General features: G+C 67.6%; 111 protein-coding genes, 1 other RNA gene and 3 pseudogenes (1 of these 115 running past the window's edge). 34 read left to right on the top strand and 81 right to left on the bottom strand.

From position 1 onward, the window contains the following. The 6 genes from ACQPYM_RS10455 to ACQPYM_RS10430 form a co-directional block, all read right to left on the bottom strand. Nucleotides 1-776: the 5' portion of an ABC transporter substrate-binding protein gene (locus ACQPYM_RS10455; protein ID WP_433018480.1), read on the bottom strand. Its footprint begins 586 nt before the window's first position; only the first 776 of its 1,362 coding nucleotides appear in the window; its start codon is at nucleotides 774-776; the stop codon falls past the left edge of the window. 10 nt (nucleotides 777-786) lie between these two features. Continuing rightward, a complete protein-coding gene (locus ACQPYM_RS10450; protein WP_433018477.1) occupies nucleotides 787-1,668 on the bottom strand; it encodes a carbohydrate ABC transporter permease in 882 nt (293 codons plus the stop codon). Beyond that, the gene (locus ACQPYM_RS10445) at nucleotides 1,665-2,579 is read right to left on the bottom strand and encodes a carbohydrate ABC transporter permease (RefSeq protein WP_433018474.1); all 915 of its coding nucleotides are present in this window, start codon (nucleotides 2,577-2,579) and stop codon (nucleotides 1,665-1,667) included. The genes ACQPYM_RS10450 and ACQPYM_RS10445 overlap by 4 nt, the downstream gene beginning before the upstream one ends. A 28-nt stretch (nucleotides 2,580-2,607) precedes the next feature. Then, a complete protein-coding gene (locus ACQPYM_RS10440) occupies nucleotides 2,608-4,731 on the bottom strand; it encodes an alpha-galactosidase (protein WP_433018471.1) in 2,124 nt (707 codons plus the stop codon). Between the two features lie 311 nt (nucleotides 4,732-5,042). Further along, a complete protein-coding gene (locus tag ACQPYM_RS10435; protein ID WP_433018468.1) occupies nucleotides 5,043-5,810 on the bottom strand; it encodes a nucleotidyltransferase domain-containing protein in 768 nt (255 codons plus the stop codon). Beyond that, nucleotides 5,800-6,579, bottom strand: a complete 780-nt coding sequence (locus ACQPYM_RS10430) for a nucleotidyltransferase domain-containing protein (RefSeq protein ID WP_433018465.1) — start codon at nucleotides 6,577-6,579, stop codon at nucleotides 5,800-5,802. The genes ACQPYM_RS10435 and ACQPYM_RS10430 overlap by 11 nt, the downstream gene beginning before the upstream one ends. A gap of 318 nt (nucleotides 6,580-6,897) precedes the next feature. Between ACQPYM_RS10430 and ACQPYM_RS10425 the strand changes: the two genes are divergently transcribed. Both ACQPYM_RS10425 and ACQPYM_RS10420 read left to right on the top strand, forming a co-directional pair. Continuing rightward, nucleotides 6,898-7,470: a helix-turn-helix domain-containing protein gene (locus ACQPYM_RS10425; protein ID WP_433018462.1), complete on the top strand. Its 573-nt coding sequence runs from the start codon at nucleotides 6,898-6,900 to the stop codon at nucleotides 7,468-7,470. Further along, on the top strand, nucleotides 7,467-8,174 hold the full coding sequence (locus ACQPYM_RS10420; RefSeq protein ID WP_433018459.1) for an SRPBCC family protein: 708 nt from the start codon (nucleotides 7,467-7,469) through the stop codon (nucleotides 8,172-8,174). The genes ACQPYM_RS10425 and ACQPYM_RS10420 overlap by 4 nt, the downstream gene beginning before the upstream one ends. Nucleotides 8,175-8,242: 68 nt before the next feature. On the opposite strand, the gene ACQPYM_RS10415 is transcribed toward ACQPYM_RS10420, so the two are convergent. The 15 genes from ACQPYM_RS10415 to ACQPYM_RS10345 form a co-directional block, all read right to left on the bottom strand. After that, nucleotides 8,243-9,049, bottom strand: a complete 807-nt coding sequence (locus ACQPYM_RS10415; protein WP_433018457.1) for an LLM class flavin-dependent oxidoreductase — start codon at nucleotides 9,047-9,049, stop codon at nucleotides 8,243-8,245. A 115-nt stretch (nucleotides 9,050-9,164) separates the two neighbouring features. Further along, entirely contained in the window at nucleotides 9,165-11,471 is a 2,307-nt protein-coding gene (locus ACQPYM_RS10410; protein WP_433018454.1) for a M4 family metallopeptidase, read from the bottom strand. A 327-nt stretch (nucleotides 11,472-11,798) separates the two neighbouring features. Then, the gene (locus tag ACQPYM_RS10405) at nucleotides 11,799-13,028 is read right to left on the bottom strand and encodes a phospholipase D-like domain-containing protein (protein WP_433018451.1); all 1,230 of its coding nucleotides are present in this window, start codon (nucleotides 13,026-13,028) and stop codon (nucleotides 11,799-11,801) included. Between the two features lie 227 nt (nucleotides 13,029-13,255). Further along, entirely contained in the window at nucleotides 13,256-13,882 is a 627-nt protein-coding gene (locus ACQPYM_RS10400) for a response regulator (protein WP_433018448.1), read from the bottom strand. A gap of 7 nt (nucleotides 13,883-13,889) precedes the next feature. After that, nucleotides 13,890-15,038: a sensor histidine kinase gene (locus ACQPYM_RS10395; protein ID WP_433018445.1), complete on the bottom strand. Its 1,149-nt coding sequence runs from the start codon at nucleotides 15,036-15,038 to the stop codon at nucleotides 13,890-13,892. A gap of 61 nt (nucleotides 15,039-15,099) precedes the next feature. Then, on the bottom strand, nucleotides 15,100-16,209 hold the full coding sequence (locus tag ACQPYM_RS10390; RefSeq protein ID WP_433018442.1) for an ABC transporter substrate-binding protein: 1,110 nt from the start codon (nucleotides 16,207-16,209) through the stop codon (nucleotides 15,100-15,102). 989 nt (nucleotides 16,210-17,198) lie between these two features. Next, a complete protein-coding gene (locus ACQPYM_RS10385) occupies nucleotides 17,199-17,537 on the bottom strand; it encodes a hypothetical protein (protein WP_433018439.1) in 339 nt (112 codons plus the stop codon). 718 nt (nucleotides 17,538-18,255) lie between these two features. Then, nucleotides 18,256-18,632: a transfer-messenger RNA gene (ssrA, locus tag ACQPYM_RS10380) on the bottom strand. 98 nt (nucleotides 18,633-18,730) lie between these two features. Next, complete coding sequence (locus ACQPYM_RS10375; RefSeq protein WP_433018436.1) at nucleotides 18,731-19,285, bottom strand: DUF1707 and DUF4870 domain-containing protein; 555 nt, start codon at nucleotides 19,283-19,285, stop codon at nucleotides 18,731-18,733. A gap of 111 nt (nucleotides 19,286-19,396) precedes the next feature. Next, the gene (gene smpB / locus ACQPYM_RS10370) at nucleotides 19,397-19,867 is read right to left on the bottom strand and encodes an SsrA-binding protein SmpB (RefSeq protein WP_433018433.1); all 471 of its coding nucleotides are present in this window, start codon (nucleotides 19,865-19,867) and stop codon (nucleotides 19,397-19,399) included. Nucleotides 19,868-19,888: 21 nt separating this feature from the next. Next, nucleotides 19,889-21,331: a peptidoglycan DD-metalloendopeptidase family protein gene (locus tag ACQPYM_RS10365; protein WP_433018430.1), complete on the bottom strand. Its 1,443-nt coding sequence runs from the start codon at nucleotides 21,329-21,331 to the stop codon at nucleotides 19,889-19,891. A 57-nt stretch (nucleotides 21,332-21,388) separates the two neighbouring features. Beyond that, on the bottom strand, nucleotides 21,389-22,300 hold the full coding sequence (ftsX, locus tag ACQPYM_RS10360) for a permease-like cell division protein FtsX (protein ID WP_433018427.1): 912 nt from the start codon (nucleotides 22,298-22,300) through the stop codon (nucleotides 21,389-21,391). A gap of 27 nt (nucleotides 22,301-22,327) precedes the next feature. Further along, on the bottom strand, nucleotides 22,328-23,017 hold the full coding sequence (ftsE, locus tag ACQPYM_RS10355) for a cell division ATP-binding protein FtsE (protein ID WP_360283195.1): 690 nt from the start codon (nucleotides 23,015-23,017) through the stop codon (nucleotides 22,328-22,330). A 182-nt stretch (nucleotides 23,018-23,199) separates the two neighbouring features. Continuing rightward, nucleotides 23,200-23,361 carry a hypothetical protein gene (locus ACQPYM_RS10350; protein ID WP_433018424.1) on the bottom strand — a complete coding sequence of 54 codons (162 nt, stop codon included), beginning with the start codon at nucleotides 23,359-23,361 and terminating at the stop codon, nucleotides 23,200-23,202. After that, nucleotides 23,354-23,734: a hypothetical protein gene (locus tag ACQPYM_RS10345; protein ID WP_433018421.1), complete on the bottom strand. Its 381-nt coding sequence runs from the start codon at nucleotides 23,732-23,734 to the stop codon at nucleotides 23,354-23,356. Before ACQPYM_RS10345 ends, ACQPYM_RS10350 begins: the two co-directional genes overlap by 8 nt. Nucleotides 23,735-23,858: 124 nt before the next feature. Between ACQPYM_RS10345 and ACQPYM_RS10340 the strand changes: the two genes are divergently transcribed. Then, nucleotides 23,859-24,905 (top strand): carbohydrate kinase family protein, encoded by a 1,047-nt coding sequence (locus ACQPYM_RS10340; RefSeq protein WP_433018418.1) that lies wholly within the window; start codon nucleotides 23,859-23,861, stop codon nucleotides 24,903-24,905. A gap of 13 nt (nucleotides 24,906-24,918) precedes the next feature. Here ACQPYM_RS10340 and ACQPYM_RS10335 read toward each other — a convergent pair whose 3' ends face one another. After that, nucleotides 24,919-25,347: a PIN domain-containing protein gene (locus tag ACQPYM_RS10335; RefSeq protein WP_433023241.1), complete on the bottom strand. Its 429-nt coding sequence runs from the start codon at nucleotides 25,345-25,347 to the stop codon at nucleotides 24,919-24,921. 5 nt (nucleotides 25,348-25,352) lie between these two features. Next, the gene (locus ACQPYM_RS10330) at nucleotides 25,353-25,562 is read right to left on the bottom strand and encodes a type II toxin-antitoxin system VapB family antitoxin (protein WP_433018415.1); all 210 of its coding nucleotides are present in this window, start codon (nucleotides 25,560-25,562) and stop codon (nucleotides 25,353-25,355) included. A gap of 143 nt (nucleotides 25,563-25,705) precedes the next feature. Here ACQPYM_RS10330 and ACQPYM_RS10325 point away from each other — a divergent pair, with 143 nt between their 5' ends. Together ACQPYM_RS10325 and ACQPYM_RS10320 are read left to right on the top strand one after the other, a co-directional pair. Then, nucleotides 25,706-26,059 carry an ArsR/SmtB family transcription factor gene (locus ACQPYM_RS10325; RefSeq protein ID WP_433018412.1) on the top strand — a complete coding sequence of 118 codons (354 nt, stop codon included), beginning with the start codon at nucleotides 25,706-25,708 and terminating at the stop codon, nucleotides 26,057-26,059. Beyond that, complete coding sequence (locus ACQPYM_RS10320; protein ID WP_433018409.1) at nucleotides 26,052-26,489, top strand: SRPBCC family protein; 438 nt, start codon at nucleotides 26,052-26,054, stop codon at nucleotides 26,487-26,489. The genes ACQPYM_RS10325 and ACQPYM_RS10320 overlap by 8 nt, the downstream gene beginning before the upstream one ends. Here ACQPYM_RS10320 and ACQPYM_RS10315 read toward each other — a convergent pair. Beyond that, entirely contained in the window at nucleotides 26,431-27,537 is a 1,107-nt protein-coding gene (locus tag ACQPYM_RS10315) for an MFS transporter (RefSeq protein ID WP_433023240.1), read from the bottom strand. The genes ACQPYM_RS10320 and ACQPYM_RS10315 overlap by 59 nt on opposite strands. 323 nt (nucleotides 27,538-27,860) lie before the next feature. Here ACQPYM_RS10315 and ACQPYM_RS10310 point away from each other — a divergent pair, with 323 nt between their 5' ends. Beyond that, on the top strand, nucleotides 27,861-29,210 hold the full coding sequence (locus tag ACQPYM_RS10310) for an FAD-binding oxidoreductase (RefSeq protein WP_433018406.1): 1,350 nt from the start codon (nucleotides 27,861-27,863) through the stop codon (nucleotides 29,208-29,210). A 46-nt stretch (nucleotides 29,211-29,256) separates the two neighbouring features. Here the strand turns inward: ACQPYM_RS10310 and ACQPYM_RS10305 are convergent, their stop codons facing one another. The 5 genes from ACQPYM_RS10305 to ACQPYM_RS10285 form a co-directional block, all read right to left on the bottom strand. Then, nucleotides 29,257-29,682, bottom strand: a complete 426-nt coding sequence (locus ACQPYM_RS10305; RefSeq protein ID WP_433018403.1) for a cytidine deaminase family protein — start codon at nucleotides 29,680-29,682, stop codon at nucleotides 29,257-29,259. A gap of 45 nt (nucleotides 29,683-29,727) precedes the next feature. After that, nucleotides 29,728-30,720 (bottom strand): TIGR03842 family LLM class F420-dependent oxidoreductase, encoded by a 993-nt coding sequence (locus tag ACQPYM_RS10300; RefSeq protein WP_433018400.1) that lies wholly within the window; start codon nucleotides 30,718-30,720, stop codon nucleotides 29,728-29,730. 12 nt (nucleotides 30,721-30,732) lie between these two features. Next, nucleotides 30,733-32,139, bottom strand: a complete 1,407-nt coding sequence (gene hydA, locus ACQPYM_RS10295) for a dihydropyrimidinase (protein ID WP_433018397.1) — start codon at nucleotides 32,137-32,139, stop codon at nucleotides 30,733-30,735. 18 nt (nucleotides 32,140-32,157) lie between these two features. Next, nucleotides 32,158-33,000, bottom strand: a complete 843-nt coding sequence (locus tag ACQPYM_RS10290; protein ID WP_433018394.1) for a nitrilase-related carbon-nitrogen hydrolase — start codon at nucleotides 32,998-33,000, stop codon at nucleotides 32,158-32,160. Between the two features lie 132 nt (nucleotides 33,001-33,132). Then, nucleotides 33,133-33,318 (bottom strand): hypothetical protein, encoded by a 186-nt coding sequence (locus ACQPYM_RS10285; protein WP_433018391.1) that lies wholly within the window; start codon nucleotides 33,316-33,318, stop codon nucleotides 33,133-33,135. A 31-nt stretch (nucleotides 33,319-33,349) separates the two neighbouring features. Here ACQPYM_RS10285 and ACQPYM_RS10280 point away from each other — a divergent pair, with 31 nt between their 5' ends. Continuing rightward, nucleotides 33,350-33,769 (top strand): SRPBCC family protein, encoded by a 420-nt coding sequence (locus ACQPYM_RS10280; RefSeq protein WP_433018388.1) that lies wholly within the window; start codon nucleotides 33,350-33,352, stop codon nucleotides 33,767-33,769. After that, nucleotides 33,766-34,305: a TetR/AcrR family transcriptional regulator gene (locus tag ACQPYM_RS10275; protein WP_433018385.1), complete on the top strand. Its 540-nt coding sequence runs from the start codon at nucleotides 33,766-33,768 to the stop codon at nucleotides 34,303-34,305. The genes ACQPYM_RS10280 and ACQPYM_RS10275 overlap by 4 nt, the downstream gene beginning before the upstream one ends. Here ACQPYM_RS10275 and ACQPYM_RS10270 read toward each other — a convergent pair. Next, nucleotides 34,302-35,462 (bottom strand): serpin family protein, encoded by a 1,161-nt coding sequence (locus ACQPYM_RS10270; protein WP_433018382.1) that lies wholly within the window; start codon nucleotides 35,460-35,462, stop codon nucleotides 34,302-34,304. The genes ACQPYM_RS10275 and ACQPYM_RS10270 overlap by 4 nt on opposite strands. A gap of 198 nt (nucleotides 35,463-35,660) precedes the next feature. On the opposite strand from ACQPYM_RS10270, the gene ACQPYM_RS10265 reads away from it, so the two are divergent. Together ACQPYM_RS10265 and ACQPYM_RS10260 are read left to right on the top strand one after the other, a co-directional pair. After that, a complete protein-coding gene (locus ACQPYM_RS10265; protein WP_433018379.1) occupies nucleotides 35,661-36,752 on the top strand; it encodes a permease in 1,092 nt (363 codons plus the stop codon). Next, a complete protein-coding gene (locus ACQPYM_RS10260) occupies nucleotides 36,749-37,474 on the top strand; it encodes a TIGR03943 family putative permease subunit (RefSeq protein ID WP_433018376.1) in 726 nt (241 codons plus the stop codon). Before ACQPYM_RS10265 ends, ACQPYM_RS10260 begins: the two co-directional genes overlap by 4 nt. Here ACQPYM_RS10260 and ACQPYM_RS10255 read toward each other — a convergent pair. Next, complete coding sequence (locus ACQPYM_RS10255) at nucleotides 37,428-37,805, bottom strand: EamA family transporter (RefSeq protein ID WP_433018373.1); 378 nt, start codon at nucleotides 37,803-37,805, stop codon at nucleotides 37,428-37,430. The genes ACQPYM_RS10260 and ACQPYM_RS10255 overlap by 47 nt on opposite strands. Between ACQPYM_RS10255 and ACQPYM_RS10250 the strand changes: the two genes are divergently transcribed. Next, the gene (locus ACQPYM_RS10250) at nucleotides 37,768-38,577 is read left to right on the top strand and encodes a LysR substrate-binding domain-containing protein (protein WP_433018370.1); all 810 of its coding nucleotides are present in this window, start codon (nucleotides 37,768-37,770) and stop codon (nucleotides 38,575-38,577) included. The two genes, ACQPYM_RS10255 and ACQPYM_RS10250, sit on opposite strands and share 38 nt — an antisense overlap. Here the strand turns inward: ACQPYM_RS10250 and ACQPYM_RS10245 are convergent. Further along, complete coding sequence (locus tag ACQPYM_RS10245; RefSeq protein ID WP_433018367.1) at nucleotides 38,574-39,932, bottom strand: 2-isopropylmalate synthase; 1,359 nt, start codon at nucleotides 39,930-39,932, stop codon at nucleotides 38,574-38,576. The two genes, ACQPYM_RS10250 and ACQPYM_RS10245, sit on opposite strands and share 4 nt — an antisense overlap. A 177-nt stretch (nucleotides 39,933-40,109) precedes the next feature. Between ACQPYM_RS10245 and ACQPYM_RS10240 the strand changes: the two genes are divergently transcribed. Together ACQPYM_RS10240 and ACQPYM_RS10235 are read left to right on the top strand one after the other, a co-directional pair. Continuing rightward, nucleotides 40,110-40,787, top strand: coding sequence for a FadR/GntR family transcriptional regulator (locus tag ACQPYM_RS10240; RefSeq protein WP_433018364.1), 678 nt, complete (start codon nucleotides 40,110-40,112; stop codon nucleotides 40,785-40,787). A gap of 151 nt (nucleotides 40,788-40,938) precedes the next feature. Then, nucleotides 40,939-43,269: a cellulase family glycosylhydrolase gene (locus tag ACQPYM_RS10235; protein WP_433018361.1), complete on the top strand. Its 2,331-nt coding sequence runs from the start codon at nucleotides 40,939-40,941 to the stop codon at nucleotides 43,267-43,269. Between the two features lie 180 nt (nucleotides 43,270-43,449). Here ACQPYM_RS10235 and ACQPYM_RS10230 read toward each other — a convergent pair whose 3' ends face one another. Continuing rightward, complete coding sequence (locus tag ACQPYM_RS10230) at nucleotides 43,450-44,304, bottom strand: helix-turn-helix transcriptional regulator (protein ID WP_433018358.1); 855 nt, start codon at nucleotides 44,302-44,304, stop codon at nucleotides 43,450-43,452. A 113-nt stretch (nucleotides 44,305-44,417) separates the two neighbouring features. Here ACQPYM_RS10230 and ACQPYM_RS10225 point away from each other — a divergent pair, with 113 nt between their 5' ends. Next, nucleotides 44,418-45,845, top strand: coding sequence for an MFS transporter (locus ACQPYM_RS10225; RefSeq protein ID WP_433018355.1), 1,428 nt, complete (start codon nucleotides 44,418-44,420; stop codon nucleotides 45,843-45,845). Nucleotides 45,846-45,868: 23 nt separating this feature from the next. On the opposite strand, the gene ACQPYM_RS10220 is transcribed toward ACQPYM_RS10225, so the two are convergent. The 3 genes from ACQPYM_RS10220 to ACQPYM_RS10210 are packed head-to-tail and all read right to left on the bottom strand — an operon-like array spanning nucleotide 45,869 to nucleotide 48,529. Next, nucleotides 45,869-46,654, bottom strand: a complete 786-nt coding sequence (locus tag ACQPYM_RS10220) for a pentapeptide repeat-containing protein (RefSeq protein ID WP_433018352.1) — start codon at nucleotides 46,652-46,654, stop codon at nucleotides 45,869-45,871. A gap of 24 nt (nucleotides 46,655-46,678) precedes the next feature. Further along, nucleotides 46,679-47,800, bottom strand: coding sequence for a peptide chain release factor 2 (prfB, locus tag ACQPYM_RS10215; RefSeq protein ID WP_433018349.1), 1,122 nt, complete (start codon nucleotides 47,798-47,800; stop codon nucleotides 46,679-46,681). Nucleotides 47,801-47,851: 51 nt separating this feature from the next. Beyond that, nucleotides 47,852-48,529, bottom strand: a complete 678-nt coding sequence (locus ACQPYM_RS10210) for a TetR/AcrR family transcriptional regulator (protein ID WP_433018346.1) — start codon at nucleotides 48,527-48,529, stop codon at nucleotides 47,852-47,854. A 69-nt stretch (nucleotides 48,530-48,598) separates the two neighbouring features. Between ACQPYM_RS10210 and ACQPYM_RS10205 the strand changes: the two genes are divergently transcribed. Together ACQPYM_RS10205 and ACQPYM_RS10200 are read left to right on the top strand one after the other, a co-directional pair. Continuing rightward, entirely contained in the window at nucleotides 48,599-48,820 is a 222-nt protein-coding gene (locus tag ACQPYM_RS10205; RefSeq protein WP_433018343.1) for a hypothetical protein, read from the top strand. A 197-nt stretch (nucleotides 48,821-49,017) separates the two neighbouring features. Next, nucleotides 49,018-49,497, top strand: a complete 480-nt coding sequence (locus ACQPYM_RS10200; RefSeq protein ID WP_433018340.1) for a hypothetical protein — start codon at nucleotides 49,018-49,020, stop codon at nucleotides 49,495-49,497. Here the strand turns inward: ACQPYM_RS10200 and ACQPYM_RS10195 are convergent. Next, a complete protein-coding gene (locus ACQPYM_RS10195; protein WP_433018337.1) occupies nucleotides 49,485-49,625 on the bottom strand; it encodes a hypothetical protein in 141 nt (46 codons plus the stop codon). The genes ACQPYM_RS10200 and ACQPYM_RS10195 overlap by 13 nt on opposite strands. A 127-nt stretch (nucleotides 49,626-49,752) precedes the next feature. Continuing rightward, nucleotides 49,753-50,733 carry an alpha/beta hydrolase gene (locus ACQPYM_RS10190; RefSeq protein ID WP_433018334.1) on the bottom strand — a complete coding sequence of 327 codons (981 nt, stop codon included), beginning with the start codon at nucleotides 50,731-50,733 and terminating at the stop codon, nucleotides 49,753-49,755. 77 nt (nucleotides 50,734-50,810) lie between these two features. On the opposite strand from ACQPYM_RS10190, the gene ACQPYM_RS10185 reads away from it, so the two are divergent. Continuing rightward, a complete protein-coding gene (locus tag ACQPYM_RS10185; RefSeq protein ID WP_433018331.1) occupies nucleotides 50,811-51,593 on the top strand; it encodes a helix-turn-helix domain-containing protein in 783 nt (260 codons plus the stop codon). A 94-nt stretch (nucleotides 51,594-51,687) separates the two neighbouring features. On the opposite strand, the gene ACQPYM_RS10180 is transcribed toward ACQPYM_RS10185, so the two are convergent. The 8 genes from ACQPYM_RS10180 to ACQPYM_RS10145 all read right to left on the bottom strand — a co-directional run bounded on the left by ACQPYM_RS10180 (nucleotide 51,688) and on the right by ACQPYM_RS10145 (nucleotide 57,106). After that, a complete protein-coding gene (locus ACQPYM_RS10180; protein ID WP_433018328.1) occupies nucleotides 51,688-52,305 on the bottom strand; it encodes an SDR family NAD(P)-dependent oxidoreductase in 618 nt (205 codons plus the stop codon). A 79-nt stretch (nucleotides 52,306-52,384) separates the two neighbouring features. After that, nucleotides 52,385-52,783, bottom strand: a complete 399-nt coding sequence (locus ACQPYM_RS10175; RefSeq protein WP_433018325.1) for a Tad domain-containing protein — start codon at nucleotides 52,781-52,783, stop codon at nucleotides 52,385-52,387. Nucleotides 52,784-52,821: 38 nt separating this feature from the next. Continuing rightward, a complete protein-coding gene (locus tag ACQPYM_RS10170; RefSeq protein ID WP_433018323.1) occupies nucleotides 52,822-53,238 on the bottom strand; it encodes a hypothetical protein in 417 nt (138 codons plus the stop codon). A gap of 128 nt (nucleotides 53,239-53,366) precedes the next feature. Continuing rightward, nucleotides 53,367-53,720, bottom strand: a complete 354-nt coding sequence (locus ACQPYM_RS10165; RefSeq protein WP_433018320.1) for a TadE family protein — start codon at nucleotides 53,718-53,720, stop codon at nucleotides 53,367-53,369. 98 nt (nucleotides 53,721-53,818) lie between these two features. Further along, complete coding sequence (locus tag ACQPYM_RS10160; protein WP_433018317.1) at nucleotides 53,819-54,016, bottom strand: hypothetical protein; 198 nt, start codon at nucleotides 54,014-54,016, stop codon at nucleotides 53,819-53,821. 14 nt (nucleotides 54,017-54,030) lie between these two features. Further along, nucleotides 54,031-54,972, bottom strand: a complete 942-nt coding sequence (locus tag ACQPYM_RS10155) for a type II secretion system F family protein (RefSeq protein WP_433018314.1) — start codon at nucleotides 54,970-54,972, stop codon at nucleotides 54,031-54,033. Next, complete coding sequence (locus tag ACQPYM_RS10150) at nucleotides 54,969-55,829, bottom strand: type II secretion system F family protein (protein WP_433018311.1); 861 nt, start codon at nucleotides 55,827-55,829, stop codon at nucleotides 54,969-54,971. The genes ACQPYM_RS10155 and ACQPYM_RS10150 overlap by 4 nt, the downstream gene beginning before the upstream one ends. Then, nucleotides 55,829-57,106 carry a CpaF family protein gene (locus ACQPYM_RS10145; RefSeq protein WP_433018308.1) on the bottom strand — a complete coding sequence of 426 codons (1,278 nt, stop codon included), beginning with the start codon at nucleotides 57,104-57,106 and terminating at the stop codon, nucleotides 55,829-55,831. The genes ACQPYM_RS10150 and ACQPYM_RS10145 overlap by 1 nt, the downstream gene beginning before the upstream one ends. A gap of 574 nt (nucleotides 57,107-57,680) precedes the next feature. On the opposite strand from ACQPYM_RS10145, the gene ACQPYM_RS10140 reads away from it, so the two are divergent. Together ACQPYM_RS10140 and ACQPYM_RS10135 are read left to right on the top strand one after the other, a co-directional pair. Beyond that, entirely contained in the window at nucleotides 57,681-58,181 is a 501-nt protein-coding gene (locus tag ACQPYM_RS10140) for a SigE family RNA polymerase sigma factor (RefSeq protein ID WP_433018305.1), read from the top strand. 16 nt (nucleotides 58,182-58,197) lie between these two features. Beyond that, entirely contained in the window at nucleotides 58,198-59,472 is a 1,275-nt protein-coding gene (locus tag ACQPYM_RS10135) for a hypothetical protein (RefSeq protein WP_433018302.1), read from the top strand. Between the two features lie 87 nt (nucleotides 59,473-59,559). Here the strand turns inward: ACQPYM_RS10135 and ACQPYM_RS10130 are convergent, their stop codons facing one another. From ACQPYM_RS10130 to ACQPYM_RS10120, 3 genes are read right to left on the bottom strand one after another with little or no spacing between them, the layout of a single operon-like run. Beyond that, nucleotides 59,560-60,303: a GntR family transcriptional regulator gene (locus tag ACQPYM_RS10130; RefSeq protein WP_433018299.1), complete on the bottom strand. Its 744-nt coding sequence runs from the start codon at nucleotides 60,301-60,303 to the stop codon at nucleotides 59,560-59,562. A 53-nt stretch (nucleotides 60,304-60,356) separates the two neighbouring features. Then, nucleotides 60,357-61,130 carry a TIM barrel protein gene (locus tag ACQPYM_RS10125; RefSeq protein WP_433018296.1) on the bottom strand — a complete coding sequence of 258 codons (774 nt, stop codon included), beginning with the start codon at nucleotides 61,128-61,130 and terminating at the stop codon, nucleotides 60,357-60,359. Further along, a complete protein-coding gene (locus ACQPYM_RS10120) occupies nucleotides 61,127-62,161 on the bottom strand; it encodes a Gfo/Idh/MocA family oxidoreductase (protein WP_433018293.1) in 1,035 nt (344 codons plus the stop codon). The genes ACQPYM_RS10125 and ACQPYM_RS10120 overlap by 4 nt, the downstream gene beginning before the upstream one ends. 211 nt (nucleotides 62,162-62,372) lie before the next feature. Between ACQPYM_RS10120 and ACQPYM_RS10115 the strand changes: the two genes are divergently transcribed. The 4 genes from ACQPYM_RS10115 (at nucleotide 62,373) to ACQPYM_RS10100 (ending at nucleotide 68,317) form a co-directional block, all read left to right on the top strand. After that, nucleotides 62,373-63,353 (top strand): LacI family DNA-binding transcriptional regulator, encoded by a 981-nt coding sequence (locus ACQPYM_RS10115; RefSeq protein ID WP_433018290.1) that lies wholly within the window; start codon nucleotides 62,373-62,375, stop codon nucleotides 63,351-63,353. Further along, nucleotides 63,350-64,489 (top strand): phytanoyl-CoA dioxygenase family protein, encoded by a 1,140-nt coding sequence (locus tag ACQPYM_RS10110; protein ID WP_433018287.1) that lies wholly within the window; start codon nucleotides 63,350-63,352, stop codon nucleotides 64,487-64,489. Before ACQPYM_RS10115 ends, ACQPYM_RS10110 begins: the two co-directional genes overlap by 4 nt. Nucleotides 64,490-64,503: 14 nt before the next feature. Next, nucleotides 64,504-65,505 (top strand): Gfo/Idh/MocA family protein, encoded by a 1,002-nt coding sequence (locus ACQPYM_RS10105; RefSeq protein ID WP_433018284.1) that lies wholly within the window; start codon nucleotides 64,504-64,506, stop codon nucleotides 65,503-65,505. 100 nt (nucleotides 65,506-65,605) lie between these two features. Beyond that, nucleotides 65,606-68,317 carry a beta-N-acetylglucosaminidase domain-containing protein gene (locus ACQPYM_RS10100; protein ID WP_433018281.1) on the top strand — a complete coding sequence of 904 codons (2,712 nt, stop codon included), beginning with the start codon at nucleotides 65,606-65,608 and terminating at the stop codon, nucleotides 68,315-68,317. A gap of 225 nt (nucleotides 68,318-68,542) precedes the next feature. Here ACQPYM_RS10100 and ACQPYM_RS10095 read toward each other — a convergent pair whose 3' ends face one another. Next, a complete protein-coding gene (locus ACQPYM_RS10095; protein ID WP_433018278.1) occupies nucleotides 68,543-69,280 on the bottom strand; it encodes a CTP synthase C-terminal region-related (seleno)protein in 738 nt (245 codons plus the stop codon). A gap of 76 nt (nucleotides 69,281-69,356) precedes the next feature. On the opposite strand from ACQPYM_RS10095, the gene ACQPYM_RS10090 reads away from it, so the two are divergent. Both ACQPYM_RS10090 and ACQPYM_RS10085 read left to right on the top strand, forming a co-directional pair. Next, nucleotides 69,357-70,280, top strand: a complete 924-nt coding sequence (locus ACQPYM_RS10090; protein WP_433018275.1) for a LysR family transcriptional regulator — start codon at nucleotides 69,357-69,359, stop codon at nucleotides 70,278-70,280. A gap of 104 nt (nucleotides 70,281-70,384) precedes the next feature. Then, nucleotides 70,385-71,083 carry a hypothetical protein gene (locus ACQPYM_RS10085; protein ID WP_433018272.1) on the top strand — a complete coding sequence of 233 codons (699 nt, stop codon included), beginning with the start codon at nucleotides 70,385-70,387 and terminating at the stop codon, nucleotides 71,081-71,083. Between the two features lie 36 nt (nucleotides 71,084-71,119). Here ACQPYM_RS10085 and ACQPYM_RS10080 read toward each other — a convergent pair whose 3' ends face one another. From ACQPYM_RS10080 to ACQPYM_RS10020, 13 genes are all read right to left on the bottom strand, one after another. Next, complete coding sequence (locus tag ACQPYM_RS10080; protein ID WP_433018269.1) at nucleotides 71,120-72,616, bottom strand: CoA-acylating methylmalonate-semialdehyde dehydrogenase; 1,497 nt, start codon at nucleotides 72,614-72,616, stop codon at nucleotides 71,120-71,122. After that, complete coding sequence (locus ACQPYM_RS10075) at nucleotides 72,613-73,494, bottom strand: sugar phosphate isomerase/epimerase family protein (protein ID WP_433018266.1); 882 nt, start codon at nucleotides 73,492-73,494, stop codon at nucleotides 72,613-72,615. The genes ACQPYM_RS10080 and ACQPYM_RS10075 overlap by 4 nt, the downstream gene beginning before the upstream one ends. Beyond that, a complete protein-coding gene (locus ACQPYM_RS10070) occupies nucleotides 73,491-74,666 on the bottom strand; it encodes a Gfo/Idh/MocA family protein (RefSeq protein ID WP_433018263.1) in 1,176 nt (391 codons plus the stop codon). The genes ACQPYM_RS10075 and ACQPYM_RS10070 overlap by 4 nt, the downstream gene beginning before the upstream one ends. Next, nucleotides 74,663-75,541, bottom strand: a complete 879-nt coding sequence (locus ACQPYM_RS10065; RefSeq protein WP_433018260.1) for an ATP-binding cassette domain-containing protein — start codon at nucleotides 75,539-75,541, stop codon at nucleotides 74,663-74,665. Before ACQPYM_RS10065 ends, ACQPYM_RS10070 begins: the two co-directional genes overlap by 4 nt. Further along, entirely contained in the window at nucleotides 75,538-76,581 is a 1,044-nt protein-coding gene (locus tag ACQPYM_RS10060) for an ABC transporter permease (protein WP_433018257.1), read from the bottom strand. Before ACQPYM_RS10060 ends, ACQPYM_RS10065 begins: the two co-directional genes overlap by 4 nt. A gap of 10 nt (nucleotides 76,582-76,591) precedes the next feature. After that, nucleotides 76,592-77,587 (bottom strand): sugar ABC transporter substrate-binding protein, encoded by a 996-nt coding sequence (locus ACQPYM_RS10055; RefSeq protein ID WP_433018254.1) that lies wholly within the window; start codon nucleotides 77,585-77,587, stop codon nucleotides 76,592-76,594. Nucleotides 77,588-77,668: 81 nt separating this feature from the next. Next, a complete protein-coding gene (locus tag ACQPYM_RS10050; RefSeq protein ID WP_433018251.1) occupies nucleotides 77,669-78,562 on the bottom strand; it encodes a TIM barrel protein in 894 nt (297 codons plus the stop codon). Then, nucleotides 78,555-80,474, bottom strand: coding sequence for a 3D-(3,5/4)-trihydroxycyclohexane-1,2-dione acylhydrolase (decyclizing) (iolD, locus tag ACQPYM_RS10045; protein WP_433018248.1), 1,920 nt, complete (start codon nucleotides 80,472-80,474; stop codon nucleotides 78,555-78,557). Before iolD ends, ACQPYM_RS10050 begins: the two co-directional genes overlap by 8 nt. 55 nt (nucleotides 80,475-80,529) lie before the next feature. Beyond that, nucleotides 80,530-81,417 (bottom strand): 5-deoxy-glucuronate isomerase, encoded by an 888-nt coding sequence (gene iolB / locus ACQPYM_RS10040; RefSeq protein WP_433018245.1) that lies wholly within the window; start codon nucleotides 81,415-81,417, stop codon nucleotides 80,530-80,532. A gap of 180 nt (nucleotides 81,418-81,597) precedes the next feature. Further along, nucleotides 81,598-82,470, bottom strand: a complete 873-nt coding sequence (locus ACQPYM_RS10035) for a Cgl0159 family (beta/alpha)8-fold protein (protein WP_433018242.1) — start codon at nucleotides 82,468-82,470, stop codon at nucleotides 81,598-81,600. A gap of 77 nt (nucleotides 82,471-82,547) precedes the next feature. Beyond that, the gene (gene iolC, locus ACQPYM_RS10030) at nucleotides 82,548-83,489 is read right to left on the bottom strand and encodes a 5-dehydro-2-deoxygluconokinase (RefSeq protein ID WP_433018239.1); all 942 of its coding nucleotides are present in this window, start codon (nucleotides 83,487-83,489) and stop codon (nucleotides 82,548-82,550) included. Further along, nucleotides 83,489-84,370, bottom strand: coding sequence for a sugar phosphate isomerase/epimerase family protein (locus ACQPYM_RS10025; RefSeq protein WP_433018236.1), 882 nt, complete (start codon nucleotides 84,368-84,370; stop codon nucleotides 83,489-83,491). The genes iolC and ACQPYM_RS10025 overlap by 1 nt, the downstream gene beginning before the upstream one ends. Nucleotides 84,371-84,533: 163 nt before the next feature. After that, entirely contained in the window at nucleotides 84,534-85,532 is a 999-nt protein-coding gene (locus tag ACQPYM_RS10020) for a Gfo/Idh/MocA family protein (RefSeq protein WP_433018233.1), read from the bottom strand. Between the two features lie 163 nt (nucleotides 85,533-85,695). Here ACQPYM_RS10020 and ACQPYM_RS10015 point away from each other — a divergent pair, with 163 nt between their 5' ends. Further along, nucleotides 85,696-86,433, top strand: a complete 738-nt coding sequence (locus ACQPYM_RS10015) for a GntR family transcriptional regulator (RefSeq protein WP_433018230.1) — start codon at nucleotides 85,696-85,698, stop codon at nucleotides 86,431-86,433. A gap of 3 nt (nucleotides 86,434-86,436) precedes the next feature. On the opposite strand, the gene ACQPYM_RS10010 is transcribed toward ACQPYM_RS10015, so the two are convergent. Then, nucleotides 86,437-87,120 carry an IMP cyclohydrolase gene (locus ACQPYM_RS10010; RefSeq protein WP_433018227.1) on the bottom strand — a complete coding sequence of 228 codons (684 nt, stop codon included), beginning with the start codon at nucleotides 87,118-87,120 and terminating at the stop codon, nucleotides 86,437-86,439. A 137-nt stretch (nucleotides 87,121-87,257) separates the two neighbouring features. Between ACQPYM_RS10010 and ACQPYM_RS10005 the strand changes: the two genes are divergently transcribed. Beyond that, entirely contained in the window at nucleotides 87,258-87,692 is a 435-nt protein-coding gene (locus ACQPYM_RS10005; RefSeq protein ID WP_433018224.1) for a hypothetical protein, read from the top strand. 385 nt (nucleotides 87,693-88,077) lie between these two features. Here the strand turns inward: ACQPYM_RS10005 and ACQPYM_RS10000 are convergent, their stop codons facing one another. From ACQPYM_RS10000 to ACQPYM_RS09970, 7 genes are all read right to left on the bottom strand, one after another. Further along, entirely contained in the window at nucleotides 88,078-92,943 is a 4,866-nt protein-coding gene (locus ACQPYM_RS10000; protein ID WP_433018221.1) for an NAD-glutamate dehydrogenase, read from the bottom strand. Nucleotides 92,944-93,067: 124 nt separating this feature from the next. Beyond that, nucleotides 93,068-93,289: a ferredoxin gene (locus tag ACQPYM_RS09995; protein ID WP_433018218.1), complete on the bottom strand. Its 222-nt coding sequence runs from the start codon at nucleotides 93,287-93,289 to the stop codon at nucleotides 93,068-93,070. Beyond that, a complete protein-coding gene (locus ACQPYM_RS09990) occupies nucleotides 93,286-94,470 on the bottom strand; it encodes an NADH-ubiquinone oxidoreductase-F iron-sulfur binding region domain-containing protein (RefSeq protein WP_433018215.1) in 1,185 nt (394 codons plus the stop codon). Before ACQPYM_RS09990 ends, ACQPYM_RS09995 begins: the two co-directional genes overlap by 4 nt. Next, on the bottom strand, nucleotides 94,467-95,015 hold the full coding sequence (locus ACQPYM_RS09985; RefSeq protein ID WP_433018212.1) for a hypothetical protein: 549 nt from the start codon (nucleotides 95,013-95,015) through the stop codon (nucleotides 94,467-94,469). Before ACQPYM_RS09985 ends, ACQPYM_RS09990 begins: the two co-directional genes overlap by 4 nt. Next, nucleotides 95,015-95,923 carry an FAD:protein FMN transferase gene (locus tag ACQPYM_RS09980; protein WP_433018209.1) on the bottom strand — a complete coding sequence of 303 codons (909 nt, stop codon included), beginning with the start codon at nucleotides 95,921-95,923 and terminating at the stop codon, nucleotides 95,015-95,017. The genes ACQPYM_RS09985 and ACQPYM_RS09980 overlap by 1 nt, the downstream gene beginning before the upstream one ends. Beyond that, the gene (locus ACQPYM_RS09975) at nucleotides 95,920-96,231 is read right to left on the bottom strand and encodes a hypothetical protein (protein WP_433018206.1); all 312 of its coding nucleotides are present in this window, start codon (nucleotides 96,229-96,231) and stop codon (nucleotides 95,920-95,922) included. Before ACQPYM_RS09975 ends, ACQPYM_RS09980 begins: the two co-directional genes overlap by 4 nt. Before the next feature lie 122 nt (nucleotides 96,232-96,353). Continuing rightward, nucleotides 96,354-96,845, bottom strand: coding sequence for a MarR family winged helix-turn-helix transcriptional regulator (locus ACQPYM_RS09970; RefSeq protein ID WP_433018203.1), 492 nt, complete (start codon nucleotides 96,843-96,845; stop codon nucleotides 96,354-96,356). A 97-nt stretch (nucleotides 96,846-96,942) separates the two neighbouring features. Here ACQPYM_RS09970 and ACQPYM_RS09965 point away from each other — a divergent pair, with 97 nt between their 5' ends. Next, nucleotides 96,943-97,923, top strand: a complete 981-nt coding sequence (locus tag ACQPYM_RS09965) for an NmrA/HSCARG family protein (RefSeq protein WP_433018200.1) — start codon at nucleotides 96,943-96,945, stop codon at nucleotides 97,921-97,923. 561 nt (nucleotides 97,924-98,484) lie between these two features. Here ACQPYM_RS09965 and ACQPYM_RS09960 read toward each other — a convergent pair. Both ACQPYM_RS09960 and ACQPYM_RS09955 read right to left on the bottom strand, forming a co-directional pair. Beyond that, entirely contained in the window at nucleotides 98,485-98,733 is a 249-nt protein-coding gene (locus tag ACQPYM_RS09960) for a WhiB family transcriptional regulator (RefSeq protein ID WP_433018197.1), read from the bottom strand. 1,213 nt (nucleotides 98,734-99,946) lie between these two features. Then, on the bottom strand, nucleotides 99,947-101,047 hold the full coding sequence (locus tag ACQPYM_RS09955) for a hypothetical protein (protein WP_433018194.1): 1,101 nt from the start codon (nucleotides 101,045-101,047) through the stop codon (nucleotides 99,947-99,949). 498 nt (nucleotides 101,048-101,545) lie between these two features. Between ACQPYM_RS09955 and ACQPYM_RS09950 the strand changes: the two genes are divergently transcribed. The 3 genes from ACQPYM_RS09950 (at nucleotide 101,546) to ACQPYM_RS09940 (ending at nucleotide 103,090) form a co-directional block, all read left to right on the top strand. Then, entirely contained in the window at nucleotides 101,546-101,701 is a 156-nt protein-coding gene (locus ACQPYM_RS09950) for a hypothetical protein (RefSeq protein ID WP_433018192.1), read from the top strand. 135 nt (nucleotides 101,702-101,836) lie between these two features. After that, nucleotides 101,837-102,484, top strand: coding sequence for an IS701 family transposase (locus ACQPYM_RS09945; RefSeq protein ID WP_433018190.1), 648 nt, complete (start codon nucleotides 101,837-101,839; stop codon nucleotides 102,482-102,484). 51 nt (nucleotides 102,485-102,535) lie between these two features. After that, nucleotides 102,536-103,090 (top strand): hypothetical protein, encoded by a 555-nt coding sequence (locus ACQPYM_RS09940; RefSeq protein ID WP_433018188.1) that lies wholly within the window; start codon nucleotides 102,536-102,538, stop codon nucleotides 103,088-103,090. Nucleotides 103,091-103,126: 36 nt separating this feature from the next. On the opposite strand, the gene ACQPYM_RS09935 is transcribed toward ACQPYM_RS09940, so the two are convergent. Together ACQPYM_RS09935 and ACQPYM_RS09930 are read right to left on the bottom strand one after the other, a co-directional pair. Next, nucleotides 103,127-103,933, bottom strand: a complete 807-nt coding sequence (locus tag ACQPYM_RS09935; protein WP_433018186.1) for a methyltransferase — start codon at nucleotides 103,931-103,933, stop codon at nucleotides 103,127-103,129. Then, a complete protein-coding gene (locus tag ACQPYM_RS09930) occupies nucleotides 103,930-104,703 on the bottom strand; it encodes a methyltransferase (RefSeq protein WP_433018183.1) in 774 nt (257 codons plus the stop codon). Before ACQPYM_RS09930 ends, ACQPYM_RS09935 begins: the two co-directional genes overlap by 4 nt. Nucleotides 104,704-104,777: 74 nt before the next feature. On the opposite strand from ACQPYM_RS09930, the gene ACQPYM_RS09925 reads away from it, so the two are divergent. Continuing rightward, nucleotides 104,778-105,925 (top strand): IS3 family transposase gene (locus tag ACQPYM_RS09925; RefSeq protein WP_433018181.1). Its coding sequence is split into 2 segments (ribosomal slippage): nucleotides 104,778-105,048 and nucleotides 105,048-105,925, totalling 1,149 coding nucleotides; the frame shifts between segments, so codons are not numbered across the junction. Nucleotides 105,926-106,027: 102 nt separating this feature from the next. Here the strand turns inward: ACQPYM_RS09925 and ACQPYM_RS09920 are convergent. Continuing rightward, a pseudogene (locus ACQPYM_RS09920) lies at nucleotides 106,028-106,144 on the bottom strand (hypothetical protein); the annotation flags it as partial. A 1,257-nt stretch (nucleotides 106,145-107,401) separates the two neighbouring features. On the opposite strand from ACQPYM_RS09920, the pseudogene ACQPYM_RS09915 reads away from it, so the two are divergent. Continuing rightward, a pseudogene (locus ACQPYM_RS09915) lies at nucleotides 107,402-107,790 on the top strand (group II intron maturase-specific domain-containing protein). Between the two features lie 127 nt (nucleotides 107,791-107,917). Here the strand turns inward: ACQPYM_RS09915 and ACQPYM_RS09910 are convergent. From ACQPYM_RS09910 to ACQPYM_RS09895, 4 genes and pseudogenes are all read right to left on the bottom strand, one after another. Further along, nucleotides 107,918-108,112, bottom strand: coding sequence for an integrase core domain-containing protein (locus tag ACQPYM_RS09910; RefSeq protein ID WP_433018179.1), 195 nt, complete (start codon nucleotides 108,110-108,112; stop codon nucleotides 107,918-107,920). Next, nucleotides 108,088-108,387: pseudogene (locus ACQPYM_RS09905) on the bottom strand (hypothetical protein); the annotation flags it as partial. The pseudogene ACQPYM_RS09905 and the gene ACQPYM_RS09910, both read right to left, overlap by 25 nt. Continuing rightward, nucleotides 108,366-108,794, bottom strand: a complete 429-nt coding sequence (locus tag ACQPYM_RS09900) for a hypothetical protein (protein WP_433018177.1) — start codon at nucleotides 108,792-108,794, stop codon at nucleotides 108,366-108,368. The gene ACQPYM_RS09900 and the pseudogene ACQPYM_RS09905, both read right to left, overlap by 22 nt. Next, nucleotides 108,791-109,036, bottom strand: coding sequence for an ATP-binding protein (locus ACQPYM_RS09895; RefSeq protein WP_433023238.1), 246 nt, complete (start codon nucleotides 109,034-109,036; stop codon nucleotides 108,791-108,793). Before ACQPYM_RS09895 ends, ACQPYM_RS09900 begins: the two co-directional genes overlap by 4 nt. Before the next feature lie 196 nt (nucleotides 109,037-109,232). Between ACQPYM_RS09895 and ACQPYM_RS09890 the strand changes: the two genes are divergently transcribed. Continuing rightward, nucleotides 109,233-109,553 (top strand): hypothetical protein, encoded by a 321-nt coding sequence (locus ACQPYM_RS09890; RefSeq protein WP_433018174.1) that lies wholly within the window; start codon nucleotides 109,233-109,235, stop codon nucleotides 109,551-109,553. 27 nt (nucleotides 109,554-109,580) lie between these two features. Here the strand turns inward: ACQPYM_RS09890 and ACQPYM_RS09885 are convergent, their stop codons facing one another. Further along, nucleotides 109,581-110,156, bottom strand: coding sequence for an anti-sigma factor (locus tag ACQPYM_RS09885; protein ID WP_433018171.1), 576 nt, complete (start codon nucleotides 110,154-110,156; stop codon nucleotides 109,581-109,583). Between the last annotated feature and the right edge of the window lie 198 nt (nucleotides 110,157-110,354).

Genomic DNA, 110,354 nt, shown 5'->3' with positions numbered 1-110,354 from the left:
ATTGTCTCGACGAACTTCGGGTCGTCGTAGAAGAACTTGGTGCCCCAGGGCACGCCCTCGGAGTACTTCCAGCCGTTGCTCGCGGCGTACCAACTCCAGCTGGTCTGGCCGTCGGCGCCGCCGGCGTCACCGAAACCGAGGCCGTAGACCTTCACGTTGTTCTTGTCGAAGCCGGGCTGGTCACCGCGGCGACCCTTGGCGTCGACCGTGAGCCGGGCAACGATCTGCTCGAAGGTGCCACCGTCCTGAGGATTCCAGGTCATCGAGTTCAGCTGCTCGGTGCTGATCCCGGCGGCTTCGGCCATCGCGCTGTTGTAGAAGTAGACCTCGGTGTCCCAGTCCTTCGGCAGCCCGTACCGCTTGCCGTCGGCACCGACCCAGCGGTCCGCGAGCCCTTTCTGGTAGATGCTCAGATCAACGTTGTCCTTGGCCACGAACTCGTCGATCGCGAGCAACTGCCCCTTGTCGGCGAACAGCGGGTACTTCGACGAGTGCGAGGTGAACACGTCGGGCGCAGTACCGGAGATGAAGCCGGTGACGAGTTTGTTCCAGTAGTCGGCCCAGCCGTTCTGCTCGATCTTCACCGAGTACTGCGGGTTCTGCTGCTCGAACAGCTTGGCGCACTCGCTGTACATCGGCAGCTGGGCGGAGTCCCACAGCCAGTAGGAGACCTCGCCGGGCGGGCGGTCGGCAGCGCCGTTGTTACAGCCGGCCACCGCCGAGGCGGCGAGGCCCGCGAGTCCGGCCTTCAGGATGGTGCGGCGTGAAATGCTCATCGTGGACACCTCACTTGATCCCGGAGAAACCGATGGAGTTGGTGATCCGCTTGGCGAACACCAGGAAGAGCAGGATCATCGGCAACGCGGCGATCAGCGTCGCGGCCATCAGCCCGGCCCAGTCCGGTCCGCCCTGCGGGGTCTGCGACCGGAAGATGCCGAGGGCAACGGTCAGCACCCGGACCTGCTCCTGCTGACCGACCAGCAACGGCCAGAAGTAGTCGTTCCAGGAGTTGATGTAGGTCAGGATCGCCAGCGTGGTGATCGGCGCGGCGCTCATCGGGATGATCAGGCCGAAGAAGATCCGCCGGTGACCGGCGCCGTCGATCATCGCCGCCTCCTCCAGCTCCCGGCTGATGCCGAGGAAGAACTGGCGCAGGAAGAAGATCGCGAACGGGGTCATGAACGCGCTCGGCAGGATGATGCCGGCGAAACTGTTCAGCAGGCCGAGGTTCTTGATCAGCACGACGTTCGGCAGCGTGGTGAAGATCGGCGGCACCATCAGCGCGGCCAGGAACACCGCGAACACCTTGTCCCGGCCGGGCCAGCGCAGCCGGGCGAACGCGTACGCCGCCATCGCGCTGAAGAACACCTGGCAGACCGTCGTGACGGTTGCCACCACCAACGAGTTGCGCAGATACAGCCAGAAGTTGACCGAGGCACCGGAACCGCCCTGGGCCTGCGCCTCGGCGACCGTGGACAACCCGAGCACCCGCTTGAAGGCGCCCAGAGTCGTCTCCACCGGAAGCAGCGAACTGGCGTTGCCGGCCAGTTGGGTGTTGTTCGACAGCGCAGTACGGAGCATCCAGTAGAACGGGAACAGCGTCAGGATCATCAAGACGATCAGGCAGGCCCAGGCGACGATGCGGCCCGGATTGAGTCGCAGCCTCATGCCAGATCACTCTCCTTGGCGCGCAGCAACCGCAACTGCAGCAGGGAGATGACCGCGAGAATGGCGAACAGCACCATCGCCATCGCGGACGCGTAACCGAAGTCGAACCGGGTGAACGCCCGTTCGTAGATGTAGTAGTAGATCACCCGGGTCGCGTTGATCGGACCACCCTGGGTGGTGACCGCGACGGTGTCGAAGATCTGGAACGAGCCGATCATGGTGACCACCAGGACCATCACCAGGACCGGACGCAGCAGCGGCAGGGTGATCCGCCAGAACGTCTTCATCTCGGTCGACCCGTCCATCTCGGCCGCCTCGTAGACGTACTTCGGGATCGTCTGCAGCCCGGCGAAGACCAGCAGCGCCGTGTACCCGGCGTGCCGCCAGACGTTGATCCCGGCGATCGTCGGGATCGCCCAGTGCGAGTCACCGAAGAAGGCGACCGGGTCGACCCCGAGCCAGGTCAGGCCGCGGTTCACGATGCCGATCTGGTAGTCGAGCATCCAGTACCAGACCAGCGCGACCACGACGTTCGCCACCAGGTACGGCGCCAGGATCACCGCCCGGACCGTGATCGACTGGGTCAACCGGTACATCAGCATCGCGATGCCGACCGCGAGCACGGTCTGCAGCCCGATGTTGATCACGACGTACTCGACGGTGACGACGAGCGCGTTCCAGAAGAAACTGTCGTGCAGCATCCGGTCGTAGTTGGCCAGCCCGTTGAACTCCGGCGCGGACAGCAGGCTGTACTCGGTGAAACTGAGGTAGGCACCCCGCACCGTGGGCCAGATATAGAAGACCACGAAGCCCAGCGTCGCGGGGGCCAGGAAGATCATCGCGACCTTCAGATCCCCGTACCTTCGTCGTTTGCGTGCTACGCCGCTCGGCGCACTCGTCGTCGTGGTCACGGGGCTCGTTCCTCTCGGTCGGTGGCTCTCAGATCGCTTTGGCGTCCAGCAGGACCGCGCTCTCGGGCCACTGGGCCGGCACGTGGACGCCGACCGACGCCAGCGCAGCGCCGTTCAGCTCCACCGTGCCGCCGTCGCGCCACCACGGCGTCGAGTGGCGGCTCTCCGGGCCCGGGGTGGCGATCTTGCTGACCCGGTAGACCCGGTCCTTGGTGAGACCCGGCAGCCGGACCCGGCCGACATCGGAGGTCACCGACTGGGCCAGCTGCACAGCGGAGTACACGGCGCGCGAGCCGTCCTGCGCGACCACTCCGTGCAGCAGGAAGTCGTCCGAGCCGCGATCGGCGCGGACCACCTTGCCGGTGTGCAGCAGCGGCCGCAGCTCCTTGTGCAACGCGACCCACCCTGCCAGCTCTTTGCGCTCCTCGGCGGAAGCCGCGCTGATGTCCCATTCGATGCCGAAGTGGCCGAACAGCGCGGTGGCGGCCCGGAAGGCGAGGCTCTGGGTCCGGCCGGTGGTGTGCGCCTTCGGCGGACCGACGTGGCAGCCGATCAGCTCAGGCGGCAGCAGCAGCTGGGTGTAGCGCTGGATCTTCTGCCGCTCCAGCGCGTCGTTGCTGTCACTCCCCCAGACCCGGTCGGTCCGCTCCAGGATCGCGAGGTCGACCCGGGCACCACCCGATGAGCAGGACTCGATCTCCAGGCCGGGATGACGACGCTTGAGCTCGTCCAGTAGTCGGTACACGGCAAGAGTCTGCTCGTGGACGCCCGCAGTACCGGTCAGCTGGTTGCCAGCGTCAACGAAGTCGCGGTTGTGGTCCCATTTGAGGTAGCTGATGTCGTACTCGTTCAGCAGCGAGTCGAGTCGCTCGAGCAAGTAGTCGTACGCCGCCGGGATGCCCAGGTTGAGGCCCTGCTGGTGACGTGCGGTCGGCGGCATCCGGTTGCCGGTGGCAAGAATCCAGTCGGGGTGCTCACGAGCCAGGTCGGAGTCCGGGTTGACCATCTCGGGCTCGACCCAGAGGCCGAACTGCAGCCCGAGCCCGGTGACGTGGTCGACGAGAGGGTGCAGCCCCTTCGGCCAGGTGCCCTCGTCGACGTACCAGTCGCCCAGGCCGGCGTGGTCGTCGCGGCGGCCACGGAACCAGCCGTCGTCGAGCACGAACCGCTCCGCACCGACTTCGGCAGCCGCGTCGGCGAGTGCCTTCAGCTTGTCGAGGTCGAGGTCGAAGTACACGGCTTCCCAGGTATTGAGCACGACCGGGCGATCCGTCTTGGGGTGCGTCTCGCGAGCACGCAGGTACTCGTGGAAGCGGGTCGACACCTGGTCGAGGCCGACGCCGTACGAGCCGTAGATCCACGGGGTGCTGTACGACGCTTCTGGGGCGAGCCGGCCTTCACCCGGAAGAAGCAGTTCGCCGCCGCCGATCACGGCGTACCCGCTCATGCCGCGTTCGGCGTACGAGCGGTGGTTGCCGCTCCAGGCGGTGTGCACGGCCCAGATCTCGCCGGTGCCGAAGTCGAAACCGCGGGTGCCGGCGATCAGCAACAGGGTGGCGTCGGCGCCGGTGCGGCCGCGGCGGTTGTCGCGGATGTGCGCGCCCTGCGTGAACGCGTGCCGCTGCGGGTGCCGCTCACCGATGTGCCGGCCAGTCATGTCGAGCAACTCGGTCGCCTCGGTCGGCACCGGCAACGCGAGCACGAGCCCGTCGACCGTGTACGCCGACGCGCCGGTGTTCGTCAGCTCCGCCTTGGCCCGCACCAGCCCAGAGTCGGTCAACTCGATCGCGAGCGCGAGGGTTAGCGCGGCCTGCGGGTCGGTCGCGGTCACCTGAACCTTGTTGCCGGCCTGCGCGACCTCGGTCAACTGGAACGACGCGGAGAAGTCCTGCCCGTCGCGATGCCCACTGAGCCCCGGCAACCCGAACCAGCCCGCGGAGTACTCCGGGATGATCGCCACCGGCAGGTTGTCATCCAGCCCGTTACCGGCCTGCACCGCACCCGCCCCCTGCCGGAGTCCGGCCAGAGCCGCATCGTCCAGCAGCCCGAGATCCGCACCCCAATGCAGCACAGACGGAAGAGCCGTCCCAGAACAATCCAGCACAAGACTGACCCCCGCCGAGCGGAGCTGCAGCACCTTGATGTTCGACACTGTTGATTCACTCTGCTTTCTGATTGTTTTCAGGACGAAACTATTTCCCCAATCAGAGCAGGTGTCAATAGCTTCACACAGTAAAGTAAGCCCGACTCCGGAAGTCCCCCGCGCCTGCGCCGCCGCCCTGAAGGCAAAGCGGAAGCCTCGCGTGCGCCGTACTGTCACGCGGCATCCCCGCGCCGGCGTTGCCGGGGCGTGCCGAACGACAGGATGTAGTCGTCTCCGCAGTAGTGCGCTCAAGTGTGAGCGGGGTGGCGCTGACGGTGTATTGCGGGTGCACTACCTGTCGTTCGGCACGCTGCGCTTGGTCAGGTGGTGCGCAAGCGAGCCCGGACGACCAAGTCGTGCAGTGCGGCGTCCGCCGTGGGGCGGTCAGGGAGTTTGGAGTCAGTCTCGGCTTGGTTGAGCATTGCCTGGAGAGTTGTGACGTCTCGGTCGAGTTGCTCCATGTGCAGGCCGACTAGGGGGGCGTGCTCGGCCTCGGCTTTGGTGGTCATCAGGTCTGGTAGGTAGGCCGGCGCCTCGGGGAGGTCGACCAGCTTGCGGAGGTCTGCCTGTACCTCGCCGGTCCGCATGAGGTGGATCCCGGTCAGCAGGACCCGGAACGTGTAGAGCAAGGGCTTCAGTTCGCGCTTCTTGGCGAAGAAGTCCCACTGGGTGTTCGCGAAGCCGCGGTAGTGGTGCGCATGCCATCGGGTCAGACAGTCCGGCGCCAGGGCGACCAGCTCCTCGTGCTCCGGGGTGGTCGCCACGACGAGCGGTGAGAGGAGTTGCTCGAGCACGTAGCCGTTGCGGCGCAGCATCAGCCGGACGAACTTCGTCAGGTCGTGCGTCACCAGGTCGACCTCGGCCTCATTCTGAAACCAGGTGCGGTCCAGCGTCTCGGGTCCCGTCGTCAACCCGACCACTTCCTCGACCGGCAAGAGATGAACACCCCGCAGATCCACGTCGGAGTCGCGGCTCGGGAAGCCGTAGAGGTGCGCGCCGGAGACGGTTGCGAAGAGCAAGCGGTACGGCTGGTCGGCGATGATGGCGCGGAGTTCGGGATAGTCGAGCTCGCGCATGTCACGCGTCATGGATGCTCCTCCTCCGGACCGATCTGAGCCAGGCGTCAACCTTAGCCACGTCGGGCGTCGCCGGAAGAACTGTTTTCTGCAAGGCGTTCTCGAGCTCCGCATGCAGGTCGAGGCGCCAGCGCTCGACTTCTTCCCACGGGATCTCACCGCGCTTCACAGCCAGCAGCCGCTCGCGATGGGGGCCGACATCAACGACCAGTACGCCGTCGACCAGCAAGGTGCGGGCCGAGAGCAACAAGCGGATCAGATGCATCACGTGCTTCCACTTCGGCGAACCGTCTCGCCGAAAGTCGGCTTCCAGCTTCTTGAACTGGCTGAGCACATAGCCGGAGTACGTCTGGTAGGCGAGCTGTGACAAAAACGACCGCCGCAGCGCGACCAGTTCCTCCCCGAGCGGCGTCTGCTGGACGACCAGGGGCGAGTGGATCACTTCCAGCAGGTTCGGGTTCGCCTTGAGCGCCAGCTCGCAGAACCGCTCGACCTCCCAGGAGAACCACTCCGGCTCCGGTCCGTCGACATGCATCGGCGGCTTACCGAGCGACCAGAACGCCTCAGTCGGCGCGACGTACACCCCACGCGTATCCGTATCCGACCCATCCGTCTCCAGCCCGAACGCCCGCGACCCCACCACCGCCGAATAGATCGTGTGCTCCCGCACCAGCCGATCCCCATCCGGCTGATCCACCGCAACCATCTCACTCTGGTACGCCGTCCGCAGGCTCAACTGATCCCGCTGCGCCGTCGCCTCCCGCCCATCAACCAGCCGCACGACATACCGCCCATCAGCCGTAACCCCACTGACCCGCCCAGTAGCCCCACGCTGCGCAGTACCCCCCACCTCATCCGGGCGCTCAATCCGCAAAACCACCTGAGTCCCCACCGGTAACCGCGGCCCCTCAAACCCCATACCGCCCATCCTCCCGCATCGCCCGGACCGCCCGGACCGCCCCCACTCACAAACCCTCATCCACCGCCGTGACGCCCGCTCAACCCCGCGGCCCAGCTCCCCTCTCGACCGAGTTTGTGAGTGGGGGCGGTCCGGACGACCATATTGACAAATGAAACTGTCAATACGACAGTAGGGGGCATGAGGTTGTTGGAAGAGCCGGAGAAGGTGCGAGCGGCGTTGTCGCCGTTGCGGCGGCGGTTGCTGGATTTGTTGCAGGAGCCGGCGTCGGGGACGCAACTGGCCGCGGCGCTGGAGTTGCCGCGGCAGCGGGTGAACTACCACCTGCGGGAGCTTGAGAAGGCCGGGCTGGTGGAGCTGGTCGAGGAGCGGCAGCGGCGGGGGTGTGTTGAGCGGATCCTGCGCGCGACGTCCGGTTCCTTCGTCGTCGACCCGGCCGTGATGGGTCGCGCCTTCAGCCGGCTCGGTGATCAGTACGCCGCCGAGCACCTGGTGGAAGTTGCCGCCGGCACCGTTCGCGACGTCGCCCGGATGCAGAACAAGGCCGATGCCTCGGGCAAGCGGCTGCTGACTTTCACGCTCGAGACCGAGGTTCGGTTCGCCGAGCCCGGTGACGTGCACCGATTCACTGACGCATTGACCGAAGCGGTCCGGCAGGTGGTCGAGACCTTCGACGCCGAGGATGGCCGGCCCTACCGGCTGATCGCCGGCGGCCACCCCGCGCCCCGTAGTACAGAAGGAGAAAAGTCATGAGCGAGGAGACTCCGCGGATCGTGGTGACCGTGGCCGCGCCGGTCGAGGCGGTCTGGGATGCCCTGCGGGACAAGGAGAAGATCCGGCACTGGCACGGCTGGGAGTTCGAGGGGCTGGACGCCGAGATCGACCTGATCTACTTCACCGCGTTCACCGAGGACAGCGAGACGCGCACGCTGGAGGTCCAGGGCGGCGACCGGTTCGTGGTCGAGCCGTTCGAGGGTGGCTCGAGGATCACCCTCACCAGGGCACCGCACGCCGACGATCCGGAGTGGGACGCGTACTACGACGACATCACCGAGGGCTGGATCACGTTCATCCAGCAACTGCGCTTCGCCTTGGAGCGGCACCCGAGCGAGAGCCGGCGGACGCTCTTCTACTCGGGCGCGGGCAAGTCCGGTCCGGCCGAGCAGTTGGGTCTCGACGCCGCAGTCGGTGCGCCGTACCAGGCTGACCTGGTCGGTGAATCAGTCACCGGACACGTGTGGTTCCGGTCCGAGCACCAGGTCGGGCTGACGGTCGACCAGTGGGGCGACGGGTTGCTGGTGCTCAGCCACATCGGCCCGTCCGACAAGAAGCCGGCCGGTGCCGCAATGGCCGTCCTCACGCTCTACGGCCTCGACGATCCAACCCGCGAGGAGATCGACAAGCGCTGGCAGGACTGGTGGTCGGCCCGCTACCCCAGCACCGAGGAAACCAGCTGATCCATGCTCCCGGCAAATCCGCTGGTTGCCGGGAGCACCATCAAGCGTTGCCCGGAGGACCTTCAAGTTCAGAGGGCTGCCTGGAGTTTCGCGGCGCGCTCGTAGCCCGCTTCCCATCCGTCGGCACCCGGTACGAGGATGACCCGCTCCACGCCGGCCTCCGCGTACGCCGCGAGCTGGTGGACCGCCTTGGCCTGATCGTCATCGAGCTGCGCGCCAACGATGGTGACGGTCGGTCGCGGCCGGCCGTAGCCAGCGGCCAACTCCTCCAGCGCGGCGATCCGCGCCGGCACGTCATCGACTGCGAGCCCGAGCGAGATCCAGCCGTCGCCGAAGCGTGCAGCCCGGTCGAGTGCCTTCTTGCCATCGCCCGCCACCAGCAGCGGCGGCACCGTGGAACCAGGCTCGATCGCAGCTTCCAGCCCCTCCGCCAGCTGAACCTTCCGGCCGGCAATCAGGTCAGGAAGCACCGCCAGCGCCTCATCCGTCCGCCGTCCCCGATCCTCGTACGACGTACCGGCCGCTCGCCAGCCGACGTCGCCGTGTGCCGGGTTTCCCGTCCCCACGCCCAGCAGAAGCCGGTCGCCGGAGACGTACTGCAACGAGGTGACCTGCTTCGCGGCCCACGCAACCGGCCGGAGCGCCAGCAGCATCACGCCGTACCCGATCTTGATCCGCTCCGTCACCGCCGCGGCCGTCGTCAGCGCCACCGTGCTGTCCAGCATCGGCGCACTCGCGATCAGGTGGTCTGTGGACCACACCGACTCGACGCCAGCCTCCTCGGCCAGCCGCGCAGCAGCCCGGACATCGCCCAGGATCGGCCGGCTCGGGTCGGGTGTGGAGGTCGGAAGAATCAGCCCCAGTTTGATCGTCATGCCACTGACAACGCGCGCCGACGCCATTGTCTTCCGGATTTCACCCACTCAGAACGACCCGAACGTGCCGACTCCCCGGCAACCTGTTGAAGGTTGCCGGGGAGCTGGTTTCAGCTCAGCTCAGGTTGAGGCTGGTGTCGTCGACGACGAAGGACGTTTGCAGGGAGCTGTCCTCCACGCCGGTGAAGGTGATGGTGGACGTCGTGCCGGCCAGGGCCGACACGTTGAAGGTTCGCAGCTGGTAGCCGGTCGCCTCGTTGAGGTTCGAGTACGTCGCCAGGGTGGTCGCGCCGGCCTTGACGGTCAGCTTGTCGTACTGGATCGACGAGGTGGTTTCGGCCGAGTCGATGTGCAGCCAGAACGACAGAGTCGCGGTGCACCCCGCCGGGATGGTGACGGTCTGCCTCAAGGTGTCGGTGTGGCTCGAGCCATAGCCGTCGAGCCACGCCTTCCACGTGCCGCTGTGAGTCGCCTGGCCGGCCTGGTTGGTGACCACTCCGGCGGTCGCCGTCCATGGCGCCGGAGTACCGGTCTCGAAGCCGGGGTTCCCTAGTAGTTGCCCGGAGCAACCTCCGCCGCCACCGGTGATGGTGAAGGTGAAGGATGCGGTGCCAGATCCGCCGGCGCTCGCGGTCGCGGTCACGGTGACGTTGTAGGTGCCCGCTGCGGTCGGAGTACCCGAGATGGTGCCGGTCGAGGAACCGATCGAGAGACCGGCCGGGAGTCCGGCTGCCGACCACGTGTACGGCGCGGTGCCGCCCGAGGCCGTCAGCGTGAACGACGCGATCGCGGTCCCGACGACCCCGGCCTTGTTGCCCGGGTTGGAAACCGTGACGCCACCGGTCGGAACGCAGGTCGGGTCAGCCGTCTGTGCCGGAACGCTGACCGCGTCCCACGCCGCCTTCACGGTGTTGAACTCGGTGCAGCTGCCCGGGAACAGGTTCTTGGCCGCGGTCAGTGTCCAGGTGCGGTACTTCAGGTACGAGCTGGTGCTCGTCTTCATCAGCATCGCGTTGTACATGATCCGCATCGCCTTCTGGATGCCGATGCCGGTCACCGTCGAGTTGTTGCAGGTCGGGCTGGCCGGTGTGACGTTGCTGCCCTGGGACAGCAGGTAGAACCAGTGGTTGCCGGGTCCGGCCGCGGTGTGCACGCCCATGCCGGGGATCGCGCTCGAGTAGCAGTTCGGGTCGCCGAGCGCCGACGGGTTGTACATGTTCCGGATCGGCCCCTGGCCGACCAGGTTCACCTCTTCGCCGATCAGGAAGTCCGGCGGGTCGTACGCCGCCGCCTGGTTGCTGTAGTACTCCGTGGCCGTACCGAACGTGTCGGCCACGAACTCCTGCGTTCCACCCTTGGAGATCCCGCCCGGGGTGTGGTCGTCGATGCCGTGGCCCATCTCGTGCGCCACCACGTCCATCGAGCTGATCCAGGCACCGGCGGTGTTCTTGCCGATCTGGATCTGCGTGCCGTCGTAGTACGCGTTCTGGTCGTTCAGGCCGACCCGGATCGGCCAGGCGCCGCCGTTGCCGTCCATGCCGTTGCGGCCGAGCCACTCGCTCAGCATCTTCTTCTGGGTCTGTGCCCCGAAGAGCGCGTCGACACAGCCGGTCTCCCTGTTCGTCCCGGTGCCGTTGCCCCAGACGTCGTCCGGGCCGGTGAACGTGGTGTTGTTCGCCGAGTCCTGACAGGCCAGGTTGGTGGTGACCGGGTCCTTCATCGAGAACGTGCTTCCGGACTGGGTGGTCGCCAGCTGGAGCGGGTTGGGTCCGTTGTACGAGCCCGTACCGGTGCCGGACATCACGTGCTCCTGCGTGCCGAGCACCTTGCCGGTGGCCGCATCGACGTACACGGAAAGGCTGGAAGGCTCGCCCTCGCTGGTGCCGTTGACGCGGGACTGCCAGGCCAGTCGTGGGGTGCTGCCGAGGGCGTACACGGCCAGCGTCGGCCGGGTGCTGGAGGTGACGCGCTCGAGCTGCTTGGTCGCGGTCTTCGCGGCGGTCGCGGCGGTAATGCCGGCCTTCGTCGCGAGGTTGGGAATCGGACTGGTCTGGGCGACCGAGGTGGCCCGTACTGCGCCGGTCGCGTCGGTGACGACGACGAAGTCACCGCCGATGACCGGGAGGCCTTTGAAGGTGCGCTCGTACGGGACGTACTGCAGGCCGGAGGGTTCGGAGATGACGGGTTTGGCGACAAAGGCGTCGCTCTTGCCGGCGTGCAGTCCGGCCGGCCGGTTCGCCACCAGGGTCGAAGCGGCTCGGGCGGCGTACACCTTGGACTCGGCCGGTGACGGCCTGGGCGGTGGCGCCGCATCCGGCGCGGCGCCGGACGTCGCTGGACTGAATCCGGCGAGGCCGGCCAGGACGAGGCCGGCGATCGCCACCACGGTGGCGGGTTTGCGGGAACGCTGGAACAAGACCATCTGAGTGGTCCCTTCGCGAAGTGGTGCTGGGCGGGTTGCGCCACGCCGAGCTGGCAGGCAGCTGCACCACCTCCGCCTGAACGCTCCGGCTCCCCACCCGGCGTCCTGCGCCACCTCCCCTCCTCCACCGCCGGTGGAGCGCGCGCCCGGACACTATGCCCCCCACTTTTCCCCGGCAAGACGCGGAAATGCCGCTGACACCAACACGCCAAGTGACTGCGTTGTCACTGACAGGAGACCGTTCTCCAAGGCGCCAGGACCTGACAAAGCCCCGGCGACTTGCCGAGGCTTTGTCCGACCTTCAGGCGTCGGCGGGCCAATGGCGCCTCAGCACTGCGCGGCTTCGCGCTGCCAGGTGAAATCGAAGAAGTCCGTCAGAGCCTCGTAGTGCGCCAGTTGAGGAACCTGGACCATGAGTTCGTCGGAGTTGATCGAGGAGTCGGCCATGTTGTCCGACCCGACCCAGCTTCGGTAGCTCCGCGTCCCGGCCGACACGTAGCTGACCAGCAACATCTTCGAGTGGTTGAAGCTGACGTCGTTAGTGCCGCCGCAGGTCTGCGTGTCCAGCCGGGTGACCCCGCCCTGGTCGAGGATGCTCCTCACCACCGGCCCCGCACCGGCCGTATGCATGACCTTGACCCAGGCGCCGGCCTTGCGCAATCGCACCAGTTCCTCCGCGATCCGCCGGGCTCGCTCGTTGGTGAAGCCCGAGGTCGCCACCCGGATCACCGCATGGTCAGGGTTCGGGATCGTTCGCAGGCGGGTGATCAGGGGATCTTCGGCGATGCAGTCCAGCGGGTAGGCCATCACGCCGTAGCCGCTGTTGAAGAAGTGCTGGAAGAGCCTGCCGTCGTTGGGCGCGGCAGTCTGGCACCGGGCCGGGCGCGGCTGATCGGCCGTCTGCTGGACGAACAGCGCTTTCAGGTCGTCGTGCATGGTCTGGTTGTTCACGAACTGAAAGGCGACGTTGTACTGGTTCTTGTTCGCGTGATCCGTCGGGTTGTACGACGTCACCAGCGAAACATGGCTCGCGGTACCGGTCCGGGAGAAGGTGAACGATTTCTGATGCAACTGGCCCTTGCCTTCCGGCCCGCGGGCGGAGTTCTGGATGCACTTGAAGAAGCTCGCGTCGCCGGCACCACCCAGGACAGCCCGCAGCTGGGCCGTCCCGCTGCCGCAGTTGCTCTCCCATACCAGAACCTGCACGTGAACCCCGCGCCGGTGCGCGTTGATCAGCGCGGTGGTGATCCCCTGGTCGTCAAAGTTCCAGGCCACCACCCGGATCGTCTGCTGCTGCGGGGTGTGCGCGATGTTGTCGAGGATGGCGCGACGGATCGGGCTCGACTGCGCCCCGGTAGCAGTGGGGTGCTGGCCGATCGGGCCGGACTGCGGCGCATAGGTCACCGCAGCAGCCACGTCCGCGGCCGGCCGACTCGCCACGGTCGTTGCTGCGGACATTCCAGCCGCCGGCGCGGCTGAGGATATGACGACCAGCGGCATCGTCAGGGCTGCGATCGCCGCGACTCCGACTGTCGCTCGTTTCCGCGGAAGTTTCATTGCCGTTCCCCCGTCTGGGTGCTCCATCTTCGGATGAGTCGGCACCTACACAACCGTCCGGCCGGTGCGGACACCAGGCAGGAGGACCGGCAACTTGACCGGAAGATCCGCTTACGCTGTGCCGGTGACCGATCCCGCTCCGCAGTCCGCGCCGGGAGTACCGGCAGGATCAACCGGCTGACCGGCGGGCGCCCGTTCCATCTCGGTTGCCGGCCGGCTGGGCTCGGTTAGCTCAGGTGGACCAGGCCACGGCGGAATGCCTCGGTGACGGCGCCGGCCCGGTTGGTCGAATCGAGCTTGCGGTAGATGCGGATCAGGTGGGTCTTCACCGTCGCCTCGCTGACGAAGAGGCTGGCTGCGATCTCCCGATTGCTGTGGCCCCGGGCCAGCAGCCGGATCACCTCGACCTCACGGTCGCTCAGTACCGCCGCCGGAGACGTCACCTCGTCGATCAAGAGGCCGACAGCCTCCTGGGCGATGCCGGTACCGCCGTCGTTCGCGGTCCGGAGCGCGCGGAACAACTCTTCCGGCGGCCCCGCCTTGAGCACATAGCCACGGGCGCCCGCCGCCAGGGCCAAAGCGACATCGGTTCGGGTGCCATGGCTGGTCAGCACGACGACCTTGACCTGCGGCGCCACCCCGGCCAGCCGTCGAGTCGCCTCGATACCGTCGATCGCGCCCTGCTCCAACCGCAGATCCATCAGTACGACATCGGGTTGGAGGTCCAGCACCAGCCGGATCGCCGTTTCGCCGTCGCCGGTCTCGCCTGCGATCTCGAATCCTGGTTCGCCCTCCAGCAGCGCCCGTAGTCCGGCCCGGACCACGACATGGTCGTCGACCAGCAACACCTTCATCCTGCGGTCATCCTGTCGGCACCGATGCGGTCAGCGCCGTACCGCGGCCCGGAGTACTGTCCAGCGTGAGCGTCCCGCCCAACGTGCGCAGGCGTTCCCGCAATCCGGGCAGCCCGAAGCCCCGATCCGGGCCGGCCGCACGATCCTGGACGCCGTTGCCGTTGTCGCTGATCTGAAGCCGAACTGACTCGTCCTGCCAGTCGAGCACGACCTCGATCCGGTCCGCTCCCGCGTGATCCCGCACGTTGGCGAGCGCGCCCTGAGCCGTGCGCAGCAAAGCACTCTCCAGCTCCGGGTTCATCACCCGCGGCTCGCCCGTCGTGGTCAGCGCCACCGTCGGCCCGTACCGCTGCTCACGTCGGCACAATTCCTCCAGCGCCGCCTCGATACCGCCTTCCTCGAGCGCAGCGGGTGTCAGCCCAGCAATCATCCGCCGTGCCTGTACTACGTTCTGCCCGAGCGTCTCGGTAACGCCGCGAACCCGCTGTCGCGCCTTCGCCGGATCGGTGTCCCACTCGCGATCCGCTGCCTGCAAGAGCATCCGGCTCCCCACGAGCTCCTGGGTGATGGTGTCGTGGAGTTCGCCGGCCAGACGAGCTCGTTCGGCCAGGATCCCCGCATCGTGTTGCTGCTGGGCGAGCTCGTCGCGAGTGCTGCGGAGTTGCTCGACCAGCTTCTGCCGGATCGCGGTGTCGCGCTGCTGGCCGGCGTACAGGGCTACCGTGGCCCAGACCGCGGCGGCCGGCGGCAGGAAGAGGTCCAGGTCGCCGGACTGCCGGTAGAGCACTGCAACGAGCAGACCCGTGACGATGCCGACGGCAACCATCGCCGGACGTGGGGGAAGCGTTCGAAGCATCAAGCAGGCCAGCGGAATCGCCAGCCAGCTGTACACCGACGAGTAGGGCGCCGGAACGGTGCTGATCAGCAGCACCCAGACGCCGGTCACCAAGGCGATGACCGGCACCTGCCACCAGCCGAGCCGGTTCCCCGCCCAGACTGTCGCGGCGTAACCGCCGGAGAGCAGAATGCTCAGGCCCAGCACGTAGAAGCACAGTGCGGTATTCATCGCGAACAGCCGCCACAGCGAGCCGATCACGACGAGGAAGAAGGCCGCGTGCACGGCGAACTCGAGGCGGGACACGGTACTGCGCGACACGTCGGCTCCCTTCGGGCTGGCCTCGCCGAGTGTAGCCAACCGCAACCAACCCGTCGGGGCATCAGCGTCCAGGATGCAGCCCCAGCCAGCCCCCGGTGGGCGCGCCCGCCACCTCACCGAAGTACAGGGCGAACGTCTGCCGCCAGCGCTCGACCTCGGCCCGGTCGGCCATGAAGGCCGGGAACCCGTCCAGGCCGGCATTCGCGTAGGTCCAGATGGGTCGCAGCCCGGCCGGCGCCGCCATGTCGGTGCGGACGGACCACCCGTTGAACGAGGTTTCCTGTCTCGCCGTGGTCAGCTGCCAGTTGAGGTAGAGCTTGGCCGCGGCCTGGTTCGGCGCGTCCGCGAGAATCGCGGCCCGCTGCCCCCACGCCATGAAGGGATCCTCGGCCGGCACCACCCATCTGGTGGGCGACGTCGCGCGCGGATTCCCCGAGCCACCCAGCCCGAGTGCCTTCTGCCCCGAGTTCAGGGCCAGGGCCGGAGTATGGCTGCCGCGAGCGAACGCGACCTGCTGCTGGGCCAGCTCGGCGATCCACGACCACCCGTAGGCCTCCGCGTAGCGCTTGTAGAGGTAGAGCGTCGCATCGTCGTCGTTCGGGTAGGCCGACGCTATCTGCCCTCGCCAGCGCGGATTCGTGAGGTCGCGTGGCGATGCCGGGACATTTCCGCCGACCGCGGCGACGTTGTAGCTGTAGCTGAAGGCGTACACGCCGATGGCGACCCACGCCCCGTCGGCATCCTTGAACCGGTCGTAGACCTTGCTGAAACCGGCCGGCTTGTACCGGAGCAGCCGCCCCTGCTGCTTCCACCTCGGGAAATTCTGCACGGTCTGGAACTGCACGACATCCGGTACCAGGGTCCCGGTCGCGAACTGGTTGTCCACCCGCACGTCATGGAACTTGCTGTAGTCCACCACCAACGTCAACGCGATCTGGGGAAACCGCGCCCGGAACGCCGCCGCCGTCGCATCCTGCTGGGTCGCGGTGTCTCCACCCGCGTAGATGACCAGCTTGCCGGACTCCCGGATCGCCGCCTCGTACAGCTCGTCCAGCGACCTCCCCTCCTCGCGTGGCGCGGTACGAGCTGACGCCGGCACGCCGACCGCCAGCGCGGCCCCGACCCCGGCCCCTACTCCCAGCAACCTCCGGCGACTGAATCCGGCAACCATGGCAATTCCTCTCCTCGACGACCTGTTACCGCGATCGTGTCGCCGAGCGTCCCGCCACCGCGTCACCCATCCGGCTCAACCACCCCCGGTTCGGTTGAACCTCCGTTCCACCGAACGGTTGAACCCCGCCTCCGGCACAGTCTCCCGCCGACTACTGCGGGCTATCCGCGGAACCACCACCGGCCGGGCGTAGATGAAATGGGTCCCACCGAAGACTCCCAGCTCGGCGGGAGCAAGTGACGACCAGGTGATCAACCTCGCCCGGAGCAAGTCATCGACGATGAGATCTAGCAGCTCGCCGCGACCGGCGAAAGTGGGTAGCCGATGGCCCCAGACTCCACTGCCGGTGACGAGTCGGTCGGCGGCCACCTGCTCGGCTGTGCTTTCGTGGTCGTCGACCCACCGGAGCAGCACAATGTGGCGCGCCGAGAAGTCGTCAACCCGTCTGGACGACAGGTCTTGCGGGTGGGTACGACAGCAGCTGGATCCGCAGCCAGGGCCCCCGGACCCGGCCAGGCGCGCTGCCGGCCCGCGAGCAGCGAACCGGTCAACCGGCGACGACGCCGTCGTGAACCGGCCGGGCCCCCGAAACCCACGGATCCCCACCGCATCAATCCCGTCCCGGACGACCCACCGCTGAACGTGGCGAGTCTCGCGAGCAATCCCAGATTGACGGGCTGAAGCTCCGCTCTGCCCCCGCCCGCGGGGGCGAGCCTGCCGGCGACCTTGTGCGTGACCTGAGCGTTCCGCCGTGCTCCGGACGCTCAGCCCGTGCACAAAGCCGGCTTAGGCCGGACCCGGCCAGGCCCGATCCCTCCCCGAACCGTCGACTGCCCGCTCCCACCGATTCGGGGAGGATCTTCTCCCCACACCGGTAGCACGATCCACCCCAAGTCCGGCGAAAATCCTCCCCGAACCAGTCCAGGGCGAACTGCCACCCCTCCACCCAGCCGCAGAACCTGACCTCCAGCAGACACCAGCCGACCTGACTACCTCCCCAACGTTGCTGGACGAGGCACTAGAGCGTTCCTGAGGGCTTCAAGTTTTTCCGACTGGTGTGTCGCCTGCGCCGGGCGCGTCGACTGAATGAAGGCGCCCAGGAAGACCTCATTGTCCAGAAGCCGGTCGACCCTCATAGCGAGGTCGTTAACCACCTCGGTGATGCTGGCTCGCCAGGCCATCAGCCTCCGGCTGTACGGCCCTTCCATCACATACTCGTACCAGGCCCCTGCAACGCCTCCGACCACGGGGAAAGAACTCAGGGCGCCGGCGAAGAGCTTGTCGACGGTCGCCGTTCGCGGCTCCTCCGGTGGCTGCTGAACTGTCATAGACGCTGAGTCTGGGCAAGACGCTGATCCTCACGCTAGAGGACAACCGAATCCGGGCCGGCGGGATGGGGGTGCCGTTGGTCTCGACGCGACACTAAGGCGGATCGGTCGGCAAGCTGTGCTGACCTGTCCGAACGGCACAGGGCGTTCCCATGAAATCCACCTTTGATGAGCTCGTTGAGCTGGCACAACTGTTCGCGGCCGGCGGCCTCATGCCTCCAAGAGAGGTGGTGCAGACGCTCGCAGGCGACGCGCTGATCACCGACCCGTCTCTGCCACCACCCAGGTAGGTACGCCCACGATCGAAACCGACGTCATCTGGGAGTACCTGGCCATCGCAGGCGACGTTGTGATCAGCGCTCGAGGCACACGAGCCGCTCGTGAGTGGCATTGGAGCAGTGACTAGGGACCGGCGCAACGCAGGAGCGGAACCGGGCGGAGGTGAGCTGTCCGAACGCCTGAGATCTTCTGCCCACCACCCAGCTTCGTGCTGGTAGGAGGCACGGCGCACCCGGGCAGCCACCCGCGTCCGAGGAGCGGCACCACTCGCGCGACGTAGGAGCGGAGTCTCCGCGCGACGTAGGAGCGGAGATACGGGTGGGTGGGAGCGCCCAGAGCGTGAGCGACGTAGGAGCGAGCGGCGGCGGGTGCGTGGGGTCTGCGGCGTACATGACGAAGCCCCGGCGGTGGCCCGCCGGGGCTTGGTCCAACTTTTCAGGGGTGGAGGTGGCGGGAATCGAACCCGCGTCCTTCAGTGTCGACTCGAGACTTCTCCGGGCGCAGTCTGTTAGTCGCTTTTCTCAGCTCCAGCACTCCCACAGACAGGGTTGCTGACGAGCTCAGTCACTGTAAATGTCCCGCGTTAACCCCGTGACCGGGTTAACGAAGCAAGCTCCCTAGCTGAGGCCAGGAACCGGGTCGGAAGCAACCCCGGGCTGACCGCTTCTTTTAGCTCAGGCCGTCAGGCGGCGAGAGCGAAGCTACTGCGATTGGAATCGGCAGTTATTGGTTTCCAGAGATCGTTTACGAGATAACCCTGGATCCTCGGCCCGCTTCCCTCGAAACGTACAGCCAAAGTCGAAACCGTTCACCCCCTGTTGAGTTGTCAAACCCCATGGCCCGAAAGCATCCTGACTGGCCGTGGAACCTCCACACTACCAAGTCCAACAAGCCTGCCGCACGTCAGATTCCCGTTACTTGATCAGGCGCAGCGTGAACGGGTAGCGGAAGGTGGAGCCGAGCAGGGCGGCGAGGCCGCCGATGCCGGTCAGGACGAACCAGACCAGGCCGATCAGCGGGAACAGGAAGCCGGTGAACCCCTCGGTCACGCCGGTCATCACGCCCACCAGGGCGAAGATTCCGAACGCGCTCAGCTGGAAGTTCAGGGCCTCCACCGCGTGCTTGCGGACCACCGGGTTCTGCTTGCCGGCGCTCGCCGCGACCAGCGCCGGGCCGACGAAGAAGGTCGGGAAGCCGAGCCAGTGCGTGACGAGGCCCATCCCCCGGCCTTCCGACTGCCGGACCGCCACCGGACGGGTGAAGGCGGCCGGGGCGAAGGTGGGGACCGGTCGCGCGACCAGCCCGTTGAAGGTGCCGTTCAGTTCGGCCCGGGTGCGCGCTTTCAGGGCGAGCTCCAGGCGGGTGTCGAACTCGATCCGCTCGAGGCGGCCGTCGGCGTACATTTCTTGCAGGATCTCGACGGCGCGGTCCCGTTGGGCCGGCGTCACCAGCAGGTCTGAAGTGGACATGTCTTCAGCCTGCCTCGCGCCGGACCCGCACCCCATCGGGTGACGCCCGGAACCACCCCTGGGGCGACCCCTAGCGTTCCAGCCGGTCGCCCTGGTCCTTTCGGATGACCACTACCCCCTGCGGCGGTCGCTCAGGGCTCGCTGGGCCTCGCGGTCGGCCTGGCGTTCGGCCAGGGCGTGCCGTTTGTCGTAGTCCTTCTTACCGCGCCCGGTCGCCAGCTCGACCTTCGCGTAGCCGTCCTTGAAGTACAGCGACAGCGGGACCAGCGACACGCCTTGCTGCTCGACCGCCTTGATCAGCTTCTGCATCTCGTCCTTGTGCAGCAGCAGCTTGCGGGTCCGCCGCGGCTCGTGGTTGGTCCAGGTGCCGTGCGTGTACTCCGGGATGTGCATGTTCTGCAGCCACAGCTCGTTGCCGCGCACGGACGCGAACGCGTCGACGAGGGAGGCCCGGCCCAGCCGCAGGGACTTCACCTCGGTCCCGGTCAGCACGAGTCCGGCCTCCACCACGTCGTCGATGTGGTAGTCGTGCCGCGCCTTGCGATTCTGCGCGATCGGTTTGTGGCCGGTCTGTTTCACCATCCGGCCAGTATCCCAGATCCCTTACAACCACTTCATCGGATTAACCACACTGCCGTCCTGGTAGACCATGAAGTGCAGGTGGCAGCCGGTCGAGTAGCCGGTGGTGCCGACGTATCCGATCACCTCGCCCTTCGACACCCGCTCGCCGACCCGAGCCTTGTACTTCGACAGGTGGTTGTAGACCGTCGTGATGGACGACCCGTCGATCACACCGTGTGAGATGAACAGCCGGTTGCCGTAACCACCGTTGAAGTACCGGTCGGTCACCACCCCGCTCGCGGCAGCGCGAATCGGCGTACCGCAGCCGCCGCCGAAGTCGGTGCCGTCGTGCAACTTCCAGTAGTGCAGCACCGGGTGGAACCGCATCCCGAACGGCGACGTGATGTAGGTGTTGAGCGGGTAGCTCAACCCGGACGAGTCGCGCGGCGGGTCAGGGATGCGGCGTGGCGGCCGCTTCTCCTTGCGCGCCTTCGCCCGCTCGGCCGCCTCCGCGGCCGCCTTGCGCCGGGCCTCGGCGGCCTTCTCCGCCTTCGCCCGGGCGATCAGGATCGCCTGCACACGGTTCCGCTCGCGGAGCAACGCGTGGTACTGCGCCAGCTCGGAGTTCTTGTCCTTCTCCGCCGCCTGGTACGTCGTCAGCTTGGCCTGGGCCAGCTTGGCGGCCTCGGCCTTGTCGGCGGCGACCTGCTGGGTCAGCGCGGTGACGTCCTTCACCGTCCGCGCCGCCTCGGCGCGCTGGGCGGACACGATCTTCTCCGCCGCGGCGACCTTGACCCGCTTGTTCGCGAGCTGCGCCTGCGCGTTGTTCAGCTTGGTGATCGTGTTGCTCTGGATGCCGAACACGTTCCGCTGCACCTGGATGCTGTTGGCAACATCCGCCGGCGAGGCGCCGCGCAGCACGATGGACAACCCGACCATGCTGTTCTGCTGCTGGTACGCCGACTGCGCGGCGCGACCGGTCAGCGCCTTCTGCTTGAGGATCACCCGCTCACCCTCGTCGACGTCGGCCATTGCCTTCCGCAACGCCCGCTCGGCCCGGCGGAGCTTGCCCGCGGCAACCGCGTCGGCGGCCTTCGCGGCAGCGAGCTTGCCCTGCGCAACGGCGTACCGGACCTGGACGGTCTTGTACTGCGCTTCCGCGTGGTTGTACGCGGCAACGGACTTGGCGACCTGGTCGTAGGACTGCTTGACGTCGGCCTGGGACTCGGCGATCTGCGAGTCGAGCTGTTTCTTCTTGGCGGCTGGATCGGGTGGGTCCGCTTGGGCAGCCGGAACCACCGCCAGTGCTCCGGCGGTCAGGGACAGGACAACGCAGCAAGCGGCGATGACCGTCTGCCGGTGCGGCGACCCACGCAGGCGTTGCCTGGCGGACCGTCGAACCGGTACGGCGGTGGCGCCGATGCTGTCGTCTCGCTTGATGCTCCCCCGCTTGCGCGGGTTCGCACCGGGGAAGTGCGGGACCACAGTCGACCCCTTGCTATGGGTGAAAGTGACGTGCTACTGCACGATAAGTCACCCGGGTCAGACTTTGAGGTATTTCCGCGTTGTCACGAATGTCGGAATGGTCGCCAGCACCAGACCGACGGCCACCATGACGCCGGTGGCCTGGAAGACCTCGGTCGGTCCGACCCACTGCCAGACCTGGAAGGTCGCCTCGGCCTGCCGCTTCACGAAGAGGTACCAGCCCAGCCACACGGTGCCGCAGGCGAAGGCCGCGCCGATCAGGGCCGCGAGGATCGCCTCCAGCAGGAACGGCAACTGGATGTAGAAGTTCGAGGCTCCCACCAGGCGCATGATGCCGATCTCCCGTCTCCGGGCATAGGCGGCCAGCCGGATCGTGTTGGAGATCTGCATCAGCGCGGCGACCAGCAGCAGACCGGCCGCTGCCACCGCTCCCCATTGCAGCTTGTTCAGCGCTTCGAAGAGTGGATCCAGGAACTGTCTGAGGTCCTGCACGGTGTCGACGCCGGGCAGACCCGACACGGCACTGACCAGGTTCTGGTAGCGCTGCGGATCCTTCAGCTTGACCCGGAACGACTCCTGCATCTGGTCCTCGGTCACCGTGCTGACGATCGGTGAGTCCTTGTACAGCTTCTTGAACTGCTCGAACGCTTCCTTCTTGGACTCGCCGAACACGCCCTCCGGCGCGGTGTCGGGGTTGGCCTCGATCACCTGCTTGATCCGGTTCTTCTGCTCCGTGGTCACCTCGGTGCCGGTACAGCCACGGCCGCCGGAGTCCTTGGTGCAGAGGAAGATCGAGATCTGGATCTTGTCGTACCAGTTCCCCTTCATCAGGTCGACCTGCTCGCGGGCCAGCAGCGCGGCACCGAACAACGACAGCGAAACCCAGATGGTGACGACGACCGCGATCGTCATCGTCAGGTTCCGCTTCAGGCCGATGCCCAGGTCGGACAGGATGTAGTTGAGGCGCATAGAAAGTCAGTCCGTATCGTCGTCGGGTCAGTGCTGGTAGCCGTAGACGCCGCGCGACTCGTCGCGGACGACATGGCCGTTCTCCAGCTCGATCACGCGCTTGCGCATCTGGTCGACGATCGAGACGTCGTGGGTGGCCATCACCACGGTCGTCCCGGTCCGGTTGATCCGGTCCAGCAGCTTCATGATGCCGACCGACGTGCCGGGGTCGAGGTTTCCGGTCGGCTCGTCGGCGATCAGGATCATCGGCCGGTTGACGAACGCCCGGGCGATCGCGACCCGCTGCTGCTCACCGCCGGACAGCTCGTCGGGCAGCCGGTCCTCCTTGCCGTCCAGGCCGACCAGCTCGAGCACCTCGGGCACCGTCTTGCGGATGTGCGAGCGCGGCTTGCCGATCACCTGCAGAGCGAAGGCGACGTTCTCCGCGACGGTCTTGTTCGGCAGCAGACGGAAGTCCTGGAAGACCGTGCCGATCTGCCGGCGCATCTGCGGGATCCGCCAGCTGGCCAGCCGGTTCAGGTCCTTGCCGGCCACCATGATGTGGCCCTTGGTGGTCCGGTGCTCGCGCAGGACGAGGCGCAGGAACGTCGACTTGCCGGAACCGGAGGTGCCGACCAGGAAGACGAACTCGCCTTTTTCGATCTCGACGTCGACGTTCAGCAGGGCAGCCTTGGACTGGCCCTCGTACGTCTTGGAAACATTCTCGAAGCGGATCACGTGAGATTCCGGCCGTGGTCGGGAACAGGGAGTGGAGCATCGGTCACCACGAAGGCACCGTACGCCACCGGAGCGGCCGTCGATCAGTGTAGGTGCTCCGGTACGCCGCTCCGACCCGACGTGCCGCCCGTCCGATACCCGGGCGTACTACGGACGCCGGCGCGCGCAGTACGCCGTACCGGCTAGGCCGGGGCGGGGGCTCCTGAGCCGTGTTCCGGGCGGGCGGTGGCGATGCGGGCCAGGCCTGCGTCGGGCTTGCGGCCAGCCTTGCGGGCAGCCTCCACGTGCAGGCGCGCCAGCTCCACTGCCTGGCGAGAGACCCTCACGGTCTTCTTCTCACTCATCGGCATTGTCTCCCTCGACAACCTCGGCGCCTTGTTCGGCAATATCAGCGTACGCGGCCGAGCCGATGTGGTCGATCGCGACGGCGGCCGTCAGCGCGGCGACCAGGTCGTAGTCCTCGGCCTGTAACAGTTCCGAACGCATCAGTGAGCGCAGCGTCACCACCCCGGCGTCCGTCCCGGCCTCGTCACCGTCCAGGATCTGCTCGACCGCCCAGCGGACCATCCGCATGGTCTCCTCCCGCCGCCGCCAGACGTCCAGCTCACGATCGGACTTGCGGGTCAGATAGGCGCCCAGCGCAACGCCGCCGAGCGCCAGGAACGGGCTCAGCACGGTGGCGATCACCCCGATCACGGCCATCCAGGTCGGAATCACGAACACACCCCAGAACTCATCGCGTTCCTCCCAAATCCGTGGTGGTGGCCGGTTGATGATGCTACGAAGGACACCAGGTCACCAACCACCGACAAGTCCCGACAAAGGAGCAGTGGTCACCGAGATGGACGAGCCGGACCGCTACGACGTGTTCGTGCAGGGGACAGTGTTCCTCGACATCGTGCTGACCGGCCTGGAGTCCGCCCCGACCACCGGTACCGAGATCTTCGCCGAGGGCATGGGTTCCTGCCCCGGCGGGGTCGCCAACTTCGCCATCGCCGCCAGCCGGCTCGGCCTGCGCAGCGGGCTGGCCGCCGTCTTCGGCGACGACGTGTACGCCGACTTCTGCTGGCGCACGCTGGCCGACCAGGAGGGAGTCGACCTGTCGCACTCGCGCCGGATCGGGCACTGGCACTCGCCCGTCACGGTCTCGATGTCGATCGACCGGGACCGCGCGATGGTCACCCACGCGCACGAGGCGCCGGGCGATCCGAGCAAGCTGGTCGGCCCGGGCCTGAAGACCCGGTCCGCGATCGTGCCGGTCGCCGAGGAACTGCCGAGCTGGACCTCGGAGGCCCGGGAGTCGGGCGCGCTGTTGTTCGGCGACGTCGGCTGGGACCCGACCGAGTCCTGGTCCCCCGCGGTTCTCGACGTACTCGACGGATTCCACGCCTTCACCCCGAACGCCGGCGAGGCGATGGCGTACACCCGCACCGATACTCCCAAGGCGGCGCTGCACAAGCTGGCCGAGCGGGTCCCACTCGCTGTCGTGACGAACGGCTCGGACGGCGTACTGGCGATCGATGCGCTGACGGGCGAAGAGGAGCACATTCCGGCTCTCCCCGTCCGCCAGTACGACCCGACCGGCGCGGGCGACGTCTTCCTCGCGTCGCTGGTGCTCGGCACGCTGCGGGGCTGGCCGCTGGCTCATCGGCTTGCCTTCGGCAACCTTTGCGCGGGGCTCTCGGTCCAGCACTTCGGCGGCTCGCTGGCGGCACCGGGCTGGGGCGACATCATCGACTGGGTCCGCGACCACAGCCGCCACCGCCCCGGCGGTGTGGATCCCGACGTACTGCGCCACTACACCTTCATCGGCGACGTTCTCCCGGCCGGCCCGGTCCCCATCGTCCGCCGAGCCGGCGCCACCATCGCCCGCCTCTCGGACGCCTGAGGGCATAGGTGAGTTAGTCCAGCGACCCGCGCGGTGCAACCCAGAGATGCGGCTGACCTGTGGTCGCCGCGATGTGCTCGAAGTCCGTGTCGTAGTGCAGGATCACCGCATCATGCTGCTCCGCGACGGCTGCGGTGAGCAGGTCCACCACCCCCGCGGCGCGGTGATGACCGCGCGCCGCCATTCGAACTTGCACCTCGCGGGCTCGTTCCGCGATGGCCTCGGTGATGGGCAGGACCGTATAGAGAGACTTCCGGCGCGCGGCCACGTTCTGGACGTCCTCGAGATCACGCCCGGAGTAGCCGGCCTCGAGATCGACCGTCACACAGGTGGCGGCTGCACGATCCACGATCAGACCGGCGATCACGGTCCGCACCGCGGGATGGCCGCTGCGGGCTTGCGCCGACGTATCGACCAGGTAGAGCTTGCCCACGCCGGTCACAGTGCTCAACGGCGAGCCTCTCGCATGATGTCTGCGTCGGCGATGTCCGGCCCGACACCCAGCGCGTACGGGTCGTCGAGCAGCGCCTCGATGCGTTCACGCCGCCTGGCGACGAACTGCAGCGCAGCATTCACAGTGTCTTTTTTTGTCACGGTCCCCAACTCCTTCGCCGCGAGCGTGAGCGCTTCGTCATCCAGATCGATCATCGTCTTCATGTAGACGATGATATGTCCCCGTATATATACCTGGATATACGTCGTGACCAAATCGGCACCGGCCATCCGGCTTGACATCTCGTCTGTGGCGACTATATTCAACTCATCGGTTTAGAACTAAGTAGTTGAATAGGAGTCAGGAGATGCCGACCGACCAGCTCAGTCGCACTTTCGCGGCTCTTGCCGATCCGACCCGGCGGGCGATCTTGGCCCGGTTGTCGGAGGGTGAGGCGACGGTCGGGCAGCTCGCGGAGCCGTTCGCGATGAGTTTCGCGGCCGTCTCGAAACACCTGCGGGTGCTCGAGACCGCCGGACTCGTCAGCCGCGGCCGCGACGCGCAGTACCGGCCGGCCCGGCTGGACGCGCGACCGCTGGCTGCGGCCTCCGAGTGGATCGGTGACTACGCCAAGTTCTGGGCCGACAGCTTCGACTCACTCGGCAGCTACCTCGACCAGCTGCAGCAAACCAACCCCGCCAAGGAGAACGACGATGTCTGACGTAGTTGTCACCCGCACCTTCACCGCACCCCGCGAGCTCGTCTTCGAGGCGTGGACCAAGCCCGAGCACTTCTCGGTCTGGTTCGGCACCGACGCGGTCGACGTACCGCTGGACAAGCTGGACCTGGACGTCCGCGTCGGCGGCGCCTGGAAGGCCACGATGCAACTGCCCGACGGCAACCAGATCGACTGGGTCGGCGAGTACACCGAGGTCGACCCGCCCGAGCGGCTGGCCTTCACGATGACCGACGACCCGGCCAACCCCGCCGGCGACCCGATCGTCGTGGTGTTCGCCGAGGTCGCCGGAGGCACCGAGATGACGCTGACTCAGCCGGGCGGCGACTTCACCCAGGAGCAGATCGACGCCACGATCATGGGCTACAACGGCTTCTTCGACTCGATGGAGAAGGTCCTCGCAGCCCAGAGCTGACCAGCGCCAGGACCAGGGCCAGTACTGCGAGCAGCACCCCCGCGGCAAGGAACCCGTGGGACGGCGCGGTCCGGTCGATCGCCACGCCGGCCAACGACGCACCGGCCGAGCTGCCGAGGTTGTTGGCGGTGTTGATCCAGGTGCTCGCCTCGGTCCGCTGGTGTGCCGGGGTCAGGTCGTCGGCAGCCAGATAGGACACGACGAACAACGGCGCCACCGCCAACCCGGCAACGGCCATCACCACGCCGAGCACGATCAGGTTCGTGGCCAGCGAGGCGGCGAGCAGGCCGACCGCGAGCAGTCCGATCAGGCCGGCCAGGTGATGCCAGTGGGAGCGAGTGTGGGTACGGCGGGCCCAGGTGAGCCCGCCGACCACACTGCCGAGGCCGATCGCCGCTTCCACGAAACCGGCGGCGCCCGCGCGGTCCTGGTCCTGCGCGACACCGGCCACGCAGACATACGCGACGCTCGTGCCCGCGGCGACGAAGAGGATGACCACCAGGATCCGCCGCAGACCCGCGATGCGCAGCGGACCTGGATCCATGAAGCGACCCTCGACCCGCTGCTCGGCGACATGCCGGGCCAACGGCGTCGCGACCATGCCGAACGTGCCGCCGACCATGAGTACGGCGGCACAGCCCAACGCGACCGGGGCGGACCAGAAGCTGATCAGGAGTCCCGCGATGAGTGGGCCACCCAGATACAGCGACTCCTCGCAGATCGCGTCGAGGGCGTAGGCGCGTTGCTTGAGATCGGTCTCGCCGGTGACGAGCCGCCAGGTGGCGCGCATCGACGGGCCGAGCGGCGGGGCGAACAGGCCGGCCACACCGACCACGATCACCAGGAGGACGGCGTTCGTAGTACTGGCGAAGGCTACGAGGGCGAGGCCTGATGCGCAGAGCACGGCCAGTGGTGGGAGGACTCGGCGTTGGCTGTAGCGGTCGACCAGTCGGGCCTTGAGCGGCATCGACAACGAGGCCAGACCGAAGGCGGCCACCGCGGTACCGGCGACGGCGAACGAGTCGGTTGATTGATGAACTGTGAACAGGGCAGACAGCGGGAGCAGACCGTAGGCAAGGCGGCCTGACCTGACCGGGGTGGTGGGGTGGGGTCAGAGATTGCACAGCGCCGGCACGAAGGTGCGCAGCGCGTGTGGCAGCAGCAGGACGTCACGGTAGCTCCCGGCACGCGTGGTGCCAGGCATGGGAAGACGCTCCTAGAGAGCCCCGGCTCCGTCAGCGGAGCGGGGTGCGATGAATGGGCTCGGTAGCGAGCGCTCTCTAGGCACGGGGATCGAACACAGCGCGCAGCCTACCTGAGCAAGGCCCTTTGCGGTCGTAGGGTCGGAATCCCTGCAACAGGAGAGGCATCATGTTCGACCAGCTCCGTAGAACCGTCTCCGGCCCCGTGCTGGGCCCCGGGGACGACGACTTCGCCGCGGAGGTCGCGGCCTGGAACACCGCCACCCTCCACACCCCGGACATCGCCGTCGGACTGACCTCGGAAGAGGACGCCGCGGGCCTCGTCCGCGTCGCAGCAGCAGCCGGTACGCCGGTCCGCGTGCTCGCGACGGGACACGGCTCCGCCACGCCCGTCACCGGGGGTGTCCTCGCCACCACGTCGCGGCTCTCCGGCGTGACCATCGACGCGGAGCGGCGGATCGCGCACATCAACGCCGGTTGTCGCTGGGCGGACGTGATCGCGGCGGCTGCCGAGCACGGCCTCGCCCCGGTCGCCGGCGCGTCCGCCAACGTTGGCTGTATCGGCTACACACTTGGTGGCGGTCTAGGCCCGCTCGCGCGCACCTACGGCTTCTCCTCCGACTGGGCCCGCGGCTTCCGCATCGCCACCGCCTCGGGCGACGTGGTGACGGCCAGCGCGACCGAGAACCCGGACCTGTTCTGGGCGCTGCGCGGCGGCAAGGGCGGTTTCGGCATCGTCACCTCGATGGACTTCGAGCTGATCGAGCTGTCCACCCTGTATGGCGGGTCAGTGTTCTTCGACGCCCCGCAGATCGCCGGCGCGCTGGCCACCTGGGTCGACTGGACCAAGACGCTGCCGGAGACGGCGACCACCTCGGTGGTCATCCTCCGGCTGCCGCCGATGGAGTTCATCCCCGAGCCGTTGCGTGGCAAGACCGTGCTCAGCGTGCGGTTCGCGTACGTCGGCGACCCGGCCGAGGGCGAGCGCCTCTTCCAGCCGATCCGGGACGCCGGTCCGACCATCATCGACGCGGTCGCCGAGATGCCCGCGGCGCAGATCGCCAAGATCCACAACGACCCGACCGACCCCGGCCCCGGCTGGGACCGCGGCATGATGCTGACCGAGCTCGACGCGGACTTCGTCTCTGCCTTCCTCGGCGCCGCCGGGCCGGAGCAGCAGGTGCCGTTCGTCGCCATCGAGATCCGCCACCTCGGCGGGGCCACCCACCGCGACGTACCGGAAGGCAGCGCGGTCGGCGGTCGCGGGGGCGCCTACACGCTGTTCATGGCCGGAGTCCCCGATCCCAGCCTGTTCACGCGGGTGCTGCCGCCCGCGGCCGACGCTCTCCTCGCGCCGCTCCGCCCATGGATCTCGGCCGAGACCACCATCAACTACGCCGGTGGCCTGACGGTGCCGGGCTCCTACGAGGCGTCCTGGCCGTCAGAAACCTTCGCCCGCCTGGCGGAAGTCCGCGCAACGTACGACCCCGACACGCTGTTTCCCTACGGCCCGGCCTGATAGGAGACCGCCGGCTGGTGCGCCGTTGCCGGACGGCCGGCGGCAGTCAGTCGTCGCGCCCAGTGGGTGACCAGGGGAATGCCTCTGGCAGCAACTGGGTAGCGACGACACTGCCGATGCCCTCGCCGGTCGGCAGGATCACCCGCATCGTCGGGTAGTAGTCGACGAACACCTGCCGATCCCGCCCGCACGGAGCCCGTACCCCGCGCCCTTCATTGCCTACCGCAACGATCGTGGTCAGCTCCCGGGCACCTTCGGCCCGGGCCCGGCCGAGCGCTACCAGCTCGGCGCACGGACCACCGGTGAAGTGGTACAGGTTGATCCCGGCAAACATCCGTCCGTCGGCCGCCCGGACCGCGGCGCCCATCGTGTGGACGCCGTCCGGCCCGTCGGTGTTCTCGTCCACCGTCCGCCGGGCCAGCTCGATCAGTTCGCGGTCCTCGTCCGTCAGCGCCCGCACCTCGATACCCATCCGCCCACGCTTTCACATCCGCACCGGCGGCTCCACCTTCACCCGTTAGAACTTGGGGATGATTTCCTTGCCGTAGGCAGCCAGCGTCTCCTCTTTCGCGTCGTGCTGGAGGTAGAGCGCGAACTGGTCGACACCGATGGACTTGAGTTCTTCCAACCGGGCCAGGTGGTCCGCGACCGGGCCGAGGATGCAGAAGCGGTCGATCACGTCGTCCGGGACGAAGTCGGCGTGGGTGTTGCCGGCCCGGCCGTGTTCGGCGTAGTCGTACCCCTTGCGGCCGGCGATGTAGTCCGTCAGCGCCTTCGGCACGCCACCCGATTCGCCGTACCGGGCGACGATGTCCGCGACGTGGTTGCCGACCATGCCACCGAACCAGCGCGTCTGGTCGCGCTGGTGCCGCAGGTCGTCACCGACGTACGCCGGGGCCGCCACGCAGAAGGTGATCTGCTCCGGATCGCGACCGGCCTGCTCGGCGGACCGGCGTACCGCCGAGATCATCCAGGCGGCGATGTCGGGGTCGGCGAGTTGCAGGATGTAGCCGTCGCCGACCTCGCCGGTCACGGCCAGCGCCTTCGGCCCGTACGCCGCGACCCAGACCTCGAGCTTGCCGTCCTCCACCCAGCTGAACTTGAGTTGCTGGCCGCGGTACTCGACCGTACGCCCGGCCGCGAGCTCGCGGACCACCTCGACGCACTGCTTCAGCTCGGCGAGGGTGCCCGGCTTGGACCCGAGCGTCCGCAGCGCCGAGTCGCCCCGGCCGATCCCGCAGACCGTGCGGTTGCCGAACATCTCGTTCAGGGTGGCGAACTGGGACGCGATCACGGTCCAGTCGCGGGTGCCGGGATTGGTCACCATCGGCCCGACGACGACCCGTTCGGTCGCGGCCAGGATCTGGCTGTAGATGACGAACGGTTCCTGCCAGAGCAGGTGCGAGTCGAACGTCCACACGTACCGGAAGCCGGCTTCCTCGGCCTTGCGGGCGAGGTCCACCACCGCGGACGCGGGCGGATCACACTGGAAGACCACTCCGAAGTCCACGGGTTCCCCCTCCTAGACCAGGTACGACGACAGCCCGCGCTTGAGGTAACGACCATGTCCCTTCCGGCCATGGTAGTTGCCGTCGGCCACGATCACCTCGCCGCGCGAGATCACCGTGCCCACCCGGCCGGCGATCTCCGTCCCCTCGTACGCCGAGTAGTCCATGTTCATGTGATGCGTCTCGACCCCGATCCGGGTGGTGCCGTTCGGGTCGTAGATCACGATGTCGGCATCCGAACCCGGCGCGATGATGCCCTTGCGCGGGTACAACCCGAACATCCGGGCCGGTGTCGTCGCGATCGTCTCGACCCAGCGCTCCAGCGACAGCTGCCCGTCGACGACACCTTGGTAGAGCAGGTCGACCCGGTGCTCGACCCCGCCGATCCCGTTCGGGATCTTGGAGAAGTCGCCGAGGCCCAGCTCCTTCTGGTCCTTGAAGCAGAACGGGCAGTGGTCGGTCGAGACGACGGCCAGATCGTTGCTCCTGAGCCCTTTCCACAGGTCCTTGGCATGCTGCTCGTGCTTGCTGCGCAAGGGCGTCGAGCAGACCCACTTGGCGCCTTCGAAGCCCGGCGCGCCCAGCTGGTCTTCCAGCGTGAGGTACAGGTACTGCGGGCAGGTCTCGGCGAACACGTTCCGGCCGTCGTTCCGCGCCTCCGCGACGGCCTCGAGGGCTCCGCTCGCCGACAGGTGCACGATGTAGAGCGGGCAGTCGCGGGCGACCTCGGCCAGCGTGATCGCCCGGCTGGTCGCCTCGGTCTCCAGCGCGGCCGGCCGGGTGATGCCGTGGTAGATCGGGTCGGTCTCGCCGCGGGCCAGCGCCTGCTGCACGAGCACGTCGATCGCGATGCCGTTCTCCGCGTGCATCATGATCATCGCGCCGTTCTCGCGCGCGGCCTGCATGGCCCGGAGGATCTGCCCGTCGTCGGAGTAGAAGACGCCCGGATAGGCCATGAACAGCTTGAAACTGCTGATCCCCTCGTCGGTGACGAGCTGGTCCATCGCCTTGAGCGCGTCGTCGTCGACCCCACCGATGATCATGTGGAAGGCGTAGTCGATGTGGCAGTTGCCCTCGGCCTTCGCATGCCAGGCGGCCAGCCCGTCCTGCACCACCTCACCGGTGCGCTGCACGGCGAAGTCGATGATGGTCGTCGTCCCGCCCCACGCCGCGGCGCGCGTCCCGGTCTCGAAGGTGTCGCTGGCCGCGGTACCGCCGAACGGCAGCTCCATGTGCGTGTGCGCGTCGATCCCGCCCGGGATCACATACTTGCCGCTGGCATCGATCACCTCGTCGGCCTGCACCGACGCGCTGTACCGCGGATCGAACACGCCGGCGATCGTCTCGCCCACCACCAGCACGTCGGCCGGTTGCGCACCGGTCGGCCCGATCACCGTTCCACCCTTGACCAGCAGCGACATCCTCGGTGCTCCTTCGGTTTACGGCTTGGTCAGGTCGCCATACGCGTCCGGCCGGCGGTCCCGGTAGAACTGCCAGCGGTCCCTGACCGTGTCGAGCATGCTCAGGTCCAGGTCCCGGACGATCAGCTCCGGGTCGTAGGCATGCCCGACGTCACCGACGAACTTGCCCTCGGGATCGACGAAGTACGACGTCCCGTAGAAGTCGTTCTCGCCGTACTCGGACTCGATGCCGACCCGGTTGATCGCCCCGATGAAGTACTCGTTCGCGACCGCCGACGCCGGCTGCTCGAGCTGCCACAGGTACGACGACAACCCGCGGTGGGTGGCCGACGGGTTGAAGACGATTTTCGCCCCGTTGAGGCCGAGCGCCCGCCAGCCTTCGGGGAAGTGCCGGTCGTAGCAGATGTAGACGCCGATCCGCCCGACGGCGGTGTCGAACACCGGGTAGCCGAGGTTGCCGGGGCGGAAGTAGAACTTCTCCCAGAACCCCTTCACCTGCGGGATGTGGTTCTTCCGGTACTTGCCCAGATACTTGCCGTCAGCATCGATCACGGCGGCCGTGTTGTACAGCACGCCCGGCTGCTCCTGCTCGTACACCGGCAGGAGCATCACCATGCCCAGCTCTTTGGCCAGCGCCTGGAACCGCTCGGTCGTCGGGCCCGGCACGCTCTCGGCGTACTCGTAGAACTTGGGATCCTGCAGCTGACAGAAGTACGGCCCGTAGAACAGCTCCTGGAAGCAGATCACCTTGGCCCCCGCGGCCGCTGCCTGGCGCGCGTAGTCCTCGTGCGCCTTGATCATCGACTCCTGGTCGCCCGTCCAGTTCGTCTGAACCAACGCCGCCCTGACCACGTCCGTCATGAAGACCTCCCTAGCCGAGACCCCATGCTCCATCCGCCACCTACCCGGCGTCAACGACTATCGGTGAACCCAAGGGGTCGGCGAACGGCCGGACAACCCCGTGGGCGCCGGCTGGGTGTTCGGGGAGTCAGGTCAGAGCACGAGGATCGCGGCAACGATGGCGATCACGAGGACGACGACCCCGACGACGGCCAGCGTGCGGCCGCTCACCTTGGGGGCGGTGGTGGGCTCGGCCTGGGCCTCGTTGACGAAGGCGCGGAACATCTGGGTGCTCGCTCCCGGGTCCTGCTCGTTGTCCGTCGTGTTCTGGTCAGCCATGGCGCAGACCCTACCGTGTACCATCTGGTACATGCGCTTCGATCATTCCGTCACCATCGACGCCCCGGCCGAGCGGGTCTGGGCGATTTTCAGCGACGTCGCCCAGTGGCCCACCTGGACGCCGACCATCACCGCGGTCGAGCGGCTCGACGAGGGACCGCTCCGAGTCGGGTCCCGGACCCGCATCCGCCAGCCCAAGCTGCCCGTCGCCGTCTGGGAGGTGACCGAGTTCGTCGACGGCCAGTACTTCGAGTGGATTGCCCGCGCGCCCGGTGTCCGGACAACCGGCGGCCACCGGGTCACCGAGACGCCCGAGGGCACGGTCGCGACCGCGACAGTCATCCAGGAAGGCCCGCTCGGCCGGCTGTTCGGCCGGCTGCTCGCCAAGCTGACCAAGGAGTACATCGCGCTCGAGTGCGAGAGCCTGAAGAAGGTCAGCGAACGCCAGTGAGCCGCGAGTCACTGCTCACCGATGCCGTCGAGTACTTCGCGAAGAACGGCATCGGTGATGCCAGCCTGCGGTCGATCGCGACCAGCATCGGTACCAGTCACCGGATGCTGATCTACCACTTCGGCTCACGCGAGGGCCTGTTGGCCGAGGTGGTTCGCGCGGTCGAGGCCCAGCAACGCGACCTGCTCGCCAGCCTCGGCGACGAGAACCTCCCGATCGCCGAGCTGTCCGAGCGCTTCTGGCGCCGCGTCTCCGAGGCGGCGCTGATCTACGGTCCGCTCTTCTTCGAACTGTCCGCGCACGCCATGCAGGATCTGCCACACACCGAGGCCCTCAAGGCGGACCTGATCCACGTCTGGCTGCCACCGCTCGTCGACCTCTGTCTCCGTGCCGGTGTCCCCGAGGACCAGGCGCCGGCGTACGCGAGATTGGGGCTGGCCGCCTCGCGTGGGCTGCTGTTCGACCTCCTGCTGACCGGCGATCAAACAGAAGTCGACGAAGCCTCGGCACTGCTCAACAGGCTCTTCACCCTCTAACCGGGCTCGGTCGGCTGGTCGATCCAGCCGGCCACCACCGGCAGCCGCGTCTCCCGATGGACGGCGACGAACCCGAACGGCCGATCCAGCGACACCTCCAGCCGCCGCGACTGTGAGGTCTGCATCGAGGTCCGCATCAACCCCATCGCCGTCACCGCGGCCGCCTCGAATCCGGTGGCGAAGAACCGCGCGAGCACCGTCTGCCGCGCCTGGCCGACCACCAACTGCTCCGGACTGATCGCACTGAAGTGCCCCGACCCGCGAGGCGACGACGTCACCGCTGACAGACCGAAGAGCTGCCGCTGAGCCAGCAGGTCATGTTCCACCCGCACGCTGAACGCCGGCACGGACAGCTTCACCTCCGGCACCGGAGCAGTCGTCTGTCCGATCTTCACGCCCGGCGCCACCTCATCACCAGGCTCCCCCTGCCCAATCAGCTCCGCACCACTCACTCCGCCCTCGGCGGCCGCCAGCAATCCAGCCAGTACGTCGCCCTGCGCGGCTTCCGCCGAGCCGATGCCGAGCAGCACATCCACGTCGGCCTGACCCCGCACGGTCACCACCGTCAGTCCGTCGTACCGGCTGACTGTGTTCAGGTCGCGATCGCTGCGTTCCAGCCAATGCCAGGTCCCGCCCGCCCAAGGGCCGTCGTTCACCCGCTTGAGCTGCTCAGCGAACGGCCGCACCCAAGTGGTTCGCAGCGACAACGCGGAGGCCAGCACGACGGACAGGTCCGGGGTGACCTCGAGCGGCATCTCGCGGATCAGGTTCTCGGTGTGCTCGGCCGCCCACGCATCGAGCTTCGCCTTGTCACCGGCCAGGTCCCCCGTCAACGTCCCGGTCAACGCGGCCGGTACGACGGAATCGAACGACTCGCTCAGCTTCAGCTGCTCATGGACCCAGACCCCGAGCGCCGCGTGCAGATCAGTCGCGTCGTCCACAGCACCAATCAGCTCGACGGCCTTCGCGGCGCCGGTCGCGGCATCGACACCGGCCGCCTCGGCCAGCTCGCTGCGGCCGGGCTCGTCGGCCGCGGTGGCGAGAAGAGCAAGGAGTGGCCAGAGCCCGAGCCCGGACACCACTGTGTTGCCGGGCGGCAACTCCCGGGCCCAGCGCGCGGTGAGGTGGTTGACGGCCTGAACGACGTCGGCATCCATGCCGTCCACCCTGCCACGCTCCGGGCCGGCCTGCCCGCGGCACAGGATTTCCTTCGCGTCGCAGTCTTTTTCGGCCACCGCTCCGGACCAGCTACCGGATCGAGCGGGTGTGACTATTGACCGTAATTACGCTGATTTTCATTTCGGTGTGCGGTGAGTACTCGTCCGCGCGCGTTCCGCTGTGTCAGGATGCCGCCCATGAGCACGCCAGCCGACTCCGCCGCGTCCACGGCAGAGCAGGATTCCGCCGCCGCGACGGCAGATCCCGCCGCGCCGGTCGGACCGCCGCCACTGCCCTCCGCCGAGCCCGAAACGCCCGAGCCCGAGGAGCCGGGCGGGTCGTCGATCGTGTTCACGGTGACGCTGATCGTGCTGGTCGGCCTGGCCCTGTTCGGCCGGAAGATCTTCGCCGGCCTGTTCACCGACGACGGCGTCCGCACCTGGGCCACCATGTTCGTCGGCGTCACGGTCCAGGCGCTGCCCTTCCTCGTCCTCGGCGTGCTGCTGTCGGCCGCGCTGACCGCGTTCGTCCCGCCGTCGTTCTTCGCGAAGGCGCTGCCCAAGCACCCGGCCCTCGCCGTACCGGTCGCCAGCGCGTCCGGCGTGATCCTGCCGGGATGCGAGTGCGCCTCGGTCCCGGTGTCGGCCGCGCTGATGAACCGCGGCGTCACCCCTGCGGCGGCCATCGCGTTCCTGCTCTCCGCGCCGGCGATCAACCCGGTGGTGCTCGCGTCCACCGCGGTCGCGTTCCCCGGGCAGCCGAAGGTCGTGGTCGCGCGAGCGATCGCCTCGATCGCGATCTCGATGACGCTGGGCTGGCTCTGGCTGCTGACCGGCAAAGGCAGCACCTGGCTGAAGATCCCGAAGAACCGGCACGCCGAGGGCACTGCGAAGCTCGAGGTGTTCCGCTCGTCGATGCTGCACGACTTCCTGCACGCGGGCGGCTTCCTGGTCGTCGGCGCGGCGGCCGCGGCCACCCTGAACGTCGTCGTACCGCGGGAGTGGCTCGACAGCGTCGCCGCAAACCTGCTGCTCTCGGTTCTCGTCCTCGGCCTGCTCGCCGTCCTGCTCGCGATCTGCTCGGAGGCCGACGCGTTCGTCGCGGCCAGCCTGACCCAGTTCTCGCTGACCGCGCGGCTTGCGTTCATGGTGGTCGGGCCGGTCGTCGACGTGAAGCTGATCGCGCTGCAGGCCGGCACGTTCGGGCCCAAGTTCGCGATCAGATTCGCCCCGGCCACCTTCGTGGTCGCGATCCTGTCCAGTCTTCTCGTCGGGTGGTGGCTGCTGTGAGGCGCAATGTCGCGGGTCTGGTCGTTGTCTTCGTCGGTGCCGCGGTGGTGCAACTGGCCACCTCCAACACCTATCTGCGCTATGTGAAGCCCGGTATGCGCTGGATGCTGCTCGCGGCCGGCGTCATCCTGGTCGTGCTCGCGGTCGCCGACGTCCTGGCGGACACCCGCAAGAAGCCTGACGGTGAGAAGCACGAGCACGCCGATGACGGCCACGGGCACGGCCACCTGCTCCCCCGCGCCGCCTGGCTGCTGGTGATCCCGGTCTTCGCCCTGCTCGTCGTCGACCCGCCCGCTCTCGGCGCGGACGCGGCGCAACGGCAGTCCCCGGTGGCGGCCAAACCGGTCGCGCCGAAGGGCAACTCCTTCCTCGGCGAAAGCACCAAGGGCGGCCCGCCGGTTCCGCTGGCGGTGCGGGACTACGCCGTCTGGGCCGTGTGGGAGAAGGAGAACATGAAGGGCCGCACCTTCCAGCTCACCGGCTTCGTGACTCCGGGCAAGAACGGCGCCTGGTACGTCTCCCGGATCGGCCTGACCTGCTGTGTCGCCGACGGTCAGGCGTTCATGGTGGAGGCTCGCGGCCAGGAGGCGCCGCCCAAGAACCAGTGGGTCACCGTGACCGGCGAGTGGGCCGAGCCGACCAAGCGAGCCGATGGCGACGTCGCCGCGCTGACCGTCACCGGAGTACAGACTGTGACTCCGCCCGCCAACCAGTACGAGTGACCTCCGGTACTACGGACTGCCGGTTCCGCCGGCGTACGACAGTGCAGGCCATTCCGCCGATGATGAGGACCGCAGCGATCGCCTGCTGCGGTCCGACCTGCTCGCCGCGCCACAGCCAGGCCGCTCCCATCCCGATCACCGGGACCAATAGGGAGAAGGGCGCGACGGTGCTGGCGTCGTACTGGCGGAGGAGGACTCCCCAGATGCCGAAGCCGAACAGGGTGGCCGCGAAGGAGAGGTAGCCGAGGGCACCTACTCCGGTCAGGCTGAGGTTGCGCAAGGCATCGAGATCGTTGCCTACACCCTCGGTCAGCAGGGAGAGCACTCGCACGCCACTGATCGAGAAGCGGGGTCGCGGCATCGTCCTCACCGACGCCGCCCAGCAGCTCGCGGCGACGGCCTCCCACGTCCTGCAACTGGTCGAGGACGCCGAGCTTCAGTTGGAGGAGCAGCGCGGCCAGGCGATCGGCTCGCTGGCGATTGCCGCGTTCCCGACCGCCGCGCGCGGGCTGCTCCCGGCCGTCCTGCCGCAGCTGATCGACCGGCATCCGGCGCTCGAAGTGAGTGTGATCGAGACGGACCCGTTCGAGGCGGTTGCCGCGGTCACCCGGGGTGAGATCCAGATCGCCATCGTGCACGACTGGCACAACACACCGCTCACGATCCCGGAAGAGTTGTCCCGCACGAAGCTCGGCTCCGACCCGGCCGACGTCCTGGTCCCGGCCTCACACCGACTGGCAGGCAAGGAGTTCGTGCGGGCGGACGACCTGGTCGGCGAGCGCTGGATCTGCCAGCCGGCCGGGTCGATCTGCCACGAGTGGCTGGTCCGCACGATGCGCAAGGCCGGCGTCGAACCAGAGGTCGCGTACTCGATCGCGGAGTACCAGACGCAGCTCGCCTTACTTGCCCGAGGCATCGGCATCGGCCTGCTCCCCCGCCTCGGCCGCGGCCCGCTGCCTTCCGGAGTGGTCGCCATCCCCCTCCAGCCCGCGCCGACCCGCCGCCTGTACGCCGTCTGGCGCACCGCCACCGCCCGCCGGCCCGCAATCGCGGTCACCCTCACCGCCCTGCGAGCCGGCTGGCCGTCCCGCGACACCGCCTAGCTAGCTGACGAATAGTCCTGGTAGAGGTCGTGCAACTGGGCCGGGGTCGCTTCTGTCCCGGTCCGATCGGTGTGGCGCTGGACGTGGTGGGCGAACTCGACCTGCTCTTCGGGCGTCAGCTCGATGCCGTACTCCGTTTCGAGCAGGTAGGCGATGCCGCCTTTGCCCGACTGGCTGTTGACCCGGATCACGGCGTCGTACGTCCGGCCGACGTCGGCCGGGTCGATCGGCAGGTACGGGACAGCCCACGGATGTTCGGAGGACGAGACCCCGGCTTCGGCTGCTCGACGGTGATGGTCGGCCAGGCCCTTCTTGATCGCGTCCTGGTGGGTCCCGGAGAAGGCGGTGTAGACGAGATCCCCGACGTACGGGTGTCTGGCGGGTACGTCGAGGCGGGTGCAGTACTCGACGGTCCGGCGGATCTCGTCGATGTCGGAGAAGTCGATCATCGGGTCGACGCCCTGGGCGTGCAGGTTGAGCGCGAGGGTGGCGATGTCGACGTTGCCGGTGCGCTCACCGTTGCCGAAGATGCAGCCTTCGACCCGTTGCGCACCGGCCAGCATCGCGAGCTCCGCACAGGCGATGCCGGTCCCGCGGTCGTTGTGCGGGTGCACCGACAGGATCACGCCGTCGCGCCGGGCCAGGTTCCGGTCCATGTACTCGATCTGGTCGGCGTAGATGTTGGGGGTCGCGACCTCCACCGTGGCGGGCAGATTCAGGATGACCGGATGCTCCGGGGTCGCGTCCCAGAGCCGGGTGACGCCGTCGCAGAGCTCGAGGATGTAGTCGGGCTCGGTCAGGTTGAACACCTCCGGCGAGAACTCGAACCGTACGTTGGCGGGTGCTGCGCGCAGGACCTGCTCGGCCCCGGCGAAGATCATCGCGGCGAGTTCGGCACGACTGCGACGCAGTACCAGCTCGCGCCAGGCCGGGGCGGTCGCGGCGTACATGTGCACGACGACCGGGGTGCGGATGCCCTGGATCGACTCCAGCGTGCGGGCGATCAGGTCCGGCCGGGCCGGGGTGAACACCGCGATGGTCACGTCGTCGGGGACCAGGCCCGGCTCGGCGAGCAGCCGGACGAAGTCGAAGTCGGTCTGCGAGGCGGACGGGTAGCCGACCTCGATCTCTTTGTAGCCGATGGCAACCATCAGGTCGAAGAACCGGCGCTTGCGGGCCGGGTCCATCGGCTCGGGCAGGGCCTGGTTGCCGTCCCGCAGGTCGACCGGTACCCACAGCGGTGCGGTGGTGATCGATCGTTCGGGCCAGCGGCGCTCGGTCAGCGGGATCTCGACCCGGGCGTGGACATCGCGGTAGCGGTGGCTGGGCATGCCGGACGGGCGTTGGGTGAACATGTCGCGGATTTCCTTTGCTGCAGCGGGTTTGCGACCGGCGCACGCTCGTCTCCACGGCGGGGAGCCAGTCGGAATCAGGCCCCGCCGTGGCACCCGAGAAGCAGGCCGCTGCACGACATGACGCTCACCTTAGACCGAGACAACTCCTCAGACAAGCTGAGAAGTTAAGATGGCGCCATGATTCGCCGCCATCCCCTCGCCGAGCAGGCGGCAGACGAGTTGCTGCGCCGCATCGGCGCGGGCGAGTGGACACCCGGCGACAAGCTGCCCGGCGAGACGACCTTGGCGACCCAGCTGGGCGTCGGCCGGTCGACGATTCGGGAAGCTGTCCGCGAGCTGGCGGGTCAGCGGGTCCTGGAGAGTCGGCAGGGCGCAGGGGTCTTCGTGATCGCCACCCAGCCGGCCCAGGAGTGGGAGCTGGTGCTGCATCGGGCGGATATCACCGATGTGCTGGAGTGCCGGCTCGCGATCGAAACGGAGGCTGCACGACTGGCCGCCAACCGTCGTACGCCGGCTGACCTCCGGCTGCTCCGCCAGACGCTCGCCGCGCGCGACGCGGCAGCCCGCGAGGCGGAGGATGCGGAGTACGTCGAAGCTGACCTGGTGTTCCACCGGGCCGTCGTCACGGCCGCGCACAACCCGGTGCTGGCCGAATTGTTCGACACCTTCGTACCGCGGGTCCGCCGGGCGATGCTCGACATGCTGCGGCTCGACCGGCCGAGCGGCCGGCACCGGGCCACCGCCGACCAGGTGGCGCACGAGTCGATCGTCGACGCGATCCGCGCCCGGGACCCCGAGCGCGCGACGCTCCGGGTCCGCTCCCACCTGTCCGGAATCCGCGACACCGTCCGCTGAGTTCCACCCCACGGGAATTCGGCCGGACACCATGGGCGACCAATTGACAGCGTGCTGTATCAGGGCTAAGTTCCGGGAAATCTATTAGGAAAGTTTCCTAATAAGTAGTCCCTCTCTCGTCCCCGCCCCTGACGCAGTAGGAGGCTCACCCATGATCCGCTCCCGATGGGTCGCCCTGGTTGCGGGTGCCGCGCTTGCCGCGACGGCACTCGTCACAACCGGTGCCGGCCCCAGCTCCGCCGCACCAGTCAACTACGAATCCGAAGCAGCCACCATCTCCCGAGGTGTCGTCGAGTCGAACCACGCCGGCTTCACCGGCTCGGGCTTCGTCAACTTCGACAACGTCGCCGGCAGCTCGGTGGAGTACACCGTGACCGCGCCGACGGCCGGCTCGTACTCACTCACCTTCCGCTATGCCAACGGCACGACGGCCAGCCGCCCGCTCGACGTCACCGTGAACGGCACGCTCGCCGCCGATGACCTGGCGTTCCCGGGTACCGGCGCGTGGACGGCGTACAGGACCGTCACGGCGACCGCGACACTGGTTGCCGGTACCAACAAGATCAAGACCACCGCGGTCACCGCGAACGGTGGCCCGAACGCCGACTCGCTGACGGTCGACACCGTCCAGGGCCCCGGTCCGATCGGTACGCCGGTCGCGATCAACGGCCAGCTGCGCGTCTGCGGCACCAAGCTGTGCAACCAGTACGGAAACCCGATCCAGCTGCGCGGGATGAGCACGCACGGCCTGCAGTGGTACGCCAACTGCGTCAAGACGGCCTCCCTGGACGCGCTCGCGACCGACTGGAAGGCCGACATCCTGCGCATCTCGATGTACGTCGCCGCGAAGGAAGGCGGCTACGAGACCGACCCGCGCAAGTTCACCGACATGGTGCACGGCTACATCGAGGAAGCCACCAAGCGCGGCATGTACGCGCTGGTCGACTGGCACCAGCTCGACCCGGGTGACCCGAACGTCTACACGGCCAAGGCCAAGACGTTCTTCGCCGAGATCGCCGAGCGGCACAAGTTCAAGACCAACATCATCTACGACATCGCCAACGAGCCGAACAACGTCAGCTGGGCCGGGATCAAGAACTACGCCGAGCAGCTGATTCCGGTGATCCGCGCCAAGGACCCCGACGGCGTGGTGTTCGTCGGCACCCACGGCTGGGCCTCGCTGGGCGTGTCCGACGGCCGGACCGAAGCCGACGTGATCAACAACCCGATCAACGCGACGAACTTCATGTACACCTTCCACTTCTACGCGGCGTCGCACCACGACGAGTACTTCAACGCGCTGTCGCGGGCGGCCGACCGGATTCCGCTGTTCGTCACCGAGTTCGGCACCCAGAACTACGCCGGTGAGGGCGCCAACGACTTCGCCTACTCGCAGAAGTACCTGGACTTCCTGGCCAGCAAGAAGATCGGCTGGACCAACTGGAACTTCTCCGACGACCACCGCTCCGGCGCGGTCTTCAAGGAGGGCACCTGCGCCGGGAACAACTTCACCGGCACCTCCATGCTGAAGCCTGCCGGCGTCTGGGTCCGCGACCGGATCCGGACCCCGGACGACTTCCAGACCTCGCCCGAGCCGAGCCCGGGAACCACCGTCAACGTCAGCACGGCCACTCAGCTCAAGACCGCGCTGACCAACGCCAAGCCGGGTAACACCATCAAACTTGCTGACGGCACCTACACCGGGAACTTCAAGACCACGGTTTCCGGCACCTCCTCGGCACCGATCAAACTCGCCGGTACCGCGCGGGCGGTGCTGACCGCCGGCGGGGGCTACGGCCTGCACCTCGACGGCGCGAGCCACTGGCAGGTGTCGGGCATCACCGTCACCGGCGGCCAGAAGGGCATCATGATCGACCGGGCCACCCGCGTCGTGATCGACGGTGTCACCGTGCACGGCCTGGACATGGAAGGCGTGCACTTCCGCAACAGCAGCACCTACGGCACGATCCGCAACTCGAAGATCTACAACACCGGCAACGACGGCCGCGGGATGGGCGAAGGGGTGTACGTCGGCAGCGCCGGCGGCACCTCGGACAACTCCGACAACGTGCAGATCCTCGACAACGTGATCGGGCCGGACGTCGGCGGCGAGGCCATCGACCTGAAGGAAGGCACCAAGAACGGCCGGGTGGCCGGCAACTCCTTCGACGGCCGCGGACTGACCGGCGCGAACTACGACGACAGCTGGATCGATGTCAAGGGCAACAACTACGTGATCGAGAACAACACCGGCAAGAACACCACCAACAACGGGTTCGAGACCCACACCCAGCAGTCCGGCTGGGGCTGCGGAACGGTCTTCCGCAACAACACCTCGGACCTGACCGGCGCGACCGGCTCGGGGCGGTACGCGTTCAACATCACCAACTACAACGCGTCCAGCTGCAAGGTGAGCATCGACCGCAGCAACACCGTGATCGGCGGGCGGGGACTGGCCAACCCCGGCGTCCCGATCAGCTGAACCAGGCCGGCCGGCGGACCCCGCCTCTGGTCCGCCGGCCGGCCTCCGCCGCTGCACGGATCTTTGTCTGGGTCCGTCGGCGGTCTCCGTACGGCCGGTCGCTCCGCCCCGTCGCCCGGCCGCGCGGTGTCCCGCTCAGGGGCACACTTGGTTGCCGGGGGCAGCATTTGCCCCCGGCAATCAGTCGTTGACGAGCAGGCGCAGCTTGGCCTCGGTCTCCGCGTCGGCCGGGGTGTAGACGGTAGAGCGCACCTGACCGAGCTGACTCAGCCACAGGCTCACCGCCTCCATCCGCAGCAGACCGACCCGCTCGTTGTTCAGCACCTTGAGCTTCCCGCTCGGCGCGGCCACGTCGTACCGCTCCCAGAGTTCGGCGAACAGCGGCGAGCTCGCCAGCAGCCGCTCGGTCAGGTCCTGCCAGCTCGGCTCGCCGAGATGGTCCGCCAGCGCGACCCGGTAGCCCGCGACCATGTGCTGCTTGATCGAGTCGCTGTCGGCGAAGTTACAGCGCCACTCGTCCGACACGAAGGTCAGCCAGAGCAGGTTGCGCTCCTCGAGCGGGATCGCGTCGACATCGATGACCACCTGGCAGTAGGCGTCGTTGAACGCCAGTACGTCGTACCGGGAGTTCAGCACCTGGGCCGGGTACGGCGAGAGTTGGTCGAGCATCTTCTGAACGGAGCCCGGCAGCGCGATGTTCTCGCTCCTGGCCGGGCCGAGCGCGATACCGGCCAGCGTGTAGAGGTGGTTCCGCTCGAGCCGGTCCAGCCGCAGCGTCCGCGAGATCGCTTCGAGCACCTGGGCGGAGACGTTGATGTCGCGGCCCTGCTCCAGCCAGGTGTACCAAGTGACGCCGACCCCCGCGAGCTGGGCGACCTCCTCGCGCCGCAGGCCCGGCGTACGGCGGCGGCCGCCTGGCGCGAAGCCGACTTCCTCGGGCTGGATGCGCTCGCGGCGGCTGCGCAGGAACGCGGACAGCGCCCGGCGACGCTCATCCTTGTCGGTGGCGGCGGGCATACTACTCAGGACACTCACCCTCCCATCCTGCTGGCTCGGCAGGCTCCGGAAAAGCCTGGTGCCAGGTGCTGCCAATACCAGGATAACCAGGCTCTCACCACCAGCTTGCGAATGCGCGCATGCTGGGGCCTATGACAGATCAGCTCGAAACCGCCCCGGCGGTCACCCAACCGCCGGTCAAGTCGCCGCTCGGCCCCGTCGCTCTCACCACTCTGCTCTTCGGCGCCTTCCTGCCGATGCTGTCCTTCTTCATCATCAATGTCGCACTGCCCGCGATCGGCACGGATCTGAACGCGAACGCCGGCGAGCTCCAGCTTGTGGTCGGCAGCTATGGCATCGCCAACGCGACTCTGCTCGTGGTCGGCGGCCGGCTCGGCGACGGCTTCGGCCGCAAGCGGCTGTTCCTGGCCGGGCTGATCGGCTTCACCGTGATGTCGCTGATCTGCGCGATCGCGCCGACCATCGGCGTACTGCTCGCTGCCCGTGTCGTCCAGGGTGCGGCGGCCGCGGCGATGACGCCTCAGGTGCTCGCCTCGATCAGCAGCCTGCTCACCGGCGAGCACCGGGCCCGGGCGATGGCGATGTTCGGCGTCGCGGGTGGGGCGGCGGCCGCGCTGGGCCAGATCCTCGGCGGCGTCCTGGTCGAGGCCAACGTGTTCGACCTCAGCTGGCGGGCCGTGTTCCTGGTCAACGTCCCGGTCGGGCTCGTGGCAGTGGTTGCCGCCGTCAAGCTGTTGCCCGAGACGCGTGCCGACAAGGCGCAGCGGGTCGACCTGGTCGGCGCCGGGCTGCTCGCGCTCGCGCTGGTCTTGCTGCTGCTCCCCCTGACCGAGGGGCGCCCACTCGGCTGGCCGGCCTGGACCTGGGCCTCCCTGGCTGCCACGATTCCGGCGGTCGCGCTGCTCGGCGTACACCAGCATCGTGCGGAGAAGGCCGGCTCCGCTCCCCTGATTCCGCCGTCCGTACTGCGGCTGCGGCCGATGCGGATCGGGCTGCTGCTGGCCGTGGGGTTCTTCACCACCTTCGGCGGGTTCATGTTCGTCTTCGCGCTGGCGACCCAGGGTGAGGCCGGGATGTCCCCACTGGAAGGCGGTCTGAGCCTGCTGCCGATGGCGGTCGGCTTCCTGATCACCTCGGTCTACGGGCCTCGCCTGCAGCAGCGGTTCGGCGCCGGTCTGCTCCTGCGCGGCTGGATCATCCAGTCCGTCGGGTACGCCGTACTGGCGGTGGTTGCTCTCACCTTATGGCCGGACGTGACGCCGTGGACGCTGGCGATCCCCATGCTGATCGCAGGGTTCGGCAGCGGTCTGGTGATGGTTCCACTGATGGGTGTGGTGATCGGACAGGTCCCGCCGGCCCAGGCTGGGCTCGGCAGCGGCATCCTGCTCACCAGCCAGCAGACCTGTCTCGCACTCGGCGCGGCCACCGTCGGCACGGCGTACCTGTCCCTGGCCGGCACTTCCTGGGGCCAGGGCGGCGCACTGGCAGCAGTGGCCCTCGCAATCACCGCCATCTCCCTGCTAATGACCCCGGTGACCCTCCAGTTGCGTTCCAAGTAACCCAGTGGCACCCCGGGGCCGGGCTACGGGGTCCAGTGGGGTGGGCGGGTTACTGCGGGTGGGAGCTTGGTCTTGGAGTTGCCCTTGGCCGCGTTGACCTGTGACTGAGTCAGGAAGAGGGCGCCGGTCAGGTCGGCGTCCTCGAGCCTGGTGTCGCGGAGGTCGGCACCGATCAGGTCCGCTTGTCGCAGGTCCGCGCCGCGAAGGTCGGCGGCGATCAGGTAGGCACCCCGGAGGTTGGCGGATCGCAGGTCCGCGCCGCGGAGCTTGGCCCCGAACAGGTCGGCGCCGCGGCGTTCCTTCGCCTTGCTCTGCTTGCCTCTGACGAGTTTGCTGGTCTGCAGGAGCAATTCGTTGACCTTGGCCCGTTCGCCCGGCAGGTCGACGCTGGTCAGATCGGGTTGCAGGGTCAGTTGCTCGATCCGCTCGCTCGCCTGACGGAGCTGCGGATGGAGCGACCGTGCCTCGGCCCGCTCGGCGGCGTCCGCGAGGTACCAGAGCAGCTCGTGGAGCTGGCGCATGATCGGCAGCGCCTCGAACATCTGCTGCCCCGGCTGCTCACGCCAGCTCCGGCCTGCCCGCTGCGAGATCTTCTGGCCCGCGCCGAAGCAGTCGTACACCGTGCAGCCCTGGAAGCCTTCCGGCCTCAGCTTCTGATGGATGCCGCAGCGGAAGTCCTCTTGCAGGTTGCGGCACGGTTCGCCTGCGTCCTTGTCGATCGCGAAGTCGGCGGACTTCGCGAACGTGAGGGCGACGCAGCAGAGGCCGAAGCAGTTGGCGCAGTCGGCTCGGAGAGCTGCTCGGGTCACGGTTGCACTGCGTCGTACGGGGAGCTAGTTCTGCTCGGCGGCAGTCTGGCCGGTGCGGCGCCAGCGGATGCCGGCCTCGATGAACTCGTCGATCTCGCCGTCGAAGACACCGCTGGTGTTGCCCGACTCGTAGAGCGTCCGCAGGTCCTTGACCATCTGGTACGGGTGCAGCACGTAGGAGCGCATCTGGTCGCCCCACGAACCCTGCACGTCACCGCGCAGCGCGTCGATCTCGGCCCGCTCCTCGGCCTTCTTCAGCGCCAGCAGCTTGGCCTTCAGGATCACCATCGCGGAGGCCTTGTTCTGCAGCTGGGACTTCTCGTTCTGGCAGGAGACCACCGTGCCGGTCGGGATGTGGGTGATCCGGACCGCCGAGTCGGTGGTGTTGACGCTCTGCCCACCGGGACCGGACGACCGGTACACGTCGATCCGCAGCTCTTCCTCGGGGACGTCGATCTCGTCGGTCTGCTCCAGCACCGGGACCACCTCGACCGCGGCGAACGAGGTCTGCCGGCGGCCCTGGTTGTCGAACGGGGAGATCCGGACCAGCCGGTGCGTGCCCGTCTCGATGCTCAACGTGCCGTACGCGTACGGCGCCTTGATGCCGAACGTGGTCGACTTGAGCCCGGCCTCTTCGGCGTACGACGTGTCGTAGACCTCGGTGCCGTACCCGTGCCGCTCGGCCCAGCGCAGGTACATCCGCTGCAGCATCTCGGCGAAGTCGGCCGCGTCGACGCCGCCGGCGCCGGAACGGATGGTGACGAGCGCCTCGCGTTCGTCGTACTCGCCGGACAGCAGGGTGCGGACCTCGAGCGACTGGACCGCCTTGGACAGCGAGCCGATCTCCTTCTCCGCCTCGGCCAGGGTGTCCGCGTCGTTCTCCTCGCGGCCCATCTCGACCATGATGCCGAGGTCCTCGATCCGGCTGCGCAACGTGGTGACCCGGTCGAGGTCGGCCTCCAGCCGGGACAGCTTCGAGGTCACCTTCTGCGCGTTGGCCTGGTCGTTCCACAGATCGGGCGCGGCGACCTGCTCGCCGAGGTCGGCGATGTCGCGGCGCATGCCCTCCAGATCGAGAACTTTCTCGATCGAGGTCAGGGTCGCGTCGAGTTGCTTCAGGTCAGCGTCAAAATCAGGTCCAGCCACAACCAAGTAGCGTACCCGCTCCCCACCACCCGCCAGCAATCCAGCAGCTCTCTACAGCCGGAGACCGTGCCTCAAGGCTCCAAAGACCACGGAAACCGCCTGCTCCAGTGCCTCCTCGACATGCGCGACCTGAACGCCGTTCGGGTTGTCCGGCAGGAGCCGGGCAAGCTCAGCCTCCAGCACCTTCTGCGCCGCCGCGTACTGCGCCGCGACCAATTGAGCAAGCAACGGACTGACCCCCGGATCCCGCTCCAACAGCGCCTCGACCATCAGCGCCTCCATCTCCTCAGCATTCTTCCGCCGCCGAGCGAGTAGTGCAGGACTCTCCTCAATAGTCCGCGCAAACGCCTTCCAGGTAGCCAACTGCCCCGACCGCAACCGCCCCCGAATCCCCTCCAGATAATGCCCCTCCAACGCATCAACCACCTCCCCACCGGAAGGTGGTTCGGGGAGAGGGGTATCGCGGATTACCTGGGCTGGGCCTTGCCACCAGTCGTGGGAGTCGAAGAAGAGGTCTTCTTTGGCTGGGAAGTGGTTGAAGACGGTTTGGACCGCGACGTCGGCGGCCTTTGCCACTTCCGCGACGGTGACGTGGTCGAAGCCGCGCTCGATGAACATCTCGGTCGCCAGGTCCGAGATCACCTGCCGGGTCCGCAGCTTCTTCCGCTCCCGCCGGCCCACCCCCGCCCTCACCTCGGGTGCTCCATCCGGCTCCGGCGTCATCTGCATGGACGCAGCGTAGACCGACATGCTTTAGTTCATCCATTCTTGTAGTCACTACATTTTTGGAGTCAGTACATGTCGATCCTCATCACCGGCGGACGCGGCAAGATCGCCCGCGCGGTGCACGCCGGCCTCGTCGCGCAAGGCCGTGACGTCCGCGTCGCCAGCCGCGAACCGGCCGACCTCCCCGGTGCCATCGCCCTCGACCCCGCCCACCCCGTCTCCCTCGCAAACGCCTCGACGGCATCACTCAGGTCTTCCTGTACGCCGACCCGGCCACCGCCGAACTCTTCGTAGAAACCGCCGAGAACGCCGGTGTCAAACAGGTCGTCCTCCTCTCGTCACTGTCCGCCCAAGCAGCCGACGACGCCACCAACGGCAGCGGGAGCGGGAGCGGCGGGAGCGGCAGTAGCGGGAGCGGCAGCGGCAGTAGGGGTGACGTGGGCGGTGACCCGCATGTTGGCGCGGAGCGTGTCATCGCGGGTGGGGACTACGTGACCACTCGGCTGCAGCCCGGGACCTTCATGTCGAACGCCACCTACTGGTCGTATCAACTGCGTGCGACCGGCCAGGTCCGGCTGCCCTACCTGGACGCCGAAGAAGCCCCGATCCACGAGCAGGACATCGCCGATGTGGCGCTCAAGGTCCTGCTGGATGGTCCCGGTGGTGCGCACGACGGTGCCGCCTATCCGATGACCGGCCCCGAGTCGATGACCCGCCGCCACCAACTCGGGCTCATCACCGAAGTCACCGGCGTACCTGTCGAGGTTGTCGAGCTCACTCCCGAGCAGGCCTTCGAGGAAATGGCGAGCACCATGCGCAACCCGGCGCAGCTCGCGTCACTCATGGCGTACTGGGCGTCCCGCGTCGGCAGCCCGCATCCGCTGGAGCCCACCGTCGAACTCCTCACCGGCCACCCGGCCCGCACCTTCACCCAGTGGTTGCACGACAACCCAACCGTCTACAGCAACTGAGCAGCCGCCCCGGCTGCTGCTGAGCCGAAGGTCAGCCAACTGCTCGTCAGCTGCCCGGCGATGGCGCCGGCCGCGGCGTCGTCGACGTACAACGTCGGGCTGAGCCGAAGGTGCGGCCAGCCGTTCATCTGCTCCGCCTACAGCTGCCGGACCGGCTGGCGGGCGTCGGATGACGAGGTCGCCGGCGACGGAGCGGAGTACGGGCCCGTCTCGGTCGACGCGGACGGCGCACCGGCCCCCGCACCGTAGTCGGGTTTACCGGGCTGGTGCGTCCGAGTGGTTCAGCAGGTGACTTCGCAGGAAGGTGAGTATTTCGGCGCGGGCGGGCTGGGCCGCGGGGACCACGCCCGACATGCTCAGAAACGCGTGGGTGGCTTGCGGATAGCGCGTCATCGTCACGTCGACATCCGCCTGTCGCAGCCGCTCGGCGAAGGCCGGTGCCTGGTCCTCCAGGGTGTCCAGACCCGCGGACTGGATGAGGGCCGGGGGCAACCCCGCAAGATTGTCATGTCTCAACGGTGAAATCGTCCGGGCATCGAAGGATGCGGGAATCGCGATGCGCTGCACCGCACGGCAGTTGCCCGGTGTGGCGGTTGGCGCGTCCGCGTTCTCAGTGAACGAAGGGAACTGGAAGACGCTGTCGGTCCAGTCAAGCTGCGGATTAATCAGCACCTGGGCCTGCAACGGGGTGCCCAACTCGACTGCGCGGATCGCAGTGAGAGCTGCGAGCGTGGCTCCCGCACTGGAGCCGAGGGCAACGACCCGATCCGGATCAGCTCCCCATCGCGCGGCTTCCGCGACGAGGCGAGGCATCGCGTCGTACGCGTCGTCGACAGCCGCCGGCAGCGGGTGCTCGGGGGCCAGCCGATAGTCGACCGATGCGACCACGGCCGGGCAGTTGGCCGCGAGATGAGTGAGCAACCAGTCGTCCTGATCCGGCGTACCGGTGATGAAACCGCCGCCGTGGAACGCGATGATCAACGGCAACCCCGAACCGCCTCGCTCGGGTTGGTACACGCGGACGTCCAGCTGACGCCCCGGCAGTTCGAGGGCGTGGGTCGTGATGCGCGCGCCGCGATCGGGACGACCGGTGACGAGCCCGGACAGGACGGAACGGCGCTTGCGGTTCAACGCCTCGCGGTACTCGATGACCTGCGCCGGGGTGATCGAATCCCAGTCCGGCGCAGGGGTGAGTGCCGACAGAATCCGCATTCGCAGGGGAACTTTGCCTCGCATGATGTGTCCTCCGGGTCGAGCCTGGTGCTCCTCGTCGGCCGCTGGGTTCCAGTCGGCCTGGCGCTACCCTGGCAGCCGTGACGACCGGTGCGCTTTCGGAAATCTGCGGTGCGCAGCGGACGCCCGTGGCCTGGATGCGGCCCGGGCACGTCGGTTACATCGGCCCGGATCTCGGTGTGGAGCCGCACGCTCCCTCGGTCGCGATGCTCACCGTCGGGCTGGACGCGCCACTCGTCCTCCATACCGATGCCTACGGGCAGATCCGCACCGGCAGTTCCTTCGCCCCCGCCCGCACGACCCAGCGCGCCGTCGCTACCGAGGGATGGATCTTGACGTTGTTCGTCGATCCGGCGAGTGCGCCCGCCACCGTGATCGCCGACGTGATGACGAAGGCCGCCGGACCCTTCGGCCTTCACCACCGGCGGGAGCGGGAGCTGATCGAGCTCTGTCGTGCCGAGCGCGTGGAGCCGGAACGCATCTACGCCCGAGCGGTCGCCGCCCCGGTACCGGTCGTGGATCCACGCATCGAGCGTGTGGCCGCCGCCATTCGCAGCGACCCGGCCCGGACCTTCCGCGCCGAGCAGATCGCCGCGGAACTGGGTCTGTCCACCACCCATTTCCTTCGCCTGTTCAGTCGGCAGTGCGGCACTTCGTTCCGCGGGTATCAGCGGTGGAACCGGATGATCGCCACGATCCGCGACACGGTCGCTGGGCACGACCTCACACGTTCCGCCATTGATGCCGGGTTCGCGACCCCGTCCCACTTCAGCGAAACTTTCCGCGACCTGATCGGCCTGTCCGCCACGACGATGCTGCGGGCCGGAATCCGGTTCGACCTCGGACCCGAAGTACGGGAGTGATCTCCGGCCACAGCCGACCTCGCCGACGCAGGCTCGGCCGGTGGTGCGTCGCAGGCTCGGCCGGTGGTGCGACGCAGGCTCGGCGCCGGTGGTGCTACGGCAGGATCGAGTCGATGTAGCCGCCGTCGACGCGGATGGCGCCGCCGGTGGTCGCCGAGGCCAGGTCGGAGCTCAGGTAGACGACCAGGTTGCCGATCTCCGGCGGTTCGATCAGGCGCTGGATCAGCGAGTACGGCCGGTGCTCCTTCATGAACTGTCGCTGCGCCTCGTCCCACGGAAGCTCGTCCCCGACCAGCTCGCCGACGAACTCCTCGACGCCCGGCGTGTGGGTCGGACCGGCCATCACCGAGTTCACGGTGACACCGGTACCGGCGGCCGCCTTCGCAAACCCGCGGGTCACGGCAAGCAGAGCTGTCTTTGTGACGCCGTAGTGGACCATCTCCAGCGGGGTAACCACGGCCGAGTCGCTGGCGATGTTCATCACCCGGCCGAAGCCGCGCTCCATCATGCCCGGCAGGTAGTGCCGGATCAGCCGGACCGCCGACAGCACGTTCACCTCGAAGTACCGGCGCCACTCGTCGTCGTCGATCTCCAGCACCGGCTTCGCGCCGAAGATGCCGAGGTTGTTCACCAGGATGTCCAGCTCGCCGACAGCCGCGAACAGTTCACCCGCGCCATCCGCTGATGCGAGATCGGCTGCTACTGCAGTCACTTCGGCGGCTGGTACTTCGCGCCGTACTGCGACCGCGGCCCGCTCGGTCGTGCCACCGGCCGGCGCGGCCGGTGGTTGTTCAGCGGATCGGCACTACGGCGGCGGCGTCCGCGTCGATGTCGGTGCTGCCCGGCCAGCCGGGTGGTTCGAACGGGAGGTCGACCGAGGACGACAAGGTGACGGTCACGGTGGTTCCGGTGACGTCGGCGGACCAGTCCAGGCCGGAGAAGCGGTTGTCCGCTCCGACGGCGTCCAAGTACTCCGCGGTCAGCCGCCGCGCCTCTTCGGGATCGATCGCGGCGTTGCCTCCGGCACCTGGTTGGGCGTAGATCGCGGCCAATCCGTTGGCGGCGGCAAGCACCGCGCCGTCGGCTGTCGCGTCGAGGTCCCGCCGGACCAGGAACACCTTCGAGATGTCGGTGACCACGATGATCATCATCAAGACGATGGCGGCGAAACCGATGATCAGCACCGTCATCTGCCCCTGCTCACCATGCTTCCTTCGTGGCTGGAGTTTCATCCGGTGCCCTTGGCTTCGCGGTAGTCGCCGTATGGCTCGGTGTGCGAGGCGCTGACGTGGATCGCGGGACGCTCTCCACCAAGCGCGTCGGGGATAAGTGGCAGGGGTACTTCGGCGTCCAGTTCGACGGTGACGGTGGAGCCCGGCTCCAGGCAGGCGGGACTGCAGGTGATCTTCAGTTGCTCCGAGCTGAGGTCCATCCCCTGGTCCTTCATGGCAAGTCGAGCGGCCTCGAAGGCGCGCGCCCGGGCGTCGTCCTCCGACAACCCGGCCGGCACGATGATGAAGGCGCGTCCGGCCGCACGAGTCGCGGCAGTCGCGCCGTACGAGGCTCGCTGGACGTCAAACACCCCAAGCATCACGTAGACCAGCGGCACCAGCAGAAGCAAGGCGAGCCAGGAAAACTCCACCACCGCACTACCCTGCTCATCCTGCACACGCGACAAACGGGCCTCACCCGACCACCGCCCCTCGCGCGACAAGCGGGCCTCACGCAACCGACGGCCCTCGCACGACGAGCGCCACCGACGCGACCGCCGGATCATTCGCCGGTCTCCTTGATCGCGTGCCCTTCGACGGTGAACTCGATGCCCGGTCCCCACAACCCGAGCGGCGGCATGTGCGCCTTCACCACCACCACTACCCCGGGCTGGCCGTTCACGTCCGTCGACTGCCCCTCGATCGAGTCAATCAACTCACCGCGAACCACCCCGTTCACCAACTCCCGCGTCCGCGCCTCCCCATCCCCCGGCTCCCGATTCAGCACCGCCGCGTAGTGCGCCCCTTCGGAAGCCGCCGCCGTGATCGTGTTCCGGACATACAAGAACAACCCGACCTGCAAAATCCCCAGAAACAACGGCACCACCACCACAGAAACCATCACAAAGTCGACCACCGCGGCACCCGCTTCCCCGCGGCGCCGCCGTACAACGCGTGTTTGGTCCGCGTCCGGCGGGTGAGGCGGGACGCGGAGGTTTGCGGGGTGGGGTGAAGTCACTTGTTGGCGACTGAGTCCAAGGCTTTTTGGAGCATCTCTTTGAGTTGGTCGGCGGCCAGGGTCCAGATGGCGACCACCAGACCGGCGGTCATGACGGTGATCAGGACCCAGCCCGGTACGTCGCCGCGTTCCTTCTCGGCGGGTCTGGGCTTGGTCACCAGGGCTACGAACAGTCTGGTCATCAGCAGTGACATGGCATCTCCTCAATTCACCCGGCGATCAGCCGGATCCCGACAGCGCCTGGATAGAAGGCGAAGGCAATGGTCACCGGGAGCACGAGAAACACCACCGGAATCATCATGGCGACCTCGCGGCGGGCACCCGACTCGATCAGCTCACGCCGGCTCGCTTCCCGGATGTCGCCCGCCTGCGCGCGCAGTACGTCGGCCAGCGGCGTACCGCGTTCGAGCGCGACCGCCAGACCGTCGGCGAAGCGGGACAGCGCGACCAGCCCGCTGCGATCCGCCAACGCGTCCAGGGCGCGCACCAACGGATCACCCGCGCGCGTCTCGGACAGCACTCGTTGCAGTTCGTCGGCCAGTTCGCCGCGGCACGATCTCGCGACCCGGTCGAGCGCGGCAGCAGGACCTTCACCGGCGGCGACCGACAAGGCCAGCAGCTCAGCGACGGTAGGCAATTCCGCCAGCAGCCGGCGTTCGCGACGCGTCACCTGGCTGGTCAGATACGTGTCCCGAGCCAGTACGCCGATCACTGCGAGGAAGCCGCAAAGCACCAGCAGACCAATCGGGTTGCCGGCGCCCAGCGACAGCGCGATCAAAGCAGTCAGCAGACCGACCCCGAACCCGGCAGCACCCCACAGCACCTGCTCGATCCGGAATTCTTCAACGGTACGGTCGATTCCGGCCCGCCCCAGCCGTCGCCGGATCGACGCCGCCCCACCGAGGATCCGCTCGAGCCGCACCGCACCGGCCCGCAGCGAAGGACCGAAGAGCCGAACGATCGCGTAAAACGGCGACCCCGAGGCCACCACACCGGCAAAGACATCCGTCCCGCCACCGAGGTCCCGCAGGTACGGCCCGATGCGGTCGTCGACAGACGGCTTGCGCAGGAACGGCAGGCGTCGCAGTACCAGCAGCAGACCACCGCCGAGCAGTGCGCCGAGGAATGCGCCCAGCACCATCGGACTCATCGCAGCACCCGCTCCGGCTCAGGCAACCGACCGATGCGCAACATCAGCCGATAAGCGATCACGCAGACGACAGCGCCGACCCCGATGACCACGGCACCGACCGGCGAGTTGTACCGCTGGATCACGTCGCCCTGGAACGAAAGCATCGCCAGCACCAGCCAAGGCGCGGCCACCGCGACGCGAGCACCATTGACCGACCAGGACTGTCGCGCTTCCAACTCCGATCTGGTCCGCGCATCATCGCGCAGGAAGCTCGACAGCGATCGCAACAGCCGGCCGAGATCTCCACCGCCGACCTCACGCGCGATCCGCAACGCCTCGATCACCCGATCGCCGACCGGGTCGGCGAGCCGCGCCTTCAACCGATCCAGCGAATCCGCAAAGCGGCCGGTCGACGCATAGTCCGCGCCGAACCGCCGAAACGGCTCCCGCAACGGCAACGGCCCACGTTCCCCGACTTGCGCGAGCGCCTCGGACAAAGACAACCCGGCCCGTACTGCGGACGCGATGTTGTCGACCACATCGGGCCAGAGCTCGCGGAATTCGGACAGCCGTTTGCGCGCGCGGCTCTTGAGCAAGGCGACCGGCAACCCACCGGCCATCAGCCCGAAAACCAGCCCGATCGGCAACGCGGCCGAGACGAGGAACATCAGCACGAACGCGACGAACCCGGTGAGGAAGCAAGCCCCGATGAACGCCGCCGGCGTCACGCCCTCCACCCCGGCGGCGGCGAGCAACTCGCGGCTGCGCGTGGTGAGCCGGCCGTCGGTGTTGGCCTTGCTCTCGCGTGGCGAGAGGAAACTCCAGCAGATCAGCAATATGCCGATACCGAAGAACAGGCCGAGCAGGAGTCCCATCAGCCCACTCCCCGCGGTAGTTCGGTGAGCAGCCCGGACGGCGAGTACCCGGCTTGGATGAAGCGGTCGGGATGCGGCAGCTGACCTTCGGCCCGGCGCAACTGACCGTCGATCGTGGAGAACAGGCTCTCGGTCTCGATCGCCTGCTCCTCGATCCGGCCGCTCACCGCGACGATCTCGCGCACCCGGCGCTGACCGTCGTGACCGATGCCGAGATGGACGACGAGGTCGACGCAGCCCGCGACGGTCGGCAGCACGAACCGTGAGCCGATGTTCTCCCCGGCCAGCAACGGCAGTGTGCACATCTTGGTCAGCGCTTCACGCGCCGAGTTCGCATGGATCGTGCACATGCCCGGCAAACCACTGTTGAGAGCTAGGAGCAGATCGAGGCACTCCTCACCGCGCACCTCCCCGACGATCACCCGGGAAGGACGCATCCGCAGCGATTCCTTGACCAGATCGCGCAGCCGCACCTCGCCGGTCCCTTCGAGACCGGCCTGCCGGGTCTGCATCGAGACCCAGTCGGGGATCGGCAGCTTGATCTCGAAGACCTCTTCGCAGCTGATCACCCGCTCGCTGCCGGGGATCGACCCGGACAACGCGTTCAGCATCGTCGTCTTACCTGCCTGGGTGCCGCCGGAGACCAGGATGTTGAGGCCGCAGGCGACGGCCGCGTCGAGCACTGCGGCGGCGTGCGGCGTCAATGAGCCGAGCGCGACCAGATCGGCCAGCCGGGTGGCGCGGACAGTGAACTTGCGGATGTTGATCGCTGCATACCGCTGGGTGATGCCGCCGAGCACGATATGCACCCGGCTGCCGTCGGGCAGCCGCGCGTCCGTGAACGGCTGCGAGACGTCGATCCGCCGGCCGGTGGTCTTCAGCATCCGCTCGACCAGGTCGCTGACCTCCTCCTCGGTCAGCACCGTGGTGGTCAGCTCGTGCCGGCCGTCGCGGGCGATGAAGACGCGGCTCGGCTCGTTGATCCAGATCTCCTCGACGGCCGGGTCGTCGAGATAGCGCTGCAGCGGGCCGAAGCCGGCCACCCGGTCGTGCACCTCGCGGCTGACCGCCTCCAGGTCGCCGATCGGTGGCACGATCCCGGTCAGGCTGCGTTCGTCGTACTCCTTGACGACCGTCGCGACGATCGCGTTGACGGCGCCCGGGTTGCGCAGCGGGTCGATGCCCTCGCGCCGGACCACGTCGCGGACCTGGGCGTCGATCAGCTCGACCGCACCGTTCCAGCCGGACCGGCGCGGGGCAAGTCTGTCGGCTGTCATCGTCTCCCCGTGTGCGTGTCGTCCGGCGACCTGGGCGGTCACCCTGAGCGACACATCCTGTCAATCCGGAGACCACCGGCGCCACCCCGGCCCCGGCCGCCTGTGGATAACCCTCACATGCGACGGGTTCACCCACCGTATCCATCCGCTCACCACCCGGTCCACCCCGTTGCAGCTTCCTGCAACCGCGCACCCCTCGGTCCCGTCCCCGCCGGTCCCCCTTTCGGGGGTCAACCCCTCAGCTGGTGGGTTGCCACCCCGGATTCAGGGGTGGCAACCCACCTTTTCGGGGGTTGACCCCCGAAAGGCGACAGGCGAGGCGGAAGGCGGATGCTGGCGAGCCAGTGCGGGGCGAACGGGTGGGCCGAGGGCGGGTGGGCCGGAGCCGGGTGGATGGGTCGGGTGGATGGGTCGGGTGGATGGGCCGGGTGGATGGGCCGGGTGGATGGAGGGCCGGGGGCGGACGGGCGGGCGAGGAGACTCGGGGGTGGACGGGCGGGCGAGGAGACTCGGGGTGTAACGGGAGGGCTGGGGTGGGGCGTCGTAGAGGTGAGACCACGACGGAGAGGCCGGGATGAGAGCGACGGACGAGGACTTCGAGGAGTTCGCCAGAGCGCGAACCGCGCAGCTGTACCGGACGGCCTGGCTGCTGACCGGTGACCGGCACCACGCCGAGGACCTGGTGCAGGAGACCTTGGCGAAGATGTTCCGGGCCTGGCGGGGTGTGCAGCGGATCGACAACCCGTCGGCGTACGCGCAGACCGTGCTGGCCAGGACGTTCATCTCGCAACGTCGCCGGCGTAGCTGGGGCGAGCAGCCGGTCGCGTCGATGCCCGAGCGGGCCGAGCGACCGGGTGACCCGGCGTTGCGGATCTCGCTGCAGAACGCGCTGGCGGAACTGTCGCCGCTCGACCGTGCGGTGCTGGTGCTGCGGTTCTTCGAAGATCGCAGCGTCGAACAGGTCGCGCTGGATCTCGGCAAGAACGCCGGGGCGATCAGAACCAGAACGTCTCGTGCCCTGGACCGGCTGCGCGCCGTGCTGGGCGCGGACGCCGACCACCTGATCGTCCTCTGACCAGAAGGAACTCCCGATGACAGAACTGAACGACACCCTGCCCGAGCTGATGCGCCGCGCCACCGAGAACCTCGAGCCCGAGTCCAGCGACCTGGTCGAACGCGGTATGCGCCGAGGAGCCACCCTGCGCCGCCGCCGGACCGCCTTGCTCAGCCTCAGCGGCGCGACCGCCGTACTTGCCACTGCCGGCGTGGTCATCGGCGGCAGCCAACTCTTCGCCAAGGACGCCCGCCCGCCAGTTGCCAGTACTACGACCAGCCAGGCGACCACCAAGGCCAACGCGCCCGTGGCGAAACCGGTCACGCCGGAGGAGTCGCTGAAGACTCTCGTCAAACTCCTGCCGCCCAAGCTGCTGCTGGAAAAGAGCGTTGCCGACGCGGACGAGTTCGGAATCGCGCTGAGGGCGTACGTCAATGACGGCAAGGCGATAACCCAGCTCACCGTGCGAGTGTCGGGGCCCGGTGTCTACACGCCCTGCATCGCGCCGAAGACGGACCGGTGCGTCACCCGGCCGGACGGATCCAAGCTCGCCGCCTTCGAGAACGAGCCGGTGTACGACAAGGGCAACAACCCCGGTGGGGTTCTCTTCAACCGCCTCACCGTCCAGCGGGCCGGCACCGAGACGGTCTCGTTGACGAGCTTCAACGCCATGGCCGAGAAGGAGTCGACGGCCACCAGGGCGACGCCGGCCCTGAGCATCGCCCAGCTGACCAAGATCGCGGACAGCCCGCTCTGGCGCTTCCCGGCGAAGCCGATCGCGCAGCCGTCGGGTCCGGCCAAACCGAACCCGAAGGATCCTGGCGCCGGCAAGCCGGGTGTACCGGCGCTGCAGACCCTGCAGACGCTCAAGAAGGTGTTGCCGGCCGGCCTGTCCCTCAGTCGGCCCGAGAGCTGGGGCGGCGGAACCGAGGGCCACAACGGCGCGGCCTACCTCGTCAATGACGGCAAGGGCCTGGCGCGAGTCGACGCTTTCGTGACGCGCGAGGTGCCGGTCACCAAGTGCACCTCGGAACGCTCGACGACCGTCTGCGAGGTCCGGGACGGCTACGTGGTGGGCTGGGAGAAGAACTCCCCCACGTACAGCGACGCCCGGCAGGCCAAGGACGGGGTGATCTCGAACCGCGTCGAGATTCACTACCCGGACGGCCGGATGATCAGCATGACCGCGTACAACGGCCCAGAGGAGAAGGGTGCCAAGCACACCCGGGTGAAGCCCGTCTTCACCACGGAACAGTTGCTGGCGATGGCCGCCAACAAGGCCTGGAAGTTCCCGGGCACCGGCACCCGATAGGCCGGCTTACCTAGTGCCGGCACCAGATAAGCCGGCACCAGGTAGGCACTGGCTCTCTCGTCCGCCGCTGGTCTTCTGAGGGGTGGATCAGCGGTGGACGAGGGTGTGTTCGAAGGCATAGCGGGAAGCGCGGAACAGGTGGGACCCGTACTCCACCGCACGTCCGTGGTCGTCGTAGGTGATCCGTGTGGTCGCCAGCAAGGGTGAGCCCGGCTCCTCCGACAGGAGCCGGGCTTGCTCTGTTGTGGCCGGCTGCGCGGAGATGGTCTGGTGTGCGACCTTCAGCCGCACCCCCTCGGCCCGCAGCAACTCATAGAGCCCGCGCTCCGCCAGGGTGTTCGGGTCCGTGTCGAGCATCTCCGGCGGCAGCCAGTTGCGCATCAGGGCCAGCGGTTCGCCGTCAGCGCGGCGGAGCCGCTCCAAGCGGAGTACGCGATCGCCCTGCTCGCATTGGAGAGCTGTGGCGACGTCTGCGCTCGCAGGGACGATACCGAAGCGCAGTACTTCGGTCTCGGGCTTGCGGTGCGCCGCGGCGAGATCGTCGTACAGGCTGGTGAGTTCGAGGCTGCGGCGTACCTGTCCCGAGTTGCCGACGACCTGCGTGCCTACGCCGCGCTTGCGAACCAGGAGGCCCTGGTCGACCAGCCGGGCGATCGCCTGCCGCACAGTAGGGCGGCTGAGGCCGTACGCCTCGGCAAGGTCCACCTCGTTGCTGAGCCGGGAACCGACCGGCAGCTCACCGCCCTGGATTGCCGCCTCGAGCTGCTGCGCTAGTTGAACGTGGAGCGGCGTGCGACTGGTGCGATCAACGGTGACCTGGACGGTGCTCATGGGCACATCTTGGGGTGTCGGAGGCGCACCGTCGAGTCGGAGCACGGATTTGATCAGATCTCTGCCTTACTGAACACGTCGGCGAACCGCCGCAACGCGAGCTCGCTGTCGCTGTGGGCAAAGGCTTCCAGCCCGACCGGACCCGCATAACCGAGCTCCCGCACGGCTGCCACCACGGCCGGATAGTTGATCTCGCCAGTACCCGGTTCACACCGCCCCGGTACGTCGGCCACCTGGATCTCGCCGAGGTACGGCGCCGCCTTCCGGAGCAGGGCGATCAAATTCCCCTCGCCGATCTGAGCGTGGTACAGGTCGAGCATCAGGCGCAGGTTCGGATGGTCGACGGCCTTGACCAACGCCAGCGTGTCGGCAGCCTTCGCGAACGGCACGCCCGGGTGATCGACCTCGGTATTGAGATTTTCCAGCACGAACATCACATCGTGGGCGGCGCCGAGCTCGGCCAGCTTGGTCAAGGTGCGCGCCGCGGTCAGCCACATCTCGCCGGTCACCTCGTACTGCGGTACGACCGGCAACCCACCTTCCCCCAGCTCCGTGCCGTGCAGGTTGAGTCGCGGACACCCCAGCCGGTGCGCCACCTCGATCGACTGCTCGGCGGTCTTCAGCAGCTCGTCCTGATCGTGCGTGAGCGAACCACTGACGTAGCCGGTCATCGACGAGAACGTCGCGCCCGTCCGCACCAGTGCGTCGATGTCCTTACCCGGATGGCCCCAGATCTCGACGTCGAAACCGCGCTCGTGGATGCGTTCGACCCTGCTGACGAACGGGAGGTCCGTGAAGACCATCTCCGCACAGACGGCCAGCCTCATGCGAACTCGTGCAACTGGACGGGGCGGTGCTCCTCGTGGGACTTCATCGCAGCCAGTGCGATCCGCAGCGCGTTGCGGGCGTCGTGGCCGGTGACCGGTGGAGTCGCGCCGGTCCGGATCGCGTCGGCGAACTGGGCGAGCTCGGCGACGTACGCGTCGACGAACATCTCCTCGTCGCTGCGCAGCGTCTGCCGGCTGATGCCGTGCTCGCCGTAGAGCTCCATCGGGCTGCTCGCGTGCCGCCCGGCGGTCACCATGCCCTTCGAGCCGAACACCTCGCCGCGCACGTCGTACCCGTAGAGGGCGGAGAAGCTCGCCTCCGCGGTCGCGATCGCCCCGTTGGCGAAAGTCAGCATCACCGCGGCCGTGTCGATCAGCCCACTGTCTTTGTACTGCGGGGCGACCAGCGCGTCGGCGCGGGTGTAGACCTCGATCGGCTCGGCGCCCGGGTTGAGCCAGAGCAACGTGTCGAAGTCGTGGATCAGCGTTTCGCGGAAGATCGTCCAGGGCTTGATGGTGGCCCCGTTGGCCAGTCCGCCGGGCCGGCCGGGATCGCGGGTGACCGAGCGCATCAGCTGCGGCGTACCGATGTCGCCCCGCACGATCGCGTCATGAGCGGCCGCGAAGTCGGCGGCGAAGCGGCGGTTGAAGCCGACCTGGAAGGTCACCCCGGCCTTCTCGGTGGCCTCGATCGCGCGGTCCATCTCGGCCAGCTCAAGCGAGGCAGGCTTCTCGCAGAAGACCGCCTTGCCCGCCTCGGCCGCGCGGACCACCAAGTCGCTGTGCGCGGCCGCGATCGAGGTGATCGCGACAGCGTCGATGTCGGGATCCTTCAGCACGTCGTCCAGGTCGGCGGCTCTGGCGCCGTACTGCGCCGCGAGGCTCTCGGCCGCGTCGGTGCGCGGATCCACCACCGCGGCCAGCTCGACGGCCGGGACCCGGCGGGCGATGTTGCCCGCGTGCATGGTGCCGATCCGGCCCGCGCCGATCAGCGCGATCCGGATGACTTGCAGCCCGTGATCGGTACGCATGGCGGTCGATCCCCTCATGACGTGTGCCCTCGGGACGGGTGCCCCTCAGGAGGTGTGAGTTCCCGTTGTGACGAGCAACTATTACTAGAGCGCTCTAGTCACGAGCTAGCGAACACTGGTTTGATGGGCCCGTCAAGAGTTGTCCGCCGGATTCGTTTCCGCACCACCTTGGGGGTATCGAGTGGCAGGCCGGGGGGATCGTCCCGCGACGATGGAGGACGTGGCCCGGCTGGCGGGAGTGTCGCGGGCACTCGTCTCGATCGTGTACCGCGAAGCACCGGGGGCGAGCGAGGCGACCAGGGCGCGGGTGTTGGCCGCAGGCAACGAACTCGGCTACCGCCCCGATCACCGGGCGCGTCTGCTCGGTCGCAGCCGGACACGGTTGCTGGGCGTGACGTTCGACGTACAGGCGCCTTTCCACGGTGATCTGGTGGAGGCGTTGTACTTGGCGGCCGAGACTGCTGGCTACGACCTCGCACTTAGCGCTGTCGCGCCGTCCCGCAACGAGGCGCGCGCAGTGCAGTCGTTGCTGGACTACCGCTGCGAGGCGCTGGTGCTGCTCGGCCCGCAGCTCTCCCAGGCCGCATTGGCCGCACTGGCGGAGTCACAACCCGTCATCGTGGTTGGCCGGAAGGTGCGGGCGGCAGGCGTCGACGTAGTACGAACAGATGACACGGCCGGCTCGCGACTGGCGGTCGAACACCTTCTGTCACTGGGCCATTCGCGCATCCTGCACATCGATGGGGCGAAGTTCCCGGGTGCGGCGGAGCGGCGTACCGGCTATCGCGCGGCCATGCGGAAGGCCGGACTCACGCCACTCGTCGAGCCGGGCGGGCGCACCGAGGCCGACGGAGCCGACGCGGCCAAGAACTTCTTGAACGACTCACCACCGGTCACGGCGGTGACGATCTTCAACGACCGCGCGGCGACAGGCTTCCTGGACACGATCCGCCAGTCGTCGGTGGAGGTGCCGGGCGACCTCTCGGTGGTCGGCTACGACAACACCACCATCGCCGGCCTGTCCCACATCGGCCTCACCACCATCGCCCAGCACACCACCGCCCTGGCCGAGCTGACCACCCAGCGGGCCATCGCCCGGCTGACCACGAACACCGACCCGACCGAAGAAGTGGTGACGCCGCACCTCGTGTCCCGCACCACGACCGCTCCCCCAGCAAGGAGTCATCGATGACCTGGCTGAACCCCGACGACGTGCGCCTGGATGATCTGCTGACCGTTCTCGAGGATCGCACCGACCCGGCCGACTACCCGTTCGCGGACGAGGTCGAGCAACAGGTGCTCGTGTACGACGCCGCGCGGATCCGCAAGGAGGACCCGCGTCAGGTGCAGGCCGAGTTCGCCCGAGCGTTCAGCGACGGGCCCGGCATCGTCGTCCTGAAAGGTGCCTTCGGCAAGAAAGTGGTCGACGCCGCGACCGCTGAGTTCACCGCGATGATCGAGGACCAGCACCGGGCCGGTGCGGCGGCCGGCGACCACTTCGCGAAACCCGGCGCGAACGACCGGGTCTGGAACGCCTTGGAGAAGTTGGCGATCAGGGCACCCGAGGTGTTCGCCGCCTACTACTCCAACGAGCTGCTGGCCTGGGCGGCGACGGCTTGGCTCGGTCCGGCGTACCAGGTCACGTCTCAGGTGAACGTGGTGAATCCAGGAGGTGAAGGTCAGACGGTGCATCGTGACTATCACCTCGGATTCCAGTCGGACGAGGTCGCGGCTCATTACCCTGCTCATGTGCACAAGCTGTCCAGCGTGCTGACGCTGCAAGGGGCGGTCGCGCACTGTGACATGCCGGTGGAGAGCGGACCGACGCTGTACCTGCCGCATTCGCACAAGTACGAGCTCGGCTACCTCGCCTGGCGGCGGCCGGAATTCGGCGCGCACTTCGTCGCCCATCACGTGCAGTTACCGCTGGCCAAGGGAGATGCGGTGTTCTTCAACCCCGCGTTGTTCCACGCCGCCGGCAGCAACCACTCCACGGACATCCTGCGGATGGCGAACCTGCTGCAGGTCTCGTCCGCGTTCGGCCGGGCGATGGAAAGCGTCGACCGGGTCCGGATGGCGGTCACCCTCTATCCCGTACTGCGTACTCTGCGGCACGATGACGCCTTCGATCTGGACAACGTCATCGCCGCGAGCGCCGAGGGCTACGCTTTCCCGACCAACCTGGACCGGGACCAGCCGATCGGTGGCCTCGCTCCCCGGACCCAGGCCGACCTGGTCCGCCAGGCCCTCGCCGAGGACTGGCCCGACGATCGTCTGCGGCAGGCCCTCGACGAGCACACCGTACGCCGCCGTACGGATGACATCTGAGCAAGGGAGAACGTATGGAACCGCTTCGCCTCGGAATTCTCGGCGCCGCCCGGATCGCGGGTCGCGCGATCGCCGATCCGGCCCGGCTGACCGGTGCCCGGCTGGTCGCGGTGGCGGCCCGGGACACCGGCCGCGCGGAGGCGTTCGCGGCCGAGCACGGCGTGGAGCGGGTGCTGGCGAGCTACCAGGACGTGATCGACGATCCCGAGGTCGAGGCGATCTACAACCCGCTGGCCAACGGGCTGCACGGCCCGTGGAACCTGCGAGCCATTGCCGCGGGCAAGCATGTGCTGACCGAGAAGCCGTCGGCCAGCAACGCCGCCGAGGCAGCGCAGGTGCGGGACGCGGCGCGCGAGCGGGGCGTCGTGGTGATGGAGGGCTTCCACTACGTCTTCCATCCGGTCACGCGGCGGCTGCACGAACTGCTGGCCAAGGGTGAGCTCGGAGAGCTGCAGCACGTCGAGGCAACGATGGTGATGCCGCCACCGGCCGACGACGATCCGCGCTGGTCGCTGCAGCTGGCCGGTGGCGCTGTGATGGACGTCGGTTGTTACGCCCTGCATGCGCAGCGGATGCTGGCGCCCTGGGGCGGCGGTGCGCCGACACTGGCCAGTGCGCGTGCTGGCGAGCGTAAGCGGCTTCCCGGCGTGGACGAGTGGCTCAACGCCGACCTGGTGTTCCCCAATGGCGCGACGGGCGCGGTGCGGACCAGCATGGCCGGCGAGGACGTCGACTTCAGCCTGCGGATCATCGGCACGCGCGGCGAGGCGTTCGCGCCGAGCTTCGTGCTGCCGCACCTCGACGACAGCGTCACGGTGAAGACCAAGGAGGACACCTGGGTCGAGCGGCTCGGCACCCGGTCCTCGTACACGTACCAGCTGGAGGCTTTCACCGCGCGCCTTCGCACCGGTGCCCCGCTGGTCACGGACGCCGACGACGCCGTCGCGACGATGGAGCTCATCGACGCCTGCTACCGCGGCGCCGGCCTGCTAGCTCGCCCCACCACCACGCTGTAGGAATCTGGCTGTAGGAAGTTGGCAGCGGTGACATCTTGACGAGCAGTTCCGCGCAATGGCTGGATAGGGGGAGCTGCCGCCCAGCCTTTGAGGAGACTCGATGCGTCCCCTTCTTTCCATCGTTGGTGTGCTCACGCTGACCGCCCCGCTAGCCCTCTCCGCGGGCGCCGCCACCGGTACGCCGTACTCCGCTACGGCCCCGGACGGCGTCGCCGGCCAGGTCTCGCCCCAGCCGCAGGAGCTGACTCGCCGAGCCGACGGCTTCCCGATCACCCCTGTGGTTGGTCTGGTCCGTGGCAAGGACTCCGACGCGGACAGCGAGCGGGTGGTCCGGCAAGTGCTCGCACACGCCGGCGTGAAGCGGGTGAAGACCACTGACGGGACCGACCCTGGTACGCCGACCACTGTCTGGCTCGGGCACTCCGACCCCACCCTGGCCGCCCTGCGAGTCCCAGGTAGCGCAGGGCTGCCGGCCGAGGGATACGTGCTTGCAGCGGGTCAGGATCGCGGCGGCCGCAGCCACGTAGTACTGGACGGCGTGGACACCGACGGCACGTACTACGCCGCGCAGACGCTGGCCCAGCTCGTGCAGCCGCGCCCGGGGACTGACTGGATGCCGGGCGTCGCGATCAGGGACTGGCCGACCATGCGCTACCGCGGCTCGATCGAGGGCTTCTACGGCACGCCCTGGTCGCATGCCGACCGGCTGGACCACGTCGACTACCTCGGCGCCCATCGGATGAACACCTACGAGTACGCGCCGAAGGACGACCCGTACCACCGGGAGAAGTGGCGCGAGCCGTACCCCGCCGACAAGCTCGCACAACTGGGCGAACTGGTCAGCCGGTCCCGGCAGAACAAAGTGGACTTCACGTTCGCGCTCTCGCCCGGGCTGGACATCTGCTACACCTCCGACGCCGACTTCCGGGCTTTGATCGCGAAGTTCGAGGCGCTCTATGGGCTGGGTGCGAGGTCGTTCAACGTGCCGCTCGACGACATCAACTACAACGTCTGGCACTGCGATGCCGACCGGGCGAAGTACGGGACGGGTGGCGCGGCGGCCGGTCGCGCGCAGAGTGAGCTGCTGAACCGGGTCCAGCGCGAGTGGGTCGAGACCAAGCCGGGTGTCGCGCCGCTGCAGATGGTGCCGACGGAGTACTACAACGTCTCGGAAACGCCGTACAAGAAGGCTTTGCGGGAGCAGTTGGACTCGGATGTCGTGGTGCACTGGACGGGTGTCGGCGTCGTACCGCGCACGATCACCGCGGCTCAAGCGGCGCAGGCCAAGGCGGTCTTCGGGCACGACATCCTGATCTGGGACAACTACCCGGTCAACGACTACGCGGCCGGACGGCTGCTGCTCGCCGACTACAGCGGTCGCGAACCGGCCCTCGCCGAGCACGTCGCCGGAGTCATCTCGAACCCCATGAACCAGGCCGCGGTCAGCAAGGTCGCGCTGTACTCGTTCGCCGAGCTGGGCTGGAACCCCGCCACGTACGACGAACGCGCGTCCTGGCTGCGGGCACTCGCCGAACGCGCGGGCGGCGACCGGCGGACCACCGAGGCACTGAAGGTCTTCGCCGACCTCAACACGTACGACGGCACGCTGCACCCGGAGAGCGCACCGGAACTCCAGGCTGCGGTCGACGCCTTCTGGCAGACCTGGCGGGGTGGCGACCATGCCCGCGCCCTTGCCGTACTGCGGCCCGTGGTGAACTCCGTCGTTGCGGCGCCGGCCACGATCCGCACCGGGGTGGTCGATCCCGCCTTCGCGGCCGAGGCGGAATCGTGGCTTAAGGCAACGGAATTGCGGGGGCGCGCGATGCAGCGCGGACTCGAACTGCTGGCGGCGCTGGACCGGAACGATGGGGCTGGCGCGTGGAGTTCGCGTCAGCAGGTGGGTGCGTTGATCGCGGAGGCCAAGGCGATCCGCGACAGTCGGCTTCCGCACAGCTCGACCTATCCGCGTATTGGTGAACGGGTGGTCGACGCGCTGCTGGCCGAGATCGGGCGGGTCCATGACAAGTCGCTTGGCGTGGTGCCGCTGCTCACGGCGACCACTTCGCTGGGGACCTATCAGGACTACGTGCCTGCGCGGATGATCGACGGCGATCCGGCAACGTTCTTCTGGAGCAACGGCGGCCCGGCTCCTGGCGACGAGGTGCGGGTGGATCTTGGGCACAGCACGGAGATCGGGGACATCGCTTTGCTGATGGGGAAGACGAGCAGCCCGAACGACTATATCCGCTCGGGCGCCTTGGAGTACTCGGTGGATGGGTCGCAGTGGACCGAGCTGACTAGGGCTACTACTGCCGAGGTACGGGCTAAGGCGCCGGCTGGGACGAAAGCTCGGTATGTGCGGTACCGGGCGTTGACTGACAACGACTTCTGGTTGGTGGTGCGGGAGTTCTCGGTGCAGGCTCTTGGTCCTGGGCGGACTGAACTGACGGTCACTGGGACGCCGGTGCCCGCCACGGGTTCGTCGTACCGACTGGCTGTGGATGGGGACGTCGAGACGGCTTATGTGGCTGGCGCCGCGCCTGTCGCGGGCGACGCGCTTGTTGCGAAACTGTCGGCGCCGCGGGCACTTGCTGGGGTGACTGTGCTGCAGCGAGCAGGCGCGGTGGCTTCTGCGGGAGTTGAGGTTCTGGTGCGTGGCCAGTGGCGAGCTGTCGGCCGGGTGACGAGTGCCTACGCCACGCTGAACGCAGGGGGCCAACAGATCGAAGCTATTCGCCTCGTTTGGGATGCTGCGAGCGCTGCGCCACAGGTCGCTGAGATTGTGCCGCGCTGGGTTGATGCGCCTAGGTGATAGCCGGCAACGGGTTAGGGGCTGTGGTCAGGCCTCGCGGCGCGGCTGATCGTGGGTGGGCTGGCTCTACGTTGCTGCCAGTTCCTGCTTCTTGCCCTTCGGGGCCGTGTCTACCGGGTGCGGGTCGGCGGGGTCGGGCAAGAAGCAGGAACTGTCAGCGTTGTGGCGCGACTGGTGGGGTGGCCGGTCCTAGCTAACCCGGGTGCTGGCTGGGGCTGGTCCTAGCTAACCCGGGTGCTGGCTGTGGCTGGGCTTGCTGACCCGGGTGCTGGCGTGGGTTGCTGCTGCTTGGGCGAAGGAGCTGATGATTGGGTGGGGGGTTTTGTCGCCGGCTAGTTCTGGTTGGAAGAGGGTGGCCAGGTAGAAGGGGTGGGTGGGGAGTTCGGCGATTCGTGGGTCGCCGGTGTCGTCGAAGGCGCTGAAGAGCAGGCCGTGGTTGCGGAGGAGGTCTAGGCGGCTCGTGTCCAGGCCGTAGGAGCAGTGGTAGCGCTCGATCGATCGTTCGGCACCGATGATCGCCGCGGCGGCAGTACCCGGAACGAACTGGACGGCAGCCTCGTGGCCGACCAGGGAGCAGGCGAGTGGGACTATCAGGAGGTCGTCGGCGTCGGGGCTGGTTTCGGCGTGCTGGACGGCCGTGGCGCCGCAGATGTTGCGGGCGTACTCCAGGAGTGCGTGATGGAAGCCGGCGCAGGTGCCGAGAAACGGTACGCCGTTCTCGCGCGCCCACTGGACCGCAGTGATCGCGCCGGATTCGCTTGCATAAGGACTGCCGGGCAGCAGCCAGATGCCGTCGAAGCCGTCGAGCTCCTCGACCTTGTCAGTGGGAATCCAGTAGACGTCCAGATCCAGCTGCTCGCGGTCGCGCAGCGCGTCGAGCAGGCGCGGCACGCGGGCGTGCGAACGGACCTGTGGCGAACGATCGCCGACCAGCGCGATCCGGGCGGTGTAAGCGGTGGGCATGCCCTCATCGTCGCCTCCGTTCGCCGATCAGCGCCAACGATCATTTCTGCACTGGCGATAAGCGATACTGATCGGCGTGGATCCCCACCTGCTGCGAACCTTTCTCGCGGTCACCGACCTCGGCTCCTTCTCAGCCGCCGCCGACCAGCTCGGCTACACCCAGTCAGCCGTTTCCCAGCACATCGCCGCCCTAGAACACGACCTCGGTACGACGCTCCTCCACCGCCGACCCGTCACCCCCACCCCGGCCGGCGAACGGTTACTCGAACACGCGGCCCCGATCCTGCTCCGCCTGGACGCCGCCCGAGCCGACGTACTGCGAACAGTCGGCGATCCACCCGGCACGCTGATCCTCGGCGCGACTCCCCTGGCCACCTCACCCGCCGCTGCCCTGACCGAGCTCCGCAGAACCAGACCGGCCCTCGACATCACCATCACGGTCACCGGCCGTGAAGCTGTCGCTCACGGAGTCGCCGCCGGCGAGTTCCACCTCGGCCTGATCGACGGAGTCGCCGCACCGAGCGACCCGCTCCGACTCTTCGGCCTCGGCACCCTCCGTACGACGGCGGTCGCCCACGAGCCGCTGGTCGTCACCCTCCCGAACGACCACCCGCTTGCCCGCCGAAGCCGTCTCAGCCTGCACGACCTGGTCGACGCCCGCTGGATCGACTCCCCCGACCTCGGCGCGCCCTTGACCGACCTCCGCGCCGCCACCGAATCCGACGCACTCCGCCCCGCCCTCACCTACCACGGCACCGACACCCTCACCCTCCTGAACCTGGTTGCCGCAGGCCACGGCCTCGCCCTGCTACCCGCCTCGATCACCGCGGCCTCGGTCAGTGCGGCGTCGGTCACCGCGGCCTCGACGATCGCAGGGGCCGGCATCTCGACCGTCCTGATCGACACACCCCGCCTCGTGCACCGCACCGAGCTACTCCACGGCCACATCGAAGAGCCGGCCGCCACCGCCCTCGCCGCAGCCCTCTCAACCATCAACTGAGCCACTCGGCGCCTGAGCCAGACCGTGCGCGGCCACGTTGCAGCTTTGTCCAGAGTTGGTTTCAGGTCACTCTGGGTAGCCGAGTCACGGTTACCTTGGACGCCATGCGGCATCGTCAGGTGATCAGGAAGTTCCGGCGATCGGTCGTCGCCGGCTCGGCGGCGCTCGCGATGGTTGCCGTTGGCATCGTTACGCCGACCGCGGCGTTCGCCAACACCAGCAAGCCGAATGTGGACTCCTTCACGATCAGCAAGTGGCTGGCGTTTCCCGAGTTGATGCTCTGCCTCAAGTACTCGGTTACCGGCACCATGACGTACAAGGCCGTCCGGTACGGACCGATCGAGGGGTACATCGACTATCACCTGGAGAACCTGCAGGTGACAGCCCCCAAGCTGACGGTCACCGCCTATCGCTACGACTCCGCCAGTCACGGCTGCACGCGCAAGTCGACGACCTGGCTGAAGCTTCAGGTGCAGCACGCCTACAAGGGCTACGGCTGCTCGTTCAATCCGAGTATCAGTGTGCAGTTCCCGTTCGCCGTCGGTGTCGGGTTCTGGCCGAGCTGCGGTGAGAAAAAGCTCGGCCAGTGGACGTCCGACTACGGCGCGGCAGGCAACTGGACGCAGTACAACTCGTCGGCCCGGATCCACTTCGCGCAGCAGAGCTGGTATCAGTCGCAGACGAGTCCGCTGCCCAAGCCGAGCTGCTACGGCGTGATGGTCCGGTACCACGTGTACGTCCGCGGGATCGACGACACGAAGGACACCGGTCAGTTCGCGATCTGCCCGACTCCTGAGTGGTGACTCCACTGGGGTAGCCACCACTCAGGGGTGTCGGGGTCAGTCGTGGGTGGGGAAGCCGAGGTTGAGGCCGCCGTGGGACGGGTCGAGCCAGCGTGAGGTGATGACCTTGCCCCGGGTGAAGAAGTGCACGCCCTCGGTACCGTGCGCGTGGCTGTCACCGAACAGCGAGTTCTTCCAGCCGCCGAACGAGTAGTACGCCATCGGGACCGGGATCGGCACGTTGACGCCGACCATGCCGACTTCCACCTCGGTCTGGTAGCGCCGGGCGGCCCCACCGTCGTTGGTGAAGATCGCGGTGCCGTTGCCGTACGGGTTCGAGTTCACCAGTTCCAGCGCGGCGTCGTACGACGGGACGCGGACGACCGAGAGCACCGGGCCGAAGATCTCGTCGGTGTAGATCGACATCTCCGGGGTGACCTTGTCGAACAGCGTCGGGCCGAGCCAGAAGCCGTCGTCGCCACCGTCGAAGGGACCCTCGCGACCGTCGACGGCCAGCTCCGCGCCGGCCTCGACCCCGGCTTCGACGTACCCGACGACCTTGTCGCGGTGCGGTCCGGTGACGAGTGGGCCCATGTCGCAGCCGCGGGTGCCGTCACCGGTCTTCAGGGTCGCCATCCGCTCGCGGATCTTGGCGATCAGGTCGTCCGCGACCGGCTCGACCGCGACCAGCGCGGAGATCGCCATGCAGCGCTCACCGGCGGAACCGAAGCCCGCGTTCACCGCGGCGTCGGCGGCCAGGTCGAGATCGGCGTCGGGCAGCACGACCATGTGGTTCTTGGCGCCGCCGAGAGCCTGCACCCGCTTGCCGTTGCGCGTGCCGGTCTCGTAGACGTAGCGCGCGATCGGCGTGGAGCCGACGAACGAGACGGCCTTCACGTCGGGGTGCTCGAGCAGCCGGTCGACGGCTTCCTTGTCACCGTGCACGACGTTCATCACGCCGTCGGGCAGCCCGGCCTCCTTCCACAGCGCGGCGACCGCGTTCACCGCGGACGGGTCCTTCTCGGACGGCTTGATCACCACGCTGTTGCCGCAGGCAACCGCGATCGGCACGAACCAGAGCGGCACCATCGCGGGGAAGTTGAACGGCGAGATCACCGCGACCACACCGAGCGACTGACGGATCGAGTACACGTCGACGTTGGTCGAGACGTTCTCGCTGAAACCGCCCTTCAGCAGGTGCGGGATGCCGCAGGCGAACTCGACCACCTCGAGACCGCGAGTGACCTCGCCGAGGGCGTCCGAGAGCACCTTGCCGTGCTCGGCGGTGATCAGTGCGGCGATCTCCTCCTTGCGCTCGTTCAGGAGCTCGCGGAAGGCGAACAGCACCTGCGCGCGCTTGGTGAGCGAGATCCGGCCCCAGGCCTTCGAGGCGTCGTGGGCGATCTTCACCACCTCGTCGACGGTGGCTGCCGAGGCCAGGTCGAGCTCGCCGGTCACCTCCCCGGTGGCCGGGTTGTAGACCTTGCTGGTGCGTTCGGAGACTCCGGTCCACGGGGTCCCGCCGATCAGGTGGGTGATTCGCTCAGTGCTCACAGCTGCATCCCTTGCTTCATCAGTCGTGCGTCATCAATAAGGCCGGTGATCTTCTCCCGCATGAACGTGCTCGACTCCCGGGCGCGTTCCTCCCAGGCGAAGACGCAGGCGGTGATGGTGCCGTCGAAACCGGCCGCGGCCAGGCTCGCGAACAGCTCGTCGAAGTCGACCTCGCCCTGGCCGATGTCCAGGTGCTGGTGCACCCGGACGGTCGAGCCGGGCGGGTTGACGATGTAGCGCAACCCGGACGACCCGGTGTGGTCGAACGAGTCGGCGATGTGCACGTTGGTCAGCAGGTCCCCGGCGTACTCGATGATGCCGGGGGCGTCGTTGCCCATGTGGAAGGTGTGCGGCGCGCAGTACAGGAAGCTGACCAGCGGGCTGTTGATACCGCGGATCAGGTCGATCGCGGCCTTGCCGTCCTCTTCGAAGTCGTCCGGGTGCGGTTCGAGGACCAGCCGGATGCCTTCGCGCTCGAACACCGGCAGCAGCTCCTCGAGCGACCGCCAGAACTGCGCCTCGCTCCGGGACGCCTGCTCGGGACGGCCGTTGAACTCGGAGTTCATCACGTCCACACCGAGCTGGGCGGTGATCCGGATCGCGCGCTTCCAGTACCGGACCGCCGCCTGCCGGTCGTCCTCGTCGGGTCCGGACCACTTGTAGAGCGGCAGCACCGACGAGACCCCGACCCCTGCGGCCGCCAACTGCTTCCGGAACGCCGCCACGCCCGCGTCGTCCACCCGCGGGTGGTCGAAGAAGGGCAGGAAGTCGCTCCGCGGTGACAGTTCGAGCCACTCGTAGCCGAGGTCGGCGACGAGGCCGGGCAGCTCCAGCAGCGGAACGTCCCGGAACATGTAGGGGTCGAGGCTGAGTTTCACCCGAACACCTCGCTGCGACTGACCATGTCGACCTCCACCGGACGGCCTTCCTGGAGCGACTGCACGCCGGCCGTGCAGACCGCGGCGGCGGCGTACCCGTCCCAGGCCGTCGGCCCGTCGATCCCGCCGTTGGCCGCGGCGTTCACCCAGCGCTGGACCTCGATGTCGTACGCCGTGCCGAAGCGGACCCGGAAGTCGTCCGGCACCGCACCACCCCAGTGTCCGGCCTGCCTGGTCAGCACGTCGACCCCGAGACCGATGGTCGCGCTGCCCTTCTCGGCGACCGCCTCGCAGCGCACCTCGTAACCGACCTGGAAGTTCACGAACACCTCGACGTCGGCGATCGCGCCCCCGGCCATCTCGAACACGGCCAGCTGCGGATCGAGCACCCCCTCGCCGACCAGGCTGGTCGGCTTCGGGGCGTGCACGGTGATCCGGGCGATCTCGTCGTCGAACAGCCAGCGCGCCACATCGACCTCGTGCACCAGGGAATCGCGCACGATCATCTCGCTGCGGAACGACGCCGCGACCGTCTTGTTGCGGTGCACGTTGTGCAGCAGCAGCGTCCGCCCGAGCTCCCCCGAATCCAGCAACTGCTTCAGCCGCGCGTACTCCGGGTCGAAGCGGCGCATGAACCCGACCTGGATCAACGACCGGCCGGTCTTGTGCTCCGCCTCGACCACTCGCAACGACGACTCGGCATCCATCGTCAACGGCTTCTCACACAGCACCGGCTTACCGTGCTCCAGACAAGCCATCAACTGCTCCCCATGCGCAAACCCCGGCGAAGCGATGATGACGGCGTCCACCTCGTCGTCAGCGACAAGCGCCAGCGGATCCCCGATCACCCGGATGCCGCCCACCGCCACGAGCCTGTCCGACCCGGCACCTTCCGCCGACCCAGCAACTCCAGCCAGCCCCGCAGCATCCGCCGCCCCAGCAACTCCAGCCAGCCCCGCGGCTCCCGCCGGCCCGGCGACTCCGGCCGGTGCTCCGCGACGTCCCCGCCCCGCGGGTTCGCTCAGGGACGCGGCCAACGCCTCGGCTCTCGCGGTGTCCGGGTCGGAGACCGCGACCAGGCGGGCGCCCGAGATCTGCCGGGCGACCCGCTCGGCATGGTCGGCGCCCATCAGTCCGACGCCGATGATGCCGATCCTGAGGTCCTGGGTCATGGGTTCTCCAGTGGGGATTCGATCTTGACCGGCCCCTCGGCCGGCCGGACCACCACGGTCTCCACGTCGATACCGCGCAACTCGTGGCTGAGCGCCTCCAGTTCGGAACCGCCGGCCATCTCGTTGGTCAGCTGCTCCAGCGTGATGTCGGCCCGGTGCGTGTCGAGCGCGACCCGGCCCAGCTTGAGCACGACGAAGTGGTTGCCGACCAGGTACGCGTGGTGCGGGTTGTGGGTGATGAAGACGACGCCCAGGCCGGCGTCACGCGCCTTCACGATGTACTTCAGCACCACCCCGGACTGCTTGACGCCGAGCGCGGCGGTCGGCTCGTCCAGGATCAGCACCTTGGCACCGAAGTAGATCGCCCGGGCGATCGCGATGCACTGGCGCTGACCGCCGGACAGCATCCCGACCGGCTGTTCCAGGTTGGGGATCGAGATCCCCATCTTGGTCAGTTCCTCCTGGGCGATCCGCTTCATCCCGGCGATGTCGAGCTGCCCGAACCGGCGGGTCAGCTCATTGCCGAGGAAGAAGTTCCGCCAGACCGACATCAGCGGCGCCAGCGCGAGATCCTGGTAGACGGTGGCGATCCCGCTGTCCAGCGACTCCCGGGGCGAGCTGAACCGGCGCTCCTCCCCGTTCACCGACAAGATGCCGTCGGTGTGCTCGTGCAGACCGGCGATGATCTTGATCAGCGTCGACTTGCCGGCGCCGTTGTCACCCAGCACGCAGGTGATCTCGCCCTGCCGGACCGCCAGCGAGACACCCCGCAACGCGTGCACGTTGCCGTAGCTCTTGCCGACGTCCTCCAGGTGGACGACCGGCGTGGTCGGGCTGCTGCTCGCCTCTTGCGCGAAGCTCTCGGTGGTGCTCATCTCAGGTCCGCCCTCTTCTTGACGACCAGGTTGACGATGGTTGCCAGCAGCAACATCACGCCCAGGAACGCCTTGAACCAGTCCGCGTTCCAGCCGGCGTACACGACCCCCAGCTGGGTCATGCCGAAGATCAGCGCGCCGACCGCCGAGCCGACCACCGAGCCGTAGCCACCGGTCAGCAGGCAGCCGCCGACCACCGCGGCGATGATGTAGATGAACTCCTTGCCGACGCCCTCACCGGACTGCACGCTGTTCTGGTTGAAGAGCAGGTGCATCCCGGAGAACCAGCCGAAGAAGCCGACCATCATGAACAGGCCGATCTTCACCTTCTTGACCGGTACGCCGACCGCCCGGGCCGCGGCCGCGTCGCCGCCGACGGCGAAGATCCAGTTGCCGATCTTCGTCTTGAGCAGCACCCAGGTGGCGGCCAGCACGAACAGGATCCACCAGACCACCAGGATCTTGACCGTCAGCGGCCCGATGTTGAACTCCGAGGCGAACACCTTCCGCCCCGACTCGAACCCGTCCATGTCGCTGATCGAGCTGGACGAGACGGTGCCGGACAGCACCCGGGTGACGCCCAGGTTGAGCCCCTGCAGGATGAAGAAGGTGCCGAGCGTCACCAGGAAGCTCGGCAGCCCGGTCCGCATCAACAGCCAGCCGTTGAACGCGCCGACCGCGAGCATCACCAGCAGGGAGACCAGGACGCCGACCCAGACGTTGGTACTGAACTGGTAGGCGAACAGGCCACCGGTCAGGCCGGCGGTCGTGACCGCGACGCCGGCCGAAAGGTCGAACTCACCGCCGATCATCAGCAGTGCGACCGGAACCGCCATCACGCCGATCAGCGCGGCGTTGTAGACGATCGTGCCGGTGGCACTGATGTCCCGGAAGGTCGGCGCGGTGATCAGGAAGAACACCAGCACGACCACGGCACCGACCAGCGACCCCACCTCGGGCCGGCTCAGCAGCCGCACGCCCAGCGAACGTTTGGAGACGCGGTCGTCGAGGGCCGACGGCGCCGTCAGTGTGGAAGCCATGGCGGGACCCTCAGCGCGTTCCGTTGGCGGCGAACTTCTCCACCGCGGCGACGTTGTTCTTGTCGATGAACGCCGGACCGGTCAGCGTTGCCTGCCCACCGCCGATCGTGTTGCCGTTCGTCTTGTAGAGCCACAGGCTGTCGACGGCGAGGTAGCCCTGCAGGTACGGCTGCTGGTCGACGGCCCACTGCACGCTGCCGTCCTTGATCGCGCCGACGAGCTCCTTGTTCGTGTCGAAGGTGCCCACCTTGGCGCTCGAGCTCGCGTCCTTGACCGACTTCACCGCGGCCAGCGCGAACGGCGCGCCCAGCGTGACGATGTAGTCGATGCTCTTGTCCTGCTGCAGCTTCGAGGTCATCGTCGTCTGGCTGCCGGGCATGTCGGTGCCGGTGATGTAGATGTTCTCGACCGCCGGGAACTTGTCCTTGACGCCCTGGCAGCGAGCCTCCAGACCGACGTGACCCTGCTCCTGGATCACGCAGACCGCCTTCTTCGCGCCCAGCTCGGCGAGCTTGGCACCGGCCGCCTGGCCCGCGATCCGCTCGTCCTGACCGAAGTACCCAAGCGCGCCCGCCTGCTTCCACGCCTCGATGCCGCCGTTCAGTGCGACCACCGGGATCCCGCCGTCGGCCGCCTTCTTCACGTTCGCCTGCATCGCGTCCGGCTTGGCCAGGGTGACGGCGATACCGTCCACCTTGCCGTCGATCGCGCTCTGCACCAGGTTGGCCTGGTCGGCGCCCTCGGGCGCACCGGAGTACTGGAGCTCGACGTTGTCCTTCGCGGCCGCCGCCTCGGCGCCCTTGCGGACCAGGTCCCAGAACGTGTCGCCCTGCTTGGCATGGGTGATGAAGGCAATCTTCATCCGCGGCGTGTTCGCCACGTTGCCGCTCGAGCCGCTCGCCTTCTCCTCCTCCTGCTTGCCGCCGGAGGAACTACAGGCACCCAGCGCCGCGACGAGCACGAGCGCCGCCCCCGTGGCCACCGCCTTCTTCTGCCACCGAACCATGACTACCAACCAGCCTTTCAGACGTTCCGCGGTAACGCCGCGGCGTGTGGGTGTGACCAGAGAGCTTTACTCTGCTGGTCGTCAAACGGATACACCACCCCCGTGGGTCCGCAAGTAGGCCAGGGTGCGCTCCGCGATCGGCAGCGGTACGTCGGGCGGACACGGGTACATGTCCTGCTCGACGATCGCGAACAGATCAGCGTCCAGGCCGGAGAGCGCTTGCAGCAGCGGGGGCAGCTCGGGAACACCCAGCGGGGGCTCGCACATCACACCGCGCCGGACCGCCTCGTCGAACCCGACGCCGTCCGCCTCGACCTGCGCGAGCACCGCGGGGTCGACCTGCTTGAGGTGCACATACCCGATGCGTTCGGGGTACTTCCGGATGAGCTCCAGGTTGTCACCGCCGCAGTAGCTGATGTGGCCGGTGTCCAGGCAGAGGTTGACGTACTCCGCATCGGTCTCGGCGAGGAAGCGCTCGACGGTCTCCTGGTTGTCCACATGCCCGTCCGCGTGCGGATGGAACTGCGTCTTCAACCCGTACTCCGCGGCGATCCGCCGGCCCAACTCCGTGACCTGCTGCCCGTGCCGCGCCTGTCCTTCGTGGTCCAGCCGTGGCTCGACGATCTCACCGTTCGCACCGCGCCACATCGACGGGATGACGACCAGATGCCGGGCACCCATCGCCGCGGCCAGCTCGGCGGCGGCCGAGACATCGCGCCAGGTGGAATCCCACGAGTCCGGCCGGTGCAGGCCTTCGAAGATCGTGCCGGCCGTCACCTCGAGGCCGCGCTTGTCCAACTCCTCCTTGAGGCGCGCAGGGTCGGTCGGCAGGTAGCCGTACGGACCGAGCTCGATCCGCCGGTACCCGGCTGCGGCGACCTCGTCGAGGAACCGCTCCCACGGTGTCTGCTGATCGTCGTTCGCGAACCAGACGCCCCAGGAGTCGGGCGCACTTCCGACGGTGACCCTACCCACGGCTGTCTCCTTCGACTGGGGCCAGGTACGGCCGCTGTGCCTTCTTGGATTCCTCGTACGCCGCCGAGGCGGCCCGCGTCGAGTCCAGGTCGGACACCTGGCTGACCGGCACGTCCCACCACGACTCGCTGCTCGGTGCGCCGATCAACGGATCGGTTCTCACGTGGATCGCGATCGGCCCATCGGCTGCCTTCGCAGTACCGATCGCCTTCTCCAGCTCGGCGCGGCTGTTCACGTCAAGCACCTCGACGCCCAGGCTGCGCACGTTGGCGGCCAGGTCGACGGGGAGGTAGTCGCCGTCCAGCCGGCCATCACCGCCGCGCCGCCGGTACGCCGTACCGAATCGTTGTGAGCCAAGGGATTCGGACAGGGCGCCGATCGAGGCGAAGCCGTGGTTCTGCACCAGGACGACGATGATCTTCAGGTTCTCCTGGACGGCGGTGACCAGTTCGCTCGACATCATCAGGTACGACCCGTCGCCGACCAGGACGAAGACATCGCGCTCGGGGGCGCCGAGGCGAACCCCCAGGCCGCCGGCGATCTCGTAACCCATGCAGGAGTAGCCATATTCGACGTGGTATCCCTTCGGGTCGCGGGTCCGCCAGAGTTTGTGCAGGTCGCCCGGCATCGAACCGGCCGCACACACCACCACATCAGACGGCGCCGACAATTCGTTGACGGCACCCAGCACCTCGCCTTGGGTGAGCAGGCCTTCGGCCAGTCGCCCGGTCACCTCTGTGGACGGGTTGTACGTGTTGTCCACAATCGCGTCCCACTGGGTTGCGAGCTCGGCGGTCAGTGTTCTGTACTGGTCCCGCACAGACCACTCACCGAGCGCGGAAGCCAAGGAAACAAGGGCTTCCCGGGCATCGGCAACGACAGGGAGACCAGCATGCTTGCCACCGTCGAACCGCGCCACGTTGATGTTGACGAACCGCACGTCCGGGTTCTGGAAGGCCGTCCGCGAGGCGGTGGTGAAGTCGGCGAAGCGGGTGCCGACACCGATCACCAGGTCGGCCTCGCGGGCCAGCGCGTTCGCGGCCGTCGTGCCCGTGGACCCGACCGCGCCGACCGACTGCGGGTGGTCGTAGCGCAGAGATCCCTTGCCTGCTTGGCTTTCCGCCACCGGGATGCCGGTCTGCTCGGCGAACTCACGCAACGCGTCCTGCGCGCGGGAGTAGGCGACGCCGCCACCGGCGACGATCAGCGGACGCTGCGAAGACCGGATCAGCGCCGCGGCCTTTTCGACCATAGATGCCTCAGGCAACGGACGCGCGATGTACCAGGTGCGCTCGGCGAACAGTTCCTCGGGCCAGTCGAACGCCTCGGCCTGCACGTCCTGCGGCAGGGCGATCGTGACCGCACCCGTCTCCACCGGGTCGGTCAGCACGCGCATCGCGTTCAGCAGCGCCGACGGCAGTTGCTCCGGGCGCCAGACCCGGTCGAAGTACTTCGAGACCGGGCGGAAGGCGTCGTTCACGGATACGTCGCCGGCGGCGGTGCTCTCCAGTTCCTGCAACACGGGTGTCGCGACCCGGGTGCTGAACACGTCCGACGGAAGGAGGAGAACTGGTAGCCGGTTGACCGTGGCCAACGCCGCGCCGGTGATCATGTTGGTGGAGCCAGGGCCGATGCTCGCCGTGCAGGCATAGGTTTGCAGGCGGTCGCGGGTCCGGGCGAACGCGGCGGCGCTGTGCACCATGGCCTGCTCGTTGCGGGCGAGGATGTATGGCAGCGCCTCGGGATCGTCGAGTTCCGACTGCAGCAACGCCTGGCCGAGACCGGCCACATTGCCGTGCCCGAAGATGCCGAAACAGCCCGCGAACAGCTTCTGCCGCTGCCCGTCGCGCTCCGAGTACTGGACGCCCAGGAATCGCACCAGCGCCTGCGCGACCGTGAGACGCACCGTCATAGTTCTCCTCCGCAACCCGTCGTCATCACTTCACTCGTCCTGAAACCAGCAGCCATCAGCGCGCTCCGAAGGGGAGGCGGGGGTCGATCTTTTCGGTCTTCCACAGTTCGCGGACCCAGCCGTGCTGGGGGTCGTCGCTGATCAGCCACTCGCGTTCGGTGCCGGGGCCGGCCATCACGTTCAGGTAGTACATGTCATAACCAGGAGGCGCCATCGCCGGACCATGCCAACCATGAGGTACCAGCACCAGATCCCCACCGCGGACTTCGGCCAGTACGTCGATGGGACGGTCGTCGGTGCCGTAGACCCGCTGGTAACCGATCGGGTCGTTGCCCTTGACAACCTCAGGGGCGGCGTCGGAGAGCTGGAGCTCGAAGTAGTAGATCTCCTCGAGCTCACTCTCCTTGCCAGGCTTGTGCTCGTCGTGCTTGTGCGGCGGGTACGACGACCAGTTCCCGGCCGGGGTGAGCACCTCGCACGCGATGATCGAGTCGGCCTCGAGCACCGCCGGCGTGCCGAAGTTGCGCACCTGCCGGGAGGCGACACCCGCGCCCCGGAGTTCGGTCTCGACCTGCTCGACGCCGATCCGTCGGAACGGATAGTCCGAGGCAGCCCGGGCGTGCGGGAAGGCGATCCGCGCCCCACCCGCGCTGACCACCGCCATCCTGGTGCCCCGCGGCACATAGGCGAGGTCGGTCGGACCGGCGAACACGTCCGCACGACCGGCGAGCGGCACGGTCTCGCCGCTGACGATGACCTCAGCCGATCCGGACAAGGGCAAGACGAGCCACTCGCACTCCCCTGTCTCGATCTCAACGGACTGTCCCGCCTGCAGCGTCGCGACGTACAGGCCGGTGTGCTCCCAGCCCTCCTCCCCCGGGCTGACCATCACATCGAACCCGGCGCGCGCCGTGGAACCGGCGGGCCTGAACCATTCAGTCATGCGGCGCCTCCGTGGACGGTCGAGGCCGTGTGCGGTTGCCGGGCGGGCACCGCCGCGGCGGTGAGAGCCGGATGAGGGTGGAAGGCGATCATGCGGCGCCTCCGTGGACGGTCGAGGCCGTGTGCGGTTGGTGGGAGGGCACCGCGGCGGCGGTGGGTGCCGGATGAGGGTGGGTGGTGGTCATGCGGCGCCTCCGTGGACGAGGGTGGCGGCTTGGTCGACGGCGGCGGCGACATCGCCGTCGGGTGGGAAGAGGAGAGCCCGGCCGACGACCAGACCGCGGACCGAGGGAAGGCTCAACGCCTTGCCCCAGGACGCGTACGTCTCTTCCGGGGCCACGGTCGGGTCGCCGCCCAGCAGCAAGGTCGGCAAAGTCGTTGCCTCCATCACCCGATCCAGGTCGTCGACGACCGGCAGTTTGAGCCAGGTGTACGCGCTGGTGGCGCCGAGACCGGAGGCGATGTGCACCGACTTGATCACCGAGTCGGGGTCGAGCAGGTTCGTCACCCGGCCGTCGCGGCGGACCGACCAGAACGGTTCGACCATCGCCATCAGCTTGCGTTCGGCCAGTTCCGTCACCGCCCGGGCGCTGCTCTCCAGCGTCGCCGCGGTACCGGCGTCCTCCAGGCAGATCCGGGTCAGCATCTTGCCGCCGTCCAGCCTGCGCGCGGCGATGTCATCCGCCGTACCGTAAGCCGTGAACCGGTCGTCCAGCTCGAACGACGCGCCCTGCAGCCCGCCACGGTTCATCGACCCGATGACGACCTTGCCTTCGAGCGCGCCCAGCAGCAGCAGGTCTTCGAGAACGTCGGGAGTCGCCAGCACACCGTCGACGCCCGGCCGACGCAGCGCAGTACAGAGCCGGTCGATCAGCCCCGGCCGGCTCGCCATCGCGAACTGGTCGCCCCGGACGCCGAGTGCGCCCCGCGCGGGGTGGTCGGCCGCAACGATCAGCAGCCGGCCATCGTCACCCACCAACTCGCGGCGGCGCCGCTGCTGCCAAGCCTCGGCGATCCGCTCAGGATGCCGAACCCGGATCTCCGTCAGATTCACGTCACTCCCCAGCCCACCCGCTGCATCCACAGAAGGTTTGCCAGGTCTGGCTTCCGGGAGGTTGCTCGCGGTCGGACTCATGCGGAATCACCCAGCAAGGTGAGGACCTCTGATTCGGTGGGCATGGCGGTGGAGCACTCCAGGCGGGAGGCGACGATGGCGCCGGCGATGTTCGCGAACCGGATCACCTTCTCGAGCGGCCAGCCGGCCAGCAGGCCGTGGCACAGCGCGCCACCGAAGCCGTCGCCGGCACCCAGGCCGTTGACCACCTCGACCGGGAACGGCGGCACCTCGACCCGCTCGTCGCGGGTCCGGGCCAGCGTCCCCTTCGGCCCCTGCTTCACGACCGCCAGGTCGAGCCCGCGGTCGAGCAGCGCCTGGGCTGCCTTGTCGGGGTCGGTCTCACCGACCGCCACCTCGCACTCTTCACGGTTGCCCACGGCAACCGTGCAGTGCTGCAGCGCGCGGTTCACCTGCTCGTGCGCCTCGCTCGGGTCCGCCCAGAACATCGGCCGGTAGTCCAGGTCGAGCACGGTCAACGGCCGCCGTTTGCGCGCCTCCCAGGCGGTGAAGTGCGCAGTCCGGCTCGGCTCGGCCGACAACCCGGTCACGGTCGACCAGTAGATCGACGCGTCCTTGATCGCCTCCAGATCCAGCTCGGACGGGTTGATCACCAGATCGGGCGCCTTCGGGAACCGGTAGAAGTACAGCGGGAAGTTGTCCGGGGGGAAGATCTCGCAGAACGTGATCGGCGTCGGCAGCCCCTCCACCGGCGTCACGAACCGGTCGTCGACGCCGAGCTCCAGCAGCGTCCGGTGGATGAAGGTGCCGAACGGGTCGTTGCCGGTCCGGCTGATCACCGCCGACTTCCGCCCGTGCTTCGCGGCCGCGACGGCGACATTGGTCGCGCTGCCGCCGAGGAACTTGCCGAAGCTCTCGACATCCTCCAGCTTCGTGCCAGTCTGCAGCGGGTACAGGTCGACCCCGATCCGCCCGATGGTCAGTACGTCGTCGGCCATCAGACCGCCTCGGCGATCCGGCGCAGGTGCTCGATACTCGCCCGGACGTCGGCCAGCGGCCCGTCATCCGACGGCCGCTCCACCAGGATCGTGTCCTGCTCGAGCACGTACCACCCGTCGTACCCCGACTTCTCCAAGGCCGACACGATGGTGGTCAGGTCGATGTCGCCACCACCCAGAGGCCGATACATCCCAGCCCGTACTGCGTCCGTGTAGCTCACCTCACCAGATTGCACCTTCGCCGCCCAAGCAGCGTCGACATCCTTCAAGTGCGTGTGCAGGATCCGCGAGGTGTGCTCCAGCGCGAGTGCGACCGGGTCGACCCCACCGATCAGCAGATGTCCGGTGTCGAGCGTGAGCCCGATCGTCGAGCCCTGCAGGACCCGGTCGACGTCCTCCGCGTTCTCGATCATCGTGCCGACATGCGGGTGCAGCGTTGCGGTGATGCCCTGCTTCGCGGCCAGCGCGGCCAGCGAATCGAGGTTGGCCAGCAACGTGTTCCAGCCGACCGAGTCGAGCACCGGGCGACCGTCGTACCCGTCCTGTCCGGTCGCCGCGGCAAGCACCAGCGTGCTCGCACCGGCAGCGACGAAGCCCTCCAACGCGCGAGCAACCTCAGCAGAGGGGTCGTGCGAAGGATCATGCAGTACTACGGGCACGAACCCGCCGACCGCCCGCAACCCGAGATCCGCGAGCGCCTTCGCCTTCTCGGCCGGGTCGTCCGGCAGGAACCCGTCCGGCCCGAACTCGGTCGCGGCGATCCCCACCTCACGCATCTGCGCCAGCACCGTGGCCGGGTCGTACTGCCACCCCCAGCCCGGGACCTCGCAGACACCCCAGGAGATGGGCGCTCCGGCGATCCTGGCAGCGATCTCGGTCATGCGCCGATCTCCTTAGGTGTCGTCTCATGGCGTGGTTCGAGTGCTGGCGGTGTCCAGGTGCGTGCATCGCAAGCCGGGGAAGTGGTCTCGATGCGGGGTTCATCGTGGCTGCTTCCCCGGCGCCGCGAGGTGCGTGCCTGGGCGCCGCCAGTGCCGAAGCACGTCATGAGTCGGCGCCTAATGCAACAACTCGGTTCTGGTGGCGGGACAGTTCGCAGGCGTCGGCGATGCGGAAGGCCTGGAGGGCGTCGCGGACTATGCAAGGCACCTCGCGGGTGCCGGCGACGACCTCGGTGAAGGCGGTCAGTTCGGCGACATAGGCCGGACGGAAGCGGTCCATGAACGTGGCGTGTGCCTGCCCGCCCGGGAAGGTGACGCCGGGCTCGGCCGAGCGCAGGGCGGTGTGTTCGTCCAGCCCGATCGCGATCGAGCCGAGCGAGCCGAGGATCTCCATCCGCACGTCGTGGCCGGCCGCGTTGTAGCGGGTGCCGCTGACCGAGACGAACGTGTTGTCGTCCAGTGTCAGCAGAGCCGCGGCGGCGTCGACATCGCCGTACTCGCCGAAGAAGGGCTCGCCGCGGTTCGCGCCGGTGGCATAGACGCTGACCACCTCGCGACCGGTGACGAACCGGATGATGTCGAAGTCGTGCACCGTGCAGTCGCGGAAGAAGCCGCCACTGGTCGGGATGTACTCCTGCGGCGGCGGGAAGGCATCGTTGGTGTTCGCCCGGATGTGGTGGATGAAACCGAGCCCGCCACTGGCGACCTGCTCCCGCGCCGTACGGTAGCCGGCGTCGAAGCGGCGCTGGAAGCCGATGTGCACCGGCACGTCCGAGGCCTCGACCAGCGCCACGATCCGCTCGGTGTCGCCCAGATCGGTCGCGACCGGCTTCTCGCAGAAGGTCGTGATCCCGGCGGCGACGGCCTTCTCGATCAGCTCGGCGTGTGCGGAAGTGGCTGCGGCGATGACCAAGCCGTCCAGTCCGCTGGTCAGCAAGGCGTCGACATCGGGCGCGAACTCGAGCCCGAGATCCTTGGCGACCAACTCCGCCCGGCTGGCGTCGACATCCGTCACGACGACCTGCTCCACCGCCGCCAGGCTCTTCAGCGTCGCGGCGTGGAACGCCCCGATCCGCCCGGTCCCGGCCAACCCGATTCGCATCCTGTGTGCCCTCTCGTCAAGGCGCTCGTGAGTACCCGTCGGCCCTGCCACCGTCGGTACTGGTTCGCGTCGTCAGCTTCGCCGCCCGGGAGAAGGGTGTCAATACTTTGTAAGCACATTTTCACGTTGGGACATACAAACCTCCTTCCTGTAACATCCGAGCATGGCCGCCCTGCCGATCCAGATCGATCGGTCGAGCCCGGTGCCGCTCTATCACCAGCTCGCCGAGCAACTGACCGCTGCCATCAGCGACGGCACCCTGCGGCCGGGGGACGCGTTCGAGAACGAGCTGGCGATGTCCGACCGGCTCAGCCTGTCCCGGCCGACGGTCCGCCGGGCGATCTCCGAGCTGGTCAACAAGGGCCTGCTGGTCCGCCGCCGCGGCATCGGCACGACCGTCGCGAACCAGATGGTCCACCGCCGCGCCGAACTGACCAGCCTGTACGACGACCTGATCCGCGAAGGCCGCACCCCGCGCACCGACGTACTCTCCCTGGTCTGTTCGGCGCAGGACGACCGGGCTGCCGAAGCGCTCGGGTTGCCACCCGGCACGCCACTGGTCTCGATCGTCCGGCTCCGCTACGCCGGCGACCAGCCGCTCGCGATCCTGCGCAACTGGTTGCCACCGGCAATGGACGACCTGACCGTCGAGCAACTCGAGACCGAGGGCCTGTACGCCGTACTCCGGGCGCGCGGCATCCGCCCGACGGTGGCGCGGCAACGCATCGGCGCCCGCAACGCGAGCGCGGAGGAGCGCCGTACGCTGCACATGTCCAAGGCCGAGCCGCTCGTCACGATGACCCGCAGCGCGTACGACGCCGACGGCTCACCGGTCGAGTTCGGCGACCACTGCTACCGCGCCGACCAGTACTCCGTAGACGTCATCGTCTCCGAACGCTGACCCTCAGCGGGCGCGAAGGATCGCTTCGCTGAAAGTCTCAGTGTTGAGAGGAATGACGACGAGACCCACACGCAGCGCCGGGTCGAGGCGGTTCCAGAGCAGGTCGGGGAGGGTTTCCCACTCCGCGTCGACCGAGACCACCACCGGATAGCCGTCGGTGACCACCTCGGCCGCGGAACCGCGGTACGTGCTGACGACGCCGGCTGTTGCCTCCTCGGAGCGCCGGAGGAACAGCGACGGGTGCTGCACCTGGTCCGCGGAGTACGAGCGGGCCGACCCCACGACGAGATCGAGCAGTTCGGGTCCTTCGATGACGGCGCCGGCGAAGATGCGCGGCGTCCGGATCGGCGGATCGGGTTCGTAGTCCAGATTCCGCAGCGCCACCTGGAGGTCGACGCAGTCGGCATGCGTCCCGGCGAGCTCGCTGACGTGCGTCCCGTTGCCGACGATCACCCACTCCTCGTCGCGGATCGCGGCCGTGTAGTGCCGTAACTCGTCCGTCGCGGCACCCCGGACATCCTGCACAACGATCTCGTACTCCGACACCACCAGCTCACGCTGCTGCGACGCGGCACTCCGCCCGGTCAGCCAGTACGCCGCGAACGGCACCCCGTCACTGTCCCGCCCGATCGCCACCCCACGCCCCGGATACTCACACCCACCCACCACATCCACAAGGCTCGCCACGCCCGAAGCCTAGTGCTTGTCGCAACGGTGACGCCGCGGGTCTTGCGACAATGGGCAGATGAGCGGTCGGTGGATGGTGCCGATGGTCCTGCTGGGCCTGATCGTCATTCCGGCGGGGGATCGCCGCCGGCCCGACGGTGGTTCGCACCCTGACCGAGGACGACCGGCCGTTCTCGCTGTGTCCACCCGACCGGGAGTCCAGCCAGATCGTCAGCAACTCCCGGATGGCCGAGGAGGGCACCCCCTACCGAGGGCCAGGACCGCATCGGCTCATCGTGGACGGGCCCAGCGACGCCACCGGGGGCCTGCCGGCGAGCTGGGTGCCTGCGCGCGCGAGCGGCGCCTACCAGGTCGAGGACTTGCAGCTTGTCGTGTGCGAGTACCAGTACGCCGTGGGATCCAAGGGTCCGCTGCAGACCTGCGGCTTCCGTCCGGTCGGCGGCGGACCGGTGCACACGCTCACAGCACAGAGCGCGACCTACGACTACAAGGTGTACGAGGTGACGTCAGGCAGACAGGTCACCAGCTTCACCCTTGAAGCCGTGGCGAAACCGTTCGCGAACTCCCGGTAGATCCCCGCCGGTGCGAGCAGAGACGCCGAGTTCCCCGGATCCCCCGACTTCACCCAACTACGGCGCAAACTCCAGCCACTCGTCACGGCCGACATCCCCACCTAGGTGTGACGCCCGTACCGGCCGCCACCCGGGGGAAGCGGACGCCCACGCACGCACCACGTCGCCTGGCAAAGGCTTCCCCCGGCGTGTCGAGGGCCGGCCGGAGGGTCGTGTATGCGTGGCGGTCCGGTCCGTACGACGAAAGCACGCGCCGCCGGGGGCTTCCCCCGGCGTGTCGAGGGCGGGCTGGAGGGTTGTGTATGCGTGGCGATCCGCGCCCTGAGCGCGTGGGCTGGGCAGGGCCTCCGACGGAGGAGCAGGCCCTGCTCCTCCGTCGTACCGGTCACGCTTGGGTGTTGAGGAGGGTGCGGACCAGGCGGAGGCCTACCGAGAGATGGGCGAGTTCGGGGCCTTCGGTTTCCACGATCTCTTCCATCATGGTGGCGGCGCGGGACAGGGCTGTTTCGTTCATGTCCTGCCAGGTGATGACGCGGTCCTCGGGTTCGGCGGAGGCGTCGGTGGAGGCCAGGACCTGGGCCGTCAGGTGCGCGTGGACGGCGTGCAGGTCGTCGCGGAGGGCCGCCCGGGCCATCGTCTGCCAGCGGTCCGTTCGGGGCAGGCCGATGATCCGCTCGAGGAACTGACCGAGGTGCAGTCGCTCGCCGAGGGCGAAGTGGACCTTGGCGACCTCCAGTACGTCGAGGTCGTCGCGATCCGCCGTCTCCACGATCCCGAGCCCGGCGTACGCCGGTGGCAGCACCGCGATCCGGGTGGCGAAGTCCCCCGGCACGCCGTTGGACACCAGCAACTCGCGCCGCTGCTCGAACAACGCCAGCTCACGCCCACGCAGTACGTCGGGAAGGGCTGCAGTGAGCTTGGCGATACCCGGTGCGAAGAAGTCGATCAAGTCGGCGATGTCGACCGGGGGCCGGCGGTTCGAGACCAGCCAGCGGGTGGCCCGCTCGACCAGCGTCCGGGTCTCCAGCCGCATGGCGGTCTGGGTCTTGGCGTCCACCACGTTGTCGAGCTCCGCGTTACGGGCCAGCAGCTCGGGCTGGGCGAAGATCCGCGACGCGGCCAGGTTGGCGCGCACGACGTCCTCGATCGACCCGCCGGTCTCCAGCGAGAGCCGGTGGTACGCGGTGATGCCGGAGGAGTTGATGAACTCGTTCACCACCTGCGTGGTGATGATCTCGCGACGCAGCTGGTGCGACTTCATCGGCTCGGCGAACCGGTCCTGGATCGCCTTCGGGAAGTAGCTGACCAGCTTGGCTTCCAGGTACTTGTCGTCCGGCAGCGTGGTCTTGAGCAGCTCGGCCTCGAGCACGATCTTGGTGTAGGCGATCAGCACCGACAGTTCCGGCGAGGTCAGCCCACGCCCCTCGGCCTTGCGGCGCTTGAACTCCGCGACGCTCGGCAGGAACTCCAGCTCGCGGTCGAGCAGGCCCTGCTTCTCCAGCCGCCGGACCCAGTCCTGGTGGACGTGCATCAGCGCCGGCGCCTGCGCGGTCGCGTTGGCCAGGCCGATGTTCTGCCGGTAGTTGCTCTTCAGCACCAGCTCGGCGACCTCGCCGGTCATCGACGCGATCACGTCGTTGCGCTGCTTCTCGGTCAGGTCGCCGTCGGCGACCACCTTGTCCAGCAGGATCTTGATGTTCACCTCGTGGTCGGAGGTGTCCACGCCGGCCACGTTGTCGATGAAGTCGGTGTTGATCCGGCCGCCGTGCATCGCGTACTCGATCCGGCCGAGCTGGGTGAAGCCCAGGTTGCCGCCCTCACCGACCGCCCGCGCGCGGAGGTCGGACCCGTTGATCCGGATCGCGTCGTTGGCCTTGTCGCCGACGTCGGCGTGCGACTCGGTGACGGCCTTCACGTAGGTCCCGATGCCGCCGTTCCAGAACAGGTCGACCGGCGCCTTGATGATCGCCTGCATCAGCTCGTTCGGCGTCAGAGAGGCCGGATTGCCTTCCAGGCCGAGCGCCTCGCGCACCTCCGCGGTGATCGGGATCGCCTTGTCGGTCCGCGCGTAGACCCCACCGCCGGGCGAGATCAGCGACGCGTCGTAGTCGGCCCACGACGACCGCGGCAGGTCGAACAGCCGGCGCCGCTCCATGAACGACAGCGCCGCGTCCGGCGACGGGTCGAGGAAGATGTGCCGGTGGTCGAAGGCCGCGATCAGCCGGATGTGCTCGGACAGCAGCATCCCGTTGCCGAACACGTCGCCGCTCATGTCGCCGACACCGACGACGGTGAAGTCGGCGTTCTGGCAGTCGTGGCCCATCTCGCGGAAGTGCCGCTTGACCGACTCCCAGGCGCCGCGCGCGGTGATGCCCATCGCCTTGTGGTCGTAGCCGACCGAACCGCCCGAGGCGAACGCGTCGCCCAGCCAGAACCCGTACTCCTTGGCGACCCCGTTCGCGATGTCCGAGAACGTCGCCGTTCCCTTGTCGGCGGCAACGACCAGGTAGGCGTCGTCCCCGTCGTACCGGACCACGTCGCGCGGCGGAACGATGTCACCGGCAACGATGTTGTCGGTGATGTCCAGCATCCCGGAGATGAAGGTCTTGTACGACGCGACGCCCTCGGCCAGCCAGGCGTCCCGGTCGGCCGCCGGATCCGGCAGTTGCTTGGCGTAGAAGCCGCCCTTCGCGCCGACCGGCACGATGACCGAGTTCTTCACCATCTGCGCCTTCACCAGACCGAGCACCTCGGTCCGGAAGTCCTCGCGCCGGTCCGACCAGCGCAACCCACCGCGCGCGACCGCGCCGAAGCGCAGATGCACACCCTCGACCCGCGGCGAGTACACGAAGATCTCGTACGCCGGCCGCGGCTGCGGCAGGTCCGGGATCGCCTTCGGCTCCAGCTTGAACGAGATGTACGTCCGCGGGCTGCCGTCGGCGGCGGGGAGGAAGTAGTTGGTGCGCAGCGTGGCCTTCATGACGGTCAGGTAGGACCGCAGGATCCGGTCCTCGTCCAGGCTCTTCACCGTGTCGAGCGCGGCGACGATCTCCTTCTCCAGCTGGGCCACCGCGTTCACCCGGGCGGGGTCGTCGGCCGGGCCGCGGGCCGGGTCGAAGCTCGTCTCGAACAGCTGGACGAGCAGCTTGGCCACGTCGACGTGGTTGAGGAAGGTGTTCTCGATGTAGTCCTGGCTGAACGGCGTACCGCCCTGCCTGATGTAGCGCTGGTAGGCGCGCAGGATGCACACCTGGCGCCAGCTGAGGCTGCCGCGCAGTACCAGGGCGTTGAGCTTGTCGCTCTCCGCACGGCCTTCCCAGACTGCCTGGAACGTGTCGGAGAAGAGCGCGCGCAGCTCCTCGCGCTCCTCGTAGCCACTGGGCGCCCGCAGACCGAAGTCGTAGATGTACGCCGTACCGGAGGGCCGGCGGATCTCGTACGGCCGCTCGTCGATCACCTCGACACCCATGTGGGTCAGCAACGGCAGCACCTGGGACAGCGACAGCGCAGTACCGGTGCGGTAGACCTTGAAGCGGCGTTCGCCTTCCCACTGCTCGTCGATCGGGGTGTAGAGCGACATGGCCAGGCCGTCCTCGGCGGGCAGCTTGTCCAGGATCGACACGTCGCGCACGGCGATCCGGGCGTCGAAGTCCTCCTTGTACGCCTCCGGGAACGCGTTCGCGTACTGGCTGCTCATCCTGGTGACGGCCACGTCGCCGCCCTGCTCGTGCAGCGCGACGTTGAAGTCGTCCTGCCAGGCACGAGTCGCCTCGACCACCTTCTGCTCGAGCACCTCGTTGTCGAACTCGCCGACCGTCTCGCCCTGCTTCATCCGGACCACGAAGTGCACCCGGGCCAGCACGGACTCGGTCACGTAGGCGGCGTAGTCGACCGACTCGGCGCCGATCGCGTCCTTGAGGATCTGCTGCATCTTGAGCCGGACCGCCGTGGTGTAGCGGTCACGCGGCAGGTAGACCAGGCAGGACAGGTAGCGGTTGTACACGTCGCGGCGTACGAACAGCTTGACCGCGCGACGCTCCTGCAGGTGCAACACGGACTGCACGATCGGCAGCAGGTCCTCCACTGGAGCCTGCAGCAGCTCGTCGCGGGGGTAGGTCTCCAGTACGTCGAGCAGGCCCTTGCCGCTGTGGCTGTTGGGGTCGAAGCCGGTGCGCGCGAACAGCTCGATCGCCTTGCGCCGCAGTACCGGCACCTGCATGACGCTCTCGGTGTACGCCGTGGACGAGAGCAGCCCGATGAACCGGCACTCCGAGACCGGCTCACCGTTCTCGTCGAACTGTTTGATGCCGACATAGTCCAGGTACGACGAACGGTGCACCGTCGAGCGGGAGTTCGCCTTGGTCAGGATCAGCAGCTTCTTCTCCCGGGCCTTGGCACTCACCTCCGGCGGCAGCAGACCGGCGTTCTCGTCGAGCTTCGGGTCCGGCCGGAGGATGCCCAGGCCGGTCCCCGGGATACCGCGCAGGATGCCCTGCTCACCGCGCATGGTGAAGCTGTACTCGCGGTAGCCGAGGAAGGTGAAGTGCTCGTCGGCGAGCCACTCCAGCAGCTCCCGGGCCTCCTCCACCTCGTTCTCGCTGACCGGCAGCTTGGACGCGTCGAGCTCCTCGGCGATCGAGACCGCCTTCTCGTGCATCTTCGGCCAGTCCTCGACGGCCTCGCGGACGTCGCCCAGCACCCGCTGCAGCGCGTTCTCGAGCTCACGGTGCTCCGCGGGGTCGGCGATCCGCTCGACCTCCAGGTGCATCCAGCTCTCCCGGACCAGGTCGTGCTCGTCCGCGGCGGCCGCGTCGTCGAGCACCTCCTGCAGGGTGCCGGCGATGTCGCGCCGGACCACGAACTGCGGGTGCACCAGCAACTGCAGCTCGAGGTTGTGGTCGGTGATCACCATCGAGGCGCTGTCGACCAGGAAGGGCATGTCGTCGATCACGATCTCGACGACCGTCCGGCCGTTCGCGGACCAGCCGTGCTCCTCCACCGTCGGGGTGAAGACCTGCACCTTGGCGGTGCCCTGCGGCCGGGACAGCGCCGACTTGTAGTGGTGTTTCGCGGCGCCCAGGCAGTCGGTCGGCTGACGGGCGGCGACGTCCTCCGCGGCGACGTAGCGGTAGTACCGCTCCAGGAAGTTCCGCAACCGGCCGGCGTCGACCGACTGGTCCTTGCCGTGCGATCCCGCCGCCACCGCCTTGGCGAGAACCTCCGCCTTCTGGACGTCCAGCTTGCTCTGCATTCCCCACCGTCTCCACACGCGACAATCGGCGCTCCGGCGCCGGGCCCACGACGTTGTGCGCCTGTCTCAGAGATTAGTCCACTTCGGTCACTGGTGTGCTGCCGGGACGGTCCTTTCCGATGCCTTACGGATCACCTTTAACAGTCCCGGCCAGCCGCAGCGCGAGGGCAGGACAGGCCAGTACCGCGCGGCGCGCGTTCGCCAACTCACCCCGGGTGATCTCGCGGCCACGGAGGACCGGGAAACCCCACTCGTCGAGCCAGACCTCGTCGGGCAGGAGCGTCCCGCACAGGCCGTGGCCGTCGCAGCGGGTCCAGTCGATCTCCAGCTTTCTCACCTTCTTCACCAGGCACCTCCCGGAACCGGCAGGACGCCCTGTACTGCGCGGCCGCAGCACCCGGCGAGGTGCAGCCGGACGTCGTCGTCGAAAGCCTCGAGCGCCGAGGCCAGGAATCGCGCCGACCCGTCGGGATGGGCACAGGCACCACGGCCCGGTACGAGCCCCAGGTGCCGCTGAGCGTCGTGCCAGCCGGCTGGGTCGCCGCCCAGTAGCCGCTCGAAGTCGTCGACCAGGGCGGCGAGACCGAATACACAGGGACCGCACTGCCCGGCTGACTGGCTTGCCAGCCACTGGGCGACCCGGTGGACCTCGCCGAGCGGGCAGGTGTCCGTACCGAGTACCAGCACGATGCCTGCCGCTACGTTCGACCTGTCCCCGGGAGTGGTCAGCCACTTGCCGTGGTAGCCGCCGACCAGGACCGGCCCAGGCGACGCGACGGCGAAGCGTAGTACTGCCTCTAGTGGGGTGCCGGTGGGAGTCTCGATGACTCCTGGCTGCTCAACAGCCCCGGCGATCGTCAGCAGCTGGGTGCCGGGCTCACTGATCAGGCCGGTGCTACTGAACGCCTGGGAGCCGAGCCTGGCCAGTATTGCGAGCTGTGCGAAGGTCTCCACGTTCGAGAGGAAGGTCGGGCGGCGGTGGTAGCCCTTCCTCGTCGGCAGCACCTTCCGACCGGGCGGGAGGGGCGGGCCTCCTTCCAGCACGCTCAGGACAGCCCTGGCCTCCCCCGCGACGAAGCGGCCGGGCGTATCCGACACCTGAACCTCTACGCCGTCCTTTCGCTCCAGTAGGGCGGCCCGGACCGACGAAGCGGCTGCAGCGTCGTGGACGGCCACTACGACCAGCCGAGCCTTGAGAGCGCGAGCAAGCCCAGTAGCACCGTCCAGTACCAGGTGTGGCGCCATGGTGAGGAGTACTCGGTCCTTGCGACTGACCGGCTCGCTCTCGGAGCCGTTGACGACCACTGCCTCGATGCCCTTGGCAGGGAGGTCGGCAAGCTTCAGTGCCACCGGGAATGCGGCTCCCCCGCGGCCGCGCAGCCCGACGGCAGCCGCCAGCTCGGTGTAGGCCTCCCTGGTGATCTCTGGGAGCGGCCCTTGGGTGGCGAGATGCCGTCCCAGGTCGGCACGGCCTTGCTCCAGCCCGGCCAGCAGTCGTGGTGTCCCGATCGTCCGCAGCGAGGTCATGTGGTCCTCACCAAGCGAGTGACCGGTCGGCTGCGAAGCCTTGCGACGACAGAGCCACCGACGGCGGCCAGACAGGTGATGGTGATTGCGAGCATCCACGGGGTGCTGCGGTCAGTACCGGCCAGCAGGCTGTGGCCGACCGACAAGAGCCAGCCGACGGACGCGGCGACATGGATCGAGCGCCAGCGCTTGGTGAACCCTTCCGATCGCGCCAGCCGGCCTCGGGCCGCTCCAACGACTGCCACGATGACCAGGCTGTAGAGAGCCAGTACGCCGACCGCCATCGCGAACGGCCGGTAGCCGGAGCCGAAGGGCCAGACGATGACTGACAGGCTGATGTCCACAAAGCTGTCGGACACTACTGCGATCACGTGGGCCGCGAGGAGTAGCAGGCCGGTGACAGCCGCTGAGCGGTGGACGTACTGCAGCCAGAACCGGCGCTCAGGTCGCAGGCTGCTTGAACCGAGGACGCCCAGTGAGGCGGCCAGGGTGAAGAAGATCAGGGCCGTCACACCAGAAGCCCGGGCTAGGTACCACAGACTCATCAGGCGGCCTTGCTCGATGCAGGCCAGCCAGACAACTCGGTGACCTCGCCATCGTCGGCTACCAGCCGCGCCGGGTGCCCAGCCAGGGTCAGGCGCCCGAGTGCTGCCTCGCCAGTCGCGACGAGCGCAGTACTGAAGGTGTTGGCTCGTACTGCGGTTGGCGCCCACACCGATGCTGTTCGCCAGCGGCCGTCTGCTGGCTGGCCGGTCCTCGGGTCGATGATGTGGTGAGCCTGTCCGGCTGCGGTTGACCAGCTCCTCGTAGTACGGGTTGAGGTGGTGAGGCCTCCGTGGGCGAGGGTTACGGCGACAGCTGGGTCGCCTGCGCGTTCTGCTACCTCGATGACCCACGGTTCGGCCGGCGTACCGGCGGCACGGAGGTCACCACCGATCTCCACCAGTACTGCGCAGCCGTGGCGCTTGCTGAGGACCAGTGCGGCTCTGTCCGCGGTCCAAGCCTTGGCTGTGGCGCCCAGGTCGAGAGAGGTTCCCTCGGGGATCCCGACCATCGCTACCTTGCGGTTGAGCTTCACCTGCTGCCAGCCGGGTGCTGGGCTCGCAGGTCCAGTGGGCTTGGGTAGGCGGTTCCTGACTGACTCGATGTCGCTGTCGTAGCCGGCGGCCAGTACTGCGGCTCCTACCGTCGGGTCGACGGCGCCGCCGCTGATGGAGGCCGCGACGAGGCTCACGTCGACCAGGTCAACCAGGAGTCGCGAGACCGGGACCATCGAGCCGGCCCGGGTGTTGACCGCCGACAACTCGGAGTCGGGCCTGAACCGGCTCGCTGCTTTGTCCACTCGATCCATCAGCGCCTTGAGGGCGCCCGCGGCCGCACCGAGTACGACGGGGTCGTCGACGGTCAGGCGGACCGTGCAGCTCCAGGCCTGCCAGGTGCGTGAGGCGCTCATGAGCCGTGGCTCCCGCCTTGCGCGGGCGCACCCTGCTGCGCCGAACCCAGGCCGCTGCCACCGTTGTCGCTGGTGCTGCCGCCTGTGCTGCCTTGGTTGCCTGTGCCGTTGTCGCCTGTGCCGCTGTTGCCTGGGCCGCTGCTTGCTTCGGCGCCGCCTCCGGCCGTGTCGGGCTGGCGGGCGGACAGGATGCCGACGGCGAGGCCGGTCCCGGTGACCCCGAGGACCATCGTGGCGACGGCGGCGGCCGTCGATCTGCGCAGCCAGCGGGCGCGGCCGGAATGAGGATCGATCGTCGTGGTGACCATGCCAGCAGCCTCGCGGCGGCGGCCTCACACGCACGCCAAGGGAATCTCAAGCTCAGATCAAGTTCTGCTGAGACTTGACTGAGAAGCCCTCTCAGCCGGCCAGAGTCGGCCAGGCGTGACGCTCAGCAGTAGCCGCGGATCTCCGGTGGGCAGTTCGTCTGCTGATGCTTCTCCACTTCCGCGACAACCTCGCCCGCCGCCTCGCCGAGCGCCACCAGGCGGTCCTTGCCGAGGACGTCGACGAACAACTCGCGGACGCGTCGCGCGTGAGCCGGCGCGCAGGCCTTGATCGCGGCCAGCCCTTCGTCGGTCAGCACGATCTCCGGGTAGCGGGCGTCACAGGCTTCCTTGCGGATCAGGCCCCGCTTCTCCATCCGGGACAGGTGGTGCGACATCCGGCTCTTCTCCCACTGCGTCGCCTCCCCCAACTCGAACGCGCGCATCCGGCCGGTCGCGGACTCGGACAGGTTGACCAGGATCTCGAAGTCGGACGCGGACAGGCCGAACTCCCGCTGCAGGTGCCGGGTCAGGTGTGTCTCCAGCGTCTTGTTCATCAGCAGATAGCCGCGCCAGGCCTGCTGCTCGTCCTCGTCCAGCCACGGTTCGTTCGCCACCTCGTCATCATAGCGCCCAGGGTTGACACATCAACCAATTGCGGTACTGTCGTTCTCAGGTTGACACATCAACTCCAATGACTCGAGGAGATATTCGATGACCGAGAAGTTGCTCATCGCCGTGGTCGGAGCGACTGGTTCGCAGGGCGGCGGGCTGGTTCAGGCGATCCTGGCCGATCCCGAGCAGCGGTTCGCAGTACGGGCGTTGACCCGGAGCGCGCAGTCCGAGAAGGCGCAAGCCCTGGCTGCCGCCGGCGCCGAGGTCGTCGAGGCTGATCTCGACGACGAGGCGAGCCTGCGGGCAGCGTTCGACGGCGCGCACGGCGCCTACGTGGTGACCAACTACTGGGTCCCGCGGACGCCGGAGGAAGAGGCCGGCCGGACCCGTGCCGACATGGAGCTCGCGCAGGCCGACAACGCCGCCCGCGCCGCCAAGGAGGCCGGTGTCGCCCACGTGATCTGGTCGACGCTGGAGGACACCCGCGACCACTTCGGCGAGACCGACCGGGTGCCGAGCCTCGACGACGGCCGGTACAAGGTGCCGCACTTCGACGCGAAGGGCGAGGCGAACGAGCTGTTCACGAAGTACGGCGTACCGACGACCTTCCTGCAGACCACCTTCTACTTCGAGGCCATCCTGCAGGGCATGGGCCCGGTTCGCGGCGAGGACGGCAAGCTCGTCCTCACCCTCCCGATGGCCGACCAGCCGCTGTCCGGCATCGCCGCCCAGGACATCGGCAAGACCGCCCTCGGCATCTTCAAGCGCGGCGACGAGCTGATCGGCAAGACGGTCAGCATCGCCGGCGACCACCTGACCGGCAGCCAGTACGCCACCGCCCTCAGCACCACCCTGGGCGAACCGGTCACCTACCACCCCTACACCTGGGACGAATTCCGCAACCTCGGCTTCCCGATGGCCATCGAGTTCGCCAACATGTTCCAGTACTACGCCGAAGACTCCACCCGCTTCACCGGCGACCGCGACCTCACCTTGGTCCGCGACCTCAACCCCGAAATGCAGTCCTTCGAGGCCTGGCTCAAACTCCACGAAACCGAGGTCAAAGCGGCCGTCAACTGAGGCTTCACCCCCCGCTGAGCTTGGCGGCTCAGCCCAGCAGTCCGAGCCGCCGAGCAGCAAGAGAAGCCCCTCATCAATTCGCATCGTCAGCCACCAGTTTGCGACGCCGCACGAAGCAGTGACGAAGCAGCGTCCAGCTACGCTCAAGCTCGCGCTATTCGATGCGGCGGCATTCGCGGCAGGGTGGAGAGTAAGAGTGAGCGCAGCCGGCCAAGCGCACATGTCCCCGTGGTTCTGCGTGATCAGGCCGGACGAGCCGACGGAGAACTACAGTCGCCCAGGTATTTGTGATCGAGCTGGTATGGAAACCGGCTCGGCACCTCGGTGGCGCGGTTCAGCACACGGTCCGGTGCGATGGCCCCGTCACCAGCAGTCTAGAACCCCCACTCGGTCGCAGGGGAGCGCTGCTCGGGCCGGCGTACGGTGGAGCTCGAGATCCGCCGGGACCTCGGCCGCAACGCCTGCTGCTCAATGGGAGCAACGCATCCGGCGCTGTCGCCGAGATGGTCAGCCTCGAGGTGGACGGTTCGCGTGGACCACGCAGAGGTGAACCGCCAGCCGTTACGCACTCCGCGCGTGCCTGGACATTCGGCGCCGCAGTAGACGACGCTCGTCGTCGGTCGTTCCGCCCCAGATACCTTGCTCATGGCCGCTCTCGAGGGCCCAGGCCAGGCACTGCTCTCGAACCGGGCAGCGCATGCAGACCTTGCGGGCGTCTTCCATCTGGTGGTATGCGGCGTTGCTCGAGCCGATGGGAAAGAACAGGTCCGCGTCTACGTCGAGGCACGCACCTTGATGCCGCCAGTCCATGGCGATCTCCCATCTCCTCAGACATTGGGATGTCAACGCAATCACCCACCAATACGCCGGGATGCCCGCCCTCGGTTCATCACGCCCGTGCCCGCATACCTGGCGTACCGGCGAACGGATCGCCAGGGCCCTGTGACATTGACCATTCAGCACGGCTCGAACCGCCCGCCCGCGTTCCAGTGACGTTCGACTACGACTCCGAGAGCGACAGGGGCGTACCCCACCCGGCGAACGCGTCGATAGAGGGCGGGCCGGGCAGCGGCGGTGACCGGTACCTCCTGGTGGTCGACAAGTCGAGCTGTCGGCCTTACGAAACGTGGAATTCCCACCCGCGATCCGGGGGCGCGGCACGCGGGCTCGGGAGCGATCTTCCCCCTCACGGCTGCGGCCTCAAGGGATGGACCTCGGCGGAAGCGGCCGGCCTCCCGATCGCGCCAGGTCTGGTTCGGTACGAGGCGGTAGCCGCTAGCCGCATCAACCACGCCATTCGGGTGACCGTTCCGACGAGCCAGAACGCGTACCATTGGCTGGCCCGGCACGCCGCGTACTTAAGTTCCGACAAGAACCTGCCGCCCATGGGGCCTACGGTTGCACCTGAAGGCCGGTACCGACGTGTCGAAGCTTCCGCAACACGCTCGGGTCGTGGCCGAGGCGATGAAGACCTACGGCCTGATCGTCGCGGACAACGGTTCCGCGTGGTACGTCAGCGGAACACCGGAGTCGCGCTGGAACAACGCGGACTCAGTGCGCTTGGCTCATTTCGCGGCAAGGACTTCGAGGCGGTTGAGCGTCGCTGATGGTCAGCTCGGACAGCGACCAGGTTCGCTGATCAGTCGAACGCTGCGAAACCGATCGGCATGACGGCTCTATGCTGAATAGTCTCCCTCCGAGCGTAGTCCACCTCTGGACAACCGCCGACCTGAGCACCGATGCGATGGTTTCGCGGTGCTGTCCGGGCGCTCCGCGAGTTGGTCAGGCTGACGGCTACCACCAGATCGCCAAGCGGCTGCGTTTCGTATTGTTCGGAGACCTCGGCAGGGCAGCTCACCGTTGCGCGATCCCTCGGCTTGATCGGCCTCTGAGTCGGCGTGATCGACATCAGCCGAAGGCGTCGAGTGATGGGTTTGGGGCCGACCCGTCCGAGGACTCACCTGTCACACGTCACTGCTGTCAAGCGCTGATGGCCCGCTACCGCCTGTCGTATTGTTTTGACTCAAGAGAATTTGAGGCTGATTGGCAGAGCGGGGAGCCTCGTGACGTCGACGTACAGGACCTGGGAGAATCCCTTGTTGTTGGGGGCCAGGCCCGGGCAGTAGGTCTCGCGGCCCCCAGCCGCACTGACGATGCCGTACGCGATGACTCGCTGGTTGGCACCGCCCGGGTAGGCGAAGACGGGGCCACCACTGTTCCCATAGGTGTTGGCGCATGCCTTGTTCCAATGCTCACCGCGGACGAGATTGTAGATCGTCCCATTCGTTGGCGTGATGATCGTCACCGTGGTGTCGAGGATTTTCACGCCGCCGAGTTCGCCTGTCACCGCGCCGGAGCTGTTCACCCAGTTGCCCGCATAGCTCTTCTGCGCCCAACCCACCGGCCGGCTTGTACTGGAGTTGTAGGGACCGGTGAACATCCGCGCTGCACTGCCCGCCTCAATCGTCCCGGTGTCTTTGTTCCCGACGTCGTACTTCGCCTTGCCCAGATAGTCACCACCACCGTCGTAGATGTCGGTGCCAGTGACGATGCAATGCCCCGCCGTGAGGAAGCCGTCCCGTCCGGTCGAGTTGTCGCGAATCGCGAACCCGAGGGAGCATCCGAACCAGCCGCCCGCGTAGTGGAGAGGAGAGTCATTCTGTCGATCGTACGTCTGCCGCTGGTTCGAGTTGTACTCGAAGGTGATCGGCACCGAGGATCCGCCGGCGACCCGCGGCGTTCCTGCCGTCGCCGGTGCGGAAACGCCGATGCTGACCCCGCTGCCGTCGGCCTTGGGAGCGGCCAATGTGACGTTCTCACCCGAGGTGATCCACCGATCTGCCTCGGCCAGCAGTTCCTTCTCCGAGTACGCCGCCGGCAACACCCTGACCGGCGCGTCCCGACGAGCCGCCATGACCGCCGCGTCCGCGGCGGCGGAAGGCTTGCCCTTCCAGTACAGGCGGACCTCATGATTCTCCGGAGCCACCACAAGCCCGGCATACCCCGGCTCCTCGGGAATATACAGGCGATTGGCTGCCCTGTTCAGCCGAGCCTGCTCGGCGTACAACCTGTCCCACGAATCGAAGCCCGCCGGAACCGGTCCGGAGGGACCCGAAGCGCTCACCACAGGTTTCTTCGCGACCTCATCAGCGCTCGCTGCGGTTGCGAACATCGCAACGATCGCCAGCCCTGCTACGACGCCTAGCGACCAACGCCGTCCGCTCCTTGCCTTGCTCCAATTCACCATGTCGTTCCTCTGAAACTAGGGTGCTTCCTATGAACCGCCCTGGGCATAGGGCGCTCCGCGAGGGAGCTGTTCGAAACCGGTACGTAGTTCGCCTACCGCCTGGTTCGTGAAGCGGTCTGTTCCAGCTCGGGTTGACGAATGTGAGTCCCGACATCAGCACTTCGCGGCCGGCCAGCGCGCCTGGGAGCATTGGCGTCGCTGACGACGATCGCGGCGCTGCCGTGCGCCGGCGGCACAGAACAGCGGCCACACTGACTTACCTCATCAAGGCCTGCCACAGTGCGGTGGCGCTCGCCGCCACCGACCTCTACAACGGCGCCCGCTCTACCAAAGCGGCCTTCCCTCGCCGAGCCCCTGGGTGTCCAGCGGTGGCTGGTGATCACGCATTCAAACGGCGCCGAAAGCTATCGGCTGGACAAACCGATCCTGACCGCCGGCAACCGCCAAATCGCCGTTTGCCTCACGCAGTCGGCAACCAGCAACGGCGTCATCGTCAGGGAGTGCGTCAAGTACGGCAGCCGGACTTCGTGATGATGGGCGCGGCGGCGTGAGTGAGGGCGGGCCACCGCTCGATGATCCGGAGTTGTGTGGAAACCAGATGATGTGGCGGTGGCCGTGGGTCACAGCATAGACCCGGGTCGGTGGCGGGCGGAGTTCGATGCGTTGATGGCGCGGGTCGCGGGCCGGTTCGCGCGGGTGGAGCCGCGCCGACTGGCCGGTGACGCGGTGCGGGGGTTGATGTCGGATGTGGCGGTGAAGAACTGCTGGACGCTGGCCGAGCATGCCGGGCATGAGTCGCCGGACGGGCTGCAACACCTGCTGTGCAAGGCGAAATGGGACGATGACGGGGTGCGTGATGACCTGCGCGATTACGTCGTCGATCGGCTCGGCAGCCTGGACGCGCTGCTGGTCGTGGATGAGACCGGCGACGTGAAGAAGGGCACGCATACCGTCGGTGTTCAGCGCCAGTACACCGGCACCGCAGGCCGGATCGAGAACGCCCAGGTCGCGGTCTACCTCACCTATGCCACCGCGGCGGGGCACGCGTTGATCGACCGCGAGCTCTACCTGCCACAGGTCTGGGCCGACGATGCCGACCGGCGCAGCCAGGCCGGTGTTCCGGCCGAGGTGGAGTTCGCTACGAAGCCGGCGCTGGCGGCCGAGATGATCACCCGCGCCCTGAACGCCGGCGTGACGGCGGGCTGGGTGGCAGGTGATGAGGTCTACGCGCCGACCCAACACTGCGCGAGACCTTGGAAGACCGCGCGTCGGCTACGTGCTTGCGGTCGCCTGCAACCACCAGGTTCGCCCTGACGCCGGCAAGTTCCGTGCCGACGAACTCGCCGCGAGCCTGCCACGCAAGGCATGGCAACGACTGTCCGCCGGCAACGGGTCGAAGGGCCCGCGCTACTACGACTGGGCCTGGATCAGCATCCACCCCCCGAGCGTGCCGAGGTCGAGGGCCAGTGGTGGCTACTGATCCGCCGCAACAACACCACCGGTGAGCTGGCCTACTACCGGTGCTGGGCACCCGCGCCCGTGCCACTACGCCAGCTCGTGCGCGTGGCCGGGCGTCGCTGGACCATCGAAGAGAGCTTCCAGGCCAGCAAGACCCTCGCCGGTCTCGATCAGCACCAGGTCCGCCGCTGGACCAGCTGGCGACGCTGGACTCTCCTCGCGATGCTCGCCTACGCCTTCCTCGCCGTCGTCGCCGTGACCGAGAAGGCCGACACCCCAGTCCCACAAGAACATTCGCTGATCGCGTTGACCTGCAACGAGATCAAGCGCCTGTTCAACACCTTCATCAACCAGCCGATGCGCGACCGCCAACACCAGGTGCGCTGGTCGATCCCCAGACGCCGACACCAACACCGTGCCCGCACCAGCCACTACCACCGCCAACAGGCCATCCCGACATGACGATCACGAAGTCCGGCTGCCGTACTAGGCAATTTGTCAATCGGGCACTGGCTTGCGGGCCCAGGCCTGTATCAGCAGCGGGTGAAATACAAGTGTTCCGGGCATTGAGAGATGTGCTTTCAGGTTTGCGATGTGCTGGTCGAATCCGTCGGGTGTCAGGCGACGCTGTGCGAGGATGTTGTCGCGGAACTGCTGGGCGAATTGGATGAGGAGAGTGTGATAGGGATCGCCGGGAGACCACACATAGGCGTGGGCCGTGGTGCGAATACTGTCCAGGCCGGCGCTTCGGAGTAGAGCGGGCAGGCGGCGGCCGACGTAGACGTCGAGTCCCTCGATGTCAGCGAATCCGTCCTCCAACGGCTGCCATGACGGGTGCGCCGGTTCGCACCCCCAACTGGTGCAATCGATGTCTTGCAGGGCTACCCACCCGCCTGGTTTGGCTAGGTCGGCCATGTGTCTGACGACGGCCTCTGGGGTGGGAAGATTCGCCAACAGGAGCCTGGCGTGAACAACATCAAAGGTGCCGGTTGGCTGCCGCGTGTGCTCTCCCCGGCCCTGAACCACAGAAGTGTGCGTCAGGTGTTTGGCGCTGATGGATTGTCGCGCCCAGTTGACCATACGCTGGTCTTGGTCGATTCCGAGAACGGTGCCTCGTGGGCCTACGAGTGCGTCAAGTGTGTCGAGGCAGCCAAGGGGGCCGCAGCCGATGTCGGCGGTGCTCCAGCCATTGGTGACGCCGATCTGAGCAAAGAGTTGTTCGGCTGCATCCCGGTGGAGGTCGGACTGTAGGAGGAGTCGGGTGTGTTCTTCGTTGCTGGATCCGAGAAGGTAGGTGGAGGTCATGTCTGGTCTCCGTTGCTCAGCGTGGGCTGAATCGTGACGGCGAAGAAGTCCAATGGGAGGGCGGTGACAGTCGCGGTGGTGAAGCCGGCGGTTGCTGCTAGCCAGTTGTACTGCGCCAATGTCCGTTCACGACCACCTGGGTTTGCCACCATCATGTGCATATCGAACGCGAGAGCGGTGGCGTATGAGTCGTCGTCCGGTAGCAGCCGCTCCACGATGATTAAGCGGGCTCCGCGTGCCATGGCAGCGTGGCAGGCCCGCAGCGCCTTTACACACGCCGCATCGTCCCAGTCATGTAGCACTCGAGCCATGATGTACGTGCTGGCCCCGGCTGGAACCTGCGTGAAGCAGTTCCCCGCCCGCAGCGTGCACCGGTCCAGCAGTCCTCGTTGGGCAAGATTGCGACGTGCGACAGGCAAGGCGCTGGTTGTCTCCAGCAGCACCCCCCGGACACCGGGGTGGGCGGTGAGAATTGCTGCGAGTAGGGCGCCATTGCCTCCTCCGATGTCAGCGATTGTTTCGTCGTCTGCGAATGAACAAGCCTCTGGCAGCGCGGTGAAGAACGCGGAGCTGGACTGCATGGCCTTGTGGAAAGTCTCGGCCAACTCAGTATGTTGGGAGATGTAGTCGAACCAAGGTGTGCCGAAGACCTTTGCGAAGGCGTCCTCGCCGGTGCGCAATGAGTACTCCAACTCTCCCCATGCCTGGTAGAACGGCCCTCCGTAGAGATCGGCGAGAGGATGCATGGAGTTGCTCGCCTCGGTGTGCATCAGGCGGGTCTGCCCCCGGTTCGGTTGACTCCTGATCTGTGAGGACTTCGGTCCTTGCTGGAAGGATGTCTGTCATGCCGAAAGCGTTGCCTGAGGAGTTCCGTCGCGATGTGGTCGCTCTGGCCCGGAAAGGTGAGGCGCCGGTCAGCCAGATCGCGAAGGACTTCGGGATCTCACCGTCGTGCCTGCGGCGCTGGCTGAAGCTGGCCGATATCGAAGACGGGAACCGGTCCGGAGCGTCCCAGAACGAGTCCGACGAACTGCGGGAGGCCAGGAAGCGGGTCCGGCAGCTGGAACAGGAGAACGAGGTCCTGCGCCGAGCCGCGGCCTACTTCGCCCGCGACATCAACCCAAAATGATGTACCCGCTGGTCCTCGATCTGGCCGTCGACGGTATCCCCGTCACGGTGACCTGCCGGGTGCTCGGCTTCTCCAAGCAAGCCTTCTATAAGTGGCGCAAGAATCCTGTCACACAAAGAGATTTCGACAACGCCTTTCTGATCAACGCGGCCCGCGACATCCACGCCGACGACCCTGCGTTCGGGTACCGGTTCATCGCCGACGAACTCACCGACCAAGGCCACAAGGTAAGCGAGAACCGGGTCGCGAGGTTATGCAGCCAGGAACGGATCTGGTCGATCCACGCCAAGAAACGCGGACTGAACCGCAAGGCCGGCCCGCCGGTCCACGACGACCACGTGAAGAAGGTATTCACCGCGCCCTCACCGAACCTGGTCTGGCTGACCGACATCACCGAACACGCCACCGCCGAGGGCAAGCTGTATCTGTGCGCGGTCAAGGACGTCTACTCCAACCGGATCGTCGGCTACTCCATCGGCTCGCGCATGAAAGCGTCCCTGGCCGTTACGGCCCTGCGCAACGCGATCGCTCTGCGCACACCTGCAGCCGGGCTCATCGTCCACAGCGACCGCGGCAGCCAGTTTCGGTCCACGAAATACGTCCGGGTCCTCAAAGCCCACTCACTGCGCGGGTCGATGGGCAGAGTCGGAGCCTGCGGCGACAACGCCGCGATGGAATCCTTCTTCGCCCTCCTCCAGAAGAACGTCCTCGACCGGCAACGCTGGACCAGCCGCCAAGAACTCAGACTCGCGATCGTGTCCTGGATCGAAACCAGCTACCACCGCAGGCGCCGGCAACGCCGCCTCAACAAGCTCACACCTATCGAGTTTGAGATGATTCAACCTGCCGCACACGCGGCCTGAACCACCCAACCCCGCGAGCCAACTAAACCCGGGGCAGTCCCGGCGACCCATCGCGGTGAGTGCGTAGCAGTCCTCGTTAGGGCGGTGAAGCAAACCTAGGCCGGTCAGGTACCGCAGCAGTCGATCCAGTGCGGCCGGGTGGGTGTCGGTGAGGTGCGCCAGCCTCGAGGTCGACTGCGGGCTGTCAGACATGTGATCAGCGAGCGCGAGGCGGGCCATGGCGTGCACTGCCTTTGTGGTCCAGGCGCCGGTCATTAGTTGCAGGAGCCGACTGGCGTCTGTGTGCGAAGTTTGGGAGTCCGTCATGTGCCCTCTCGCCTTGTTTGCCGTACTGGCTTGATGGTCAGTCGTGGACCTTGCTGCGGAACGTGCCCAGGAGGTCGCTATGCGCGGCAACAGGAGGCAGCACGGCCGGGTGACCGAGTCAGGAACTCGCACAGCACACGCGGTGTGTCCTTAGCCGTCGCGACCCAACAGCCTCCCGGCAGGAGGTGCGTCCTTCGTGTGGTGACAGCGACGCTCCACTGCCTGCCTCCGAGGGGCCAGCCGTAGTCTCCTAGATTGCCCGGTGAGACCAAGGTGTCCGTTGAGTTTCAGTGAACCAGCCGGTTCGGATCGCGAGAGCCACGGGGATCCTTTCGTAGAGCGATGGATAATCCGGCGTCTGGCTGGCGCTGAGACACCGAGTTGCCGGGGTGCCGATTTCGGGGCCGGAGCGTCGGCCGCCATGGGGACTGACAAGCTATACGCACGTGCCCATCCGCTCGGTTCACGCGGGCTGTCGTCCTTCGTCGCCCTCAAGCGATCCCGCCGTGATCCGTCTCCTCGCAACCCCCGAGAGCGTCGAGATTGGCCTGCCGCTGTGTCTGGTCGTGGACGGATTCTGCAGCCGCAAGTCGCACTTTGCTCATCGCGCTCTGCGCCGAGGCCGCGAAGGCCGGCTATCGGGACGAACAGACCCCCGCGAGCAACTCGCGAAACGAACTGGCCGAGTCCGCAAACGAGATGACCCTGACCAAGACCATCGACCGCGGGCTCGCTAGACTCTTGGCGAGGTCGACGGGGCGGGCCGCTCGGGATGTCAGGGTACTACCTCGAATGTGGGACGGTGTACGACCTGAGGCGTCGGTCTTCGGCGTGGTGATCATGGCATGGATTCACCTCCGTCGACGATGTTCGCGGCGGCGCCGCAGCATGCGCGGGAGGTGATCGAAGCGTTCAAGAGTCCCTGCTCGCGGCCCTCGTCCCAAATGGATCGGGGCCGTCCGGCGAGGATAGGCCCCCGGTTCGTGGGAGGGGGGCGCGGCACATGTTCGCCGCTCAAGGCGCGGCAGGCCGAATGGCTGGCCCTTGGGGGTCTGGTCTTCACGAGACCAAGACCCAGATCGCGCACCTTGACCGGGGCGTGGCTTCGTGGGGTTCACCATTCGCCGCTACCCCAACGGCAAACTGCTGACCAAGCCGAGCAACGAAGTGATGCGACGTATCCGCAAACGGTTGTCCACCGAGATGAGGGCCCTGCGCGGGTCCAACGCTGACGCGGTGATCGCCAAGATCAACCCGATCATCCGCGGGTGGGCCGCCTACTACGGATCGGGGTGTCCAAACGCGCCTTCAACGCGTTGGACGCACACATGTGGAGGCTGGCCTACAAGTGGGCCAAGTTCTCGCATCCGAACAAGCCGACGCGCTGGGTGATCGCCCGGTACTTCGGCAAGTTCAACCCCGCCAGGCAGGACACGTGGATATTCGGAAGCCGGGAGACCGGCTTCTACCTGCGCAAGTTCGCCTGGACACCGATCGTCCGGCACCGGATGGTGGCAGGAACGGCGTCCACAGACGACCCGTCCCTGACCGACTACTAGGCCCAGCGGCGCCGCCGCAACCCACCCCCGGTCGGCACGACCACACTGCGGCTCCTACGAGCCCAGCACGGCCGCTGCCCACTCTGCCGGTGAGCCACCCCGGCGTGTCCGGAGGCTTCGTTAGGTGTTAACCGGCCTCGGCGAGACGGGTTCGGTGAGTGTAGTGAGTTTGTTCGGCTTGGATCGGGGTGAGGTCCTGGATGGACTCGTGAGGGCGGGCGGTGTTGAACCAGTGAACCCAGTCCAGCGTTGCTGCTTCGACGTGGTCAAGGCCTTTCCAGGGCCCGTAGGAGTGGATCAGTTCGGACTTGAACAGACCCATGTGGGTCTCGGCCAGGGCGTTGAGGCCCCCATGTCAAGCGGCTTGCTGGAGGTCGCGTGTGGTGTCGAGCGCGGCAGGATGATGGCGAAGGTTTCGCGGGTGATGTACCGCTTGAGGGCGCGCAGGGTGTCGTTGCGACTGTCGCCGGTGGAGCGTCGCCGCTCGGCGAAGTCGCGGGTCCGCTGGTCGTGGATCATGCGGTTGTTGGCGATAGTCCACAGCGCGTTGCTGGCGGCGGGGTCGCCACCGCGGTTTAGCCGGTGTCGGTGTGTCTGTCCGCTGCTGGCCTGGACTGGGCTGACGCCACAAAGCGCTGCAAGGCGGCGTCGCTGTGGAGCCGCTCAGGGTTCCCGCCTGCGGTGATCAGCAGTTGTGCGGCGGTGTGGATGCCGATGCCGGGCCGATGGATCAGGTCGGGAGCAGTACGGCGGATGAGGGCCTGGAGCATCGTGTCGAGTTGGAGGACTTCTTGGTGGAGCTGGAGCCAGCGCCGGCCAAGGCTGGCCAGTGCCGCGTGCTGGCCATCGATGGGTGCGAGCTCGCTGCACCGAGTGGCCATCTGCAGCAGGCTCTGGACAAGCACCTGGTCGCGCAGTGCCTGGTCGGCGCCGACCAGCAGAGCCTTGATCTGGTTGCTCGCTGTGGTTGTGGCCTTCACGGCGCTGTTGCGGGCAATCGTCAACGCACCCGCTTCACAGGTCCGGCCACATCTCGCAGCGCTTCGCGAATCGGTCCGAGCGCCGGTGGCACCAATAGGTCGTCACACGCGCCCACGAATACCGCAGAGCGGTCCGCCACCTGACGGGCGAAGAGGTCGACAACGCTGGTCTTGCCCATACCCGCCTCGCCGGCCACCAAGACGACAGCGCTCCGGCCTGCTTTGGCGGCGTCCGTCAACACCGCCAATGGCCCTTCCCGCTCCATCAACACCTGATTGATCCCCCGTGCCCACGCCCAGCGCCGTTACGCCGAGGCTGAAGGGTGGATCCGGAAGGCAGCCGAGCAGCGAACGATACTGCTCGGTTCCGGGCACGTTGATGTCGCAATTGACAACGCGGCGCTGGCCGCGGTCCTGATGGAACTCTGCGGTTTCGACGAAGCGAATCAAATCCTGCTTTAGGTGCTGACGACGTACGAAAGGGTCGTCGGAGACGACTGCCTGGAGCCGACTGTGATCCTGCACAACCTCGGCGCGTTGTCCTACCGGCTCGGCGACTACGGCGCGCCAGCGGCACCTCGACCGTGGCCCGAGAATATGGAAACCATGCTCGGCACAGACCACCCAGAGGTGGCGATGACGCTGGGCGAATGCTGCTGTTCTGGCCCAGACCCTCGGATCGCGGTCTGCGGCCGAGCAGCACTTCGTCGCGCCATCGCCGTTCTGACGGCCACGGTCGGCCAGTCACACCCGTCGCTCGCCGCACCCAGCAGCGGCGCCTAGCCGGTCTCAGCCGAAACGACTCACTCCTCAGCGACTACCCGGGATCTGACCTCTGAGCACCAGCACGCCGGACGACTGCGGTCCGGCACCTTCGATCTGCAGTGTCACTGTGATTCTCGGATAATCGCGCACGGCGACGCCGGACCACAGCACGACGTCGTCGGTACCGTCACGAAGGTGGAAGGTGCCGATGGTGACCGACCCCGCGGCACCGGCAAGCCAGCCCTGGTAGTAGTGCCCGGGCGGCGCTGGGCGAAGTCCCCTCGTCTTCAAGGTGATCTCGGCTCCGGACGGCGTCTCGTGGACTTCGGCCGTGGCTTGGACCGAGCCACCGGCGACCCCTGGAGCCGCCAGGTTAACCTCCCGTGGGTCAGGCCGCAGGACCATCACACCGACACCTGACGCCACGAGTACACCGGCGGCGACAGCCAGCACAGTCCATCTGGGGATCCGGCGCCGTTCGCGAGCACGTGGTACAGATTCCAGTCGCGGCTCAGCCGGCTGGGACGGCGCAGCGACCCCGGAAACCAGCTCGTTCAGCACCCGCTGCTCGAGCCCATCAGGCACTGCTGCCCAAACCGAGCCGGACCGCAAAATCGGCATAATCCCAGTGCCATGCAGATCCTGCGTCCAATCGAGTTCAGCAGACACAGTGCCGTCTCCCTCACCAGATCCAGGCGTCTCGTTCATTGTTCGTCAGTCCAACTCTCGTCGACGGCTTAAACGGCAAGGTGGCCGGACGACGCATCGGAGTTCGTCGTCCGGCCACAGAGGCCGCCATCGGGTGTCGGGGCATGGACC

The sequence above is a fragment of the Kribbella sp. CA-294648 genome, assembly GCF_050943845.1.
Taxonomy (GTDB): domain Bacteria; phylum Actinomycetota; class Actinomycetes; order Propionibacteriales; family Kribbellaceae; genus Kribbella.
This window is presented reverse-complemented; position numbering and strand designations above follow the sequence as displayed.

What these genes read in the sequence shown, in the direction of transcription:
- ACQPYM_RS10420 (WP_433018459.1), top strand. Translation starts at nt 7,467, where the DNA reads ATGAGCGAGGAGACTCCGCGGATCGTGGTGACCGTGGCCGCGCCGGTC.
- ACQPYM_RS10070 (WP_433018263.1), bottom strand. Translation starts at nt 74,666, where the DNA reads ATGACCCAGGACCTCAGGATCGGCATCATCGGCGTCGGACTGATGGGC.
- ACQPYM_RS09885 (WP_433018171.1), bottom strand. Translation starts at nt 110,156, where the DNA reads ATGCCGATTTTGCGGTCCGGCTCGGTTTGGGCAGCAGTGCCTGATGGG.
- ACQPYM_RS10320 (WP_433018409.1), top strand. Translation starts at nt 26,052, where the DNA reads ATGTCTGACGTAGTTGTCACCCGCACCTTCACCGCACCCCGCGAGCTC.
- ACQPYM_RS10245 (WP_433018367.1), bottom strand. Translation starts at nt 39,932, where the DNA reads ATGTTCACCCAACGCCCGTCCGGCATGCCCAGCCACCGCTACCGCGAT.
- ACQPYM_RS10415 (WP_433018457.1), bottom strand. Translation starts at nt 9,049, where the DNA reads ATGACGATCAAACTGGGGCTGATTCTTCCGACCTCCACACCCGACCCG.
- ACQPYM_RS10435 (WP_433018468.1), bottom strand. Translation starts at nt 5,810, where the DNA reads ATGACGCGTGACATGCGCGAGCTCGACTATCCCGAACTCCGCGCCATC.
- ACQPYM_RS09910 (WP_433018179.1), bottom strand. Translation starts at nt 108,112, where the DNA reads ATGGGTCTGTTCAAGTCCGAACTGATCCACTCCTACGGGCCCTGGAAA.
- ACQPYM_RS10450 (WP_433018477.1), bottom strand. Translation starts at nt 1,668, where the DNA reads ATGAGGCTGCGACTCAATCCGGGCCGCATCGTCGCCTGGGCCTGCCTG.
- ACQPYM_RS10160 (WP_433018317.1), bottom strand. Translation starts at nt 54,016, where the DNA reads ATGTCACTGCTGATGACCAGACTGTTCGTAGCCCTGGTGACCAAGCCC.
- ACQPYM_RS10205 (WP_433018343.1), top strand. Translation starts at nt 48,599, where the DNA reads ATGTCGATCCTCATCACCGGCGGACGCGGCAAGATCGCCCGCGCGGTG.
- ACQPYM_RS10390 (WP_433018442.1), bottom strand. Translation starts at nt 16,209, where the DNA reads ATGGTTGCCGGATTCAGTCGCCGGAGGTTGCTGGGAGTAGGGGCCGGG.
- ACQPYM_RS10085 (WP_433018272.1), top strand. Translation starts at nt 70,385, where the DNA reads ATGCGGCATCGTCAGGTGATCAGGAAGTTCCGGCGATCGGTCGTCGCC.
- ACQPYM_RS10060 (WP_433018257.1), bottom strand. Translation starts at nt 76,581, where the DNA reads ATGGCTTCCACACTGACGGCGCCGTCGGCCCTCGACGACCGCGTCTCC.
- ACQPYM_RS10305 (WP_433018403.1), bottom strand. Translation starts at nt 29,682, where the DNA reads ATGGGTATCGAGGTGCGGGCGCTGACGGACGAGGACCGCGAACTGATC.
- ACQPYM_RS10175 (WP_433018325.1), bottom strand. Translation starts at nt 52,783, where the DNA reads ATGACGGTGCTGATCATCGGTTTCGCCGCCATCGTCTTGATGATGATC.
- ACQPYM_RS09980 (WP_433018209.1), bottom strand. Translation starts at nt 95,923, where the DNA reads ATGAGCGCCTCACGCACCTGGCAGGCCTGGAGCTGCACGGTCCGCCTG.
- ACQPYM_RS10105 (WP_433018284.1), top strand. Translation starts at nt 64,504, where the DNA reads ATGGAACCGCTTCGCCTCGGAATTCTCGGCGCCGCCCGGATCGCGGGT.
- ACQPYM_RS10375 (WP_433018436.1), bottom strand. Translation starts at nt 19,285, where the DNA reads ATGTCCACTTCAGACCTGCTGGTGACGCCGGCCCAACGGGACCGCGCC.
- ACQPYM_RS10405 (WP_433018451.1), bottom strand. Translation starts at nt 13,028, where the DNA reads ATGAAACTTCCGCGGAAACGAGCGACAGTCGGAGTCGCGGCGATCGCA.
- ACQPYM_RS09895 (WP_433023238.1), bottom strand. Translation starts at nt 109,036, where the DNA reads ATGGAGCGGGAAGGGCCATTGGCGGTGTTGACGGACGCCGCCAAAGCA.
- ACQPYM_RS10410 (WP_433018454.1), bottom strand. Translation starts at nt 11,471, where the DNA reads ATGGTCTTGTTCCAGCGTTCCCGCAAACCCGCCACCGTGGTGGCGATC.
- ACQPYM_RS10065 (WP_433018260.1), bottom strand. Translation starts at nt 75,541, where the DNA reads ATGAGCACCACCGAGAGCTTCGCGCAAGAGGCGAGCAGCAGCCCGACC.
- iolD (WP_433018248.1), bottom strand. Translation starts at nt 80,474, where the DNA reads ATGACGGTGCGTCTCACGGTCGCGCAGGCGCTGGTGCGATTCCTGGGC.
- ACQPYM_RS10145 (WP_433018308.1), bottom strand. Translation starts at nt 57,106, where the DNA reads ATGACAGCCGACAGACTTGCCCCGCGCCGGTCCGGCTGGAACGGTGCG.
- ACQPYM_RS09960 (WP_433018197.1), bottom strand. Translation starts at nt 98,733, where the DNA reads ATGGACTGGCGGCATCAAGGTGCGTGCCTCGACGTAGACGCGGACCTG.
- ACQPYM_RS10025 (WP_433018236.1), bottom strand. Translation starts at nt 84,370, where the DNA reads ATGACCGAGATCGCTGCCAGGATCGCCGGAGCGCCCATCTCCTGGGGT.
- ACQPYM_RS10135 (WP_433018302.1), top strand. Translation starts at nt 58,198, where the DNA reads ATGACAGAACTGAACGACACCCTGCCCGAGCTGATGCGCCGCGCCACC.
- ACQPYM_RS09945 (WP_433018190.1), top strand. Translation starts at nt 101,837, where the DNA reads ATGGCGCGGGTCGCGGGCCGGTTCGCGCGGGTGGAGCCGCGCCGACTG.
- ACQPYM_RS10385 (WP_433018439.1), bottom strand. Translation starts at nt 17,537, where the DNA reads ATGACAGTTCAGCAGCCACCGGAGGAGCCGCGAACGGCGACCGTCGAC.
- ACQPYM_RS09930 (WP_433018183.1), bottom strand. Translation starts at nt 104,703, where the DNA reads ATGCACACCGAGGCGAGCAACTCCATGCATCCTCTCGCCGATCTCTAC.
- ACQPYM_RS10150 (WP_433018311.1), bottom strand. Translation starts at nt 55,829, where the DNA reads ATGGGACTCCTGCTCGGCCTGTTCTTCGGTATCGGCATATTGCTGATC.
- ACQPYM_RS09935 (WP_433018186.1), bottom strand. Translation starts at nt 103,933, where the DNA reads ATGACCTCCACCTACCTTCTCGGATCCAGCAACGAAGAACACACCCGA.
- ACQPYM_RS10400 (WP_433018448.1), bottom strand. Translation starts at nt 13,882, where the DNA reads ATGAAGGTGTTGCTGGTCGACGACCATGTCGTGGTCCGGGCCGGACTA.
- ACQPYM_RS10015 (WP_433018230.1), top strand. Translation starts at nt 85,696, where the DNA reads ATGGCCGCCCTGCCGATCCAGATCGATCGGTCGAGCCCGGTGCCGCTC.
- ACQPYM_RS10055 (WP_433018254.1), bottom strand. Translation starts at nt 77,587, where the DNA reads ATGGTTCGGTGGCAGAAGAAGGCGGTGGCCACGGGGGCGGCGCTCGTG.
- ACQPYM_RS09940 (WP_433018188.1), top strand. Translation starts at nt 102,536, where the DNA reads ATGGCAACGACTGTCCGCCGGCAACGGGTCGAAGGGCCCGCGCTACTA.
- ACQPYM_RS10310 (WP_433018406.1), top strand. Translation starts at nt 27,861, where the DNA reads ATGTTCGACCAGCTCCGTAGAACCGTCTCCGGCCCCGTGCTGGGCCCC.
- ACQPYM_RS10190 (WP_433018334.1), bottom strand. Translation starts at nt 50,733, where the DNA reads ATGCGAGGCAAAGTTCCCCTGCGAATGCGGATTCTGTCGGCACTCACC.
- ACQPYM_RS10115 (WP_433018290.1), top strand. Translation starts at nt 62,373, where the DNA reads ATGGAGGACGTGGCCCGGCTGGCGGGAGTGTCGCGGGCACTCGTCTCG.
- iolC (WP_433018239.1), bottom strand. Translation starts at nt 83,489, where the DNA reads ATGGCCGACGACGTACTGACCATCGGGCGGATCGGGGTCGACCTGTAC.
- ACQPYM_RS10285 (WP_433018391.1), bottom strand. Translation starts at nt 33,318, where the DNA reads ATGGCTGACCAGAACACGACGGACAACGAGCAGGACCCGGGAGCGAGC.
- ACQPYM_RS10110 (WP_433018287.1), top strand. Translation starts at nt 63,350, where the DNA reads ATGACCTGGCTGAACCCCGACGACGTGCGCCTGGATGATCTGCTGACC.
- ACQPYM_RS10100 (WP_433018281.1), top strand. Translation starts at nt 65,606, where the DNA reads ATGCGTCCCCTTCTTTCCATCGTTGGTGTGCTCACGCTGACCGCCCCG.
- ACQPYM_RS10195 (WP_433018337.1), bottom strand. Translation starts at nt 49,625, where the DNA reads ATGAACGGCTGGCCGCACCTTCGGCTCAGCCCGACGTTGTACGTCGAC.
- ACQPYM_RS10125 (WP_433018296.1), bottom strand. Translation starts at nt 61,130, where the DNA reads ATGAGGCTGGCCGTCTGTGCGGAGATGGTCTTCACGGACCTCCCGTTC.
- ACQPYM_RS10265 (WP_433018379.1), top strand. Translation starts at nt 35,661, where the DNA reads ATGAGCACGCCAGCCGACTCCGCCGCGTCCACGGCAGAGCAGGATTCC.
- ACQPYM_RS10095 (WP_433018278.1), bottom strand. Translation starts at nt 69,280, where the DNA reads ATGCCCACCGCTTACACCGCCCGGATCGCGCTGGTCGGCGATCGTTCG.
- ACQPYM_RS10425 (WP_433018462.1), top strand. Translation starts at nt 6,898, where the DNA reads ATGAGGTTGTTGGAAGAGCCGGAGAAGGTGCGAGCGGCGTTGTCGCCG.
- ACQPYM_RS10120 (WP_433018293.1), bottom strand. Translation starts at nt 62,161, where the DNA reads ATGCGTACCGATCACGGGCTGCAAGTCATCCGGATCGCGCTGATCGGC.
- ACQPYM_RS10290 (WP_433018394.1), bottom strand. Translation starts at nt 33,000, where the DNA reads ATGACGGACGTGGTCAGGGCGGCGTTGGTTCAGACGAACTGGACGGGC.
- hydA (WP_433018397.1), bottom strand. Translation starts at nt 32,139, where the DNA reads ATGTCGCTGCTGGTCAAGGGTGGAACGGTGATCGGGCCGACCGGTGCG.
- ACQPYM_RS09965 (WP_433018200.1), top strand. Translation starts at nt 96,943, where the DNA reads ATGACCGAGAAGTTGCTCATCGCCGTGGTCGGAGCGACTGGTTCGCAG.
- ACQPYM_RS10340 (WP_433018418.1), top strand. Translation starts at nt 23,859, where the DNA reads ATGGACGAGCCGGACCGCTACGACGTGTTCGTGCAGGGGACAGTGTTC.
- ACQPYM_RS10325 (WP_433018412.1), top strand. Translation starts at nt 25,706, where the DNA reads ATGCCGACCGACCAGCTCAGTCGCACTTTCGCGGCTCTTGCCGATCCG.
- ACQPYM_RS10350 (WP_433018424.1), bottom strand. Translation starts at nt 23,361, where the DNA reads ATGAGTGAGAAGAAGACCGTGAGGGTCTCTCGCCAGGCAGTGGAGCTG.
- ACQPYM_RS10140 (WP_433018305.1), top strand. Translation starts at nt 57,681, where the DNA reads ATGAGAGCGACGGACGAGGACTTCGAGGAGTTCGCCAGAGCGCGAACC.
- ACQPYM_RS10155 (WP_433018314.1), bottom strand. Translation starts at nt 54,972, where the DNA reads ATGAGTCCGATGGTGCTGGGCGCATTCCTCGGCGCACTGCTCGGCGGT.
- ACQPYM_RS10240 (WP_433018364.1), top strand. Translation starts at nt 40,110, where the DNA reads ATGATTCGCCGCCATCCCCTCGCCGAGCAGGCGGCAGACGAGTTGCTG.
- ACQPYM_RS10235 (WP_433018361.1), top strand. Translation starts at nt 40,939, where the DNA reads ATGATCCGCTCCCGATGGGTCGCCCTGGTTGCGGGTGCCGCGCTTGCC.
- ACQPYM_RS10000 (WP_433018221.1), bottom strand. Translation starts at nt 92,943, where the DNA reads ATGCAGAGCAAGCTGGACGTCCAGAAGGCGGAGGTTCTCGCCAAGGCG.
- ftsX (WP_433018427.1), bottom strand. Translation starts at nt 22,300, where the DNA reads ATGCGCCTCAACTACATCCTGTCCGACCTGGGCATCGGCCTGAAGCGG.
- ACQPYM_RS10225 (WP_433018355.1), top strand. Translation starts at nt 44,418, where the DNA reads ATGACAGATCAGCTCGAAACCGCCCCGGCGGTCACCCAACCGCCGGTC.
- ACQPYM_RS10130 (WP_433018299.1), bottom strand. Translation starts at nt 60,303, where the DNA reads ATGAGCACCGTCCAGGTCACCGTTGATCGCACCAGTCGCACGCCGCTC.
- iolB (WP_433018245.1), bottom strand. Translation starts at nt 81,417, where the DNA reads ATGACTGAATGGTTCAGGCCCGCCGGTTCCACGGCGCGCGCCGGGTTC.
- ACQPYM_RS10280 (WP_433018388.1), top strand. Translation starts at nt 33,350, where the DNA reads ATGCGCTTCGATCATTCCGTCACCATCGACGCCCCGGCCGAGCGGGTC.
- ACQPYM_RS10270 (WP_433018382.1), bottom strand. Translation starts at nt 35,462, where the DNA reads ATGGATGCCGACGTCGTTCAGGCCGTCAACCACCTCACCGCGCGCTGG.
- ACQPYM_RS09975 (WP_433018206.1), bottom strand. Translation starts at nt 96,231, where the DNA reads ATGGTCACCACGACGATCGATCCTCATTCCGGCCGCGCCCGCTGGCTG.
- ACQPYM_RS09990 (WP_433018215.1), bottom strand. Translation starts at nt 94,470, where the DNA reads ATGACCTCGCTGCGGACGATCGGGACACCACGACTGCTGGCCGGGCTG.
- smpB (WP_433018433.1), bottom strand. Translation starts at nt 19,867, where the DNA reads ATGGTGAAACAGACCGGCCACAAACCGATCGCGCAGAATCGCAAGGCG.
- ACQPYM_RS09985 (WP_433018212.1), bottom strand. Translation starts at nt 95,015, where the DNA reads ATGAGTCTGTGGTACCTAGCCCGGGCTTCTGGTGTGACGGCCCTGATC.
- ACQPYM_RS10330 (WP_433018415.1), bottom strand. Translation starts at nt 25,562, where the DNA reads ATGAAGACGATGATCGATCTGGATGACGAAGCGCTCACGCTCGCGGCG.
- ACQPYM_RS10020 (WP_433018233.1), bottom strand. Translation starts at nt 85,532, where the DNA reads ATGCGAATCGGGTTGGCCGGGACCGGGCGGATCGGGGCGTTCCACGCC.
- ACQPYM_RS10210 (WP_433018346.1), bottom strand. Translation starts at nt 48,529, where the DNA reads ATGCAGATGACGCCGGAGCCGGATGGAGCACCCGAGGTGAGGGCGGGG.